The sequence below is a fragment of the Mesorhizobium sp. MC2-1-1 genome, from assembly GCF_057597255.1.
The window spans coordinates 4,904,409-5,017,506 of record NZ_CP195205.1; the positions used below are offsets into that span (position 1 = coordinate 4,904,409).

The 113,098-nt window shown below is 64.1% G+C and carries 104 protein-coding genes, 1 tRNA gene and 2 pseudogenes (2 of these 107 only partly in view); 63 read left to right on the forward strand and 44 right to left on the reverse strand.

The genetic code is table 11. The annotated features are described in order from the left end of the window. The 10 genes from ACR64R_RS24285 to puuE all read right to left on the reverse strand — a co-directional run. A protein-coding gene (locus ACR64R_RS24285) for an ABC transporter substrate-binding protein (protein WP_487358782.1) crosses the window boundary here: on the reverse strand, window positions 1-10 show its beginning. Its footprint begins 1,580 nt before the window's first position; 10 of the gene's 1,590 nt are visible here — the first part of the coding sequence; the start codon lies at window positions 8-10; its stop codon lies off the left edge, out of view. 117 nt (window positions 11-127) lie between these two features. Further along, on the reverse strand, window positions 128-1,828 hold the full coding sequence (locus ACR64R_RS24290; protein WP_487358783.1) for an ABC transporter ATP-binding protein: 1,701 nt from the start codon (window positions 1,826-1,828) through the stop codon (window positions 128-130). Beyond that, on the reverse strand, window positions 1,828-2,649 hold the full coding sequence (locus ACR64R_RS24295; protein ID WP_487358784.1) for an ABC transporter permease: 822 nt from the start codon (window positions 2,647-2,649) through the stop codon (window positions 1,828-1,830). The genes ACR64R_RS24290 and ACR64R_RS24295 overlap by 1 nt, the downstream gene beginning before the upstream one ends. Window positions 2,650-2,689: 40 nt before the next feature. After that, entirely contained in the window at window positions 2,690-3,649 is a 960-nt protein-coding gene (locus tag ACR64R_RS24300) for an ABC transporter permease (protein WP_487358785.1), read from the reverse strand. 100 nt (window positions 3,650-3,749) lie between these two features. Beyond that, on the reverse strand, window positions 3,750-5,339 hold the full coding sequence (locus tag ACR64R_RS24305; protein ID WP_487358786.1) for an ABC transporter substrate-binding protein: 1,590 nt from the start codon (window positions 5,337-5,339) through the stop codon (window positions 3,750-3,752). Window positions 5,340-5,488: 149 nt separating this feature from the next. Then, a complete protein-coding gene (locus ACR64R_RS24310; RefSeq protein WP_487358787.1) occupies window positions 5,489-7,474 on the reverse strand; it encodes a CocE/NonD family hydrolase in 1,986 nt (661 codons plus the stop codon). Window positions 7,475-7,559: 85 nt separating this feature from the next. Beyond that, window positions 7,560-8,153 carry a nucleoside deaminase gene (locus ACR64R_RS24315; protein WP_487358788.1) on the reverse strand — a complete coding sequence of 198 codons (594 nt, stop codon included), beginning with the start codon at window positions 8,151-8,153 and terminating at the stop codon, window positions 7,560-7,562. A gap of 10 nt (window positions 8,154-8,163) precedes the next feature. Then, entirely contained in the window at window positions 8,164-8,655 is a 492-nt protein-coding gene (locus ACR64R_RS24320) for an ureidoglycolate lyase (protein WP_487358789.1), read from the reverse strand. Then, window positions 8,652-9,512, reverse strand: a complete 861-nt coding sequence (locus ACR64R_RS24325) for a bifunctional allantoicase/(S)-ureidoglycine aminohydrolase (RefSeq protein WP_487358790.1) — start codon at window positions 9,510-9,512, stop codon at window positions 8,652-8,654. Before ACR64R_RS24325 ends, ACR64R_RS24320 begins: the two co-directional genes overlap by 4 nt. Before the next feature lie 14 nt (window positions 9,513-9,526). Further along, the gene (gene puuE, locus ACR64R_RS24330; RefSeq protein WP_487358791.1) at window positions 9,527-10,951 is read right to left on the reverse strand and encodes an allantoinase PuuE; all 1,425 of its coding nucleotides are present in this window, start codon (window positions 10,949-10,951) and stop codon (window positions 9,527-9,529) included. A 169-nt stretch (window positions 10,952-11,120) separates the two neighbouring features. Between puuE and uraH the strand changes: the two genes are divergently transcribed. The 4 genes and pseudogenes from uraH to xdhC all read left to right on the forward strand — a co-directional run bounded on the left by uraH (window position 11,121) and on the right by xdhC (window position 16,282). Beyond that, window positions 11,121-11,495: a hydroxyisourate hydrolase gene (gene uraH / locus ACR64R_RS24335; RefSeq protein ID WP_487358792.1), complete on the forward strand. Its 375-nt coding sequence runs from the start codon at window positions 11,121-11,123 to the stop codon at window positions 11,493-11,495. Between the two features lie 3 nt (window positions 11,496-11,498). Beyond that, entirely contained in the window at window positions 11,499-12,974 is a 1,476-nt protein-coding gene (gene xdhA / locus ACR64R_RS24340) for a xanthine dehydrogenase small subunit (protein ID WP_487358793.1), read from the forward strand. Then, window positions 12,974-15,323: pseudogene (gene xdhB, locus ACR64R_RS24345) on the forward strand (xanthine dehydrogenase molybdopterin binding subunit). Before xdhA ends, xdhB begins: the two are co-directional and overlap by 1 nt. Before the next feature lie 62 nt (window positions 15,324-15,385). After that, entirely contained in the window at window positions 15,386-16,282 is an 897-nt protein-coding gene (xdhC, locus tag ACR64R_RS24350) for a xanthine dehydrogenase accessory protein XdhC (protein WP_487358794.1), read from the forward strand. Between the two features lie 35 nt (window positions 16,283-16,317). On the opposite strand, the gene dps is transcribed toward xdhC, so the two are convergent. After that, on the reverse strand, window positions 16,318-16,806 hold the full coding sequence (dps, locus tag ACR64R_RS24355) for a DNA starvation/stationary phase protection protein Dps (RefSeq protein ID WP_487358795.1): 489 nt from the start codon (window positions 16,804-16,806) through the stop codon (window positions 16,318-16,320). 217 nt (window positions 16,807-17,023) lie between these two features. Between dps and ACR64R_RS24360 the strand changes: the two genes are divergently transcribed. Further along, window positions 17,024-17,854, forward strand: coding sequence for a PhzF family phenazine biosynthesis protein (locus tag ACR64R_RS24360; protein ID WP_487358796.1), 831 nt, complete (start codon window positions 17,024-17,026; stop codon window positions 17,852-17,854). A 6-nt stretch (window positions 17,855-17,860) separates the two neighbouring features. Here ACR64R_RS24360 and ACR64R_RS24365 read toward each other — a convergent pair whose 3' ends face one another. The 3 genes from ACR64R_RS24365 to ACR64R_RS24375 form a co-directional block, all read right to left on the reverse strand. Beyond that, window positions 17,861-19,111 (reverse strand): LLM class flavin-dependent oxidoreductase, encoded by a 1,251-nt coding sequence (locus tag ACR64R_RS24365; RefSeq protein ID WP_487358797.1) that lies wholly within the window; start codon window positions 19,109-19,111, stop codon window positions 17,861-17,863. A 145-nt stretch (window positions 19,112-19,256) separates the two neighbouring features. Beyond that, window positions 19,257-20,078, reverse strand: coding sequence for an LLM class flavin-dependent oxidoreductase (locus tag ACR64R_RS24370; RefSeq protein ID WP_487358798.1), 822 nt, complete (start codon window positions 20,076-20,078; stop codon window positions 19,257-19,259). A gap of 59 nt (window positions 20,079-20,137) precedes the next feature. Continuing rightward, window positions 20,138-21,058, reverse strand: coding sequence for a LysR family transcriptional regulator (locus ACR64R_RS24375; RefSeq protein WP_487358799.1), 921 nt, complete (start codon window positions 21,056-21,058; stop codon window positions 20,138-20,140). A 130-nt stretch (window positions 21,059-21,188) separates the two neighbouring features. On the opposite strand from ACR64R_RS24375, the gene ACR64R_RS24380 reads away from it, so the two are divergent. From ACR64R_RS24380 to ACR64R_RS24395, 4 genes are all read left to right on the forward strand, one after another. After that, a complete protein-coding gene (locus ACR64R_RS24380; protein ID WP_487358800.1) occupies window positions 21,189-22,415 on the forward strand; it encodes a urate hydroxylase PuuD in 1,227 nt (408 codons plus the stop codon). A gap of 2 nt (window positions 22,416-22,417) precedes the next feature. Then, window positions 22,418-23,731 carry a guanine deaminase gene (guaD, locus tag ACR64R_RS24385; protein ID WP_487358801.1) on the forward strand — a complete coding sequence of 438 codons (1,314 nt, stop codon included), beginning with the start codon at window positions 22,418-22,420 and terminating at the stop codon, window positions 23,729-23,731. Between the two features lie 74 nt (window positions 23,732-23,805). Next, the gene (locus tag ACR64R_RS24390; protein ID WP_487358802.1) at window positions 23,806-24,309 is read left to right on the forward strand and encodes a heme-degrading domain-containing protein; all 504 of its coding nucleotides are present in this window, start codon (window positions 23,806-23,808) and stop codon (window positions 24,307-24,309) included. After that, window positions 24,306-25,580, forward strand: coding sequence for a glycerate kinase type-2 family protein (locus tag ACR64R_RS24395; RefSeq protein ID WP_487358803.1), 1,275 nt, complete (start codon window positions 24,306-24,308; stop codon window positions 25,578-25,580). Before ACR64R_RS24390 ends, ACR64R_RS24395 begins: the two co-directional genes overlap by 4 nt. Window positions 25,581-25,688: 108 nt before the next feature. On the opposite strand, the gene ACR64R_RS24400 is transcribed toward ACR64R_RS24395, so the two are convergent. The 6 genes from ACR64R_RS24400 to ACR64R_RS24425 all read right to left on the reverse strand — a co-directional run bounded on the left by ACR64R_RS24400 (window position 25,689) and on the right by ACR64R_RS24425 (window position 33,759). Further along, complete coding sequence (locus ACR64R_RS24400) at window positions 25,689-27,155, reverse strand: UdgX family uracil-DNA binding protein (protein WP_487358804.1); 1,467 nt, start codon at window positions 27,153-27,155, stop codon at window positions 25,689-25,691. 2 nt (window positions 27,156-27,157) lie between these two features. Then, entirely contained in the window at window positions 27,158-28,393 is a 1,236-nt protein-coding gene (locus tag ACR64R_RS24405) for a putative DNA modification/repair radical SAM protein (protein WP_487358805.1), read from the reverse strand. A gap of 189 nt (window positions 28,394-28,582) precedes the next feature. After that, a complete protein-coding gene (locus ACR64R_RS24410; RefSeq protein ID WP_487362538.1) occupies window positions 28,583-29,989 on the reverse strand; it encodes a glutamine synthetase family protein in 1,407 nt (468 codons plus the stop codon). 11 nt (window positions 29,990-30,000) lie between these two features. Then, window positions 30,001-31,383: an aspartate aminotransferase family protein gene (locus tag ACR64R_RS24415; protein WP_487358806.1), complete on the reverse strand. Its 1,383-nt coding sequence runs from the start codon at window positions 31,381-31,383 to the stop codon at window positions 30,001-30,003. A gap of 120 nt (window positions 31,384-31,503) precedes the next feature. Then, window positions 31,504-32,478 (reverse strand): WD40 repeat domain-containing protein, encoded by a 975-nt coding sequence (locus ACR64R_RS24420; RefSeq protein ID WP_487358807.1) that lies wholly within the window; start codon window positions 32,476-32,478, stop codon window positions 31,504-31,506. Between the two features lie 225 nt (window positions 32,479-32,703). After that, a complete protein-coding gene (locus ACR64R_RS24425; protein ID WP_487358808.1) occupies window positions 32,704-33,759 on the reverse strand; it encodes a CobW family GTP-binding protein in 1,056 nt (351 codons plus the stop codon). Between the two features lie 372 nt (window positions 33,760-34,131). On the opposite strand from ACR64R_RS24425, the gene ACR64R_RS24430 reads away from it, so the two are divergent. Further along, window positions 34,132-34,602 carry a MarR family winged helix-turn-helix transcriptional regulator gene (locus ACR64R_RS24430; RefSeq protein WP_487362539.1) on the forward strand — a complete coding sequence of 157 codons (471 nt, stop codon included), beginning with the start codon at window positions 34,132-34,134 and terminating at the stop codon, window positions 34,600-34,602. A 189-nt stretch (window positions 34,603-34,791) separates the two neighbouring features. Here ACR64R_RS24430 and ACR64R_RS24435 read toward each other — a convergent pair whose 3' ends face one another. Beyond that, the gene (locus tag ACR64R_RS24435) at window positions 34,792-35,667 is read right to left on the reverse strand and encodes an AraC family transcriptional regulator (protein ID WP_487358809.1); all 876 of its coding nucleotides are present in this window, start codon (window positions 35,665-35,667) and stop codon (window positions 34,792-34,794) included. A 45-nt stretch (window positions 35,668-35,712) separates the two neighbouring features. Here ACR64R_RS24435 and ACR64R_RS24440 point away from each other — a divergent pair, with 45 nt between their 5' ends. The 7 genes from ACR64R_RS24440 (at window position 35,713) to ACR64R_RS24470 (ending at window position 41,121) form a co-directional block, all read left to right on the forward strand. Beyond that, on the forward strand, window positions 35,713-36,120 hold the full coding sequence (locus ACR64R_RS24440) for a DUF2000 family protein (RefSeq protein WP_487358810.1): 408 nt from the start codon (window positions 35,713-35,715) through the stop codon (window positions 36,118-36,120). 176 nt (window positions 36,121-36,296) lie between these two features. Continuing rightward, window positions 36,297-37,181, forward strand: coding sequence for a DMT family transporter (locus ACR64R_RS24445; protein ID WP_487358811.1), 885 nt, complete (start codon window positions 36,297-36,299; stop codon window positions 37,179-37,181). Window positions 37,182-37,261: 80 nt separating this feature from the next. Beyond that, window positions 37,262-38,284, forward strand: coding sequence for a LacI family DNA-binding transcriptional regulator (locus tag ACR64R_RS24450; RefSeq protein ID WP_487362540.1), 1,023 nt, complete (start codon window positions 37,262-37,264; stop codon window positions 38,282-38,284). Continuing rightward, window positions 38,281-39,264: a 2-hydroxyacid dehydrogenase gene (locus ACR64R_RS24455; protein WP_487358812.1), complete on the forward strand. Its 984-nt coding sequence runs from the start codon at window positions 38,281-38,283 to the stop codon at window positions 39,262-39,264. The genes ACR64R_RS24450 and ACR64R_RS24455 overlap by 4 nt, the downstream gene beginning before the upstream one ends. 20 nt (window positions 39,265-39,284) lie before the next feature. After that, entirely contained in the window at window positions 39,285-39,869 is a 585-nt protein-coding gene (locus ACR64R_RS24460) for a hypothetical protein (protein WP_487358813.1), read from the forward strand. An 83-nt stretch (window positions 39,870-39,952) separates the two neighbouring features. Then, complete coding sequence (locus tag ACR64R_RS24465; protein ID WP_487358814.1) at window positions 39,953-40,213, forward strand: hypothetical protein; 261 nt, start codon at window positions 39,953-39,955, stop codon at window positions 40,211-40,213. A gap of 116 nt (window positions 40,214-40,329) precedes the next feature. Then, window positions 40,330-41,121 carry an outer membrane protein gene (locus ACR64R_RS24470; protein ID WP_487358815.1) on the forward strand — a complete coding sequence of 264 codons (792 nt, stop codon included), beginning with the start codon at window positions 40,330-40,332 and terminating at the stop codon, window positions 41,119-41,121. Window positions 41,122-41,160: 39 nt separating this feature from the next. On the opposite strand, the gene ACR64R_RS24475 is transcribed toward ACR64R_RS24470, so the two are convergent. Beyond that, on the reverse strand, window positions 41,161-41,934 hold the full coding sequence (locus ACR64R_RS24475; protein WP_487358816.1) for a gamma-glutamyl-gamma-aminobutyrate hydrolase family protein: 774 nt from the start codon (window positions 41,932-41,934) through the stop codon (window positions 41,161-41,163). A 265-nt stretch (window positions 41,935-42,199) separates the two neighbouring features. On the opposite strand from ACR64R_RS24475, the gene ACR64R_RS24480 reads away from it, so the two are divergent. After that, the gene (locus ACR64R_RS24480; RefSeq protein ID WP_487358817.1) at window positions 42,200-43,309 is read left to right on the forward strand and encodes a TRAP transporter substrate-binding protein; all 1,110 of its coding nucleotides are present in this window, start codon (window positions 42,200-42,202) and stop codon (window positions 43,307-43,309) included. A gap of 222 nt (window positions 43,310-43,531) precedes the next feature. On the opposite strand, the gene ACR64R_RS24485 is transcribed toward ACR64R_RS24480, so the two are convergent. From ACR64R_RS24485 to ACR64R_RS24500, 4 genes are all read right to left on the reverse strand, one after another. Continuing rightward, a complete protein-coding gene (locus tag ACR64R_RS24485) occupies window positions 43,532-44,560 on the reverse strand; it encodes a zinc-dependent alcohol dehydrogenase family protein (RefSeq protein WP_487358818.1) in 1,029 nt (342 codons plus the stop codon). 12 nt (window positions 44,561-44,572) lie between these two features. Continuing rightward, window positions 44,573-46,360, reverse strand: a complete 1,788-nt coding sequence (locus ACR64R_RS24490; protein WP_487358819.1) for a TRAP transporter large permease — start codon at window positions 46,358-46,360, stop codon at window positions 44,573-44,575. Further along, window positions 46,357-46,962: a TRAP transporter small permease subunit gene (locus ACR64R_RS24495; RefSeq protein WP_487358820.1), complete on the reverse strand. Its 606-nt coding sequence runs from the start codon at window positions 46,960-46,962 to the stop codon at window positions 46,357-46,359. Before ACR64R_RS24495 ends, ACR64R_RS24490 begins: the two co-directional genes overlap by 4 nt. 217 nt (window positions 46,963-47,179) lie before the next feature. Beyond that, window positions 47,180-48,085, reverse strand: a complete 906-nt coding sequence (locus ACR64R_RS24500; RefSeq protein ID WP_487358821.1) for a branched-chain amino acid ABC transporter permease — start codon at window positions 48,083-48,085, stop codon at window positions 47,180-47,182. Between the two features lie 95 nt (window positions 48,086-48,180). On the opposite strand from ACR64R_RS24500, the gene ACR64R_RS24505 reads away from it, so the two are divergent. The 10 genes from ACR64R_RS24505 to ACR64R_RS24550 all read left to right on the forward strand — a co-directional run bounded on the left by ACR64R_RS24505 (window position 48,181) and on the right by ACR64R_RS24550 (window position 60,304). Further along, window positions 48,181-48,789, forward strand: coding sequence for a CGNR zinc finger domain-containing protein (locus ACR64R_RS24505; protein WP_487358822.1), 609 nt, complete (start codon window positions 48,181-48,183; stop codon window positions 48,787-48,789). Then, the gene (locus ACR64R_RS24510) at window positions 48,782-49,312 is read left to right on the forward strand and encodes a hypothetical protein (protein WP_487358823.1); all 531 of its coding nucleotides are present in this window, start codon (window positions 48,782-48,784) and stop codon (window positions 49,310-49,312) included. Before ACR64R_RS24505 ends, ACR64R_RS24510 begins: the two co-directional genes overlap by 8 nt. A gap of 195 nt (window positions 49,313-49,507) precedes the next feature. Next, a complete protein-coding gene (locus ACR64R_RS24515) occupies window positions 49,508-52,981 on the forward strand; it encodes an indolepyruvate ferredoxin oxidoreductase family protein (protein WP_487358824.1) in 3,474 nt (1,157 codons plus the stop codon). A gap of 150 nt (window positions 52,982-53,131) precedes the next feature. Next, window positions 53,132-55,447, forward strand: coding sequence for a putative bifunctional diguanylate cyclase/phosphodiesterase (locus tag ACR64R_RS24520; RefSeq protein ID WP_487358825.1), 2,316 nt, complete (start codon window positions 53,132-53,134; stop codon window positions 55,445-55,447). 323 nt (window positions 55,448-55,770) lie between these two features. After that, on the forward strand, window positions 55,771-56,532 hold the full coding sequence (locus ACR64R_RS24525) for an N-acyl amino acid synthase FeeM domain-containing protein (protein WP_487358826.1): 762 nt from the start codon (window positions 55,771-55,773) through the stop codon (window positions 56,530-56,532). A 91-nt stretch (window positions 56,533-56,623) separates the two neighbouring features. Then, a complete protein-coding gene (locus ACR64R_RS24530; RefSeq protein ID WP_487358827.1) occupies window positions 56,624-56,773 on the forward strand; it encodes a DUF3096 domain-containing protein in 150 nt (49 codons plus the stop codon). A gap of 148 nt (window positions 56,774-56,921) precedes the next feature. Continuing rightward, entirely contained in the window at window positions 56,922-57,146 is a 225-nt protein-coding gene (locus tag ACR64R_RS24535) for an aa3-type cytochrome c oxidase subunit IV (protein WP_487358828.1), read from the forward strand. An 83-nt stretch (window positions 57,147-57,229) separates the two neighbouring features. Continuing rightward, window positions 57,230-58,480 carry a Re/Si-specific NAD(P)(+) transhydrogenase subunit alpha gene (locus ACR64R_RS24540; protein WP_487358829.1) on the forward strand — a complete coding sequence of 417 codons (1,251 nt, stop codon included), beginning with the start codon at window positions 57,230-57,232 and terminating at the stop codon, window positions 58,478-58,480. Continuing rightward, window positions 58,480-58,905: a proton-translocating transhydrogenase family protein gene (locus ACR64R_RS24545; RefSeq protein ID WP_041000216.1), complete on the forward strand. Its 426-nt coding sequence runs from the start codon at window positions 58,480-58,482 to the stop codon at window positions 58,903-58,905. The genes ACR64R_RS24540 and ACR64R_RS24545 overlap by 1 nt, the downstream gene beginning before the upstream one ends. 1 nt (window position 58,906) lies before the next feature. After that, a complete protein-coding gene (locus ACR64R_RS24550; RefSeq protein WP_487358830.1) occupies window positions 58,907-60,304 on the forward strand; it encodes an NAD(P)(+) transhydrogenase (Re/Si-specific) subunit beta in 1,398 nt (465 codons plus the stop codon). 97 nt (window positions 60,305-60,401) lie between these two features. Here ACR64R_RS24550 and ACR64R_RS24555 read toward each other — a convergent pair whose 3' ends face one another. The 3 genes from ACR64R_RS24555 to ACR64R_RS24565 all read right to left on the reverse strand — a co-directional run bounded on the left by ACR64R_RS24555 (window position 60,402) and on the right by ACR64R_RS24565 (window position 64,833). Further along, window positions 60,402-61,322: a hypothetical protein gene (locus ACR64R_RS24555; protein ID WP_487358831.1), complete on the reverse strand. Its 921-nt coding sequence runs from the start codon at window positions 61,320-61,322 to the stop codon at window positions 60,402-60,404. A 226-nt stretch (window positions 61,323-61,548) separates the two neighbouring features. Continuing rightward, complete coding sequence (gene gyrB / locus ACR64R_RS24560; RefSeq protein WP_487358832.1) at window positions 61,549-64,020, reverse strand: DNA topoisomerase (ATP-hydrolyzing) subunit B; 2,472 nt, start codon at window positions 64,018-64,020, stop codon at window positions 61,549-61,551. 240 nt (window positions 64,021-64,260) lie between these two features. Then, a complete protein-coding gene (locus ACR64R_RS24565) occupies window positions 64,261-64,833 on the reverse strand; it encodes an NADPH-dependent FMN reductase (protein ID WP_487358833.1) in 573 nt (190 codons plus the stop codon). Window positions 64,834-65,015: 182 nt separating this feature from the next. Here ACR64R_RS24565 and ACR64R_RS24570 point away from each other — a divergent pair, with 182 nt between their 5' ends. Beyond that, a complete protein-coding gene (locus ACR64R_RS24570; RefSeq protein WP_487358834.1) occupies window positions 65,016-66,386 on the forward strand; it encodes a cytochrome P450 in 1,371 nt (456 codons plus the stop codon). A gap of 62 nt (window positions 66,387-66,448) precedes the next feature. Here the strand turns inward: ACR64R_RS24570 and ACR64R_RS24575 are convergent, their stop codons facing one another. The 7 genes from ACR64R_RS24575 to ACR64R_RS24605 form a co-directional block, all read right to left on the reverse strand. After that, window positions 66,449-67,432 (reverse strand): complex I NDUFA9 subunit family protein, encoded by a 984-nt coding sequence (locus ACR64R_RS24575; RefSeq protein WP_487358835.1) that lies wholly within the window; start codon window positions 67,430-67,432, stop codon window positions 66,449-66,451. Between the two features lie 160 nt (window positions 67,433-67,592). Beyond that, window positions 67,593-68,045: a DoxX family protein gene (locus ACR64R_RS24580; protein ID WP_487358836.1), complete on the reverse strand. Its 453-nt coding sequence runs from the start codon at window positions 68,043-68,045 to the stop codon at window positions 67,593-67,595. Window positions 68,046-68,394: 349 nt separating this feature from the next. After that, window positions 68,395-69,396, reverse strand: coding sequence for an Ldh family oxidoreductase (locus ACR64R_RS24585; protein ID WP_487358837.1), 1,002 nt, complete (start codon window positions 69,394-69,396; stop codon window positions 68,395-68,397). Window positions 69,397-69,504: 108 nt separating this feature from the next. Next, window positions 69,505-70,314: an ABC transporter permease gene (locus tag ACR64R_RS24590; RefSeq protein WP_487358838.1), complete on the reverse strand. Its 810-nt coding sequence runs from the start codon at window positions 70,312-70,314 to the stop codon at window positions 69,505-69,507. Continuing rightward, window positions 70,314-71,024 (reverse strand): ABC transporter permease, encoded by a 711-nt coding sequence (locus ACR64R_RS24595; RefSeq protein ID WP_487358839.1) that lies wholly within the window; start codon window positions 71,022-71,024, stop codon window positions 70,314-70,316. The genes ACR64R_RS24590 and ACR64R_RS24595 overlap by 1 nt, the downstream gene beginning before the upstream one ends. A gap of 154 nt (window positions 71,025-71,178) precedes the next feature. Continuing rightward, window positions 71,179-71,976 carry a transporter substrate-binding domain-containing protein gene (locus tag ACR64R_RS24600; RefSeq protein ID WP_487358840.1) on the reverse strand — a complete coding sequence of 266 codons (798 nt, stop codon included), beginning with the start codon at window positions 71,974-71,976 and terminating at the stop codon, window positions 71,179-71,181. A 56-nt stretch (window positions 71,977-72,032) separates the two neighbouring features. Beyond that, a complete protein-coding gene (locus tag ACR64R_RS24605) occupies window positions 72,033-72,848 on the reverse strand; it encodes an ABC transporter ATP-binding protein (protein WP_487358841.1) in 816 nt (271 codons plus the stop codon). A 210-nt stretch (window positions 72,849-73,058) separates the two neighbouring features. On the opposite strand from ACR64R_RS24605, the gene ACR64R_RS24610 reads away from it, so the two are divergent. The 5 genes from ACR64R_RS24610 (at window position 73,059) to ACR64R_RS24630 (ending at window position 78,093) form a co-directional block, all read left to right on the forward strand. Then, window positions 73,059-73,931, forward strand: a complete 873-nt coding sequence (locus ACR64R_RS24610; protein WP_487358842.1) for a dimethylarginine dimethylaminohydrolase family protein — start codon at window positions 73,059-73,061, stop codon at window positions 73,929-73,931. Continuing rightward, the gene (locus tag ACR64R_RS24615) at window positions 73,928-74,560 is read left to right on the forward strand and encodes a TetR family transcriptional regulator C-terminal domain-containing protein (protein ID WP_487358843.1); all 633 of its coding nucleotides are present in this window, start codon (window positions 73,928-73,930) and stop codon (window positions 74,558-74,560) included. The genes ACR64R_RS24610 and ACR64R_RS24615 overlap by 4 nt, the downstream gene beginning before the upstream one ends. 120 nt (window positions 74,561-74,680) lie before the next feature. Beyond that, window positions 74,681-76,261: a 5-guanidino-2-oxopentanoate decarboxylase gene (locus ACR64R_RS24620; RefSeq protein ID WP_487358844.1), complete on the forward strand. Its 1,581-nt coding sequence runs from the start codon at window positions 74,681-74,683 to the stop codon at window positions 76,259-76,261. A gap of 251 nt (window positions 76,262-76,512) precedes the next feature. After that, window positions 76,513-77,220 (forward strand): capsular polysaccharide synthesis protein, encoded by a 708-nt coding sequence (locus ACR64R_RS24625; protein ID WP_487358845.1) that lies wholly within the window; start codon window positions 76,513-76,515, stop codon window positions 77,218-77,220. Between the two features lie 165 nt (window positions 77,221-77,385). Further along, window positions 77,386-78,093, forward strand: coding sequence for an SDR family NAD(P)-dependent oxidoreductase (locus ACR64R_RS24630; RefSeq protein ID WP_487358846.1), 708 nt, complete (start codon window positions 77,386-77,388; stop codon window positions 78,091-78,093). Window positions 78,094-78,174: 81 nt separating this feature from the next. Here ACR64R_RS24630 and rpsA read toward each other — a convergent pair whose 3' ends face one another. The 4 genes and pseudogenes from rpsA to aroA form a co-directional block, all read right to left on the reverse strand. Beyond that, window positions 78,175-79,872, reverse strand: a complete 1,698-nt coding sequence (gene rpsA / locus ACR64R_RS24635) for a 30S ribosomal protein S1 (RefSeq protein ID WP_487358847.1) — start codon at window positions 79,870-79,872, stop codon at window positions 78,175-78,177. A gap of 192 nt (window positions 79,873-80,064) precedes the next feature. Then, on the reverse strand, window positions 80,065-80,715 hold the full coding sequence (cmk, locus tag ACR64R_RS24640; RefSeq protein ID WP_487362541.1) for a (d)CMP kinase: 651 nt from the start codon (window positions 80,713-80,715) through the stop codon (window positions 80,065-80,067). 30 nt (window positions 80,716-80,745) lie between these two features. Continuing rightward, window positions 80,746-81,018: pseudogene (locus tag ACR64R_RS24645) on the reverse strand (DUF6881 domain-containing protein); the annotation flags it as partial. Then, a complete protein-coding gene (gene aroA, locus ACR64R_RS24650; protein WP_487358848.1) occupies window positions 81,015-82,373 on the reverse strand; it encodes a 3-phosphoshikimate 1-carboxyvinyltransferase in 1,359 nt (452 codons plus the stop codon). The gene aroA and the pseudogene ACR64R_RS24645, both read right to left, overlap by 4 nt. Window positions 82,374-82,567: 194 nt before the next feature. Between aroA and ACR64R_RS24655 the strand changes: the two genes are divergently transcribed. The 3 genes from ACR64R_RS24655 (at window position 82,568) to ACR64R_RS24665 (ending at window position 83,987) form a co-directional block, all read left to right on the forward strand. Then, complete coding sequence (locus tag ACR64R_RS24655; RefSeq protein WP_487358849.1) at window positions 82,568-82,963, forward strand: TIGR02300 family protein; 396 nt, start codon at window positions 82,568-82,570, stop codon at window positions 82,961-82,963. A gap of 176 nt (window positions 82,964-83,139) precedes the next feature. Beyond that, a tRNA-Ala gene (locus tag ACR64R_RS24660) sits at window positions 83,140-83,215 on the forward strand. Between the two features lie 415 nt (window positions 83,216-83,630). Continuing rightward, entirely contained in the window at window positions 83,631-83,987 is a 357-nt protein-coding gene (locus ACR64R_RS24665; protein WP_487358850.1) for a hypothetical protein, read from the forward strand. 17 nt (window positions 83,988-84,004) lie between these two features. On the opposite strand, the gene ACR64R_RS24670 is transcribed toward ACR64R_RS24665, so the two are convergent. Next, window positions 84,005-85,117, reverse strand: coding sequence for a lactonase family protein (locus ACR64R_RS24670; protein WP_487358851.1), 1,113 nt, complete (start codon window positions 85,115-85,117; stop codon window positions 84,005-84,007). A gap of 305 nt (window positions 85,118-85,422) precedes the next feature. Here ACR64R_RS24670 and ACR64R_RS24675 point away from each other — a divergent pair, with 305 nt between their 5' ends. The 8 genes from ACR64R_RS24675 to ACR64R_RS24710 all read left to right on the forward strand — a co-directional run bounded on the left by ACR64R_RS24675 (window position 85,423) and on the right by ACR64R_RS24710 (window position 92,981). Further along, window positions 85,423-85,974, forward strand: a complete 552-nt coding sequence (locus ACR64R_RS24675; RefSeq protein ID WP_487358852.1) for a MaoC family dehydratase — start codon at window positions 85,423-85,425, stop codon at window positions 85,972-85,974. A gap of 3 nt (window positions 85,975-85,977) precedes the next feature. Further along, a complete protein-coding gene (locus ACR64R_RS24680; RefSeq protein WP_487358853.1) occupies window positions 85,978-87,138 on the forward strand; it encodes a CaiB/BaiF CoA transferase family protein in 1,161 nt (386 codons plus the stop codon). Between the two features lie 20 nt (window positions 87,139-87,158). Next, a complete protein-coding gene (locus tag ACR64R_RS24685) occupies window positions 87,159-88,286 on the forward strand; it encodes an extracellular solute-binding protein (protein WP_487362542.1) in 1,128 nt (375 codons plus the stop codon). Window positions 88,287-88,311: 25 nt separating this feature from the next. Next, window positions 88,312-89,496, forward strand: coding sequence for a substrate-binding domain-containing protein (locus tag ACR64R_RS24690; protein WP_487358854.1), 1,185 nt, complete (start codon window positions 88,312-88,314; stop codon window positions 89,494-89,496). 108 nt (window positions 89,497-89,604) lie between these two features. Next, entirely contained in the window at window positions 89,605-90,342 is a 738-nt protein-coding gene (locus ACR64R_RS24695; RefSeq protein WP_487358855.1) for an ATP-binding cassette domain-containing protein, read from the forward strand. Next, window positions 90,335-91,072: an ATP-binding cassette domain-containing protein gene (locus ACR64R_RS24700; protein WP_487358856.1), complete on the forward strand. Its 738-nt coding sequence runs from the start codon at window positions 90,335-90,337 to the stop codon at window positions 91,070-91,072. Before ACR64R_RS24695 ends, ACR64R_RS24700 begins: the two co-directional genes overlap by 8 nt. Further along, window positions 91,069-92,010, forward strand: coding sequence for an ABC transporter permease (locus ACR64R_RS24705; protein WP_487358857.1), 942 nt, complete (start codon window positions 91,069-91,071; stop codon window positions 92,008-92,010). The genes ACR64R_RS24700 and ACR64R_RS24705 overlap by 4 nt, the downstream gene beginning before the upstream one ends. A gap of 5 nt (window positions 92,011-92,015) precedes the next feature. Beyond that, window positions 92,016-92,981: an ABC transporter permease gene (locus ACR64R_RS24710; protein WP_487358858.1), complete on the forward strand. Its 966-nt coding sequence runs from the start codon at window positions 92,016-92,018 to the stop codon at window positions 92,979-92,981. Between the two features lie 9 nt (window positions 92,982-92,990). Here ACR64R_RS24710 and ACR64R_RS24715 read toward each other — a convergent pair whose 3' ends face one another. Together ACR64R_RS24715 and ACR64R_RS24720 are read right to left on the reverse strand one after the other, a co-directional pair. Beyond that, window positions 92,991-93,830 (reverse strand): amidohydrolase family protein, encoded by an 840-nt coding sequence (locus ACR64R_RS24715; RefSeq protein WP_487358859.1) that lies wholly within the window; start codon window positions 93,828-93,830, stop codon window positions 92,991-92,993. 65 nt (window positions 93,831-93,895) lie between these two features. Then, entirely contained in the window at window positions 93,896-94,684 is a 789-nt protein-coding gene (locus tag ACR64R_RS24720; RefSeq protein WP_487358860.1) for an IclR family transcriptional regulator, read from the reverse strand. Between the two features lie 165 nt (window positions 94,685-94,849). Here ACR64R_RS24720 and ACR64R_RS24725 point away from each other — a divergent pair, with 165 nt between their 5' ends. The 11 genes from ACR64R_RS24725 (at window position 94,850) to ACR64R_RS24775 (ending at window position 104,944) form a co-directional block, all read left to right on the forward strand. Then, a complete protein-coding gene (locus ACR64R_RS24725) occupies window positions 94,850-96,166 on the forward strand; it encodes an ABC transporter substrate-binding protein (protein WP_487358861.1) in 1,317 nt (438 codons plus the stop codon). A gap of 133 nt (window positions 96,167-96,299) precedes the next feature. Continuing rightward, a complete protein-coding gene (locus ACR64R_RS24730; protein ID WP_487358862.1) occupies window positions 96,300-97,196 on the forward strand; it encodes a carbohydrate ABC transporter permease in 897 nt (298 codons plus the stop codon). Between the two features lie 2 nt (window positions 97,197-97,198). Continuing rightward, window positions 97,199-98,065, forward strand: coding sequence for a carbohydrate ABC transporter permease (locus ACR64R_RS24735; RefSeq protein WP_487362543.1), 867 nt, complete (start codon window positions 97,199-97,201; stop codon window positions 98,063-98,065). Between the two features lie 5 nt (window positions 98,066-98,070). Then, on the forward strand, window positions 98,071-99,168 hold the full coding sequence (locus ACR64R_RS24740; RefSeq protein ID WP_487358863.1) for an ABC transporter ATP-binding protein: 1,098 nt from the start codon (window positions 98,071-98,073) through the stop codon (window positions 99,166-99,168). 2 nt (window positions 99,169-99,170) lie between these two features. Further along, on the forward strand, window positions 99,171-100,283 hold the full coding sequence (locus ACR64R_RS24745; protein WP_487358864.1) for a mandelate racemase/muconate lactonizing enzyme family protein: 1,113 nt from the start codon (window positions 99,171-99,173) through the stop codon (window positions 100,281-100,283). 9 nt (window positions 100,284-100,292) lie between these two features. Continuing rightward, window positions 100,293-100,622, forward strand: a complete 330-nt coding sequence (locus ACR64R_RS24750; RefSeq protein WP_487358865.1) for an L-rhamnose mutarotase — start codon at window positions 100,293-100,295, stop codon at window positions 100,620-100,622. Further along, entirely contained in the window at window positions 100,615-101,688 is a 1,074-nt protein-coding gene (locus tag ACR64R_RS24755) for a Gfo/Idh/MocA family protein (protein WP_487358866.1), read from the forward strand. Before ACR64R_RS24750 ends, ACR64R_RS24755 begins: the two co-directional genes overlap by 8 nt. An 8-nt stretch (window positions 101,689-101,696) precedes the next feature. Further along, window positions 101,697-102,143 (forward strand): MaoC/PaaZ C-terminal domain-containing protein, encoded by a 447-nt coding sequence (locus ACR64R_RS24760; RefSeq protein WP_487358867.1) that lies wholly within the window; start codon window positions 101,697-101,699, stop codon window positions 102,141-102,143. Between the two features lie 17 nt (window positions 102,144-102,160). Beyond that, complete coding sequence (locus tag ACR64R_RS24765; protein WP_487358868.1) at window positions 102,161-102,892, forward strand: SDR family oxidoreductase; 732 nt, start codon at window positions 102,161-102,163, stop codon at window positions 102,890-102,892. 52 nt (window positions 102,893-102,944) lie between these two features. Next, window positions 102,945-104,222, forward strand: coding sequence for an L-fuconate dehydratase (locus ACR64R_RS24770; protein WP_487358869.1), 1,278 nt, complete (start codon window positions 102,945-102,947; stop codon window positions 104,220-104,222). Between the two features lie 65 nt (window positions 104,223-104,287). After that, window positions 104,288-104,944, forward strand: a complete 657-nt coding sequence (locus ACR64R_RS24775) for a DUF2161 domain-containing phosphodiesterase (protein WP_487358870.1) — start codon at window positions 104,288-104,290, stop codon at window positions 104,942-104,944. 179 nt (window positions 104,945-105,123) lie between these two features. On the opposite strand, the gene ACR64R_RS24780 is transcribed toward ACR64R_RS24775, so the two are convergent. After that, complete coding sequence (locus ACR64R_RS24780; RefSeq protein ID WP_487358871.1) at window positions 105,124-106,071, reverse strand: GlxA family transcriptional regulator; 948 nt, start codon at window positions 106,069-106,071, stop codon at window positions 105,124-105,126. A gap of 116 nt (window positions 106,072-106,187) precedes the next feature. Here ACR64R_RS24780 and ACR64R_RS24785 point away from each other — a divergent pair, with 116 nt between their 5' ends. From ACR64R_RS24785 to ACR64R_RS24815, 7 genes are all read left to right on the forward strand, one after another. Beyond that, window positions 106,188-106,895, forward strand: coding sequence for a DJ-1/PfpI family protein (locus ACR64R_RS24785; RefSeq protein ID WP_487358872.1), 708 nt, complete (start codon window positions 106,188-106,190; stop codon window positions 106,893-106,895). Between the two features lie 122 nt (window positions 106,896-107,017). After that, window positions 107,018-107,749, forward strand: coding sequence for a FadR/GntR family transcriptional regulator (locus tag ACR64R_RS24790; protein WP_487358873.1), 732 nt, complete (start codon window positions 107,018-107,020; stop codon window positions 107,747-107,749). Then, the gene (locus ACR64R_RS24795; RefSeq protein ID WP_487358874.1) at window positions 107,746-108,948 is read left to right on the forward strand and encodes a PLP-dependent transferase; all 1,203 of its coding nucleotides are present in this window, start codon (window positions 107,746-107,748) and stop codon (window positions 108,946-108,948) included. The genes ACR64R_RS24790 and ACR64R_RS24795 overlap by 4 nt, the downstream gene beginning before the upstream one ends. A gap of 27 nt (window positions 108,949-108,975) precedes the next feature. Then, window positions 108,976-110,253, forward strand: a complete 1,278-nt coding sequence (locus ACR64R_RS24800; RefSeq protein ID WP_487358875.1) for an ABC transporter substrate-binding protein — start codon at window positions 108,976-108,978, stop codon at window positions 110,251-110,253. A gap of 231 nt (window positions 110,254-110,484) precedes the next feature. Beyond that, window positions 110,485-111,408, forward strand: coding sequence for a carbohydrate ABC transporter permease (locus tag ACR64R_RS24805; RefSeq protein ID WP_487358876.1), 924 nt, complete (start codon window positions 110,485-110,487; stop codon window positions 111,406-111,408). After that, a complete protein-coding gene (locus ACR64R_RS24810; protein WP_487358877.1) occupies window positions 111,408-112,256 on the forward strand; it encodes a carbohydrate ABC transporter permease in 849 nt (282 codons plus the stop codon). Before ACR64R_RS24805 ends, ACR64R_RS24810 begins: the two co-directional genes overlap by 1 nt. 3 nt (window positions 112,257-112,259) lie before the next feature. Next, window positions 112,260-113,098: the 5' portion of an ABC transporter ATP-binding protein gene (locus ACR64R_RS24815; RefSeq protein ID WP_487358878.1), read on the forward strand. It continues 229 nt past the right edge of the window; 839 of the gene's 1,068 nt are visible here — the first part of the coding sequence; its start codon is at window positions 112,260-112,262; its stop codon lies beyond the right edge, outside the window.

Below are 113,098 nucleotides of genomic sequence, written 5' to 3' on the forward strand. Positions count from 1 at the left end.
CCGTATGCATGTCTTACCCCCCTTTGTTCGAAATTGATTTCGGCGCGGGTTCCAACCGCCGCTACACCTTTCCTGTTCCCTGTTGCGGCCGCATGACAAAGACTTTCATGGGGCCGCCTTTGGCAGGCTAATTTCCGGCGCTCTCCATGCGCCGGCCCTTGATCGCCTTTTCCAGCCAGCCGATCTCCATCTCCGGCACCGATGACAGGAGCAGGTCCGTATAGGCGTCGAAGGGCGGCGTCAGCACCTTGCTCTTGGAGCCGTAGCGCACAACCTCTCCGCGATACATCACCGCGATCGAGTCGGCGATCGACTTCACCGTCGCCAGATCGTGCGTGATGAAAAGATAGGCGACCTTTTCGTGCTGCTGCAGGTTGAGCAGCAGTTTCAGGATGCCGTGAGCGACCAGTGGATCGAGCGCCGAGGTCACCTCGTCGCAGATGATCAGCTTCGGCTTGGCGGCGAGCGAGCGCGCAATGCAGACGCGCTGCTTCTGGCCTCCCGAAAGCTCGGCCGGATAGCGGTCGACGAAACCCTTGCCCATCTCGATCTCGTCGAGCAGTTCGGCCACGCGCTTGTCGCGCTCGCGTCCCTTCATGCCGAAATAGAACTCCAGCGGCCGGCCGATGATCGTGCCCACCGTCTGGCGCGGGTTCATCGCCACGTCGGCCATCTGGTAGATCATCTGCAACTGGCGCAGATCCTCCTTCGGACGGTCGGCAAGCCTGTTGGCGAGCGGCCTTCCGTCGAAAGTGACGGTGCCTTCCTCGGGCGGCAACAGCCCCGTGATGGCGCGCGCCAGCGTCGACTTGCCGGAGCCGCTCTCGCCGACAACGGCCAGCGTCTGGCCGGGATAGATGTCGACCGAGACGTTCTTCAGGACCTTGACATGGCCGCCGCCATAGGCGGCGGTGACGTTCTTCACCGACAGGAATGGCGTTGTGCCGGGTTGCTGTTCGCGGTGCTCGATCTCATGCACCGAAACCAGCGCGTTGGTATATTCCTGGCGCGGCTCCTTGATGATCTGCCGCGTGCCGCCCCACTCGACCAGTCGCCCGTGGCGCAGCACCATGATCTCGTCCGACACCTGCGCCACGACGGCAAGGTCGTGGGTGATGTAGAGGGCCGCGACATGCGTGTCGCGTATGGCGTCCTTGATCGCCGCAAGCACGTCGATCTGCGTCGTCACGTCGAGCGCCGTGGTCGGCTCGTCGAAGACGATGAGGTCGGGCTCCGAGCAGAGCGCCATCGCCGTCATGACCCGCTGCAACTGGCCGCCGGAGACCTGGTGCGGATAGCGCTCGCCGATCGTTTCCGGATTGGGCAGGCTGAGCTTCTTGAACAGCGCGACCGCCCGCTTCTCCGCCTCGGCCCGCGTCGCGGTGCCGTGCAGCAGGGTGGCCTCGACCACCTGGTCGATCAGCTTATGCGCCGGGTTGAAGGCGGCGGCCGCCGACTGCGCGACATAGCAGACTTCGCGTCCGCGCAGCGCCCGCACGCCTCTCAGTCCGGCCTTCAGGATGTCGCGACCGTTGAGGATCACCTCGCCGCCGGTGATGCGGACGCCGCCGCGGCCATAGGCCATGGACGCTAGGCCGATGGTTGATTTGCCGGCGCCGGATTCGCCGATCAGACCCAGGACCCTGCCCTTCTCCAGGGTCAGCGAGACGTCGTGGACGAGGGTGATCGTCTTCGGCGCCTCGCCCGGCGGATAGACTGTCGCCTCGATGCGCAGGTTGCGGATGTCGAGGAGCTTGCCTGAGCCTGCCTGGCCGGACTTTGCTTGACCAGACTTTGGTTGTCCTGACTTGGCCTGATCGTCAGCCATCAGCCGCGTCCTCCCTTCAGGCTGGTCGTGCGGTTGAGGACCCAGTCGGCGACGAGGTTGACGGAGATCGCCAGCACCGCGATCGCGGCGGCCGGGATCAGCGCCGCCGGAATGCCGAACACGATGCCGTCCTTGTTTTCCTTGACCATGCCGCCCCAGTCCGAATCCGGCGGCTGTACGCCGAGGCCCAGGAACGACAGCGCCGACAGGAAGAGCACCGCGAAGATGAAGCGCACGCCAAGTTCCGCCACCAGCGGCGACAGCGCATTGGGCAGGATTTCGCGGAAGATGATCCAGGCCTTGCCCTCGCCGCGCAGCTTCGCCGCTTCAACGAAGTCCATCACGTTGATGTCGACGGCGACCGCGCGCGACAGGCGATAGACGCGGGTAGAATCGAGGATGCCCATGACCAGGATCAGTGTCAGCGTGTTCGTCGGCAGCACCGACAAGACGACGAGGCCGAAGATCAGCGTCGGGATCGACATCAGAAGGTCCACGAAGCGCGACAGCAGCGTGTCGAACCAGCCGCCGAAGACTGCAGCCGTGAAACCGAGGATCGAACCTAGCGAAAAGGATAGCGCTGTCGCCGCCACCGCAATCTCCATGGTGATGCGGGCGCCATAGATCATGCGCGAGATGAGATCGCGGCCGAGATTGTCGGTGCCCAGCCAATGGGTGGCCGACATCGGTTCCCACACGTCGCCGACGATCTCGCCATTGCCATGCGGCGCGACCCAGGGCGCGAAGATGGCGCAGAAAGCAAAGAAGCCGGTCAGGATCAGCCCGACCCAGGCGGTAATCGGGATTTGTCGTAGCGCCATTCGCCTCAGTTCCCCCTCTGGTCGTCTTGCATCCCGCCCGTCATTTCGGATGCCTCAGCCGCGGGTTGGCCACAATGGCGGCGATATCAGCGACGATGTTGAGCGTGATGTAGACCGCGGCGAAGATCAGGCCGACCGCCTGCACCACCGGCACGTCGCGCTTGGCGACATGGTCGACCAGATACTGTCCCATGCCCGGATAGACGAAGATCACCTCCACCACCACGACGCCGACGATGAGGTAGGCGAGGTTGAGCATGACGACGTTGACGACTGGCGCGATCGCGTTGGGAAAAGCGTGCTTGCGGATGATGTCAAAGGCCTTCAGCCCCTTGAGCTCGGCGGTCTCGATATAGGCCGACTGCATGACGTTGAGGATCGCCGCGCGCGTCATGCGCATCATGTGGGCGAGAACCACCAGGGTGAGCGCCGTGGCCGGCAGCACCACGGCCTGCAGCCTTTCGAGGAAGGGCGTGGAGTCATCCACCGTCGAGATGCTGGGAAAGATCTGCCAATGCACGGCAAACACGAAGATCAGCACATAACCGATGAAGAATTCCGGGAATGATGTCGAGGCTAGCGCCAGGCCGGAGATCAGCTTGTCGACGAAGCCGTTGCGATAGCGCACGGCAATCAGGCCGAGAATGATCGCAAGCGGCACCGCGACGATCGCCGCGCAGGCCGCCAGGAACAGCGTGTTCTTCAGCCGCGTGCTGATCGATGTCGCAATATCCAATCCGCTCGACTGCGCCGTTCCGAAGTCGCCATGAAGGATGCCCCACAGCCAGTGCACGTACCGCAGCCAGGCCGGGTCGTTGAGCCCGAGCTGCTCGCGCAAATTCGCTAGCGCCTCCGGCGTTGCCGATTGCCCGAGGATCGCCTGGGCGACGTCGCCCGGCAGGATCTGCGTGCCGGCGAAGATCAGCACCGAAACGGCCAAAAGTAGGACCAGGCCCAGCAAGACGCGCTGAGCGACCAATCTCAGGATCGGAGACGACATCGGCTACCCGCAATGGTGAAGAAGGGATGACACCCGCCTTTCGGGCGGGCCATGAAAGCCGGGAAGGGCCGGCTCGCGCCAGCCCTTCCTTTGTCCTTCCTCAAGCCTGCAGCCAGCACTCGATCAGGGCGTGGCCGTTGCTGAGTTCCTGCGCCGGGTTGTCGACCCAGCCTTCGACGCCCTTGCCGGTCGCGTCAACGAACTGGTTGAAGAACGGCACGATCAGGCCGCCTTCGTCGCGCATGATCTCGCCCATGTCGCGATAGATCTTCTTGCGCTTGGCTTCGTCGAGCTCGCCGCGCGCCGCAAGCACCATCTTGTCGAAATCGGGGCGCTTGAAGCGTGTGTCGTTCCAGTCGGCGGTCGAGAGGTAGGCCGTCGAGTACATCTGGTCCTGCGTCGGACGGCCGCCCCAATAGGAGAGCGAGAAGGGCTGCTTGTTCCAGACTTCGGTCCAGTAGCCGTCGCCGGGCTCGCGCTTGATCTCGATCTTGATGCCGGCCTTGGCGCAGCTCTGCTGGTAGAGCTGCGCGGCATCGACGGCGCCCGGGAAGGCGACGTCGGATGTGCGCAGCAGGATCGAGCCGCTATGGCCCGACTTCTTGTAGAGCGCGGCCGCCTTTTCGGGGTCGAACTTGCGCTGCTCGAAGTCGCCTGCGAACAGCGGATAGGCCTTGTTGACCGGCATGTCGTTGCCGACCTCGCCGTAGCCGCGCAGGATCTTGGTCAGCATTTCCTCGCGGTCCATGGCGAGCTTCAGCGCCATCCTGAGGTCGTTATTGTCGAAGGGCGCGGTATCGCAGAACATGTTGAACGGATAGAAGCCGCGACCCGAGGCGGCGCGGATCTTCACGCCGGGCAGCCGCTTGACTAGGTCGACGATCTTCGGCTCGACGCGGTTGATCATGTTCACCTGGCCGCCCTGCAGCGCGGCCATGCGGGCTGTCGGGTCGTTGACGACGATGATCTCGACCTGGTCGGCATGGCCGTATTTGTCGGCCTGCCAGTAATTGGCGAAGCGCTCGCCGCCATGCTTCACGCCGGGCTGGTTGACCGTGACCTTGTAGGGGCCGGTTCCGATGCCGGCGTCAGGCTTGTCCAAGCCGCCATTCGGCTGGATGATCAGGTGGTAGTCCGCCATCAGGTAAGGCATGTCGGCGTTCGGGTCTTTCAGCGTGACCACGACATTGCCGCCATCGGCCTTGATGGTGTCGATGCTCTTCAGGACGCCGAGCGCGCCCGACTTGGACTTCTCGTCGCTGTGGCGCTTCAGTGTCGCCACCACGTCGTCCGGCGTCACTTCCTTGCCGTTGTGGAACTGGACGCCCTTGCGGATCTTCATCGTCCAGGTCTTGGCGTCCTTCGAGCTGCCGATCTCCTCGGCGATGAGGTATTCGACGCCGCCGCCCGGCGCGAGCTCGACCAGCGTTTCGCCCCAGCACTTGCCGAACGCGAACGGAACCTGGCTAAGGAAGGTCGCCGGGTCGAGGCTGTTGGTGGATTCGCCGCCCTGCAGGCCGGCCTTCAGCGTGCCGCCCTTGACCGGACCGGCAGCGCGCACGGCGCTGGAGAGCATCGAGTTGGCAACGGTGGCGGCGACGCCGAGCGCGGCGGCGCGACCGAGAAAATCGCGACGGCTAAGCTTTCCGGCGGCGACGCGCCGGCTGAGATAGTCGAGTTCGTTTGACATTATGGTTCCTCACTCTGGGTATCCGACCTTTTTGGTCGGTTCTTGCTGTTGAGGAGATAATGACCGTAAGGGAAAGCGGCAGGCAAGACCGAATGCGACATACGGTGGCGTAAATCGCACGTCGCGTTTGGACCAATCTGGCCTTCGGCTCAAACCATGGAGCGGGGAATCGCCTGCTCGAAGTCGCGCTCGAAGACCAGCTTTTCGCCCTCATAGGCTTCGATTCTGGCGGTGACGATGAAGTTGCCGGCTTCCGATCGCATCTTGGCGAAGGTCTCGGTTCGCACCGACCATTCATTGCGCGACAAGGTCTGCGTCCAATGCGTGGCTCCGGTTGCCGAAAGCGGGTCGTCCGGATGGATCGCCCATGTCTCGCGCACGACGCTGCCGTTGACCAGCCCATGGTCGAGGTCGCGCAGTTCGCCGAAATCGTCGGTTATGGAAAGTGTGACGAGGCCGGTCTTCTCGTTGCGATCGATATGGCGTTCGGAGTTCGCCGGCCGGATCGTCTCGGTCGCCCAAGGCGTCGCGCCTTCCGGCTCGGGGAACGAGACTTCATCGCCCGCCGCCAACGGGCGCAGCGGAAGCTTCAGCGTCGCCTTTGAGAGATCAATCCGCACCGGCTCCGGCGACGGCCAGATCATCGGCCAATAGGCGCTCGAAACCGCTACGCGCAATTTATGGCCCGCCGGCACCCGGTAGCCGCATTGGTCGAGCACGACGCGCGCCGAAACGGTTTCGCCGGGAACCAGCGCCCGTGGGAACTCATGCGAGTCGCGGTGGGTCAGGTTAAGCACGCCATAGGAGATCAGCTCCGAGGCGCCGTCGGGATGCACGTCGCAAAGACGCACCGCGATGTTCGCTTGCGGCCGATCGGAGGCGACCCGGATCTCGAGCTCCGGCGCGCCGACAATGTCGATCGGCTCGCCGAGCTCCGGCTGGTCGAAACAAACCGACAGTGCGTCGTCCGTACGCTGGTCGCCGGGCAACTCCGGCCCGAAGGTGAAAGGAAAATACTCGCCGCCGGCAAGCCCGCAGGACTGCGGCGAAGCGACGATCGAGGGCTTGGCGCTCTCGGGGATCAGTTCGACCGCTTCGATTCTGATATTCGGCGACGGCCAGTCCCGCTCCGCCACCCAGCGGCCGGGCCGCTCGGGATGCCAGCGCGCCGGCCGCACGCTGTCCATGACATAGGCGCGGTAGTCGGGATCGGCCTCGACGCCTGTCGCAGCATCCTTCAGCCAGCGGTCCCACCAGCGCAACGCCTCCTGCAGGAAGCCGATAGCCGGATTGGGTCCGGCGTAGTGCGGGTATTTGTGGATCCAGGGGCCCACGATGCCTTTGACCGGGGACTGGATGTTGCTGACGAGGTTGGAGATCGTGTTGCGGTAACCGTCATGCCAGCCGCCGATCGACAGCACGGCCGCCTTCACCGCGGAAAAATCCTCGCAGATCGAGCCGCGTTTCCAATAGTCGTCACGGTGCTGGTGGCTGAGCCAGAGCGGGAGGAGAAAAGACTGGTTCTCCAGCCGGCTGAGCCACAAATCACGCCAGCGATTGCCGCCGGCGATCGCCGGATCCGGCGGCCGCGACGAATAGGACAGCATCGTCGAGGCCCAGCCGAAATTCTCGAGCAGCAGGCAGCCGCCCTTGTAGTGAATGTCGTCGGCATAACGGTCGACGGTCGAGCAAAGGCTGATCACCGCCTTCAGCGCCGGCGGCTGTTTCGCCGCCGCCTGGAGGCAGTTGAAGCCGCCCCAGGAAATGCCCATCATGCCGACATTGCCGTTGCACCAGGGCTGCGCCGCCGCCCAGGCGATGACGTCGCAGGCGTCCTGCAATTCCTGCTCGGAATATTCGTCGTCCATCAGCCCTTCGGAATCGCCATTGCCGCGCATGTCGACGCGGATCGAGGCGTAGCCATGCCCGGCGAAGTAGGGATGGGTGAGCTGATCGCGGAAAATCGTGCCGTCGCGCTTGCGATAGGGCAGGTGCTCGAGGATCGCCGGCACTGGATGATCGGCGGCATCCTCAGGCATCCAGATACGCGCCGACAGCCGGCAGCCATCCGGCATGACGATGCCCATGTCAGGAATTTCGACGACCTTGCGGGGGAATTCGGTGACGGTTTTCATGGGGGCTCCGGTATCCGCCGCCACATGATGGAGTCGTGGACAATGCGTCGTGGGCCAACCGGCGAAATCGGCTGGTCAATCCGCGTCAGCTCAAGGGAATATCGTTCTCGGCCTTGCTTGCCTGATAGGCGCCTGACAGCTCGTCATAGCGCGCCGCGATCCTGCCGATCCGCGCCTCCACCCGCCCGCGCTCGGCTTCGGGCAAGGCCCGCGCCAGCCTGCGGATGGAAAAACTTTTCCAGTAGGCGTTCTCCGCGTTGTAGCCGCCCGGGTCGAGGGTGAAGACCTCTTTCAGGATCTTCAGATCATGCGGGATGGCAAAGCTGTCGCGCGAGTCCTCATGGCTGAACAGGTAGTAGAAATTGTCGAAGCCGGTCCAGGTGATCGCCGACAGGCAGAGCGAGCAGGGCTCGTGCGTGGCGATGAACAGCGCGTCTTTTGTGTCGACACGCTCGGCCTTGGGCATCTCGTAGAAGCGCTTCAGGCAGTGCACCTCGCCATGCCAGAGCGGGTTTTCCATCTCGTTGTTGGTTTCGGCCAGCACCAGCGACCGGTCGGCCTTCCTGAGGATCGCCGCGCCGAACAGCTTGTTGCCGTGGGCCACGCCTTCCGCGGTCTTCGGCACGATGTCGTGCTCGATCACGTCGAGCAGGCGGTCGATCAGCGAAACGTCGGTCATGGGCAAGCTTTCAGGGAAGGTGGATCTCGTAGGGTTGCGAGAAATGAAATTCCTCGAGATTGGAGCCGTCGCCGCCGCGGTCGACGATGAGGAAATCCTGTTCTTCGCCGATCGGCGTCAGCACGCCGTGCCACAGGTTGCGGCGGTAATTGATGCCTTGTCCGGGGCCGGCGAGAAAGGCGTGCGGCTCGCCCGGACCGTCCTTGGTGTCGTGGCAGACGACAACCAGGAAGGGCCGCGGCGACAGCGGGATGAAAGCCTGGCTGCCGAGCGGATGGCGCTCGACCATGGTGAGCTTCAGCGGCATCTCGTACGGCGTGCCGCGCACCATCGAGATCAGCACGCGCGCATTGGGTCCGGCGGCCTCCGCGGTGGCAAGGTCGTGGTAGCGCATCGCTCGGCCTGCATTGATCGGGTAGCGGTTGTCGCCGCCCATGTCGATAACGTCCCCGAACGGCGCGAAATCTTCGCGGGTCAGCGGCCTGGCGACGATGCGGGTCAACGCGGGCGGGCCCCAAGATAGCCGCCAAGCTTGGCGTGTCGATTGACGTCCTTGTAGAGCAAATAGCGGAATTTTCCCGGGCCGCCGGCGTAGCAGGCCTGCGGGCAGAAGGCGCGCAGCCACATGAAATCGCCCGCCTCGACCTCGACCCAGTCCTGGTTGAGCCGGTAGACCGCCTTGCCTTCGAGCACATAGAGCCCATGCTCCATGACATGGGTTTCGGCGAAGGGAATGACCGCGCCCGGCTCCAGGGTGACGATGGTGACATGCATGTCATGGCGCATGTCGGCCGGGTCGACGAAGCGGGTCGTCGCCCAGCGACCTCCCGTCCCCGGCATCGGGCTCGGCGTCACGTCCTGATCGCTCGAGAACAAGGCCTCCGGCACGTCGAGGCCGTCGACGGCCTCATAGTCCTTGCGGATCCAGTGGAAGCGGACGGCGGCGCTGCTTTCGTTGCGCACCGTCCAGCCGCTGGATGGAGGCAGGAAGGCAAAGCCACCGGCGGCAAGCACATGCTTTTTGCCGGCTAGCGATACGGTGAGCTCGCCCTCGACGACGAACAGCACGCCCTCGGCGCCGGCGTCGAGCTCTGGCCGGTCGCTGCCGCCGCCCGGCAGAACCTCGACGATATATTGCGAGAACGTCTCGGCGAAGCCGGAGAGCGGTCTTGCGATGATCCAGGCCCTGGTCTTCTCCCAGAACGGCAGCGGACTGGTGACGATGTCCTGCATCACGCCCTTGGGGATGATCGCATAGGCCTCGGTGAAGACGGCCCTGCCGGTCAAAAGCTCGTTCTGGCCGGGATGGCCGCCATGCGGGGCGTAATAGGTTCGCTCGGCAGTCTTGATCATATCCATGGGAGGCCCTGGCGTTATTGCGGGAGCATGTCTTTCAGTCGAAGCAATGCGATGCGCTCGACCTGCTTGCAGGCGGTTTCGAACTCGGTGCCGCGGCTGTTGCCGATCCGCGCCTCGAACTCCGCCAGGATTTGGTCCTTGGTCTTGCCCTTGACCGCGATGATGAAAGGGAAGCCGAAGGTGGTGACATAGGCGGCGTTGAGTTTCGAGAACAGCTCGCGCTCCTTGTCGGTCAGCGCGTCGAGGCCGGCGGAGGCCTGTTCCCTGGCCGATTCCGATGTCAGGCGCTTCGCCTTGGCCAGCTTGCCCGCGAGGTCCGGGTGGGCGTTCAGCACGGAGAGCCGTTCGCCTTCGCTCGCCGCGCGGAAGACGCGGCAGAGGGCGTTGTGCAGGCCGCCGGCGCTGTCATGCGCCGGTCCGAGTTCCAGTTCGTACGCCCGCTCCGCGATCCACGGCGAATGCTCGAAGATCCCGCCGAACGCATGCACGAATTCTTCGAACTCCATCCGCGACGGGCGCAGCGCCGGCGCCTGATAGGGGTGCGTTTCGCGCCAATGCCTGGCGATGTCGATGCGCCGCGTCAGCCACACTTTGTCATGCGACTTCACATAATCGACGAAGCGCTTCAACGCCGCCACCCGTCCTGGACGACCGACCAGCCGGCAATGCAGGCCGATATTCATCATGCGCGGCCTGCCCGCCTTACCCTCGGCATAGAGCGTGTCGAAACTATCCTTCAGATAGGCGAAGAACTGGTCGCCGGAGTTGAAACCCTGCGGCGTCGCGAAACGCATGTCGTTGGCGTCGAGCGTATAAGGGATGACGAGCTGCGGCTTCTCCAGTCCGTCGCGATCGAACCAGTAGGGCAGTTCGTCGTCATAGGTGTCGGAGACATAGTCGAAGCCGCCTTCCTCGGCGACGAGCCGCACCGTGTTCACCGAGGTGCGGCCGGTGTACCAGCCGGTCGGCCGCGCGCCGGTCACCTCGTAATGCAGCCGGATAGCCTTATCGAGGTCGCGCTTCTCGTCCTCGGCCGCATGGTCGCGATAGTCGATCCATTTCAGGCCGTGCGAGGCGATCTCCCAGCCGGCCTCCTGCATGGCGACGACCTGGTCGGGCGAGCGCGCCAGTGCGGTGGCGACGCCGTAGCAGGTCACCGGCACCTGCGCTTCGGTGAACAGCCGGTAGAGCCGCCAGAAGCCGGCGCGGGCGCCGTATTCATAAATCGATTCCATGTTCCAATGACGCTGGCCGACCCATGGGGCAGCGCCCACGATTTCGGACAGAAAAGCCTCCGAAGCCTTGTCGCCATGCAGCACGCAATTCTCGCCGCCTTCTTCGTAGTTGACGACGAATTGCACCGCGACATGCGCCCCGCCGGGCCATTTCGGGTCCGGCGGATTTGCCCCGTAACCGCGCATGTCCCTGTCGTAACGCATTGCCACTCCTGCCCGATGGTTGGAATGAAGATATCGAAAGGGGTGCCCATGCATTCCCCCGAAAATTTTTGAAAGTGCTTTTTGCCCGGCTCCGCTCGACCGGGACTTATGCATCGCCTTTAATTGGCGCACAATTGACCTGAAACCGTACCGGGATGGGAGGCGGCCAATGGCAGAAACGTCGAAAGCCGATGGCGGGCGCCTGACGACCCACGTGCTTGACACTGCGACCGGCCGACCGGCAAAGGGGCTGTCGATCGGGCTTTTCCGCATCGAGGGTCAAAGCCGAACGCATCTCAAAACCGTCGCCACCAACGAGGACGGCCGCTGCGACGCGCCGCTGCTGGCCGGCGCCGATTTCCGCACCGGCGAATACGAACTGGTCTTCGCCGCCGGCGACTATCTGCGCGGCCAGGGCGTCACCCTGCCGCAACCGGCCTTCCTCGACATCGTGCCGATCCGCTTCGGCATGGCGGAAGCGCGGCATTATCATGTGCCGCTCCTGATTTCGCCTTATGGCTACTCGACCTACCGGGGGAGTTGAGACATGACAAGGACGCGCAACGAGATACGCTTCATCCTCAACGGCGGCGACGTGGCCCTGAGCGACGTCGCGCCCGATGCGACGCTGCTCGACTGGCTGCGGCTCAGCCGCTCGCTGCGCGGCACCAAGGAAGGCTGCGCCGAGGGCGATTGTGGCGCCTGCACGGTCCTGGTCGGCAAGCTCTCCCCGGAAGGTCTCGTCTACGAAAGCGTCAATGCCTGCATCCGCTTCATGGGCTCGCTCGACGGCACTCATGTGGTCACCGTCGAGCATCTGCGCGACGCCGGTGAAAAACTGCATCCGGTGCAGCAGGCGATGGTCGATTTCCATGGCTCGCAATGCGGCTTCTGCACGCCGGGCTTCGTGATGTCGCTCTATGGGCTCTGGATGAAGACCCCCGATCCGTCGAACGCCGCGATCGAAAAGGCGCTGCAGGGCAATCTCTGCCGCTGCACCGGCTACGAGGCGATCATGCGCGCCGCGCACGCCATTTCGAGCTACGGCAAGGCGGCAAAGGATCCGCTGGCGCTGGAGCGCAAGGACATCACCGCGCGGCTCAAGGCATTGCGCGACGGCGCCAGGGTCGAGATCGGGTCGGGCAAGCAGCGGCTTGTCGTGCCGGCGAGTGTCGATGATTTCGCCGCCGTGCTCGAAGAGGAGCCGGGCGCCACCATCGTCGCCGGCTCGACCGATGTCGGCCTTTGGGTCACCAAGCATATGCGCGACATCTCGCCGGCGGTCTTCATCGGCGGCCTCGAAGGGTTGCGTTCGATTTCGGAGGCCGATGGCGTCATCACCATCGGCGCCGGCGTCACCTACACCGAAGCCTTCGAGATGCTGTCTAAGCGCATCCCGCCACTGGGTCCGCTCGTCGACCGCATCGGCGGCGAACAGGTGCGCAACATGGGCACCATCGGCGGAAACGTCGCCAACGGCTCGCCGATCGGCGACACGCCGCCGCCTCTGATCGCGCTCGGCGCGCAACTGACGCTCCGCAGGGGCAATGCCCGGCGCACGATCCCGCTCGAAACCTTCTTCATCGCCTATGGCAAGCAGGACCGCCAGCCGGGCGAGTTCGTCGAGGCCGTGCATGTTCCTATCCCGGCAAAGGGAAAGAAGTTTGCCGTTTATAAGGTCACCAAGCGCCGAGACGAGGACATCACAGCGACGCTCGGCGCATTCTGCCTGACCTTGGCCACGGACGGCACCGTGGCCGACATCCGCATAGCCTATGGCGGCATGGCGGCCACGCCGAAGCGCGCCACGGCGGTCGAGAAAGCGCTTGTCGGCAAGGCCTGGAACGAAGCGACGGTAGAGGCCGCGATGGCCGAATACGCCAGGGATTTCACGCCGCTGACCGACATGCGGGCTACCGCTGAATATCGAGCGCTGGCGGCAAGGAATCTGCTGCTGCGCTTTTATGTCGAGACGACGGGAACGAAGGCGCCGCTCCAGGTGTCGCGAAACGAGGCGGCCTGATGACCAAGCACGTCCCCAACCTCAAGGCCCAGAAGATCTCAGGCGGCGTCGCCAGCGACCAGCGTCACGATTCCGCGCACAAGCATGTCAGCGGCGCGGCGATCTACATCGACGACATGCCGGAGCCGGCCGGCACGCTGCATGGCTGCCTCGGCCTGTCCGCCGCGACGCATGCGACGATTACGAAGATGGACTTGTCTGCGGTGCGCGCCGCGCCCGGCGTCGTCGATGTGCTGACGGCAAAGGACGTGCCGGGCGAGAATGACATCTCACCCACGGGCCGTCACGACGAGCCGGTGCTTGCCGATGGCAAAGTCGAATTTTACGGCCAGCCGATCTTCTGCGTCATTGCCGAGACGCGCGAACAGGCCCGCCGCGCGACCAGATTGGCCAAGGTCGAATACAAGCAGCTGCCCTTTGTCACCGACATCGGTGAGCTCGACCCACGCAAGGACAAGCTGGTCACGCCGCCGCTGACGCTGAAGCGCGGCGATGCGGCGGCTGCGATCAAGGCGGCGCCCCGAAGGCTCAAGGGCAAGATGCGCCTCGGCGGCCAGGAGCACTTCTATCTCGAAGGCCACATCGCCATGGCCGTTCCCGGCGAGGACCAGGACGTCACCATCTATTCCTCGACCCAGCATCCGAGCGAAGTCCAGCATATGGTGAGCCATGCGCTGGGCGTTCCGAGCAACGCCGTCACCGTGGAAATCCGCCGCATGGGCGGCGGCTTCGGCGGCAAGGAAACGCAAGGCAACCAGTTCGCCGCGCTCGCCGCGCTCGCCGCCAAGCGCCACCGCCGTGCCGTCAAGATCCGGCCTGACCGCGATGACGACATGACCGCCACCGGCAAGCGCCACGACTTCCTCATCGACTATGAGGTCGGTTTCGACGACGACGGTAATATCCTCGGCGTCGACTTCATGTTCGCCGCGCGCTGCGGCTTCTCCTCGGACCTTTCCGGCCCGGTCACCGACCGCGCGCTGTTCCACTGCGACAACACCTATTTCTGGCCGGCGGTGCATGCTCAGTCGGCGCCGCTCTTCACCAACACCGTCTCCAACACGGCCTTCCGCGGTTTCGGCGGCCCGCAGGGCATGGTCGGCGCCGAGCGCGTCATCGACGAGGTGGCGTTTGCGCTCGGCAAGGACCCGCTCGAGATCCGCAAGAAGAACTTCTATGGAACCAGCGACCGCAACATCACGCCCTACCACCAGACGGTCGAGGACAATGTCATCCAGCGTATCATCGCCGAGCTGGAGGAGAGCTCAAACTATGCGCGGCGACGGCGCGAGATCAGCGCCTTCAATGCCAACAGCCGCTTCATCAAGCGCGGGCTGGCGCTGACCCCGGTCAAGTTCGGCATTTCCTTCACCGCCACGCATTACAACCAGGCCGGCGCGCTGGTGCATGTCTACACAGACGGTTCGGTGCATCTGAACCATGGCGGCACCGAGATGGGGCAGGGCCTCTATCTAAAGGTGGCGCAGGTCGTGGCGGAAGAGTTCCAGATCGACCTCGACCAGGTGAAGATCACCGCCACCACCACGGGCAAGGTGCCGAATACGTCGGCGACGGCCGCCTCGTCCGGTTCAGATCTCAACGGCATGGCGGCGCAGAATGCCGCCCGCCAGATCAGGGACCGGCTGACTGACTTCGCTTCGGAAAAATATCAGGTGCCGCGCGATCAGGTGCTGTTCCTGCCCAACCGGGTCCGCATCGGCAACCAGGAGATACCCTTCGGCGATCTCGTCAAGCAGGCGTATATGGCGCGCATCCAGCTTTCGGCCGCGGGTTTCTACAAGACGCCGAAAATCCACTGGGACCGCGACAAGGGCCAAGGCCGGCCCTTCTATTACTTCGCCTATGGTGCGTCCTGTTCTGAAGTATCGGTCGATACGCTGACGGGCGAATATGTGGTCGAGCGCACCGATATTTTGCACGAGACCGGCCGCTCGCTGAACCGCGCCATCGACCTTGGCCAGGTCGAGGGCGGCTTCATCCAGGGCATGGGCTGGCTGACCACCGAGGAACTGTGGTGGGACGACAAGGGCCGGCTGCGCACCCATGCACCGTCGACCTACAAGATCCCGCTCGCCTCTGACCGCCCGAAGGTCTTCAACGTCACGCTGGCCGACTGGTCGGAGGCGAACGAGCCGACCGTGCATCGCTCCAAGGCCGTCGGCGAGCCCCCCTTCCCGCTGGGCATGTCGGTCCTGCATGCATTGTCGGACGCGGTCGCGAGCGTCGCAGACCACAGGATCCTGTCCGCGCCTCGACGCGCCGGCAACTCCCGAACGGGTGCTGATGGCGATCGAAAGGCTGAAGCGGGAAGCCATGAAGCCGGGCTGAATCCGGCGTGACGTGCAATTCGGGCCGAAAAACCCTATGTTTCGGTGCCAGGAATGCAGACGATGAACTCGAAAGTGCAACGCCTGAAAGAGTTCCTTGGCCAAGATGGCCAGGTCGCGCTCGTCGAGGTCGCGGCGACGAAAGGCTCGACCCCGCGCGAGGCCGGTGCCTTCATGCTTGTCTCGGCGTCGTCGATTTCCGGCACGATCGGCGGCGGCCAGCTCGAATATATGGCGATCGACAAGGCGCGGCAGATGCTGCGCCCCTTATCCCTTCGCAAGGGCGAGGACATGGAAGCCCGCATCGAGGCCGACGAAGTCTGCGCCACGCTCGACGTCCCGCTCGGGCCGGAGATCGGCCAGTGTTGCGGCGGCCGCGTCGAGGTGCTGATCCGCCTCGTCGACAAGACAATCGAGGAAAAGCTGATCGCCACGACCGAAGCCGAAGAAGCGCATCTGCCGTATGTGTATATCTTCGGCGGCGGCCATGTCGGCCAGGCGCTGTCCGCGTCGCTTGCGTTGCTGCCGATCCACGTCGTCGTTGTTGAGACGCGAGGCGATGCGCTGGAAGGCATGCCGGAGACGGTCGAGACGCGGTTGACGCCGATGCCCGAAGCGGTGGTGCGCGAGGCTCCCGCCGGGTCCGCCTTTGCCATCCTCACACATGATCATGCGCTGGATTTCCTGATCGTCTCCGAAGCGCTGAAGCGCGACGACGCCGCCTATGTCGGCATGATTGGGTCGAAGACCAAGAAGGCGACCTTCAGGAATTGGTTCCTGAAATCCGCCGACGGCAGCGAAACGCAGTTCGGCCGACTCGTCTCGCCGATCGGTGGCAACGCGGTGAAGGACAAGCGCCCGACGGTCATCGCCGCGCTCGCCGCCGCCGAGATCATTACGGCACTGGTGTCCGCTCAGCCGACTGCTTCGGCTGCGCCCGAAAAGGCGACGGCCGGCTAAATCAGCCGGCCTTGTGGGAACTGGCGGCAGCCAGGCTATTCCTTTTCCTGCGTGTGCGCTTCGAGGAACCACAGCAATTTGTCGAGCGAGCGCGAATAGGCCGTGAAGATATCGGCGGTGTCGGCATCGCCGGCGTCGTCCGCCTCGTCGATCGCTTCCCGGGTCAGCTTGGCCGCTGCCGCGTAGCGGTCGATCAGCGCCGCCAGATGATCCTTGGTCTTGTGGATGTCCGTTGGATAGGGCTTTAACTTGGTCGCCTTCGACACTTCCTGCGAGGTGCCGTGCGCGGTGCCGCCGAGCTGCACCGCGCGTTCGGCGATGATGTCGACATGGCCGTCGATCTCCTCGCGGAATTCGTCGAGCATCTCGTGGATGGCGATGAATTGCGGGCCTTTGACGTTCCAATGCGCCTGCTTGGTGATCAGCGCCAGGTCTATGGCGTCGGCAAGCCTGGCGTTAAGCAGATCGATCGATTCTTTTTTGGCATCCGATTTGAGGTCGTTCTTGGTGACGATGGCGTCCATGGTCGGCTCCTGTCGCGCTGCGTCGATTGCTGAAAGCTGAAGGCGGCCCGAGCGACCGCCAGTCGTCAGAACGGCGACGACCCGAATTTCGTTCCGCATTGGATCGAGGAGCCTGATTGCAGCTGTGACCGAAGCTCACCGCTGCTCGTCGCTTTCTTCGTTTCCCAAAACGTCGCGAAACGTGTTTGTTGCGCCTCACGAAAACGGGATCGGGACCATGGATGTATTGAGAATTGCAGCCTTTTCGGATGGACACATCGGCGGCAATCCCGCCGGCGTGGTCATTGGAGACATCCTGCCCGATGTCGCCGACATGCAGCGCGTCGCGGCCGAAGTCGGTTTTTCGGAAACCGCCTTCGCAGCGCCCGAAGGCAGCGGCTGGCGCGTCCGCTACTTTTCGCCGGAATCGGAAGTGCCGTTCTGCGGTCACGCCACAATCGCGCTTGGCGCGGCGCTGGTCAGAAGATTCGGCGACGGCGTTTTCAATCTGACCCTCAATCAGGCGAACATCACCGTCGAGGGTTTTCGCGATGGCGCCAATTTCGCAGCCGCCCTGCAGTCGCCGCCGACGCGCAGCCGGCCGGCCTCGTCGGAATTGGTCGGCGAGGCGCTCTCCTTGTTCGGTTATCAGCCGGGCGATCTCGATCCCGCTATTCCGCCGGCTCTTATCCATGGCGGCGCCGATCATCTCGTGCTTGCGCTGAAGTCTCGCGCGGCGCTGGCCGCCATGGCCTATGATCTCAAGAAAGGCCAGTCATTCATGCGGCGCGAAGGGCTGGTCACCATCCTGCTCGCCTACGCCGAGACGCCGCGCCTGTTCCACACGCGCAATCCCTTCGCCTCGGGCGGCGTCTACGAGGATCCGGCGACCGGCGCCGCGACCGCCGCCTTTGCCGGCTATCTGCGCGATCTCGGCTGGCCGCATGGCGGCGCGATCGACATCGTCCAGGGCGAGGACATGGGCATGCGCTCGCGCCTCCATGCCGACATCTCGCCGGTGCCGGGCAGCTCGATCAGGGTGTCGGGAACCGCGCGGCTGATCGACTGAGCCGCTCTAAACTGGCCGCTTGAGGCCAAGATGCTCGCGCAACGTGCGACCCTCGTAGTCTTTTCGGAACAGGCCGCGCCGCTGCAGCTCAGGCACTACCAGCGTCACGAAGGCATCGAGCTCGCCCGGGAACCAGGACGGCATCACATTGAAGCCGTCGGCCGCGCCGCCTTCGAAGCGTGCCTGCAATTCGTCGGCGATCTCTTCGGCCGTGCCGACGACCCGCCAATGGCCGCGCGCGCCGGCAAAGTAACGCGCGAGCTCGCGGATCGAGAGCCCGTCGCGGCGCGCCTGCTCAATGACCAGCGCCTGTCGGCTCTTCATGCCTTCGCTTTCCGGTAGTTCGGGCAGCGGCCCGTCGATCGGGTAGCGGCCGAGATCGGAAATGCTGAGATAGCTGGAAAGCAGCGCCACGCCGACATCGTCGGGGATAAGCTCCTGCAGCGCGTCGTACTTCGCCTGTGCCTCGGCTTTGGTGGCGGCGACGATCGGCGCCACGCCGGGCATGATCTTCACATCGTCCGGCTGGCGGCCATAGGCAACAAGCCGTCCCTTGAGGTCGTCGTAAAAGGCCTTGGCCTCCCCGAAAGTCTGCGCGGCCGAGAACACGACATCGGCGGTGCGCGCGGCAAGGTCCTTGCCGTCCTCCGAAGCACCGGCCTGCACCATCACCGGCGTGCCCTGCGGCGAAGGCGGAATATCGAGCGGATCGCGCACCGAAAAACTCTCGCCGGTATGCCCGGCAGCGTGGCGGTTCCACAGGCTGGCAACCACCGTGGCGAATTCACGCGCCCGCGCATAGCGATCGGCATGCGGCCTGAGGCCTGTCGCGCCGAAATTCGCCGCTTCGATGGGGCTGGCCGAGGTGACGAGGTTCCAGCCGGCGCGGCCACCGCTCAGATTGTCGAGCGAGGCGAACATGCGCGCCAGCCCATAGGGCTCGTTGTAGCTGGTCGATGCTGTGGACACGAGGCCGATGCGCTCGGTCTGCGCGGCTAGCGCCGCAAGCAGGCTGATCGGCTCGAAGCCGATCGAGCGCGACGTCTGGCTGGCGATGTTGACATTAGCCTCTCGCAGGCCGGCGGCGTCCTCGCAGAACACCATGTCGAACTTCGCCGCCTCGGCCGTCTGCGCCAGCTTTATGTAATGGTCTATGTCGATGCCGGCCCTCACATAGGCGTCTGGATGGCGCCAAGCGGCGATGTGGTGTCCGGTCGCCCATAGGAACAGCCCAAGCTTCATCTGGCGCGCGCTCATTCCGCGCCCCCCATCCCAAGCCCGAGATGCTCGCGCAGCGTCGCTCCGGCATTGGCGGACCGCGTCAGTCCGCGACGCCGAAGCTCCGGCAGCACGCGGTCCGTGAAATCAAGAGCCGTCGGAATATCAGCCGGCAAAGTGAAGTTTATGCCGTCGAAGCCTGGCGTGGTGAGCCAGCGGTCCAAACTATCGGTTGTGAGACAGGCCCAGCCAGGGAGGCAGCCAATACCTTCAGCGCGCTCGGCCTGCGTCCAGCAGTCGCCGCCAGGCGCCTCAGGTCGTCGCCAGTGGATTTCGCGTCCGCTGGTGACACATCGTCAAGCACGATCACGTCAGCAAAGCTCGCTGCGAAATCGAACTGCGATTCCGAAAGGCTCGACATCACCAGTACAGGCATGTGCTGCGGCGAGCGAGCAACGTTGAGTGGTCCGCGCACAGAGAAGAATTCGCCCTTATGGTCGAGGAAGCGCATCCTGCCGGGATCGTGGAAACGGCCGCCCGCCTTGTCGAACAGCAGGGCGTCTGCTTCCCAGCCCTGCCATAGTCCCCGGACGATGCCGATATATTCCTCTGCGCGGCGACGAAAATCCTCGTCGCCGAACCCTTCCGGCCGGCTGAACTTCGCCGCCTCGCGCGGGTTCTGGCGCATCGTCGCGTTCCAGCCGACGCGGCCGTGGCTGATGATGTCGAGCGAGGCAAAGCGGCGCGCCAGATTGTAGGGCTGGTGCGCGAGCGTCGAAGCGCCGGCGACGAGCCCGATGCTGCCGGTCACCGTCGCCAGCGCGGCCAGCAGCGTAGTCGCTTCGAAGGGGCTGGTCGACGGCTCGCCGCTCGCCAATGAATCGGAAATGAAGACCATGTCGAAACCGGCCGCTTCCATCTTCCGCACAAAGGCGACGATCTGGTCGAAGCTGAGCACGTCCTGCCCGTTTTTGGCGGCGATGTTCAGCGAGATGGCGAGATGCATCTCACCAACCTAATTTCGCTGCCGTGCAAGGCAAGCCCGGCGACTGGACCACCGGCCCATCACTTTCCGGCCAGAAGATCCTTGATCAGCCGCTGGCAGCGCTCGGCCATGAAGTCGAGCAAAAGCCGTACCTTCGGGTCCTGCAGCTTCTTGTGCGGATAGACAGCGGCGAACTGCACCGGCGTCGGCGGTGTCCGGGTGAGGATCACCTTCAGCCGGCTGTCGCGGATGAAGGGCTCGACCTCGAAGCGCGGCTTGTTGATGATGCCGCGCCCCGACAGCGCCCAGCCGGTCAGAACGTCGCCGTCGTCGGTATCGTAGGGTCCGTGCACCTCGAACTTCTGCGGGCCGCTTGGCGTCTGCAGCGTCCAGACATACTCGCGCGCGCCCGCATAGCGCAGCATCAGGCAGTCGTGCCTCTTGCTGATCAGTTCCTGCGGCTCTGCCGGTTCGCCGCGCGCTTCGAGATATTTCGGCGCGGCCACCAGCACGCGTTCGCATTCCATGATGCCACGCATCCTGAGGCTTGAATCCTCGATGATGCCGAGCCGGAAGGCGACGTCGATGCCCTCCTTCATGATGTCTACATTGTGGTCGGAGAGCCTCAGCCGCACCTCGATATCCGGATATCTGTCGTGAAAGTCCGGTATGCCGGAAGCGATCAGCCGCCTGCCGAGGCCGAGCGGCGCCGTCACCCTGATCGTGCCGCGCGGCTGGCCGGAAAGTGCCGCGACCGCTGCTTCCGCGTCCGTGATCGCGTCCAGCACCTGCTTGGCGCCGGTATAGAACACCGTGCCGTGCTCCGTCGGCATCAACTGGCGGGTCGTCCGGTTGAACAGCCGCACACCCAGATGCTTCTCCAGTTCCTTGATGCGGTTGGAGGCGACCGCCGGCGAAATCCGCATGTCGCGCCCCGCGGCCGACAGGTTGCCGAGCTCGACGACGCGGACGAAGACGGCGATGTTGTCGAGATAGGCCATTCGTGGCTCTCATGCGGCTGCGTAAGCAACCCTAGTATTTTTTATTTTTTTTTGAAAGTCATCGCGCACCTCGCCTCTTTTCGTTTGCGCTGCACACCGTAAAGTCGCCTGATCGGCAGGGACGAAGGCAATGATGGATTTCGCGATTTTCTGGGACTGGCTGAGCTTTGCCGTCCGCTGGCTGCATGTCATCACCGGCATCGCCTGGATCGGCTCGTCCTTCTATTTCGTCGCCCTCGACCTTGGCCTGCGCCAGCGTCCCGGCCTGCCCGCCGGCGCCTTCGGCGAGGAGTGGCAGGTGCATGGCGGCGGCTTCTACCACATCCAGAAATATCTGGTGGCGCCGGCCGAGATGCCGGAGCACCTCACCTGGTTCAAATGGGAATCCTACGCCACCTGGCTGTCGGGCTTCGCGATGCTCTGCGTGGTCTACTATGCCGGCGCCGACCTGTTCCTGATCGATCCCAACGTGCTTAACATCTCGGTGCCGGTCGGCATCCTGCTGTCGCTGGCTACCATCAGCGTCGGCTGGATCGTCTACGACCTGCTCTGCCGCTCGCCGCTGGGCAAAAGCGACACCGGGCTGATGCTGGTGCTCTACTGCGTGCTTGTCTTCATCGCCTGGGGGCTCACCCACCTCTTCACCGGCCGCGCGGCTTTCCTGCATCTTGGCGCCATCACCGCCACGATCATGTCGGCCAATGTCTTCATGGTCATCATCCCCAACCAGAAGATCGTCGTCGCCGACCTTATCGCCGGTCGCAAGCCCGACCCGAAATACGGCAAGATCGCCAAGCAGCGTTCGCTGCACAACAACTACCTGACCTTGCCGGTCCTGTTCCTGATGCTGTCCAACCACTACCCGCTGGCTTTCGGGACGCAGTTCAACTGGGTCATCGCCTCGCTGGTCTTCATCATCGGCGTGCTCATCCGGCACTATTTCAACACGGTGCACGCAAGGAAGGGCAATCCGCACTGGACCTGGCTGGGCGCGGCCGTGCTGTTCATGATCATCATCTGGCTGTCGACCGTGCCGAAGGTGCTGACCGGCGAGCCGAAGACCTCCGCTGCCTCCGCCGCGGCGCAGGTCTATATCGCCTCGGCGCATTTTCCGGCCGTGCGCGACACCGTGCTCGGCCGCTGCTCCATGTGCCATACGGAAGAGCCGGTCTATGAAGGCATCTATCATGCGCCGAAGGGCGTGCTGCTCGACACAGACGAGCGCATCGCCGAGCATGCCCGCGAGATCTACATCCAGGCTGGCCGGGCGCATGCGATGCCGCCCGCCAACGTCACCCAGATAACCGACCAGGAAAGGGCCCTTCTGGTCGCCTGGTTCGAAGGCGCTGGACGATAAGCATGACATCGAAACTGCTGCGCGGCCGCACGCTCTCCTTCCTGCGCTGGCCCGAAACGATCGACGATCATTCCGCCTGGCGTTACGAGGAAGATGGCGCCCTGCTGATCGACAATGGCAGGATCGTAGGCGCCGGCTCCTATGCGGAGGTCCTGAAGAAGGCGGACGCCGGTGTCGAGACGATCGACCATCGCCCGCATCTGATCCTGCCGGGCTTCCTCGATGCCCATGTCCATGTGCCGCAGATGCAGGTGATCGCCTCCTATGGCGCGGAGCTGCTCGACTGGCTGAACAAATACACGTTTCCGGAAGAGTTGAAGTTCCAGAACGCGCAGCACGGCCGCCGCATAGCGCGCCTCTTCCTCGACGAGATGCTGCGGCACGGCACGACGACGGTCGCCGCCTACTGCTCCGTGCACAGATCATCGGCCGAAGCCTTCTTCGCCGAGTCTCACGAACGCAACATGCTCAACATCGCCGGCAAGGTGATGATGGACCGCAATGCGCCGGACGCGGTGCTCGACACGCCGCAAACCGGCTATGACGACTCCAAGACGCTGATTGCCGAATGGCACGGCAAAGGCCGCCAGCACTATGCCATCACCCCGCGCTTCGCCATTACGTCGACGCCCGAGCAAATGGAGATGGCCGGCGCGCTCTGCCGCGAATATCCCGACCTCCACATGCAGACGCACCTGTCGGAAAACCATGCCGAGATCGCCTTCACCCAGGAGCTCTATCCCTGGTCGCGCGACTACACCGACGTCTATGAGCATTACGGCCTGCTCGGCAAAAAGAGCCTGTTCGGGCATTGCATCCATCTGTCCGAGCACGAGGCGGACGCGCTGTCGCGATCGGGCTCGGTCGCGGTGTTTTGCCCGACCTCCAATCTCTTCCTCGGCTCCGGCCTGTTCGACTACCAGCGTTACCGCCGGCGCGAAAATCCGCTTCGCATCGCGGCGGCCACCGATGTCGGCGGCGGTACCAACTATTCGATGCTGCGCACCATGGACGAGGGCTACAAGGTCATCGCGCTGAACGGCGAGAAGCTCAACCCGTTCCAGTCCTTCTGGCAATTGACGCGCGGCAACGCCGAGGCGCTATCGGTGGCCGACAGGGTCGGCACGCTGGAGGAAGGCACCGACGCCGACATCGTCGTGCTCGATGCCCATGCCACGCCGGCGATGCGGCTCAGGATGGAGACGGTGGAAACACTGGCGGAGGAACTCTTCCTGCTGCAGACGCTGGGCGACGATCGGGTTGTGCGCGAGGTCTATGTGGCGGGGCGGCCGGCAAAGAGCGCGATTGCTGTATAGATTAAACATGCTCGTCGCTTGACCTAGCGTCACTCATCGGCCAAAGCGGGCGGCGACATTTGACAGGGAACGCCATGGCTGCCGCCGACGACATCGCTCTGATCAAGAAACAGGAAGCCGCGCTGGTCTTTCCGGCCTTCGACGAGGCCGTCGCCTTCAAGATCGGTTCCGCCATCCGGGACCGGGCGCTAAAGGAAGACCTGCCGATCATCGTCGACATCAGGACGTTCGACCGGCCTCTCTTCTATGCCGCCATGCCGGGCTCCAATGCCTCCAATCCCGACTGGGCGCGGCGCAAGATCAACGTCGTCAAGCGCTATCTGAGAAGCACCTATCGCCTTGTGCTCGAACAGCAGCGCCCCGACCGCACCTTCAAGGTCGGCGAGGGGCTGGACATCGCCGACTATGTGCTCGCTGGCGGCGGCTTCCCGATCACGGTGAAAGGCACCGGCGTCATCGGCGTCATCGCCGTTTCGGGCCTGCCGGAGCGCGAGGACCATGGCGTCGTCGTCAATGCATTGTGTGAGCATCTAGGCATCGACGCGAGCGGGCTCGCGCTGCCGCCGGAAGAAAAATGACCGACCCGAAAAGCTTCCTCACATCGATCTTCAACGCCGCCGTCGCCGCCGCCGATCCGGAAAAGACGATCCGCAACCATTTGCCGGCAAAGCCGAAGGGCCGCACAATTGTCGTCGGCGCCGGCAAGGGCTCGGCGCAGATGGCGGCCGCTTTCGAGAGGGTCTGGGACGGTCCGATCGACGGCCTTGTCGTCACCCGTTACGGCTATGGCGCCAAATGCGAACGCATCGAGATCATCGAGGCGGCGCACCCGGTGCCGGATGCGGCCGGCCTGGAAGCCTCTCGCCGCCTGCTGGAGAAAGTGCGTGGGCTGACCGCTGACGATCTGGTGGTGGCGTTGATTTCCGGCGGCGGTTCGGCCTTGCTGCCGTCGCCAGCTCCCGGGTTGACGCTTGTCGATGAAATTGCCGTCAACGAGGCGCTGCTTGCCTCAGGCGCGCCGATCGCGGCGATGAACACCATCCGCAAGCATGTCTCGACCATCAAGGGCGGGCGCCTTGCCGCCGCGGCGCACCCGGCGCGCGTGGTATCGCTGGTCGTCTCCGACATTCCCGGAGACAATCCGGCGCTGGTCGCCTCGGGACCGACGGTTCCCGACGTTGGCAGCCGCGGGGACGCGATGGCTTCGATCGCCGCCTACAACATGAAGCTGCCGGCCTCCGTCATGGCGCATATCCAGTCGCCGGCCGCCGACGCGCCGCGTCCCGATGATCCGCGCTTTGCCGGCAATGAGGTGCACCTGACAGCCTCGGCCGGCGTGTCGCTGGAGGCCGCGGCCGCCGAAGCGAAGCGGCAAGGCATCGAGGCCGTCATCCTGTCGGACGCCATCGAGGGCGAGGCGCGCGAGGTCGGCGGCGTCCATGCCGCGATCGCGCGTGAGGTGGCGACACGCAACCGCCCCTTCGCCAAGCCGGTGCTGATCCTCTCCGGCGGGGAGACGACGGTGACGCTGCGCGCCCCTGTTAATGGCATAAGGGGCAAGGGCGGCCGCAATTCCGAATTCCTGCTTGCCTTCGCCATCGGCATCGACGGCGTGAATGGCATCCACGCACTGGCCGCCGACACTGACGGCATCGACGGCTCGGAGAACAATGCCGGCGCCTTCGCCGACGGCTCGACCGTGGCGCGCATGCGCGCGGCAGGCGTCGACGCCAAGGCCATGCTCGCCGGCAACAACGCGTGGACGGCGTTCAATGCGGTCGGCGACCTGTTCGTGCCGGGACCGACCGGAACGAACGTGAATGATCTGAGGGCGATACTCGTTAGGTAGCGCGGAGCCCCACAGAAGAACTGATGGCGTTTCGGCTAATCTCCAAGGCCGCGCGACCTCCATACAACAGGATCCGTCAAACCCTTCCTTGGGCGCGCAGAACAACGGTCACGCCTCCATCAGCTCCCTCACCTTCCGCATATCCTTGAGGAAACGCTCCCGCTCGGCCTCCTTGTTCTCCTGCTCCCGGATGCGCAGGATGAAGGAAGGGTGGATGGTGAGGAACACGCGCAACCCATCCTCACGCTCGACCATGTCGCCGCGCATCTTGGTGATCGGCACCGCCTTGCCGAGCAGCGACTGCGCCGCCGTCGCGCCGAGCGCCACCACGAGGTTCGGCTTGATCAGGTCGAGTTCCTTGTCCAGCCACCAGCGGCAGGCCTGGATTTCGCCGGCATTGGGTTTCGAGTGGATGCGCCGCTTGCCGCGCGGCTCGAATTTGAAGTGTTTGACCGCATTGGTCACATAGACCTTGCGGCGGTCGATCTCGGCATCGTCGAGGATGCTATCAAACACCTTGCCCGGCGGCCCCACGAATGGCTTGCCGGCCAGATCCTCCTGATCGCCCGGCTGTTCGCCGACGAAGATCACATCGGCGTTCTCCGGCCCTTCGCCGAAGACGGTCTGCGTGGCATCGCGCCAGAGCGGGCAGCGATGGCAGCCTTTCGCCACTTCGCGCAACTGCGGAATATCTTCCGCCTCAGGCGCAGCCACATCGGTCGGCTCAGGCGTAGGCCAGTGCTTGGCCTGTACCTTGGCATGGTGGGGCGCTGGGGTGGTTGGCATGCGCTCGATCATGGCTGACGCGGCTTTGTCCGCTCCTGCTATCAGATCTGGAATGAGCGAGGCCTCGGGAAGGTTCCGCCAATATTTCTTCGGCATCTCCTTCTGCATCGCCTTCACCTTGAGGCGGGCTGGGTTGAAGATATTCTCGAAATAGGTCCGCCACAACGCCTCGGCATCGTCTTGCGCAGGTGCATCGCGCTTGCCGGCCCCCGGGCCGATCGCCAGCCGCTCACCGTCCCAGTCGGCCGAGGCATACGGCGTCAGGATCGTCCATCGCATGCCGGTGAAGCGCCGCACGAAGAAGTCGGCATTGCGCTCGACGATGAAATGCTCCGGCTCGAACCAGGCGACGTAGCGCTCGTCCGCGCCTTCGCCGATCTTCCGGAAGCGCACGAAGGCGCGCATCTTGTGGATGTCGCGTCTCACCGCCTTTTCCATCGCCTCCAGCCGCCGGATGTCAGGATCGGTCGCAATCGACAGCAGCTTGGGTTCGGACCGCAGCCGCCACAGCAGCCGGTAGAGGAGGCCGAAGCGCTCGGGGTCGCAATGGCAGATCACGGTTTCGGCCCGCTCGATGAACTCGCGCGGCGCGACCAGCCGCGCATCGGCCCGTACAGCCGGCAAATCATTGCCACGGCTTTCGCTATCAGGCTCGACCTGCCATGAGACGTTCTCCGGCGGGATGTCGTTCGTCGCCAGCCGCCGCGCCGCGTCGCGCCAGCCCGCAAAATCCGTCTGGCTTTCGAGCCGGACGAGATATGCGGCGAGATTGAGCTGGGTATTGACCATGGTTAGAACAACGAAAGTTGCTCGCAGGAACGCGTGATCGTCTGACGCAGACCAACCTTGTCGGTGAGCGCGCCGGGCGACCAGCCTTCCGCGATGATGAAGGGTCTGACCTTCGCGATCGAATGGCAGAGCCGTCCGACATCCTCGAGCCGCAGCCGGCGGTGGCGGCGTGTCTCGATGATCCTGTCGATGACCTTGGTGCCGAGGCCTGGCACGCGCAGCAGCGCTTCGCGCTCGGCGCGGTTGACATCGACCGGAAACCGGCCCCGGTTGCGCAGCGCCCAGGCAAGCTTGGGATCGATTGCCAGGTCGAGCATGCCGTCATTGCTGCCGGCCAGGATTTCCGGCTGCGAGAAACCGTAGAAGCGCATCAGCCAATCCGCTTGGTAGAGCCGGTGCTCGCGCATCAGCGGCGGCTTCTGCAATGGCAGCGAAGACGACGAATCCGGGATCGGGCTGAAGGCGGAGTAGTAGACGCGCCGCAGGTGATAGCTGCCATAGAGCCGGGCGCTGGCGCGCAGGATGCCATCGTCGGAGGTCCTGTCGGCGCCGACGATCATCTGCGTCGACTGGCCTCCCGGGGCGAAGCGCTCGCGCCTGCGGCTCTGCAATGTCGGCTCGGCCTTCTCCTCGATCTTGCGCCGCAGCTTCGCCATCGAAAGCCGAATCGTTTCCGGTTTCTTTTCCGGCGCAAGCTTCTTCACGCCCTCGTCGGTCGGCAGTTCGACGTTGATCGACAGACGGTCGGCATAGAGACCTGCCGTTTCGATCAATTCGGCCGACGCTTCCGGGATGGTCTTGAGGTGGATATAGCCGCCGAACTTTTCCTCGATCCTGAGCCTGCGCGCCACTTCGACCATCTCGCCCATCGTCTCGTCGGGCGAGCGGATGACGCCCGAGGACAGGAACAGCCCCTCGATGTAGTTGCGGCGATAGAAATCCATGGTGAGCTTCACCACCTCGTCGACGCTGAAACGGGCGCGCCGCACATTCGAGGACGAGCGGTTGATGCAGTAGCTGCAGTCATAGATGCAGAAATTGGTGAGCAGGATTTTCAAGAGCGAGATGCAGCGCCCATCCGGCGCATAGGAATGGCAGATGCCGGACCCCTCTGTCGAGCCGATGCCGCCCGATCTCAGCGAGTCGCGTTTCGCCGACCCGGAAGAGGCGCAGGAGGCGTCGTACTTGGCGGCGTCGGACAGGATCGCCAGTTTCTCGCGGATGGAAAGCACAGTCATTCGTTCATGGTATGTTCCATAAATGGAATTGGCTATAACTTTTGATTGCCGTCGGCAAAACGTGATCGCCGCGCCCAGACCAGGTCACCGTCTCACAGAAACGCCGACCCGATCTGGCTACCTTTTTTGGGCAATTCCAAGCGGAAAACCGTTGCACACTTTCCCTGGAATTGCCCGGCGCGCCAGCCCTCAAACCTCGTGAAGATAAAGGTGGTAGTCCAGCTCGCTGACGGTGCGGGCGACACGCAGATACTCCGCCTGCTTGATCGCCACGAAGGTGCGGTGCAGGTCGGGGCCGAGCGCCGATTTCAGGAAATCGGAGCCCCTGGCCGCCTCGATCGCGGCGCGCCAGTCGGCCGGCATGGTCGATCTTTCGCTCGCCTGCTCGTAGCCGTTCCCTGTCGTTTCCGGCCCCGGGTCCAGGCCCTCGTCGAGGCCTTTGACGATCCCGGCCAACACCGTTGCCGCCACCAGATACGGATTGGCGTCGACGCCGGAAGGCCGGTGCTCGATGCGGCGGTTCCTGGCATCGCCCGCCGGCACGCGCAGCGCTACCGAGCGGTTGTTGACGCCCCAGGTCGGCGCCACCGGTGCGTAGGACTGCGAGACGAAGCGGCGCCATGAATTGGCGTGCGGCGCAAACACCAGCATCGATTCCGCCATGGTGTGGATCAGGCCGCCAAGCGCGTTGAGCAGCTTCGGTGACCATCTCTGGCCGGCAGCCTCGGTAAAGACGTTGCGGCCGGCATCGTCCAGCAGGGAGACGTGGAAATGCATGCCCGAGCCGGCATAGGCCTCAATGGGCTTGGCCATGAAGCAGGCGGTGACGCTGTGCCGGCGCGCCTGTGCCCGCACCAGCCGCTTCAGCATGACGAGGTCGTCGGCCGCCCGCATGACGTCCTTGCGGTAGTTCAGCGTCAGCTCGTACTGGCCAGGCGCGTATTCGGAGATGACGGTTTCGGCCGGAATGCCTTGCGCCTTGGCGGCCGCGTAGATGTCGGAAAACAGCGGCTCCATGCCATGCAGATGGTCGACCGAATAGACTTCCGTCTTGGCCGAGCGGCGGCCGTCGAGCACCGCGCGGGCGGGCTGCACCTTGCCGTCGGCGTCGCGCTCGTTGGACAAAAGGAAGAACTCGAGCTCGAAGGCGCCGGCCGGATGGAGGCCGCGCGCCGCCAGCAATTCGACCTGCCTTGCCAGCACAAGCCGCGGGTCCGACGTCATCGGCTGACCGTCGAGATGATACATCGACATCAGCACCTGGCCGCGCGCCGGGCTGGTGCCGTAGAGCGGCACCAGCGTGCCGGGGATCGGCCACGCGCGCAGGTCGCCATCGCCGGTATCCCACACCAGTCCGGTCTCGTGCACGTCCTCGCCGGTGATGTCGAGGCCAAGGATCGAGATCGGCAGATGCCGACCGTTCTCGAAAATGCCCATCAGCTCGTGCCGGCGCACGATCTTGCCGCGGCCGATCCCGTTGGCGTCGGTCAGCACGATGTCGAACGCCTCGATCTCGGGATGCGCGTCGAGAAAGGCCTTCGCTTCGGCGGGCGTCGAGCCTGAGGGAGAGGTTGCTACGGCGTTCGGATTGTCCATGGCAGCTTGTCTCATGCCGTAAGCCTGGCCGCAACCGCGGCGAAGGCGGCGATCAGCCGGCTCACTTGCGCCGACGTCGTTGCCGGCGAGATCAGCATCATGTTGTGGAAGGGTGCGATCAGCACGCCGCGATTGACCAACGCCACATGGACAGCGGCTTCCAGCTCCGGCGCGTGCGCCTTTTCCGCCTCGCCGCCATTCGTCAGCGGACCGGGCGCGCAGATGAACTCGACGCGGGCGCCGACCCGCGCGACGTGCCAGGGCAGCTTGTTTCGCGCGATGACGGCGGAGAGCCCCGCATCGAGCCGGCGCGCCAGCCGGTCCATATGCGCGTAGGCCTCCTCCGTCATAACCTCTTCCAGCGTTGCCCGCATCGCCGCGAATTGCAGCGGATTGGCCGACAGCGTCGTACCCATGCCGGAATAGCCGGGTTCCTTCCTCCGGTTGTAGGCGCCATAGCGGGTGGCGACCTCCTCGGTCATGCCCCAGATGCTCGCCGGCACGCCGCCGGCCACCGGTTTGCCGAGCACGAACAGGTCCGGTTCCAGCCCGTATTTCTTCGTGTAGCCGCCCGGGCCGGTGGAAATCGTATGCGTCTCGTCGATCAAAAGCAGCGTGCCGGCCGCACGCGTCAGGCGCCGCAACGCGTCGTGGAAGCCCGGTCCCGGCAGCACCATGCATGAATTGGTCAGCACCGGTTCGGTGATGACGCAGGCGACGTCGCGATCCGCAAGCGCGGCCTCCAAGGCGGGGACGTCGTTGAACTCCACGATCTTCGTCGCCCGCGTCAGGTCGCGGAATTCTCCGGCGAGTCCTGGCCGGTTCACCGGCTTGCCGTCGATCAGCCGCACCATCGTCTCGTCGACCGAACCATGGTAGCAGCCGTTGAAGACCAGGATCTTTTCACGCCCGGTGACGGCGCGGGCGACGCGCAGCGCGAAGCGGTTGGCGTCGGTGGCGGTCGTGGCGATCTGCCAGTAGGGCAGGCCGAAGCGCTGCTGCAGGAGCGGGCCGATCGCCAGCGCATCCTCGCTGGGCAGCATGTAGGTCAGCCCCCGCCCGGACTGCCGGCGGATCGCGCGGGCAACCGCCGGCGGCGAATGGCCGAGCATCGAGCCCGTGTCGCCAAGGCAGAAATCGTCGAGCCTGTTGCCGTCGATATCGGTGATGGTGGCGCCTTTGGCGCGGTCGACAAGGATCGGGAACGGCGTAGGCCAGTCGGTCATCCAGTGCATCGGCACGCCGCCGAGGAAGCCGGCGATGCCGTTGCCGAGCTTTGCCTCGGATTTCGGCCGCGCCTCGCGGAAGGCGGCCGCCTCCGCCTCGCGCAATTCGGCGATGCGGGCGACAGCGATGCCGCCGATGGAACTCCTGGAACTGTCCGATGCCTGCATGAAAACCCCTCTGTCTGGCGCGGCACTCTGCCCATGGCCAGGCAAAACTGCAATTGGCCGCAATAGGGGCGGATGTTGGATCAGGCGGTATTCAGTAATCTCTTCCCTACTGCCCAGTCCCTAACCCGTGATGTCGATAACGCCGCAATCGCCGGCGGCGCTGCCGAAGACGATGCGGCGCTCTTCCTTGTCCCACATCATGGCGGTGATGGCGCTCTTGCCAGGGCGGCGCAGCAGCACTTCCTTGGCGTCGGCGAAACGTGCCGCGATAACCATGCCGTCCTCGTAGCCGATGGCCACGACGTCCTGGCTCGGATGGCACGCGACGCAGGTCACCATCGTGTTGCCGCGCGTGCCAAGCTCCAACGGCGCCTTGCCCATCGGCCCGTCTTTGCTGGCGAACGGCCACACGATCGCAGCCGGCGCGCCCGAACTCGCCAGCCATTTGCCCTTGACGCTCCACGACAGGCTTTTCACCTTGCCGGGATAACCGCTCATGCGCATGTGCTTGCCGTCGGCAAGCTTCCAGCCATGCAGCGCGTTCTCCTGCATGGTGGTGATGAGGAAGGCGCCGTCCGGCGAAAAGGTGATGCCGGTATGGGCGCCGGCCCATTCGAGTTCCACGGGCTTGCCCTCGGCCGCCGGGAAATGCAGCGTCGCGCCATTGTAGCGGGCGACCGCGAAACGCATGCCCTTGGGCGAGAAGGCGAGCCCCTCGACCGAGCGCGGATGGACAAATTCCTTGATCTTGCCGTCGGCGAAACGCACGAAGGCGGTCTTGCCGGAGGCGTAGGCGATGGCGCCCTGCGGACCCGCGGCGACGCTGGTGATCCATTTTCTGCCGACGCTGGCGAGTTCGCCCACCTCGCCGCCAGCCTTGACGGCAAACACCTTGCCGTCCTCGCCGCCGGTGATCAGCCGATCGTTGGCCGAGTCATGGAAGGCGGCGAGCAGCCCGTCATTGGCCTGCACGGTCTTGTGTCCGTTGTCGAGCCGGTGGATCGCGCCGTCGGCCAGAGCAAAATGCGGCACGTCGTTGAGGAAGACGGCCGCGACGCAATGGCCTTCGAGATCAAGCGGGGCGACTGTGGGCATGCAAGCGGTCCGTTCGATTAGCCAGCGCGGCTAGGTGTGGCTCTCCCTTCTCCCCTGGTGGGAGAAGGTGGATTGGCGCAGCGCCAAGACGGATGAAGGGTGGGTGACGGATCTCCGTCATTGCCAAGCTGGAACACCCCTCATCCGACCTCGCTTCGCGAGGCCACCTTCTCCCACAAGGGGAGAAGGACGAAGGGGCAGCGCTAGCGCCTGAAAGTCAGGAAATCAAGCTGCCTGGCAGGCTTCAAAACTCTTCCTAAGCCGATCGGCGTCGAGATCGCGGCCGATGAAGACCAGCCGGCTCTCGTGCTTCTCGCCGTCTTTCCACGGGCGCTGGTGGTCACCCTCGAGAATCATGTGCACGCCCTGCAGAACATAGCGGTCCTCGTCGCCCTTCAGCGCGATGATGCCCTTCAGCCGCAGGATGTTCGGCCCCTCCATCTGGGTCACCTTCTCGATCCAGGGGAAGAACTTCTTCGGATCCATTTCGCCGCCGCGCAGCGACACCGACTTCACCGTCACGTCATGGATGTCGGAAGCATGGTCGTGATGGTGATGATCGTGGCCGTCGTGATGATGGTGATGGTCGTGGTCGCAATCCGGCCCGCATTCATGGTCATGGTCGTGCGCGTCGAGGAAGTGCGGATCGTTCTCCAGTGCGCGCGACAGGTCGAAGGCGCCGCGGTCGAGCACTTCGTTGAGCGCCACGCCGGAACGCTGGGTGCGATGGATCCGGGCCGCCGGGTTGATGGCACGGATCGTCGCCTCGACCTTTTCCAGCTCTTCCGGCGTAACCAGGTCGGTCTTGTTCAGCACCACCACGTCGGCAAAGGCGATCTGGTCCTCGGCTTCCTTGGAATCCTTCAGGCGCAGTGGCAGGTGCTTGGCGTCGACCAGCGCCACCACCGCGTCGAGCTTGGTCTTGGTGCGCACGTCGTCGTCCATGAAGAAGGTCTGCGCCACCGGAACCGGATCGGCGAGGCCGGTGGTCTCGACGACGATGGCGTCGAAGCGGCCTGGCCGTTTCATAAGGCCCTCGACGACACGGATCAGGTCGCCGCGCACCGTGCAGCACACGCAGCCATTGTTCATTTCGTAGATTTCCTCGTCGGATTCGACGATCAGGTCGTTGTCGATGCCGATCTCGCCGAACTCGTTGACGATGACGGCGTAGCGCTTGCCGTGGTTCTCCGACAGGATGCGGTTGAGCAGTGTCGTCTTGCCCGCGCCGAGATAGCCGGTCAGAACGGTTACGGGGATTTGCGTCTGTGCATCGCTCATGGCTTGCCTCGAAAATCTTGGATTTGTCGCCTCATATAGGATGGGTGCCGCGCTTTTGCACGCGCCAAACCAATAGGCCAGGAGGCCGGTCTGCCCGCCATGGCGCAGAGGACCGATCGGGCGGCGGCCGAGGGGGCCCAAACGGGCGAGCCCGGCGGAATCCCGATGGCCCTAGCCGGCTTCCGTTGCAATCTCACAAGCGCAAAAGTCGTTTGTCATCTAACTGAAATAAACATCTGGCATCACCTGCGCGGGCGCCGTAATGCTTGCCGGCAAAGCGTTCCGCAAGCCGGCCTCTTGAAATCGTCATTTGCCAGCCGTCGGACAGCTTCTATGCTTGCCAGCGCCGGTTCGGCCGAAGAGGGAACGACCATGGCCAAGGCGGACAAGACAGCGACAATGAGCCGGCTGCATTCGGCGGCAAGGCTGGCGCGCACGGCGCTTGCCGCGCGGCTTCTGGCCCACGGCTTCTATGCCGGCCAGGATCAGATCATGCTGGCGCTCGATCGCGAGGACGGCCAGACCCCCGGCAACCTCGCCGGCAAGCTCGGCGTGCGCCCGCCGACCATCACCAAGACCATCAACCGGCTGCAGGCTCAGGGTTTCCTGGAAAAGCGCGCCTCCAACGCCGATGCTCGCCAGGCCCACATTTTCCTCACCGAGTCTGGCCGCGAAACCATCCGCGCCATCGAGAAGTCGGTCAAGAAGACCGAGAAGCAGGCGCTGAAGGGCCTCGACAAGAAGGATCAGAAAGCGCTGTTCAAGCTGCTCGCCCGGATCGAGGCGAACCTGTCGAACGAAGATCTGGTCCTGATGGACGACGACGCGGAGATGGATGAATAGCGTGACATGCAGCGTCATCGCTCAACCGCGAGACGTTTCCATTAACGAGCGACGCGCAAGCGTCGTCTCGAGCGACGCAAGCGCTATGCGCAGCATCGTCGCTCCAGCATCGCGACTTGGCGAAAGGCGACGACGCTGCGCGTCGCGCCTGAACCCCATCACCGGACGCCTCGCCCTTGAGCGACGACGCTATGCGTCGCGCTGTCGCGTCGCGCTTACCAGCGCCGCCCAGCGCCCCGGCGTCACCCCAAAAGCTTTCTTGAAATGCCGGCTGAAATGGCTCTGGTCGCTGAAGCCGGCGCCGGCAGCGATCTCCGCCAGCGGCTCGCCTTCGGCGATCATGCGTCGCGCCCTCTGCAGCCGGCGCATCACCAGGAAGCGGTGCGGGCTGGTCGAATAGATCGCGCGGAAATGCCGTGACAACGCGTAACGGTCGAGGCCGGTGACGGCTTCCAGCTCATCGGAGCGAACCGACCGTCCGGCATTTTCCTCCAGATAGTCGCGGGCGAGCGCGGCTGCGCGCCATGCGGTCTTGCTCGTTGATTTTGCCGGCCCCCCGGCGTGGCGTTTCAACTGTTGCGCCAGCTGCGCCGTGAAATCGGCCACGAACAGGTCGCCGAGCTCCTCGTCCAGCGGCGCTAGCGCCGAAAGCAGCGTGTCTCGCAGCACCGGGTCGTCGACCACGGCGTCGCGCACGAAAGGCAATTGCTCGCCGCCAAGGCAATCGAGCAGCAGGGACGGTTCCAGATAGAGGATCCTGTAGCGAAGCCCTTCCTCCGTGCCGGCGCCGCCATCGTGCAATTCGTCCGGGTGCAGCACGATCGCCTGGCCGGGCAGGCTGTGTTGCAGCGCGCCGCGATAGTGGAAGCGCTGCACGCCATCGAGCGTCACACCGATGGCATAGGTGTCGTGCCGGTGCAGGTCGAAGGCATTGCCGTGGAAGCGCGCCTCGATGCGTTCCAGTCCCGAACCGCCCGGCGCCGAAACGATGCGGTCACCATCGGCCGCATCCGCGCACGAACGTTCAAGACCTTGCTTCGCTTCCGCGCCTAGAGCCTGCGCCATCGCCTGTTCCGCCCGTCACGGGCTATTTCGGAGGTCTCAATCTTGGTGTTCGAAACGAAAATTGCAATTGTTCTCAGAGAGGATCTGCCGGTGTGGCAGAAGCTCAACGTCACCGCGTTCCTCACCAGCGGCGTCGTTGCGCAGTTCCCTGAGATCATCGGCGAGCCCTATCGCGACCGCGCCGGCAACCTCTACAACCCGATGTCCATCCAGCCGGTCATCGTGTTGTCGGCCGACGCGGCGGCGCTGGGCGCGATCCACCGCCGGGCATTGGATCGCGGTGTCGTTACGTCCGCCTATATCGAGGAGATGTTTTCGACCGGCCATGATGTCGCCAACCGAGCCGTCTTCGCCGAATTCGCCCCGGACGACGCAAGAACCGTCGGCATCGCCTTGCGCGCCGAAAAGAAGCTCGTCGACAAGATCACCAAGGGTGCCCGCATGCATGGCTGAACGCAGCGGCGTTGTTGCAGCGGCCGCTTTCGGTCCGGCCACGTCGGACAATTGGCTTGCCGGCAGGCGTTGATTGCCGCAAAGGTGGGACTCCCGCCTTTGTTCCTTCCGGCCCGAATTTGTCTGCTTCCCGAACCCAAGACGACAGCGCAACGCCGCCCGCGGCGATGCTTTTGATGCTTTGCGTCTATGTCTGCTTCACCTTCCTCGACACCTCCAGCAAATATCTGGTGCTGGCCGGCGTCTCGGCGCTGATCGTCGCCTGGACCCGCTTCGCCGTCCATGTGCTGCTGGTAGGTCTTTTCCTGCGCGGCTGGCGCGATCCGGCGCGTTTTCGCGCCAACAACTTGCCGGCGCATATCTTGCGCGGCTGCATGCTTTTCGGCTCGACCATGTTCAACATCCTGGCGCTGAAGACGTTGCAACTGGCCGAGACTACCTCGATCTATTTCTTCGGCCCGATGGTCATCACCGCGCTGGCTGGCCCGCTGCTCGGCGAATGGGCGGGCTGGCGGCGCTGGCTGGCGATCCTCACCGGCTTTGTCGGCGTTATGATCATCACTCGTCCAGGGGTAGGCGTATTCGGCATCGGCCATCTCTTCGCTCTTTGCTCGATGATGTCGAACAGCTTCTACGTCATCATGACGCGGCGCATGTCTTCGACCGAAACATCCGAGAGCCTGATACTGTTCGCGGCGCTTGCGCCGTCGGTCCTGCTGGCGCCGATGCTTGCCTTCTCGCCCGTGCTGCCGCACGGCGGCTTCCAATGGTTCGTCGTGCTGATGCTGGGCGTCTTCGGCGCCGGCGGCCACTATTTGCTGGTCCGGGCCTATCGTCTGGCGACAACCACGCAGTTGGCGCCGTTCCCCTATTCGCAAATGGTGTGGATGATCATATCCGGCTGGCTGGTCTTCCACCAGTTTCCGGACCGCTGGACGTTGCTTGGCGCAGCCATCATCGTTGCAAGCGGCCTCTACATTATCCACCGCGAGCATCGGCTTCGCGTGCGCAACTCCGCCCTGCTCGACACCGAGGCCGAAGCGTTGGCGAAAAAACTTTGATTTGCTTGCGATCGATGGCATAAGGCCGAATTTAAACAATTTAAAACTTGAAATTCAGAGACCCTGGGGAGCGAAGGGCGCTGGCACAGAAGATCAAGCTTTCAACGATCGCGGACGCGCTCGGCGTCTCCACGGCAACGGTATCGCTGGCGCTGCGCGACAGCCCGCTGGTGGCCGGCGCCACGCGCGAGCGCATCAAGGAGCATGCCCGGGCCATCGGTTATATCTACAACCGCCGCGCCGCCTCGCTGCGCACCTCGCGCTCGGGCATCGTCGGCGTCGTCGTGCACGACATCATGAACCCCTTCTTCGCCGAGATCCTGCGTTCGATCGAAAGCGAGCTAGACCGCAGCCGCCAGACCTTCATCCTCTCCAACCACTACGACCAGCTCGAAAAGCAGCGCACCTTCATCGACACGCTGCTGCAGCTGGGCGCTGACGGCGTCATCATGTCCCCGGCCATCGGTACTCCGGCCGGGGACATCATCATGGCCGAGGAAAACGGGCTGCCGGCGGTACTGATCGCGCGCTCCGTTGCTGGCGCCGACGTGCCGGTGTTCCGCGGCGACGACGCCTATGGCACCGCGCTCGCCACCAACCATCTGATCTCGCTCGGCCATAAGCGCATCGCCATGGTCGGCGGCACCGATCAGACCTCGACCGGCCGCGACCGTTACCAGGGCTATCTCAACGCGATGGAGGCGGCCGGCCTGGAGGTGAAGCCGTCCTGGCGCATTCCAGGTCCCCGCACCAAGCAAGCGGGATTCGAGGCCGCGGGCCAGTTCCTGGCGCTGAAGGACAGGCCTACCGCCGCGTGCTGCTGGAATGATCTGGTGGCGATCGGGCTGATGAACGGCATCGCGCGGGCCGGCCTCGTGCCGGGCGTCGATATCTCCGTAACCGGCTATGACGATCTCGAGGAGGCGGCAATCGCGACACCAGCCCTGACCACGGTCTGGAACGGTCAGCGCGAGGTCGGCCGCCGCGCCGCGAGCGCCTTGCTCGACAAATTGAACGGCCAGGCGGTGCGGTCGTCGCAGGAACTTATCAAGCCGGAGTTGCATGTGCGGCAGTCGACCGGCAAGCCGGTGGAGCGTGCATGACCAGGGCCGAGGAAAAATTGCCGGTCGCAATCCTGGTGCCGGGCTATTTCAACGATCATGCCGTCGCCCGCATCGACAAGGCGTTCGAGCTGATCCGGATCGAACGCGCCGATCCGGCGCTGGTGACCGATGAGATGCGCGCCACTGCGCGCGGCATCGCCTGCTACGCAGGGATCAGCGCGGAGCTGATCGACGCGCTGCCCAACCTCGAGATCATTGCCAGCTTCGGCGTCGGCTACGATTCGGTCGACGCCAATCATGCGGCGAAGCGCGGCGTCATGGTGACCAACACGCCCGACGTCCTGAGCGAGGAGGTGGCGGACACCGCCATCGGTCTTTTGATCAACACCGTTCGCGAACTCTACGCCGCGGAGAAATGGCTGCGTGACGGCGATTGGGTGAAGAAGGGCAATTTTCGCCTGAGCCGGCTCACCTTGCGCGGCCGCAGCATCGGCATCTTCGGCATGGGCCGCATCGGCCTTGCCGTCGCCCGTCGCATTGAAGCCTTCGGCCTGCCGGTCGCCTACCACAACCGCCGCAAGGTCGAAGGCGTGGCTTACGAATATCATGCCACCTTGAAAGGTCTGGCCGAAGCCGTCGACACGCTGATCTGCATCGCCCCGGGCGGCGCTGCCACCCAGAAGGCGATCGATGCCGAAATCCTGTCGGCGCTGGGTTCTAACGGCGTCTTGGTCAACATCGGCCGCGGCTCCACGGTGGATGAGGCAGCACTTGCCGCCGCCCTCGAGAGCGGCGCCATCGCCGCCGCCGGGCTCGACGTCTTTGCCGACGAGCCGAACGTGCCGCAGGCCCTGCTCGACGCGCCAAACGCCTCGCTTTTGCCGCACGTCGGATCGGCGTCGGAGCACACCCGCCGCGCCATGGCAGACCTCTGCGTCGACAATCTCGTTGCCTGGTTCACCGAGCGCCGGCCGCTGACGCCGGTGCCTGAGACGGTCGAGGTCAAGGCGCGTGGCTAGCAGGTTGGCGGATCATCGTGGTGAAGCAGCCTGAGAATTCCAGGATAGCCGTCTCTGGTTCCAGCCGCGATCCATTGATTTCCATCCCTTATGCGAAGCCGCCGACCGCCTTTCTCCCGGCGGGTGCCTTCCTGGTGTTCTGGCTCGGAGGATGGGCTTTCGGCGAGATCTCCGTCGTCCGTCAGATAGCAACGACGCCGGCTGACGCCTCCACCGCGTTTCTCGTCTTCTGGCTTTGTGCGTGGACAGTCGCAGGTGGCATGGCCATGCTCATGGTCCGCCGGGTGTTCCAGCGTTCGGTACCGGAGACGCTGAGCCTTGACGCCGGCGGGCTTCTCTACGATTCAGGCACGCCTCCGTTCCGAATGTCATACGGCGTCAGGAGCACGCCTTCGTGGTCTTCCCTGTTTCCAAAACGGACGCAACGCAAGATTGACCGTTCGCAGCTCAACTCGTTGCGGCTTCGCGATGGCGATACACGCAATCGCCTCACCGTCGATGTGGGCGCGGAGAGGGTGGAACTCGCGCGTGATGCGACCGATGTCGAGCGTGAGTGGCTTTTCAAAATGATTGCGGACCGTTATGCGCTGGTCGCGGAGCGATGACGGCCAACCGCCACATTTATTAACGCCCGCTTAACCCTTTGGAATCATGCTGTATACTTCGTTAAGCTTACGGAGTGGCCGGGGTGAAGTTGCTGGCTGGTTTGGTTGCGTCGGTAGCGCTGTTTGGCGCAGTGCAGTTCTTGCATGGCGGTGATGGCCGGGTGTCCCAGGTTGCGCCGTCCAGCACCTACCGCTTGACCGCCAATGGCAACGAAGCCTGCAGTGTCCAGCGCGGAGCATCTGTCTCGGACGGCCTGTCGCGGCTCGAAATTGCTGCGAACTGCGGCAAGCTGATGCCGGGCATCGAGCGCGTGAAGTTCTGGCGCGAACAGACGGATGGCTAGGTCGCGTTCAGCGAGAACGGCGTCGATCCAATCGTCACCTTCAGCGTCGCCGATGGCGACGGCTACGAATCCTACGCGCCGGCCGCGCCGCTTCTGGCTTTGAACAACGACGGCCAGTGACCCCGAGCGTGGTCTTTTTGCAACTTCAGCTAGAAAAATATCCCCGATGCCGGTGCCTGTCTTGGTATTGCACCCTAAGCCAAATAAATTCGGCGCAGCTTTGGGGTGCTCAAATGAAGTCCTTTCTACTCGCTTCGACCATTCTCGCCTTGTTCCCGGCCAGCGCGTTCGCCGCGGACGCGCTTTCGCCTGCTGCTCCCGCAACTTATGAGTGGAGTGGCTTCTATGCCGGTGTCCAGCTCGGTTATGGCTGGGGAAAGGTAGACAGTCACGATTCTGAGATAGCCACTGGCTTTTCCGACTGGGCCGACTCTTGGAACAGCAACGGCGTGCTAGGCGGCATTCATATAGGCTACAACCAGGCTTACGGTCAGTTCGTTCTTGGCGCCGAAGCCGACATCGAAGCCTCGGGAATGAGCGGTTCGGTGGATTCGGAATTTGCCGGCAACATCAAGACCAAGATCGATGTGCAAGGCTCGCTGCGGGCGCGCCTTGGCTATGCGATGGGGCCAGCTCTGCTTTATGCGACAGGCGGTTTGGCGGTTGCCCATTTCGATACCGACTACAATGAGGGCGGAACGAGCGACAGCTCTTCGCATACGAAAGCTGGCTGGACATTGGGTGCAGGTGTCGAATATGCATTCGCACCGAATTGGACGACGCGCGTCGAATATCGCTACAGCGACTTCGGCAAATTCACCGACAATCCGGCGACCGATGGCGGCTTCCTGTATCCGACGCATGTGACCACAAACGCCGTGCGGGTCGGCTTCAGCTACAAGTTCTGACCTGAGTGGCGAAAGGCGGCGCTTGAAGCGCCGCCACTTCTATTCTGCCGCTGCACGTGCGCCGGCCTTTGTTGCTGCGTGCATGCGCACGGCATCGCCGAAAGCCCTGAAAATCTTGGCGGAATTGCTGTCCGACTTCACCCAGTATTCAGGGTGCCATTGAACGCCGACCGCGAAGGCCCGGGCGTCCTTGACCGAAACCGCTTCGATGGTGCCGTCCGTGGCCAAAGCCTCCACTTGCAGTTTCGAGCCGAGCCGCTCGATCCCTTGCCGGTGGAGGGAGTTGACCTTGATGTCGCCAGCGCCGAACACGCCTGCAAGGCAACTGCCTGGCTTGATCGAGATCGTCTGGTGGATGGCGAAGCGCTCGTCCTGAATATCGCTTGCAGGGGCCCGGTGGTCGAGCGAGCCCTCGCGCTCCTGTATTTCGGTGCCCAGCGTGCCGCCCAGCGCCACGTTGAGCTCCTGGATGCCGCGGCAAATCGCAAGCAGCGGCACGCCACGTTCGAGCGCTTTTCGGATCAGCGGCAACGTGGTGGAATCGCGTGCTGCATCGTAGGGCCCATTGGCCTCGCTCGCATCGCCATCGTAGAGCGACGGGTGAACGTTCGATTTCGAACCGGTCAGCATCACGCCGTCGACCGAGGACAGCAGTTCATCGAGATCGAGTCGGTCGCCGAAGGACGGCACCAGCAGAGGGAACACGCCGGCGCCTGCGATCGCCGCTTCGAGGTATTGCTGGGGCGCGGCGTGCCAGGTGTAATTGTCGAACTGGCGGACGTCGGTCGAGACTGCGACGAGCGGCTGCTGCATTTTGGGTCTGGTTTCCATCAGGCCAAGGATTTCTTCTGCCTGCAAAATAAGCGATCCGTCGCGGCTTTTCCATGGCAAGTTTACGTGCCGCACATGGGCCAGGGACGACGGCTTTAGACTATAGTTGCAGATGGGGGCTGTATGGCGGCAACCTTTGCCGCGGCGCTGGACTCGACTTCTTGCCCGTGTATGTTTCTCGCCAACCGATCCGGGGTGATGAGGATGCCCTGACATCGGTCAGCTCATCCGCAAGGGAGGAAACTGCATGGATCGTCGTTCATTCATCCGCAAGGCCGGTGCATCCGGCGTGGGCGCCGCGGCAGCCGCGGCGGCACTTGCCACGCCCGCAATTGCCCAGTCCAACCCGAAAGTCACCTGGAGGCTGGCATCGTCCTTCCCGAAGTCGCTCGACACGATCTATGGCGGCGCTGAGGTCTTCTCCAAGATGCTGTCCGAAGCGACCGACGGTAATTTCCAGATTCAGGTTTTCGCCGCTGGCGAACTGGTGCCCGGCCTGCAGGCGGCCGACGCCACCGCCGCCGGCACCGTCGAGGCCTCCCACACGGTGGCTTACTATTACTGGGGCAAGGATCCGACCTGGGCGCTGGGCGCCGCCGTGCCCTTCTCGCTCAACGCGCGCGGCATGAACGCCTGGCACTATCATGGCGGCGGCATCGATTTGTTCAATGAATTCCTCGGAGCGCAAGGGTTGTTCGGCCTGCCCGGCGGCAACACCGGCGTTCAGATGGGCGGCTGGTTCCGCAAGGAAATCAACAGCGTTGCCGATCTGTCCGGCCTCAAGATGCGCATCGGCGGCTTTGCCGGCAAGGTCATCGAGAGGCTCGGCGTGGTGCCGCAGCAGATCGCCGGCGGCGACATCTACCCGGCGCTCGAAAAGGGCACCATCGACGCCGCCGAATGGGTCGGCCCCTATGACGACGAGAAGCTCGGCTTCTACAAGGTCGCTCCCTACTACTATTATCCCGGGTGGTGGGAGGGCGGCCCGACCGTCCACCTGCTGTTCAACAAGGCGAAATACGAGGAGCTTTCGCCGACCTACAAATCGCTGCTGCGCACCGCGGCGCAGGCGGCGGACGCCAACATGCTGCAGAAATACGACTATGTGAATCCGCCGGCAGTGCGGCGGCTCGTGGCCGGCGGCGCGAAGCTCAGGCCGTTCAGCCAGGAGATCATGGCGGCCTGCTTCGACAAGGCCAACGAGGTCTATGCCGAGATGGAATCCAACAATGCGCCGTTCAAGAAGATCTGGGAGTCGATCAAGGCCTTCCGCAAGGAGCACTATCTCTGGGCCCAGGTCGCCGAATACAATTACGACACCTTCATGATGGTGCAGCAGCGCAACAACAAGCTGTAGGCCGGTCTGGCGCACCTTACTCAAGGACCTCGGTCAATTGACCGAGGTCCTTTCCATCTCAAGCGGTTTGGAGCGCTATGACCGCAGGCGCAACGACGGGGGCGTACTGAGCACAGATTTGTACCGCGTGAATCGCGTGATCCATACCGCTGCCACAGAGCTCAATCCGACGATGATTATCCTGGACGTTGTCTTTGAGCGGCCTGTCGATAGCGCAACTGATCAGCCTCCGCCCGGCACCACCAGCACCTTGACCTCGCCCGGCGTCGGCGGGCTGGCGATCACCTGAGGCGCCTCCTCTAGGCTGACCTGCTTGGAAATCAGCTTGTCGATCTCGATCGCGCCCGAGGCGATCAGCTGAGCCGCCCTTCCATGCGTGAACGGGTTGAGGAAGGAACCCAGCACCTTCAATTCCCGGAACAGAAGGTCGAACGGCTCGACTTCCACCTTCATGCCTTGCGGCACCACGCCGACGATGACGACCGTGCCGCCGGCCCTTGCCATCCGCATCGACTGCTCGACCGTGTCGCGCACCCCGGCGCATTCCAGCACCACGTCGACGCCGCCGGGCGCCAGGCCATTCGGGCCGGCGACGGCCGCGATCGGGTCGCCGGCGCCCGGATCGATCGTCGCGGTCGCGCCGAGTTCCGCGGCAAGCGCGCGGCGCGAAGCCTGCCTGGTAGATAGGATGATGGTCGCCGCGCCGGCAAGCTTGGCCAACTGAACGACGAGCAGGCCGATGACGCCGCCGCCAAGCACCGCGACCGAAGCACCCGGCCTGATCGCGGCAAGGTCGACGCCGTGCAGGCAGCAGGCGAGCGGCTCGCAGAAGGCGCCATGCGTCGGCTTGAGTTTTGCCGGCAGCTTGAACGCCTGCTTGTGCGGCATCAGCACATAATCGGCAAAGCCGCCATCGCGGTGGATGCCGATGGCGCGCAAATTGCTGCAGAGATTGACGCGGCCGGCATGGCAATGAGCGCAGCGCCCGCAGGCGATGTTGGGATCGCCGGTGACACGGTCGCCGATGGCAATGCTCGATACCGCCGCGCCGACGGCTTCGACGATGCCCGAGAATTCATGGCCGAGCGTCACCGGCGGCGTGCAGGGAAACTCGCCATGGAAAAGGTGCCGGTCCGTGCCGCAGACGCCGCAGGCCTCGATCCGCACCAGGACATCTTCCGGTCCCGGCGAAGGCTTTTCCACCTCGCTAAGCGCGATGTTGCCGATTGCTTCCAGCCGAACGGCTCTCATGACGCGGTTCCCTCAATTGAAACTCGGTGGCTTCGAAAGGTCCGGCGCCGGCGCCGCCGGCTTGGCAGGCGCCGTGTCGCCGAAATTTGGCGGCTGCGACAGGTCGGGCGAGCCGGGCGCCGCCGGCGCGCCAGCCGGAGCCGCGCCATTGTCCGCCGGCGTCGTGCCGAGCGGCGACAGCGACGGCATGTCGGGCAGCTTCAGGTCGATGGTGCTGGGCTCCACCGCGGCGCCCTTGTAGCGCATCACCATTTGCGGGAAGGCGATGGTGAGCGCGATCATGATCACCTGGATGCAGACGAATGGCACGGCACCCCAATAGATCTGCCCGGTGGTGACCGGCGCAACCTGCTTGCCGGTGATCCTGTCGAGGTAGGGCACGCGGGCCGCGACCGAGCGCAGGTAGAACAGCGCGAAGCCGAAGGGCGGATGCATGAAGCTGGTCTGCATGTTGACGCCGAGCAGCACGCCAAACCAGATCAGGTCGATGCCGAGCTTGTCGGCGGCCGGCGCCAGCAGCGGCACGATGATGAAGGCGAGCTCGAAGAAATCGAGGAAGAAGGCGAGCACGAAAACCAGGATGTTGACGCCGATCAGGAAGCCGGTCTCGCCGCCGGGCAGCGAAGTCAGCAGATGCTCGACCCAGATATGGCCGTTGACGCCGTAGAAGGTCAGCGAAAACACACGCGCGCCGATCAGGATGAACAGCACGAAGGACGAAAGCCTGGTCGTCGAGGCCAGCGCCTGCTTGATGACGTCGAGCGACAGCCGACCCTTGGCCGCCGCCATGATCAAGGCTCCAACGGAGCCCATGGCGCCGCCCTCGGTCGGCGTCGCTATGCCGAGGAATATGGTGCCCAGAACCAGGAAGATCAGCGCCAGCGGCGGGATCAGCACGATCACCACCTGCTGCGCCAGCTTCGACATGATATTGATGTTCAGCCGCTTATCGGCGATCGCGACGATATAGATTACGATCACGCCGACAGTGGCGCCAAGTATGTCTGCATTGTCGCCATGGGTCGGCGCGAGATAGCGGTACGCCGCGTAGGAGATCGCGCCCGCGACCAGCAGGGCGACGACCAGCGACACGACGCCATGGCCCAGCGTGCGCGCCTCGAGCGGCAATGCCGGCATCGAATTCGGCCGGACGATCGACATGATCAGGATGTAGAGCATGTAGATGCTGGTGAGCACGAGGCCGGGGATCAGCGCGCCGGCATACATGTCGCCGACCGAGCGGCCGAGTTGGTCGGCAAGCACGATCAGCACCAGCGAGGGTGGGATGATCTGCGCCAGCGTGCCGGAGGCGGCTATCACGCCTGAGGCGAGCCTGCGGTCATAGCCGTAGCGCAGCATGATCGGCAGCGAGATCAGTCCCATGGCGATCACGGAAGCCGCCACGACGCCGGTGGTGGCTGCAAGCAGCGCGCCCACGAAGATGACCGCATAGGCGAGGCCGCCGCGGATCGGCCCGAACAACTGGCCGATCGTATCGAGCAGGTCCTCGGCCATGCCGGATCGTTCGAGCACGATGCCCATGAAGGTGAAGAAGGGTATCGCCAGCAGCGTGTCGTTGGACATCACCCTGGTGCCATAGAAATTGTCGGGCAGCGCATGCAGCAACGGCCAGGCGAGGTTGATCGACCCGCCGGAATAGGGCGAGACCAGCACGCCGATGAAGAAGAAAAGCAATCCGTTCGCGGCGAGCGAAAAGGCGACGGGATAACCGATCAAAAGGAAAATGATCAACGAGGCGAACATGATCGGCGCCATGTTCTGCGCGATGAATTCGATCATGGGCGGACCTCGCCCGCGAACGCCTTGGCTTCTTCCGCGAGCGCCTTCGCTTCGAGCTCGGCCTGTTCATGCGCCGATATGAAGGGGTTGGGATCGTCCATGTCGCCGCGCATGATGGCGACCTTCTTGATGATCTCGGAAACCCCTTGCAGTGCGAGCAGGAAGAAGCCGGCGAGCAGGATCGCCTTTGCGGGCCAGACGATCAGGCCGCCGGCATTGGTCGACATCTCGCCGCTGCGGACCGACAGCGACACGTAAGGGACGAAATAGATCACCATCAGCACGACGAAAGGCATCAGGAAGAAGAGGTGGCCGAGCAGGTCGATCCAGTGCTGCACGCGCCGCGAAAACATGCCGTAGACGATGTCGATGCGGATATGGTCGTTCTGCTTCAGCGTGTAGGCGGCGGCCAGCATGAAGGCGGCGCCGAACAAGTACCATTGCAGCTCGAGCCAGGCATTGGAGGAGGTGTCGAATACCTTGCGGATGATGGCATTGCCCGCGCTCACCAGGACCGCGAGCAGGATCAGCCAGGAGACCCAGCGGCCGATGAACTCGTTGATGCGGTCGATCGTCCTGGATAGAGCGAGCAGCCCTGCCATGCATATCCTCCCTGGCCTTGCGGTGCGCCCGATTCCCCCTCCGGTGTCGCGCCGCTTGGCCCAACGGTATGCAGTGCGTGGTCCGGTTGGTCAACCTGACAAAGCCGCGGCAAACGGATCAGCACGCCGGACAGCGGCGGAATGTCGCCGCTTGACGATGCGTCATGCAACGAAAGTCTTGGGCAACGAAATCTTGGGGGCAACGAAAGTCTTGAGTTCAGGCGATCTTGGCCTGGTCGCGTCCGGCGCCGATCAGCACCAGCATTGCGACGAGGAAGAGGTAGATCCAGGCGTCACGCCATTCGAGCGGGAAGTAGCCGGCCCAGAGCGATTCCGCCATGCCGAAGGCCGCGGCGCCCAGTGCCGCCTTGAGCGGCGACAGATAGCCGCCGACTGCCGTCACGAACAGGATCTTGAGGCCGTAGACCAGACCGGTGCCGAAGCTGACATTGCCGTAATAGAGACCGGCAAGCACGCCCGCCAAAGCCGCGCAGAAGCCGCCGAACAGAACGGCGCGGCGGAACACCGCGCGCACATCGACGCCACACATTGCCGCCGCTTTCGGATCGTCGGAAACGGCGCGCCAGGCGCGGCCGAAATGCGAATGCGAAAACAGCCAGGCCGCCAGCGCCACCATCGCGATCACACAAGCGCAATCGAGCAGTTGGATGACGGTGAGCGTGACCTTGAAGCCGTCACCCTCGGCGAAAATGACGGGATTGGCCAGCATCGGCGGCAGCCACAGATCATGCGTGTCGGCGGCGATGCGGCTGGCTTCCGACAGGAAGATCAGGATGCCGAGCGTCGTCACCACGATGGCGTTGGGCGAGCGACCGGCCAGCCTCTCGAACACGCTGCGCGACAGGACATGGCTGATCAGCGCCGCGTAGAGCAGGGCCGCGGCCACCCCGAGCGCCACCGAGGCGGCGAGGGTGAGCCATAGCGCCTGGTAGCCGAAGGCCGCGGTCAGGATCATCGTCTGGCCGCAGAAGGCGAACAGCCCGCCATAGGCCAGATTGGTGCGATGCAGGATCCCGTTGGTCAGCACATAGCCGAAAGCAAGCAGCGCGTAGAGCGCGCCCGAATGCAGCCCGTTCAGCACCTGCTGGAAGAAATAGAGCATGCGGCATCCCTAGGATCGTACACCCTGACCTTCAGACGGACCGTTACATTCGGAATCTAACTTGTCAAACGCGTTTTATCGGTTAGATTTCGTTCATGGCAGTCTCTTGGACCCCACATCGCTTTACCGGTGGCATCCTTGCGCTCGACACGGCGAACACCGTGGTCCTGCGCGACGATCCGGAAAAGACTTTCGACCGTTTCGACGATCCCGCCGAGATCGCCCGCTTCGCCGAGGCGGCCAGCGGTTTCCGCGCCACTGAACTCGGCGGCCGGCGGCTGGAGGCGCCGGACCCGGGCCACATAAAGCCCGCTGTCATTGCCATCCGCGAGACGACCGATCGTCTGTTCCGCCATGCCGTGTCGAAAGGCGCCATCGCCGCCGGGCTCTTGCGGGGTTTCCTGATGGCGTGCGCGGAAGGGCTGTCGGACGGCGCTGCCGAAATCGGCGCCCCCGGTCGGCCCTTCGGCGATCCGGCGACTCCGATGGCCTTCGAGGCGGCGCTCGCCGTGTCGGCGCTTTCGCTTCTGCGCGACGACACCGTCGCGAGGCTCAGGATATGTCCCAATTGCAGCTGGCTGTTCCTCGACCGCAGCCGCAACTCCAGTCGTCTCTGGTGCGACATGGCCGTCTGCGGCAACCGGCAGAAGGCCAATCGTTATTATCGACGCCGCACGGCGGCGAGGGAGATCAGCAATGCCTGAGAGGTTCTCGCGTTCGATCGTCGTTTGCATCGCCCTGATTGGCGCGTTGGCGCTCGGCGCCTGCCGCGACACGGGCAAGGACCAGCTTTTCGCCATCTCTGGCAAGCTGTTCGAGTTCAACTATCGCCTGGCCATCGCAACCTATGTCATCACGCTGAAGCCGCTGCGGCCGATGGAGGAGGGTCAGGTGGCGGTCGTGAGCTTCCAGAACCCGGCAGGCGGCGCCCCCATCATCGTCAACCAGAAGATCTGGCCGAAGCTGCCCCACATAACGCTGACCAGCCCACCCCTTACCTGCGTGGTCAAGGACAAGCCCTATGCCGTCTCGATCCGAATCGAGGATTCGAGCGGCACGCTGCTGCAGAGCATCGACACCACGATGACCTCGTCCGAGGACCAGACGATGCTACCGGACCGGCCGCTGGTGATAGGGCCAAACTACGAGCTCAACCCGGACCTCGCCGGCCATCCTGACGGCAAGCTGCCCGGGGATCTGAAGCCGGATTGCTCGAAGGCGACCTGAGCCGCGAATCTCTGGTCCTCACAAAGCGGTTAGCATGATCTTGCGTGCGCCGCCGGCCGCTCGCCAGACCGTCTGTTGCGTGTTATCTGGCTCCTGCGATTTTGTTTGACCTCTCCGCCAAGGGAAGAAAGACTGCGGCGTCCCACTCCGACGCTGGCTGCCTGATTTGAGGCGCCTCCGTAGAGGAAATACCTGATGACGCTGCACGACGTCGCGCTCGACGACAAGTTCGACCTTGGCAAGGAGCGAGTCTTCCTGTCCGGCGCCCAGGCCGTCGTGCGCATGCTTTTGATGCAGCGCGAGCGCGACCGCCGCGCCGGCCTCAACACAGCGGGCTTCGTTTCCGGCTATCGCGGCTCTCCGCTGGGCGGCCTCGACATGCAGCTGTGGCGGGCGAAAAAACAGCTCGCGCAATCCGACATTGTCTTCCAGCCGGGCCTCAACGAGGAACTCGCCGCCACCGCCTGCTGGGGTTCGCAGCAGACCGAATTGCTGGGCGAGGGCACGCATGATGGCGTTTTTTCGCTCTGGTACGGCAAGGGCCCGGGGGTCGATCGGTCCGGTGACGTCTTCCGCCACGCCAATCTTGCCGGCTCGTCGAAACATGGCGGCGTGCTTGCCCTGATGGGCGACGACCATATGGCCGAATCCTCGACCAATGCGCACGCAACCGAATTCCTGTTCGTCGACACCATGGTGCCGATCCTCAATCCGGCCGGCGTCCAGGAGATCATCGATTATGGCCTCTACGGCTTTGCCATGTCGCGCTTCGCCGGCACCTGGGCGGCGATCAAATGCGTCAAGGACAACATCGAATCGACGGCGTCGGTCGACGCTTCGATCGAGCGCCTCAACATCGTCATTCCCGAATTCGACATGCCGCCGGGCGGTCTGAACATCCGCCACGAGATCGACATGCTCGGGCAGGAAGAGCGGCTGCATGAATACAAGCGCGCCGCCGCTTCGGCATTCATCCAGGCGAACGCCCTGAACCGCATCGTCTATTCCGGCGGCCGTAAGCCGAAGCTTGGCGTCATCACCATCGGCAAGAGCTATCTCGACGTCCGCCAGGCGCTCGAGGATATCGGCATAGATGAGGAGGTCGCGAACCGCATCGGCATCCGCCTGTTCAAGGTCGGCTGCCCCTGGCCGCTCGACTATCAGCATATCGCCGAATTTGCCCGCGGCCTCGACACCATCGTTGTCGTTGAGGAAAAGCGCTCGCTGATCGAGGTGCAACTGCGCGAGAACCTCTACGGCACCGCCGCACAGCCGGCCATCGTCGGCAAGAAGGACGAGCGCGGCGACTGGCTGTTTCCGGCCAAAGGCGCGCTCGACCCCAACGAGATCGCCATCGCGCTCGGCGAGCGGATCCTGCGCACCATCGGCCCGTCGGAGGAGATCGCGGCGCGCGTGGCGAAGCTGCGCCAGTTCCAGGCGATGCTCGCCGACACCTTCGATATCGGATCGCGCACGCCTTTCTTCTGCTCGGGCTGCCCACATAATTCGTCCACCAAGGTGCCGGACGGCTCGCTGGCCGCCGCCGGCATCGGCTGCCATTTCATGGCGCTGTGGATGGACAGGAATACGGTCGGTTTCACGGCGATGGGCGGCGAGGGCGCGCAATGGGTCGGCCAGGCGCCGTTCTCCAAACGCGACCACATCTTCCAGAATCTCGGCGACGGCACCTACAACCACTCGGGCGCGCTGGCGATCCGCTTCGCGCTGTCCTCCGGCGCCAACATCACCTACAAGATCCTCTACAACGATGCCGTCGCCATGACCGGCGGCCAGCCGCATGAAGGCGGGCTCACCGTCGACATGATCGCCAGACAAGTGCGTGCCGAGGGCGTCGACCGCATCGCCGTCGTCACCGACGAGCCCGGCAAATATGCCGGCAAGGCCGATTTCCCGGCCGGCATAACCGTCCATCACCGCGACGATCTCGACCTTGTCCAGCGCGAGTTGCGCGACGTGAAAGGCGTCTCGGTGCTTCTCTATGACCAGACCTGCGCCGCCGAAAAGCGCCGTCGCCGCAAGCGCGGCACCTTCCCAGATCCGGACAAGCGCGTCTTCATCAACGAATTGGTCTGCGAGGGCTGCGGCGATTGCGGCGTGCAGTCGAACTGCGTCTCGATCCAACCGGTGGAGACCGAATTCGGCCGCAAGCGCCGGATTGACCAATCGAGCTGCAACAAGGATTTTTCCTGCCTCAACGGCTTCTGCCCGTCTTTCGTCACCGTGCATGGCGGCAAGATCAGGAAGGCCGAGGGCATCGCCGGCAGGGCCGATCCCCTGGACGGCGTGCCGGTGCCGGCCGAGTTCCGCATGGGCAACCAAGGCTGGGCGGCGATCATCGACGGCGTCGGCGGCACCGGCGTCGTCACCGTCGGCGCGGTGCTCGGCATGGCCGCGCATCTGGAAGGCAAGGGCTGCGGCATGATCGACATGGCGGGCCTTGCCCAGAAGGGCGGCTCGGTCTTCACCCATGTCCGCATTGCGCCCACGCCCGAGGATATCCACGCCATTCGCGTTTCGGCCGGCAAGGCCGACCTCGTGCTCGGCTGCGACCTCGTCGTTTCCGGCGCCAAGAAGGTGCTGGGCGCGGTCCGCGAGGGCCACACGATCTTCCTTGCCAATACCGCCGAGATCATGCCCGGCGAATTCACCCGGTCGGCCGACTTCTCGCTGCCGGTCGAGCGGCTGAAGAAGGCGATCCTGGCGGCGGCCGGCGACGAAAAGGCCCACTTCTTCGACGCTACCCGCACGGCAACCGCCTTGTTCGGCAATTCGCTCGGCGCCAACATGTTCATGCTTGGCTTCGCCTTCCAGCACGGCGGCCTGCCGCTTTCGGCCGAAGCCGTTGAAAAGGCGATAGAATTGAACGGCGAAGCGGTGGCGATGAATATAGCCGCTTTCCGTTGGGGCCGCCGCGCTGCGCATCAGCCCGATTTCGTGCGGAGCCTGGTCGCCCAGACGGGCAAGCCGGCGCCAAAAACCGCCGAGACGCTGGATGACGTCATCGCCCGCCGCGTCGCTTTCCTCACCGCCTACCAGAATGTCGCCTACGCCAGGCGCTACGCCGACCGCGTGGCGACGCTGCGCGCCGTCGAAGCGAGGGCGGTGCCCGGCTCGACCGAGGTGACGGAGGCCGTCGCCAGGAATCTCTTCAAGCTGATGGCGATAAAGGACGAGTACGAGGTGGCGCGCCTCTACACCGACGGCACTTTCGCCGCCGACCTCGCCAAGCAGTTCCAGAGCTACGAGAAGCTCGAGTTCCATCTCGCTCCGCCGATCCTCGGCCGGCGCGGCAATGACGGCAAGCCCAGGAAATCGAGCTTCGGCCCGTGGATGATGAAGGGCTTCCGGCTCCTGGCGGCGATGAGGAGCCTGCGCGGAACCGCGTTCGATCTTTTCGGCTACACGGCCGAACGGCGCATGGAGCGGCAACTGCTGAGAGAGTACGAAGCCGATCTCGACCTCATCGCGGCCGCGCTGGCGCCGGGTCGGGTGGAGGCCGCGACGGCCCTTGCCTCAGTGCCGGCCCTCATCCGCGGCTATGGTCATGTCCGGCAGGCCGGCGCCGCGAAAGCGGCAGGCGAGCGCTCGCGGTTGATCGAACGGTTGAACCAGGCCCCGGCAGAGCCGTCGCTTCGGGCGGCGGAGTGATCGCCGCCGCCGCGTTTACGGGGCGCCAATCCCCCTGAATTTCCCTATCCGTCCCGCTTGCCACAACCCTCGGCAACCGGGATGGGGCGCCGTTCTAAGCCTTTCTTAAGGCGGCTGTGGCATGACAAGGCGTAGTGTTGGGCCAACGGCATGGGTAGAACAAAGACCGAGAACATCCCGGCGGATGTTTATATCCAGTTTGTGCGGTCGTTGTTCGACAACGCGCACATGCTGGTGATCGGCGGCGTTTGCTACTGGATTCTCGGGTTCATGATTTATTGGCGGACGCACAATCCGCTGTTTCTGATCTTCTCTTTCGGTCTGCTCTCCATCAGCCTTTTCCGTTACTCCGGCATACGCGCTTTCCTGAAAGCGGGTGGCACCATAGCCAATGTCGAGGAGGCCCGGCGGTGGGAGCGCAACTACATCCTCAAGGGCAGCTTGCAGGGCCTTGGGCTTGGCTCGCTGTGCTTCATATCGATCTACGTTTATCCCGATCCCTTCGCCGAGCTGGCCGCGACGTCGCTGACGATCGCGACCCTGGTCACGGTTGTCGGCCGCAACTACGGCTCGCCGCAGATGGTGCGGATCTTCTCCGTGACTTTCATCGGCCCGGCGGCGCTCGGGCTTCTGTTGCGCATGGATATCCCGTCGGTCCTGCTCGGCCTGATGATCATCCCGCTGACATTCATCACCATCAACAGCGCCGACCATGTCCGCAACGTGCTGTTCTCCGCCGTCATCGGTCACAAGCAGGCCAAGAACCTGACGCGCCGGTTCGATCGCGCGCTCAACACCATGTCGCACGGCCTGGTCATGCTGGGCCCCGACGCGCGCGTCGCGGTGGCCAATGCCGAGGCCGCGCGCCTGATGTCGCTGAAATCGGGCGATGCCCTGCTTGGACGCTCGATCCATGGCCTGTTGATGCGCGGCGTCGCCGGCGGCATGCTGGCGCCGAAGGACTGCCGCTACATCGAGGCGCAGCTCACGCGCGCGCTCCGCGAAGGCCGTGACCGAAAGGTGCTGGTCTCCTTGGCCAACGGCCAGCACTATGAATTCTCCGCCCGCGAAGGCAGTCAGGAACTGGGCGTCATTACCTTCGAGGACGTGACGGCCCGCGTCGAGGCGGAGGAAAAGATCCGCTTCATGGCGCGCTACGATAATCTGACCGGCCTGCCTAACCGCGCATACTTTCACGAACTGGTCGGCGAGGCGATGGCTTCCGGCGACCAGGATCGGCTCTGCGGCCTCGCTGTGCTCGATCTCGACGACTTCAAGAGTGTCAACGACACGCTTGGCCATCCGGTCGGCGACGGGCTGATCTATGCCGTGGCCGAGCGTCTCGCGGCGATCGCCGGACCGGGCATCACGGTCAGTCGCTTCGGCGGCGACGAGTTCATGGTCTTCTTCGACCGTGTCGAGGACGAGAGCCATCTCAGCACGTTGCTCGACCAGATATTCGCGGACCTGCAGGGCGAGGTGGACGTTGCCGGCCACGGGTTGCGCATCCAGGCCAGCGGCGGCGCGGTGCTGTCCAGGGTCAAGGACACCGATGTAGACGCCATGATCGTCAAGGCGGACCTTGCTCTCTATAAGGCCAAGGAACTCGGCAAGAACAGCTGGCGGCTGTTCGAGGCGGCCATGGATGCCGCGTTCCGCAATCGCCAGCTGATGAAGGCTGATCTGCGCAACGCCGTGCAGGCGAGGGAATTGCGTGTCGTCTATCAGCCGATCGTGGCCGTCAGCACCATGCGCATCGCCAGTTGCGAGGCGCTCTGCCGTTGGGATCACCCCGATCTCGGCCCGATCTCACCCAGTGTCTTCATCCCCTTGGCCGAGGAGATGGGTATCGTTTCAGACATCAGCACTTTCGTGCTGGAGGCCGCTTGCACCGAATGCGCCAAATGGCCGGCCCAGACCAGCGTCTCGGTCAACCTCTCGGCCAAGGACTTCCGCAATCGCGATATCGTCCAGAAGGTCCGGGAGGCCCTGGCCAAGTCCGGCCTTGCGGCGCACCGGCTCGAAATAGAGGTTACCGAGACCGCCCTGCTCGACGACAAGTCGCTGACGCGCGAGTCGATCGAGGAATTGAAGGCGCTGGGCGCACGCATCGCGCTCGACGATTTCGGGACCGGTTATTCCAGCCTGAGCTATCTTCACAAGCTGCCACTGGACAAGATCAAGATCGACCGCTCTTTCCTGATCGATTTGAATCAGAACCGGCGGTCGCTCGATCTCCTCAAGGGCATCGTCAGCCTGTCGCGGACATTGGGCCTTTCCGTAACCATCGAAGGAGTCGAGACCTTCGAGCAGTTGAAGACGCTGGTCCATCTGGTCAAGCCGGACTTCGTGCAGGGCTTCCTCTTCGGCGCCGCGCTCAGCGCGTCGGGCATCGAGACGATGTCGAGCGTCACATGGCCATTCGCCGCGGACCTTCACATCGCCGGCAAACGGACGGCCGGGTAACGCAATTCCAGGAGAAGTGCGAAGCGGTTTTCCGTCCGGAATTGCATTTAAAAAGACAAGAGCGATTTCATCCGATGAGATCTTGACCGCTCGGGCATCCGCCTAGGGGTTTCAGGATCGCATTTTCGAACAGCTTTGATGCCCGCCGCCGGATCGGATCAGCCGACCGCAGGCTGCGGCGCATGCTTTTTCGCGTGCGAGATCAGCGCAACGATCGCGGCCATTAAGGTTAACAAGAGGTAAATGAGCGATGTCGCATTTTCAGCTTGTGTCTCATTTCAACTCGAATAGCCTATTTGCAGGCGGAACTTCGAGGACTGACAATGGATGCTGCGAGGAAGAGTGCGTCTTCGGACGCAAGCGCTAGAGTCGACTCGGCGCTCAATCGATCTATGATGCAACTTCTGGATCATGTTGAATATCGCCTCATCACCGGGGGCGAAGATCTGGAAGCGATCTATCGGCTTCGCTATAATTCCTACTTGCGCTCAGGTATGTGCGGCCCGATCGCCAGCGGCATGTTCGAGGATCGCTGGGATAACCTGCCTAACTCGTACCGGTTCGGCGTCTATTGCTACGGTGAATTGGTCAGTACATTGCGCTTTCACTATATTTCCAGTGAGCAGCCCTATTCGCCTTCCATCGATGCCTATCCCGAAGTATTGCTCCCGAGGCTCGCCCGCGGCGAAACCTTCATAGACGGAACCCGCTTCGCAACTGATCCCGACGCCGCGCCGGCGCCCGGAGTGCTGCCTTTCCTGACGCTCAGGATCGCCATGGTAGCCTCTTGTTACTTCGGTCAGGACTCGGTTCTTACGCCGGTCAAGCTTGAGCATTCCGCATTCTACATACGGTTCTTCAATGCCGTGCAGAGAAGCGAGGCCAAGCACTTCCCGGGTGTTCTTGCCTCGATCGCGCTGTTCGAAATCCCCGCCGGCGAGAATATGCGCCTGACGCTCGAAAGGCTGCCATTCTTCAAGTCGACGCCCATGGAGCAGCGGCTGATGTTCGGCAACCCGGCCATCAACCGTCTGACCCCTCTATCGATCGTGCCGACGGCGAAGTTCCTGCGCGCCGCTGCATGAACCCAGGTCATGAACCTTTCGCCGGCTGCGCCGTTATCAGGTCCGCGCCCCGGCCATGACAGGTGCGCCAGTCACAAGAAAGGATACACGCATGACCATCCATTCGTTTGCGCTGACACCGCTTATCTCGCTGATCGCCGGCGTGCTGATCCTGGTGATGCCCCGGCTCCTCAACTACATCGTCGCGCTTTACCTGATCATCGTCGGCCTGCTTGGCCTTTTCCCCCATCTCGCCGGCTAATCTCGCATCGACCGCGCCGGCGCAGCAGCGGTATCCAATTTCAACTTTCGTTTGAGGCTCTTGTCGCCGGTTGTGCGGCAATAGCGCCATTGCTCTTGCTTCGGCTTTTCGCTATGTGCCTCAAAGGCATTTTCGAAGGGGTACTTCCATGGCTGATCACACGCCCGCCGGTCCGGTCGAGCTTGGCGCGCAGATGGACTATGCCGAGCACGACCGCACCTACAAGGCCTTCCTAGGTCTTGCCAAATACGGCTCGCTGGCTTGCGCCGCCATCCTTATCGCTATGGCCTTCGGTTTCTTCGTCGGGGGCTTCTTCTCGGGCCTCATCGTGTTCATCCTGGTCACGGCCATCGGCTCTCTCATTCTGCGGTAGACTTCCAAGCCCATCGCCCTCGACGTCGCCGGACGTCCGGCCGACGCCTTGCGTAACAAGGTTCCAGCCGAAAGGATCGCCCGGTGGGACAAATAGTGTTCATCCCTCGTGAGCTTGACCCGAACGAGCCGCGCGTCGCTGCCTCGCCGGAGACCGTCAAACGTATGGCGGGTCTCGGCTTCGATGTGATCGTCGAGAAGGGCGCCGGCCTTGGCTCCCGCATTCCCGACCAGGATTTCACTGCCGCCGGCGGCATCATTGGCACGGCGGCCGACTCCAAGAAGGCCGACGTGGTGCTGAAAGTGCGTCGGCCAACGGATGCCGAGTTGAAGAGCTACAAGTCCGGCGCGGCAGTCATCGCCATCATGGACCCCTACGGCAACGATGCCGCGGTGGCCGCCATGGCCAAGGCCGGCATCACCGCCTTCTCTATGGAATTCATGCCGCGCATCACCCGCGCCCAGGTGATGGACGTGCTGTCCTCGCAGGCCAACCTAGCCGGCTACCAGGCGGTGATCGACGCGGCCGCCGAATATGATCGCGCATTACCGATGATGATGACGGCGGCCGGCACCGTGCCGGCGGCCAAGACCTTCATCATGGGCGTCGGCGTCGCCGGCCTGCAGGCGATTGCCACCGCGCGCCGTCTCGGCGCAGTCGTCACCGCCACCGACGTGCGTCCGGCCGTGAAGGAGCAGGTGCAGTCGCTCGGCGCGAAATTTCTGGCGGTCGAGGACGAGGAGTTCAAGGCGGCCGAGACGGCTGGCGGCTACGCCAAGGAAATGTCGAAGGAATACCAGGCCAAGCAGGCGGCGCTGACCGCCGAGCACATCGCCAAGCAGGACATCGTCATCACTACAGCGCTGATCCCCGGCCGTCCGGCGCCGAAGCTGGTCTCGGCGGCCATGGTCGCGTCGATGAAGCCGGGCTCGGTGATAGTGGACCTCGCGGTCGAGCGTGGCGGCAATGTCGAGGGCGCGGTGCCGGGCAAGGTCGTGACGACCGAGAACGGCGTCAAGATCGTCGGACATCTCAACGTGCCGGGCCGTGTAGCCGCATCGGCCTCGCTGCTCTACGCCAAGAACCTCTACGCCTTCCTGGAGACGATGGTCGACAAGACGACCAGACAGCTCGCCATCAAGCGCGACGACGAGCTGGTCAAGGCTACGATGCTGACCGACGGAGGTCGGGTCGTGCATCCGAACTTCGCCAAAGCGGCGGAAGAGCCGCGTACCGAACCGGCGGCCATTCCGGCGACGACCATGGTTGCCGACGCTGCCGCCGCGAAGCCGGCGAGGAAGAAGGCCGCAGCCAAGCCTAAGGGGACCGCGTGATGGACGCCTTGCAGAAAGCTCTGGATCAGCTCGACCAAGCGACCGCCGCCGTACGGCTCGCGGTACAGGATCTCGCCAACAACGCGCCAGGCGCGGCGGATGCCGCCGGCGGCGCTGCCCATGCCTTGTCCGGCGGCGCCATCGATCCCTTCGTCTTCCGCTTCGCCATCTTCGTATTGGCGATATTCGTCGGCTACTACGTCGTGTGGTCGGTGACGCCGGCGCTGCACACGCCGCTGATGGCCGTCACCAACGCAATCTCTTCCGTCATCGTCGTCGGCGCGCTGCTTGCGGTCGGCATCGCCGCCTCCGGCCTTGCCGCGGGCTTCGGCTTCGTCGCGCTTGTGCTGGTTTCAGTGAATATCTTCGGCGGCTTCCTGGTCACCCAGCGCATGCTCGCCATGTACAAGAAGAAGGAAAAGTGACGTGACCGTCAATCTCGCTTCCTTCCTCTATCTGGTCTCCGGAATCCTGTTCATCCTGGCGCTGCGCGGCCTGTCGCATCCGACCACCAGCCGGCAGGGCAATTTCTACGGCATGATCGGCATGGGCATTGCCATTGCCACCACGCTGGCGCTGGCGACCCCCTCGGCAGGGCGCTTCGGCCTGATCGTGCTCGGTCTCGCCATTGGCGGCGGCATCGGCGCGGTCACCGCGCGCCGCATCGCCATGACCTCGATGCCGCAGCTGGTCGCCGCCTTCCACAGTCTCGTCGGTTTCGCCGCCGTCATGGTGGCCGCGGCCGCCATCTACGCGCCGGAGAGCTTCGGCATCGGCACGGCGGGCGACATCCATGCCCAGGCGCTTGTCGAAATGAGCCTTGGCGTCGCCATCGGCGCCATCACCTTCACCGGCTCGGTCATCGCCTTCCTGAAGCTCGACGGCCGCATGTCGGGCAAGCCGATCATGATCGGCGGCCGGCACCTGATCAACATCGCGCTCGGCGTCGCCCTTGTGGTGCTGATCGTGCTGCTCGTCACCACCGAAGCCAAGCTCGTCTTCTGGCTGATCGTCGCCGCCTCGCTTGTGCTCGGCGTGCTGCTCATCATTCCGATCGGTGGCGCCGACATGCCGGTCGTGGTGTCGATGTTGAACTCCTATTCCGGTTGGGCCGCGGCAGCGCTTGGCTTCACCCTGGGCAACCTTGCGCTGATCATCACCGGCGCGCTGGTCGGCTCGTCGGGTGCGATCCTGTCCTACATCATGTGCAAGGGCATGAACCGATCCTTCATCTCGGTCATTCTCGGCGGCTTCGGCGGCGAGACGGCGGCGGTTGCCAGCGACGGCATCGAGCGCACCGTCAAGCAGGGTTCGGCCGACGACGCCGCCTATCTGATGATGAACGCCCAGAAGGTCATCATCGTGCCTGGCTACGGCATGGCGGTCGCCCAGGCGCAGCATGCGTTGCGCGAGATGGCCGACAAGCTCAAGGCCAACGGCGTCGAGGTCAAATACGCCATCCACCCGGTGGCCGGTCGCATGCCCGGCCACATGAACGTCCTTTTGGCGGAGGCGAACGTCCCCTACGACGAAGTGTTCGAGTTGGAGGACATCAACTCCGAATTCGCGCAGGCCGACGTCGCCTATGTCATCGGCGCCAACGACGTCACCAACCCGTCCGCGCGCGACGACAAGTCCTCGCCGATCTACGGCATGCCGATCCTCGACGTCGACAAGGCCCGCACCTGCCTGTTCGTCAAGCGCTCTCTCGGCTCAGGTTATGCCGGCATCGACAACACGCTTTTCTACAAGGACGGCACAATGATGCTGCTCGGCGACGCCAAGAAGATGACCGAGGAAATCGTCAAGGCAATGGATCACTGAGCGACAACCTTTCGCGGAAGGTTGTCAGACTGGCCAAGCATCGGATGCTAAAAAGCCCGGCTGTGCCGGGCTTTTTGTATTTTTTGTGCGAGGACACTTAACGGCTGGCGATATAGGCGATTTCCTCGTCGTCCCTTTGCCTTCCGCCCAGTGCCGCCGCGGCGCCTGCGATGAACGCGCCGACGACCAGCGACAATGCGCCAAGCAGAGCGAAAGTGGCGCTCGCCTTGCGGGCCGTGTCAGCCGCCTGCTTTGCCTTGACCTTCGCGTCCTGCGCTTTCGCCAGCACAGTATCGACGCGCGTCTTGGCGTCGGCTTCCGAAAGCCCGGTGCGGGCCGCGACGAGTTGCGACAGGTAAGCTTTGTCGTCTGCCGAGACTTCGCCCGCGGCCGCACTGGCAATCAGGATATGTGAGGCCTGAGCCGTGGCGGCGGCATCGTTTTCCGGATTCGCCGCGGCAAGTTTGCTGGCATCAGCCGGCCGGAACAGCGAATCCACCAGATAGGACGTCGCATTATCGGCCGGGCCCGAGCCGGCATTGGCGGACGCACCGGCCGAGGCGCCCATTGCCGCGCCGGATGCCACAGTCGAAGCGGCCTGTACGCCGGAGCCCAGCACCGACGTCAGCGCCGACCCGAGCACGCCGACGACCAGAAGGGTCGCCACAGCCCAGGCTAGAAGGCCGTGGGCTGTGTCGCGAAAGAACACTTCGTCGGTGTGGATGTCGACCCATTTGGTGCGCAGCCGTCCGGCAAGATAGCCGCCGACTCCCGACGACAGCCATTGCACGACCACCAGCCACACCGCCGTCGAGACGGCGAAAGTGGTAATCGAGGCGCCAGAGCCCGACCATGGCGAAACCATGGCCAACCCCAGCCCGGAGCCAAGCAGCATCAGGATGAAGCTCAATGTCGAAGCGGCGAAAGCGCCGGCAATGATTGGACCCCAGCTTATGGCGGAGGCCGAGGATTCCGTCGAAACGGTGCTACCGACAGCAGCGGACAGCGTGGACTGCATGACAGCCCCCTATCGCGCGAACAGCATGATCAGAATGATGATCGGAATCGGTATTCCAAGCAGCCAAAGCAAGATACCGCGACCCATAATTACCTCCTTGAGAAAATCGTGACCGATGTTGTCACAATGTCTTGGAAGGCCTTCTGTTCCGGCGGGATCGCGAATGTCTTGAAGATCGGCAAGCAATGCCGACGCGGCCCGGCGCGTCGGCTTTGGAAAGCAAGGCTTAGATATCCAGGTTGGCCACCGAGAGCGCATTGTCTTGGATGAACTCGCGCCGCGGTTCCACCTCGTCGCCCATCAGGCGCGAGAACAACGAGTCGGCGTCGGTCGCGTCGTTGACCTTGACCTGGAGCAGCGAGCGCACATTCGGGTCTAGCGTGGTTTCCCAGAGCTGCTCGGCATTCATCTCGCCGAGGCCCTTGTAGCGCTGCATGGTCAGGCCCTTGCGGCCGGAAGCGAACACTGCGTTGAGCAGCGCCAGCGGCCCGGAAAGCAGCTCCGAGCTTTCCTTGCGACGCAAGCTCGGCTGTTCGCCATAGACTTCCGCCAGGCGTGCCGCGTAGCGGTCGAGCTGGCGCGCATCGGCCGAATTGATCAGTCCGGCATCGAGCTGCATCACATCCTTCACGCCACGCACCGTGCGTTCGAAGACATAGCCGCCAGAGCCGTCATTGGAGGTCGACAGCCGCCCGGTCCAGCCGCGCTCGGTCTCCTCGGCGATCATGTCGAGCCGCTCGGCCACGCGTTTGGCCATGGCGTTGGCGCGGCTGAGATCCTCAAGCACGTCGGCATTGAGCGCTCCGGCGATCGCCGCCTGCTCGACGACGCCGCGGTTGTAGCGCGTGTGTAGGCCGTTGATCAGCTGGCGCACCGCCAGTGCGTCGTCGACGGAGCTGCGCAGGTCCTGTCCCGTCCGCACCTCGCCGGAGGCCAGAACCAGTGAGGCCTCGTCGAGACCCGACTCGATCAGGTATTTCTCATAGGCGCTTTCGTCCTTGAGATACTGCGAGCTCTTGCCCCGCGTCACCTTATAGAGCGGCGGCTGGGCGATGTAGAGATGGCCGCGTTCGATCAGCTCCGGCATCTGCCGGAAGAAGAAGGTCAGCAGCAGCGTGCGGATATGGGCGCCGTCGACGTCGGCGTCCGTCATCAGGATGATCTTGTGGTAGCGCAGCTTGTCGGCGTTGAACTCGTCCTTGCCGATCGAGGTGCCGAGCGCGGTGATCAGCGTGCCGATCATGTCGGAGGAGAGCATGCGATCGAAGCGCGCCCGCTCGACGTTCAGGATCTTGCCGCGCAGCGGCAGGATCGCCTGATTCTGGCGTGAACGCCCGCCTTTGGCCGAGCCGCCGGCGGAGTCACCCTCGACGATGAAGATCTCGGACTTCGCCGGGTCACGCTCCTGGCAATCCGCGAGCTTGCCGGGCAGCGAGGTGACGCCAAGCGAGCTCTTGCGCGTGATGTCGCGCGCCTTGCGCGCGGCTTCCCTCGCGGCTGCCGCCTGGATCACCTTCTCGACCACCACCTTGCCTTCGGCCGGATGCTCTTCCAGCCAGGTGCCGAGCGCCTCGTTGACCAGCCCTTCGACGACCGGCCTGACCTCCGAGGACACCAGTTTGTCCTTGGTCTGCGAGGAGAATTTCGGATCCGGAACCTTGACCGACAGCACGGCCGTCAGCCCTTCGCGGCAATCGTCGCCGGTGAGCGAGACCTTCTCCTTCTTGGTCTGCCCGGAGGATTCGCCATAGCCGGTGACCTGGCGCGTCAGCGCGGCGCGAAAACCGGCCAGATGGGTGCCGCCATCGCGCTGCGGGATGTTGTTGGTGAAGGCCAGCACATTCTCGTGGTAGCTGTCGTTCCACCACATCGCCACCTCGACGGTGATGCCGTCGCGCTCGGCGCGGATGGCGATCGGCTTCTCGATCAGCGGCTTCTTCACCCGGTCGAGATACTTGACGAACTCCTCGAGGCCGCCGTCATAATGCAGTTCGTTGCGCACCAGGTCGGCATGGCGCGCATCGGTCAGCACGATGCGCACGCCTGAATTGAGGAAGGCCAGTTCGCGCAGCCGGTGCTCCAGCGTGTTGTAGTCGAACTCGACCATGGTGAAGGTTTCGGCCGACGGGAAGAAGGTGATCTCGCTGCCGCTACGGCCTTCATACGTGCCCGGCTGCCTGTCCTGCACGTAGCTGCCGGTCACCCTCAATGGCGCGTCGGCATTGCCATGCGTGAAGCTCATCTCGAAGATCTCGCCGTTGCGGCGGATCTTGAGCTTGAGCCATGCCGACAGCGCGTTGACCACCGACACGCCGACGCCATGCAGGCCGCCGGAGACCTTGTAGGAGTTCTGGTCGAATTTGCCGCCGGCATGCAACTGCGTCATGATGACTTCGGCCGCCGAAACGCCCTCAGAAGGGTGGATGTCGGTCGGGATCCCGCGGCCATTGTCGATAACGGTAACGGAACCGTCGGGGTTGAGCGTCACCGAAACCAGGTCGGCGTGGCCGGCCAGCGCCTCGTCGATGGCGTTGTCCACCACTTCATAGACCATGTGGTGCAGGCCCGAGCCGTCGTCGGTGTCGCCGATATACATGCCCGGCCGCTTGCGGACGGCATCCAACCCCTTCAAAACCTTGATGGAATCGGCGCCGTACTCGGCTTCCGCGCCGCTGGCGCTTTCGGTCTGGTCGCTCATGAAAACCTGTCTGATTGATGCCGCTGATCCGACGCTGGAAAATCGCCCCGAATCGCGCCGTTTTGATGTCCTAGATATAGGCGCAAATAGCTGCTTTTCCAAGGTTTGCGGGCATTTTGCCGGCTTGGCGACCAAGCCTTGCCGCACCCTGCGCAATGCGGGCGCGTGCATGGCCATGTCCGATCGCGATGGCCAGCCGAAGCACGGCCTCGCAGCCGCCTTCCGGGAGGAATTTCCGACCTACCCGGCGGTGCGCAGTGTCTTCAGCGCTTCGCTCCAGCGGAACAATTCGTCGAGCATGGTCTTTGCGCCGCCCAGCACCTGTTCGCTTGGGTGGTATGCGCGGTTCTGGTCAAGCAGCGTCGCGTAGGCAGGCAGCGCCACGCCTTCCGGGATCGGCATGACGCCGACGGAGGTGAGAAGCGGCTTCAAGGCCTGTGCCGCGCGCAGGCCGCCTGAGACGCCGCCATAGCTGAAGATCGCGGCTGGCTTGTAGCGCCATTCATGCAGAAGGTAGTCGATGGCGTTCACGATCGCTGGCGCCACGAAGTAGTTGTACTCCGGCGCGACGAACACGAAGGCATCGGCGGCTTCTATCGCCGCCGACCAGGCCTTGGTGTGGTCCTTCTCGTATTTGCGCAGGCGCGGATGGTGCGGCTCGTCGAGCATCGGCAGCTTGAAGGCAGCGATATCAGTGAGCACCGGCTCGAATATGCCATGCTCGCGCGCGAAGCCTTCCAGCCATTCGCCGAAGATCGGTCCGGCACGTCCCGGGCGTGTGCTGCCGATGATGATGTTCAAGCGATGCTTCACTGTAGGGCTCCTTGCTTGGCGGTATCCATTGGTGACTAAAGCAAGCCTCCACCGCCAACAAGCATGCATTTGTCGGTGTCGGTCACATTCCGGCGAGGCGCGGCAGCCGGATATGCCGCTCCGTCACATGGACGCCGGCTTCGCCCGGCACTACATTTGCCGCTTGCAGCGGAGCACGCCTCATGGACACCAAGCCCGCCCCCTTCGTGCCGCCGGCGCCGAAGCCGCGTACCCAGCCGCCCTCGACGCTGGAGATGATGCGCATCGTCTACCGCAACCCGCTCGAGCTCTGGGGCGAGCACACCTATAACGAGCCCTGGGTTTCTGCGAACGGCGTCGGTGGACATCTGATCGTCGCCAACGACCCCGGCCTCATCCGCCACGTCCTGATCGACAACGCCAAGAACTACAAGATGGCGACGGTGCGCCAGTTGATCCTGCGCCCGATCCTGCGCGACGGGCTGCTGACCGCCGAGGGCGAGGTATGGAAGCGTTCTCGCAAGGCGATGGCGCCGGTGTTCACGCCGCGTCACATCTTCGGTTTCGCCGGGCCGATGCTGAAACGCACGCTGGAATTCGTAACGCGCTACGAGGCCGGCGGCTCCACCGATGTCGCCCATGACATGACGCTGCTCACCTATGACATCCTGGCCGAGACGCTTTTTTCCGGCGAGATCGCGGGCGAACCGGGCAGTTTCGCCAAGGAGATCGACCGCCTGTTCGAGACCATGGGGCGCGTCGATCCGCTCGACCTGTTGCGCGCGCCCGAATGGCTGCCGCGCTTCACCCGCATCCGCGGTCGCAAGACCATGGCCTATTTCCGCGACATTGTCGCCGGCACGGTAAGGATGCGCGAAGAGCGGATGAAGCGCGATCCAGGCAGCGTGCCGCAGGACTTTCTCACGCTCCTGTTGCGCGCCGAGGGGCCGGACGGGCTCACGCGCGCCGAAGTGGAGGACAATATCATCACCTTCATCGGCGCCGGCCACGAGACGACGGCGAGGGCGTTGGGCTGGACGATCTACTGCCTCGCCGAGGCGCCCTGGGAACGCGAGAAGGTCGAGCAGGAGATCGACGCCGTGCTGGCGCGCGAGCCCGACCCGACCAAGTGGCTGGACGCCATGCCACTCACCCGCGCCGCTTTCGAAGAGGCGCTGAGGCTTTATCCGCCGGCGCCCTCGATCAACCGCGAGCCGATCGAGCCCGAGACCTGGAATGGCCTCCATATCCCGAAATACGCCGCGGTGCTGGTCATGCCCTGGGTCGTGCATCGCCACCGCAAGCTGTGGGACAGGCCGGACGCCTTTATGCCCGAGCGCTTCCATCCGGAGAATCGCGACCGGATCGACCGTTTCCAGTATCTGCCCTTCGGCGCCGGTCCGCGTGTGTGCATCGGTGCTAGTTTCGCCATGCAGGAAGCGATCATCGCTTTGGCCATCCTGCTGTCGCGCTTCCGCTTCGATGTGACGCCTGAGACCCGGCCATGGCCGGTGCAGAAGCTCACCACGCAGCCGCAAGGCGGCCTGCCGATGCAGGTCTCGCGGCGCGGCTAATTACAGAGAAAGTCTGTAGCGGTTTTCCGTCCGGAATTGCGCAAAAAACGGGAGTACGCGGATTACCGGTCGGCGATCGGCCGGCGCTGCTGGAACTGGCCGGCGGCGCGGAAGCGCCACAGATAGCTCGGCAGGATGGTGGCGATCGACTGCGGCTGGATGCCGAGGCCGGTCAGCGTCCTGACGGCTTTGGCGGCTTCGTCCGAGACGATATTGTGCTCGCGCAGCTGCAGCACCTGATCCCTGGTCAGCAGCGGGCTGGGCAGGAGCTGGAGGATCGAGGCCAGGATGTTCGCCACCCAGAACGGCACCGGCAACAGCAGGCGGCGGCGCTCGATGACCGTCAGCAGCTCCTGCATGCATTCCTTGAAGGTCAGGACCTGCGGGCCGCCGAGTTCGTAGATCTGTCCGCCCTTGGCCTTGCCGTCGACAGAGCGCGCCACTGCTTCGGCGACGTCGCCGACATAGACCGGCTGGAACTTGTTCTGCCCGCCGCCGATCAGCGGCAGCACCGGCGAGTAGCGCGCCATGTCGGCGAAGCGGTTGAAGAAGCTGTCCTCCGGTCCGAAAATGATCGATGGGCGTAAGATGACGGCATCCGCGATCGTATCGAACACGGCTTTCTCGCCGAGCGCCTTGGTGCTGGCGTAGCCCGCCGGGGAATTCAGATCGGCGCCGAGCGCCGAGATGTGCGTGAGGCCGGCGCCGACCGAGCGGGCGGCCTCGGCGACGGCGCGCGCTCCGAAATCGTGCACCGCCCCGAATTTCTGGCGGCCGGTCTCGTGCAGGATGGCGACGAGGTTGACGACATGGTCGGCGCCCTGAACGGCGCGATCGACCGACCAGCGCACGCGCACATTGGCCTGCACCGGCTGGATCTGGCCGACATTGCCGAGCGGCTGCAAATGGCCGGCAAGGTCGGGCCGCCGGCAGGCGACCCGGATGCGGTAGCCGCGCTTGGCCAGCGCTCGCACCACATGGCGACCGACGAAGCCCGAGCCGCCGAAGACGACGACGAGCTTGGGGGTCTGCAGGATTTCGGTCATGACGGGCTCCGCGCGCGAATGCTTTGCTGAGGCCGTGTCTTAATCCGTTTCTCGCCAAAGGCAAAGAGCGACCGGAGGTCGCCATTGCCGAGTTTTTGGGCAATTCCACGAAAAGCGCGTAGCGGCTTTCCGTCCGAACTTGCGACTGGACAAAAGCCGCTTAGAAACCCTTGCCCATGCGCGCGTCGACAGACTGGCGATTGCCACCGCGAATGACGAAGAATGCCAGGATCGCGGCCCAGAGCAGCGACTTTTCCGCGCCCGAAAAACCCTGGCCCATGGTGACCCAATGGAACCACACGGTGACCAGAAGCACGATCAGGCCGGCGAAGGCGGCGGGGCGGGTAAGCAGGCCGATGGCGATCAGGATGCCGCCGAAGAACTCGGTGCAGGCGAGCAGCGGTGACCAGAACACACCCGGATAGAAGCCCAGCCCCTCGACCATTTCGGTGGCGCCGAACGGATTGACGATCTTCTGCGAGCCATGGATGGCCAGGAAGCCGCCGGCGATGGCGCGTAGCAGCGTTTCGCCGGCGTCGTGAAATCTCGAATAGAGGCGGCCGAGCGCCGGGATGATCAGGTTTGTGCGGGAGGTGTCTGTGGTGGCGGACATCGTAGCTCCTGTTTCATGACGACACCCGCAAACGCCCCACGCTCCAACGCAAGTCAAGTTAACAAAAGTTAACTTTTGCGATCATGTTTTCCACGGGGGGCGAAGAAACAGAAAACCCCGCCGAGGCGGGGTTTTCCGGGCAGATCCACGCCTAAGCAGTGTCCAACGAGGCGGCCTGACCTGAGACGGCATCAAGGTGGCGTGAAGCAAGCACGCCCGCCCCGCCCTGAACCCCCGGCGCGGCGCCGCCAGCCACGAGCCGGACGAAGCCAACCTGAGCGGTTCGTGGCGTGGGGTGCCGGATATCGGTCGCGCCAGGCCGGGAAAAAGTTCAATCGGGCGGGAAAAATCAGGCCGAATAACGCTCGGCGAATTCCGAAATGCGCTGCACCACCGTCCTGGACGTGGTGATGCCGCGCGCCTTTGCCTTCTCTGCGGCCTCGGCGCGGGAGCGGCCGGGAATATGCACGCCGTAGCGCCGCCGCAGCCGATCGAGCTGGGCCTTCATGCGCTGTTCGAAATCGGGGTCCAGCAGTTTGGGTTCGATGGCGAGAACGAAGAGGCCCGTTCCGGGGCTGTCTGTCCCGCCGGTGAACCAGGGCGCGTCGAGCGACCAGTTGGCGCCGGAAATCCCAGCGGCCAGTACCTCGACCATCAAGGCGATATTGGCGCCGCGCTGGCCGCCGAAGGCAAGCATCGCGCCTTTCATCGCCGCCGCCGGATCGGTGGTCGGGTTGCCGCTGGCATCCAGCGCCCAGCCTTCCGGAATCTTCTTGCCGTCCTCGGCCGCCTTGCGGATGTTGACGAAGGCGGTGGCGCTCGACGACTGGTCGATCACCAGAGGCGGTCCGTCGGCGGCGGGCGAGGCGAATGACATCGGGTTCGTGCAATAGACCGGCTTGACCGAGCCCGAGCCGGCAAGCACCGCCGGCCCGTTGGTGGCGGCGAAGGAGACCAGCCCTTGCTCCGCAAGCCGCCCGGTGAAATAGCCGAGCGCGCCGCATGTATAGGCGTTCTTCTGCGAGAATATCGAGACGCCGAACAGTTTTGCCGCCTTGACGAGGTCGCCGACGGCGCGGTCGAAGCCGGTATGGGCAAGCCCGCGGCGCGCGTCGGAAAGATAGACCGCGAGCGCTGGCCGGGTGATGACCGGATCGGCATTGCCGTCGATGCGGCCCGCTTCGAGTGCTTCCAGATAGTCGATGAAGTGCGACAACCCCACCGTCGACAGGCCTTCGGCCTCCGCGGCGATGATCGAGGCGGTCAGCGATTGCGCCGCCTCCTCGTTGGCGCCGGCGCCCAGTGCGGCCATCCTGCACAGCCCTGTTGCCTGGTCGAGAGTGAGTTGCATAGGAGTCGTCCTAGGGGAGTAGGGGAATAAGGGGAGCGAATAGCGAATGGGGATGGAAATGTGAATGCGGATCGTGGCTGAACGCGCCGCTACTCCCCTGCTCCCCTACTACCCAATCTTGACCGGAATCCGAGCCTCTATCCGGCTGAAAACGAAGACGAGGATACCGGTGATCGTCATATAGATCAGCGCCAGCAACAGCAAAGGCTCGTAGGTCAGGTAGGTGTCCTGGCGCACCTTGGAGGAGACGGCGAAGATGTCGATGACGCTGATCGTCGCCACCAGCGGTGTCGACTTCAGTTGCAGCACGGTCTCCCCGGTCAGGGTCGGCAGAGCCCGGTAGAAGGCCTGCGGCAGCCAGATCCGGCGGAAGATCTTCCAGCGGCTCATGCCGAAGGCGCGCGCGGCCTCCAACTGTCCGCGCGGCACGCCGGCAAAGGCGCCGCGCATCACTTCGCCTTCGTAGCCGGCGAAGGAGAAGGTCAGCGCAACCACGGCATAGGGCCAGGCCTGTCTGAGATAGGGCCACAGCCAGGATTCGCGAATCCACGGATATTGTGGAAAGATCGAGCCGAGGCCGTAATAGAGCAGCCACAGTTGCAGGAGCAACGGCGTTCCGCGAATGATGGTGCAGAAGACCTTCGCCGGCGCCGAGAACCAGATCGGCCCCCCGGCCTGGGCAAGCCCGAGCGGCACGGCAAGCGCGAAGCCCAGCGCGCAGGTGACGGCGAGGATCCACAGCGCCCGCCATAAGCCCATGAGGCCCATTTCCCAATATTGCGGCAGCCAGTCCCAGCGCATGAAGACGATCGCGCAGATAACCAGCGCCAGGGCGATCAGGATCAGCACGATGCGATGCGGCTTGAGCCAGAGCGATGCGCGCGCCGCCATGTTGATCGCGGTGGCCTCGGTCGACATCAGCGCGCCTCCTTGATGGAGGGCATGCCGCGCCGCGCCCACGCCTCGACGCGGCCGATGATCATGTTGGAGAACAGGGTAACCGCGAGGTAGAGCACGCCGGCCGCCAGATAGAAGATCAGATAAGCTTTGGTGACGCCCGCGGCCTGCCGTGTCGCCAGCGTCAGCTCGAAGAAGCCGACGACAGCAAGCAGCGCCGTATCCTTGGTGGCGATCAGCCACAGGTTTGCGAGGCCGGGGATCGCGAAGGGAAGCATCGCCGGCAAGGTTATGCGCCTCAGCATCAGGCCAGGCGACATGCCATAGGCGCGGGCGGCCTCGATCTGTCCTTGCGGGATGGCGAGGATGGCGCCGCGGATGACTTCGGTGGAATAGGCGCCTTGCACGAAGCCCAGCACGAAAATGCCGGCCACGAGCCCGCTGATGTCGACGCGCTGGTAGCCCATCGCTGCCAGCACCTGGTTGATGAGATCAGTGCCTGCGTAATAGAGCAGCAGGATCAGCACCAGTTCCGGCACGGCGCGCACGACGGTCGTGTAGACCGCGAGCAGGTCGCGCGTCACCGGGCCGCCATAGAGCTTGCCGAAGGCGCCGGCGGTGCCGATCAGCAGGCCAAGGCAGGTGGCGCCGACGGCAATCTCCAGCGAATGCAGCAGGCCGACCAGCAGCGTGCCGCCCCAGCCGGGCGCCACGGGCGACAGGAGTTCCATGATGCCGGCCGCGGAGGCCGGAAGAAAGGCGTCGATCAGCTTCGCCCCCGGATTACTGGCAGGCCGCTGACGACCAGATCAGCGACAGGCGTGCGTGGCAAGGTTTTGACCAGGGGCATGGCCGGCGGCCGCACCCCTGGATCACGCGGGGAGATCAGTTCGACTGCGGGGCGCCGCCATAGATATCGAAGTCGAAATACTTCTTCGAAATCTCGTCATATTTGCCGTTGGCGCGGATCGCCTTGATGCCGGCGTTGAACTTTTCCTTGAGCGCGGTGTCTTCCTTGCGGATGCCGGCGCCGACGCCCGGGCCGAGCACTTCGTCGTCCGGGGCCACCATGCCCTTCAGGTCGCAGCAGGCTTTGCCCTGGTCCGTTTTCAGGAATTCGCCGAGCGCGATCGAGTCCGCCTGCACGGCGTCGAGGCGGCCGGCGGCCAAATCGTTGTTGGCTTCGTCCTGCGTCTGGTATTCCTTGATCTCCTGCGCGCCGGTGAAGTGCTTCTTGGCGTACACGGCATGCACGGTCGAGACCTGGACGCCGATCACCTTGCCCTTGAGGTCGTCCGGCGTGGCGCCGAATTTCTGGTCCTTCGGCCCGATGATCGCGGTCGGCGTGTTGTAGTACTTGTCCGAGAAGTCGATCGTCTTCTTGCGCTCGTCGGTGATCGACATGGAAGAGACAATGGCGTCGATCTTCTTGGTGGTCAGTGCGGGGATGATGCCGTCCCAGGCGACGGGCGTGATCACGCAGTCGAGCTTCTCCTCGGCGCAGACGGCGTTGACGAAGTCGATCTCCCAGCCCACCCATTTGCCGCTGGCGTCGGGCGATGTGAAGGGCGGATAGGGCTCGGCGGCGACGCCGATCTTGACCTGCTCGGCCTTGGCCACGCCACCCATCGCTGCGACGCCTAGAAGCAGCGCGGCGGCCAATGTCTTGAGAACAGTCTTCATATCAGGACTCCCAGTTTGTTGTTGTTCCCGGTTTTCGCCCCGCTTGATGCCGGCTCCTAGCCGACATTGCGGAGGAATTGTTTGAGCCTTTCGGACTTGGGTGCGCCGAACAGCTGTTCCGGCGGACCTTCCTCCTCGACCAGCCCGTTGTAGAGGTAGACGACATGCGTCGCGACCTCGCGGGCGAACTTCATCTCATGCGTGACCAGCACCATGGTGCGCCCCTCGCGCGCCAGGTCGCCGATCACCTTCAGCACCTCGCCGACCAGTTCGGGATCGAGCGCCGAGGTCGGCTCGTCGAACAGCATGACGCGCGGATTGATGGCAAGTGCCCGGGCGATCGCGGCGCGCTGTTGCTGTCCACCGGACAGGAAGGCGGGATATACGTCGCGCTTGTCCGCCAGCCCGACGCGTACGAGCAGCTTCTCGGCCTGGGCGATCGCCTCGTCGCGCTTGACGCCCAGCACATGCACCGGAACCTCGATGACATTCTCGATCAGCGTCATGTGGCTCCACAGGTTGAAGTTCTGGAACACCATGCCGAGCCGGGTGCGGATGCGCTCGATCTGCCTGCGGTCAGCCGGAAAGGTATGGCCATGGCTGTCGGCCTTGAGCTTGATCTCCTCGCCATTGACCCGGATGATGCCACTGGTCGGGTTTTCCAGGCAGTTGATGCAGCGAAGCAACGTCGATTTGCCGGAGCCTGAGCCGCCGATGATGGCAACCACCTCGCCATCGCGCGCCGACAGCGAAACGCCTTTCAGCACGTGCAGCTGGCCGAATTTCTTGTGCAGGTTTTCGACATGGATGGCTTCGGCGGCGCTGCTTTGCGCCTTGCCGGATTGGACTGCGGCGGCTCCCGCCGCGCTCACCGGGCGACCTCTGTTTTACCCGAGGTGGTTCGTCGAACGTCCATCCGGCTAATCAACATACGCTGTACTGCCCGCTCCAGATTTCAGCATGGACCCAACAGCGCGAGCCCGTCAATCCCGCTCATTACGGCACTTGCGGCCTTGTTGTGCAAGTGTATAAATAGCCGCCCATGAAATTTTTTCGATTTTTTTCAGCATAAAAGGGTGTCGATGAGCGCTTTCGGATCGCAGTCCATGGCGGCGCCGCTGAGGCGCGTGCTGATGCGTTCGGCGGCCAACGCCATGCGCGGCGCCGACAGGGCCGCCTGGCACTATGGCCCCGGGTTCGATCCGGCGAAAGCTGCCGCGCAGCACATGGCCTTTGCCGAAATGGTGGCGGCTTCCGGCGCCGAGATCGAATGGATCGACGACAAGGCCGACGGCCTTTCGGATTCGGTTTTCACGCATGACCCGTCGCTGATGACCGATGGCGGCGCGTTGATCCTGTCAATGGGCAAGCCGCTGCGCGCGAGCGAGCCGTCGCTGCATGAGGAAACCTACACAAGGATGGGCATTCCGATCGTCGGCCGCGTGCTGCCTCCCGGCCAGGTCGAAGGTGGCGATTGTGTCTGGATCGATGCCCGCACGCTGGCGATCGGGCGCGGTGTGCGCACCAACCAGGAAGGCATCCAGCAGGTCGCCAAGCTGCTTGCGCCGCTGGGCATTTCCGTCCACGGCTTCGATCTGCCGCTGTGGCAGGGCGAAGAGGCGTGCCTGCATCTCATGTCGGTGATCAGCCCGCTGGCCGACGACCTTGCGCTGGTCTATTCGCCGCTTTTGCCGGCGCCGTTCTATCAGATGCTGAGGGCGCGCGGCATCCGGCTGGTCGAAGGCGACCCGCAAGAGTTCGCAGCGTCCAACGGCCTCAGCCTGAACGTGCTGCCGACGAGCCCGCGCAAGGTCATTGCCGTTGCCGGCTTTCCCAGGACAAAGGCCGCCATGGAAGCCGCCGGCTGCACGGTTGAGGTATTCGACGCGGATGCGCTCTGCATCGCATGCGAAGGCGGGCCGACATGCCTGACTCGGCCGATCCTTCGCCAATGAATTCGCCTTCCCGTCGCAAATTCCGTCGCGAGGGCGAGGAGCGGCGGCGGCAGGATCTGATCGAGGCGACCCTGGACAGCGTGGCGGAGCATGGCCTGCAGGGCGCCACTGTTCGCACCATCGCATTGCGCGCCGGTGTCACCGCCGGGCTGATCCGGCACTATTTCCCCGGCAAGGAAGATTTGCTGCAGGAAGCCTATGCGACGCTGATGGGCCACATGACCGAGCAGGCCAAAGCCGCCCTGGTCATGGAGGACGCCTCGCCGCGCCAGCGCCTTGCGGCCTTCGTCACGGCCAACCTCAACGCGCCGATCATCGACCAGCGGGTGTTCTCGCTCTGGGCGACCTTCATCGGCCGCGCCGGCGCGCATCCGTCGCTCGCCCGCGCCCACCGCGAAGGCTATCTCGGCTTTCGCAACGAGGTGGAGGCCGTCGTGGCCGAAGTGCTCGCCGCCGAACGGCGCGAGCCGGACGCGGCGGCGCTGCGCCGCCACGCCATCGCGATCAATGCGATCATCGACGGGCTCTGGATCGAAGGCTGCCTGGCGGGCGAGATGTTCCTGCCCGGCGAACTGGCGGCGATCGGCATCAAGGCTGTCGAGGCCGAACTTGGCCTGGCGCCGCTTTAAATCAAGGGGATAGCGGATGATGTCGACCAAAAACCGATTCATCATGCTCTCGCAATTCCAAGGAAAGTGAGAAGCGGTTTTCCGCTCGGAATTGCGTAGGAAACAAAGGGGAGAAGATCAATGACCACCATCGGCGAAGCGCTGATCACCTTACTCGAGGCGCATGGCGTCGATACCGTCTTCGGCATTCCGGGCGTGCACACGGTCGAGCTCTATCGCGGCCTGGCGCGCTCCAGGATACGTCATGTCACGCCCCGCCATGAGCAGGGCGCCGGCTTCATGGCCGATGGTTATGCGCGTGCCGGCGGCCGGCCGGGCGTTGCCTTCGTCATCACCGGGCCGGGGCTCACCAACACCATCACCGCCATGGGCCAGGCGCGCGCCGATTCGGTGCCCATGCTGGTGATCTCCGGCGTCAACGCCACCGATACGCTCGGCAAGGGGCTGGGCTTCCTGCATGAACTGCCGGACCAGCGCGGCATGATGGAAAAGGTGGCGCTGTCTTCCGAGCGCATCACCGAGGCCGGCCAACTGCCGGGCGCGCTCGCCCGCGCCTTCGCGCTGTTTTCCTCGTCGCGTCCCGGCCCGGTGCATATTGAGATCCCGACGGACGTCATGGTGAAACCGGCCGATGGGCTCACGGCGGCGTTGAGCAATGCCGCGCCGCCCGCGCCTGAAGCCGCTGCGGTCGCAGAAGCGGCAAAATTGATCAAGGCGGCCAGCCGCCCGCTGATCCTTGCGGGCGGCGGCGCCAGGAAGGCCGACGCGGCGTTGCGGCGCCTGGCCGAGTCGCTCGGCGCCCCTGTCGTCGAGACCGCCAATGCGCGCGGCCTTCTGCACGGCCATGCGCTCTGCGTACCGGCCAGCCCCAGCCTGAAGGCAGTGCGCGCCCTGATGGCCGACGCCGACCTGGTGATCGCCGCCGGCACCGAGTTCGGACCGACCGATTATGACGGCTATGGCGACGGCGGCTTCGTGTTGCCGAAGAACCTGATCCGCATCGACATCGGCGCCGACCAGATCGCGCGCCGGCCGGCGACGGTCGGCATCCACGCGGATTGCGCCGAAGGGATCGAGGCCGTGCTCACGGCGATCGGACCGGGCCACGTCGCGGCAAGGGATGGCGAGGCTCGCGCGGCCGCGGCGCGCCAGGCAGCGCTGGCCGAACTCAAGCCCGATTATCTGGCCCAGGTGCGCGCGGTGGAGATGATCCGCGACGCGCTGCCGGGCGCCATCATCGTCGGCGATTCGACCCAGCCCATCTATGCCGCCAACCTCTATTACGATCACGACCGCCCCGGCGGCTGGTTCAACGCCGCGACCGGCTTCGGCGCGCTGGGCTACGGCCCGCCCGCGGCGATCGGCGCGGCGCTCGCCGTGCCGGGGGCGCCGGTGGTGTGCCTCACCGGCGATGGCGGCTTCCAGTTCACCTTGCCGGAGATCGGCGCCGCGCTCGATGCCGAAGCGGCTGTGATCTTCGTCGTCTGGAACAATCGCGGCTATCGCGAGATCGAGACTTCGATGCTCGACGTCGGTGTCGAGCCCGTCGGCGTGTCGCCGGCGCCGCCGGATTTCTGCAAGCTCGCCGAGGCTTACGGCATAGAGGCCGAGCGGCTGGGCGGTACGGCCGATCTGGCCGGGGCACTGAACCGCGCCCGGGCGGCCGGCAAGCCGCGCGTCATCGAGATTGCGGTCGATTGACCGTCCTGGTGGCATCGGGGAGCGATGGCTTGGATGGCGGCTTCTTCACCGAACCGCCATTCGACGATCCGCTCCGGCGCCGTCACCTGGCGCCGTTGCGGTGGGCGGCGTCTTCGACGGCCCTGCCGTGGTGGCTGCGCAAGCGAGCTGCCAAGTCCCACATGAATCTGGCTCGGCGTAGGGACCGGTGTGCCCGAAACGCTGCTGTCGAACACTCGCAATGGTGCTCCGACAGCACCCCGGAAGGCGGATTGGGTCCGATCTGGCAATATTGGGCGCAAGGTGTCGAAAACGCGCCCCCGTTGGTGATGGCCTGCCTGCGTTCGGTTGAAAGGCACAAGGGCGACCGCGACCTCATCGTGCTCGATGATACCTCGGTGACGGACTATGTCGATCTCCCGGGGCATATCTGGGACAAGCGGCGCCGCCAGTTGATGACAAGCCAGCACTTTTCCAATTTCATCCGGCTCAGCCTGCTTCTGCGGCACGGCGGCACCTGGCTCGATGCGACCATCCTGCTCCGGCAGCCGGTGCCCCGGCAGATCGAGCGCGAGGACTTCTATATCCTTCGCGAAACCAATCGGGCGCCGCGGCTGGTGGAGACCTGGTTCATCCATGCGCGCAAGGGACACCCCCTGGTCGAGACGGTGCTTCATGGCCTTGCCGACTACTGGCGCGAATACGATCGGCTCCTGCAGTATTTCATGTTCCCGCATCACATCGAGGCCTCTCTGCTGCTGCACCGGAAGCTGAGGGAGGACTTCCTGAAAATGCCGCAGGTTGGTGCGGACAGACCGCACGAATTGCAATGGCAACTCTTGCAGCCTTTGGACGAAGCGAGACATCGCGCCATGTATGACGGGTTCTGGCTGCACAAGCTCAACCACAAAGTATGGCGCCCGGAGACGGACGAGCTTCTGCTTTGGGATGCCATCCTGAATGGATGGCCTCTTGTTTGAGATCCCGACTTGCCATCAACGGAAAATCGTACCGGGACGCATGCAAAGACGCGCCACCTGCCATGTCGATATTTCAATTGAGTGTCGCAGCGAAAGGCGCGACGTTTCATTCTGGGGCGGTATAACCAAAGAAATAACCAAAAAAATGACAGGAGCAGTCAAAGTATGACGGAAACGCTGGACGGCAGGCATGTCGTGATAACGGGCGGTACTGGGGCGCTCGGCGGCGCGGTTGTCGGCAGATTGCTGGAGCAAGGCGCGATCTGCCACGTGCCCAATGCCCACGCTGCAGCCCCGCCTCATTTTCCCTACACAGCCCACGCCAGCGTGCACCTGGCGCATAATGTCGACCTCTCGGATTCGGCCAAGGTCGAGGCCTTCTACCATCGGGTGCCCGAGCTGTGGGCCTCGATCCACCTTGCCGGGGGCTTCACCATGGCGCCGGTCGAGAAGATCGAGTCGGCCTCCTTTGCCGAAATGATGGACACCAACGCTCGCACGACCTTTCTGTGCAGCCGCGCCGCGGTGCGCTCTATGCTGACGTCCAACACCGCTGGTCGCATCGTCAATGTCACCGCCCGGGCGGCGCTGGAACCACGCAAAGGCTCCGGCATGGTTGCCTATACCGCGAGCAAGGCGGCGGTGGCGGCGATGACGGTGGCCATGGCCGAGGAGTTGAAGCACAAGGGGATACTGGTCAATGCGGTGGCCCCATCGACCCTCGACACCCAGGCCAATCGCGACAGCATGCCGGACGCCGATTTCAGCAAGTGGGTGAGCCTTGAGGCTGCGGCAGAAGCGATCGCCTATCTGGCCTCGCCGGCAAATCAGGCCATGAGCGGCACGCTGGTTCCGCTCTACGGCCGGGCCTGAAGCGCGACGATAAACTAAACAAAAAACCCCCGCCGGATCGCTCCGGCGGGGGTTTTGCTTTCGGGGTCGCGAAGAAAGGACTTAGCTGCCCTGCTTCTTCAGCGCCGCGCCCAGGATATCGCCCAGCGAGGCGCCGGAGTCGGTCGAGCCGTACTGGGCCACCGCTTCCTTCTCCTCGGCGATTTCCAGCGCCTTGATCGAGACCTGCAGCTTGCGGGTCTTCTTGTCGAAGGCGATGACGCGGGCGTCGACCTTCTGGCCGACGGTGAAGCGCTCGGGGCGCTGCTCGTCGCGGTCGCGAGAAAGGTCGGAGCGCTTGATGAAGGTCTCGAGTCCGCTGTCGACCAGCCGCACGTCCAGACCGCCGTCCTTCACGCCGATGACCTCGCAGGTGACGACGGCGTTCTTGCGCAACTCGCCGCTGGTGGCCGCTTCGCCGACCGTGTCACGGGCCAGCTGCTTGATGCCGAGCGAGATGCGCTCCTTCTCGATGTCGACGTCGAGCACCTGCGCCTTGACCATGTCGCCGCGATTGTACTCCTCGATGACCTGCTCGCCCGGACGGGTCCAGTCGAGGTCGGACAGGTGCACCATGCCGTCCACGTCGCCTTCCAGGCCGATGAACAGGCCGAACTCGGTCTTGTTCTTGACCTCGCCCTCGACCTGGCTGCCGACCGGATGGCTCGAGGCGAATGCCTGCCACGGGTTTTCCAGCGTCTGCTTGAGGCCGAGCGAGATGCGGCGCTTGGCCGGATCGACCTCGAGCACCACCACGTCGACTTCCTGCGTCGTCGACAGGATCTTGCCGGGATGCACGTTCTTCTTCGTCCACGACATTTCCGAAACGTGGATGAGGCCTTCGATGCCAGGCTCGAGCTCGACGAACGCGCCGTAGTCGGTGATGTTGGTGACGGTGCCCTTGATCTTCTTGCCGATCGGGAACTTGGTGCCGATATCCGACCACGGATCCGACTCGAGCTGCTTCATGCCGAGCGAGATGCGGTGGGTTTCCTGGTTGATGCGGATGATCTGCACCTTGACCGTCTGGCCGATGTTGAGGATCTCGGTCGGATGGTTGACGCGGCGCCATGCCATGTCGGTGACATGCAGCAGGCCGTCGATGCCGCCGAGGTCGACGAACGCACCGTAGTCGGTGATGTTCTTGACCACGCCCTCGACCACTTGGCCTTCCTCGAGGTTCTGCACGATTTCCGAACGCTGTTCGGCGCGGCTCTCCTCGAGCACGGTACGACGCGAGACCACGATGTTGCCGCGGCGGCGATCCATCTTGAGGATCTCGAAGGGCTGCGGGTTGTGCATCAGCGGGGTGACGTCGCGGATCGGGCGGATATCGACCTGGCTGCGCGGCAGGAACGCCACGGCGCCGTCGAGGTCGACGGTGAAGCCGCCCTTGACCTGGTTGAAGATGACGCCTTCGACGCGCTCACCCTTGGTGAACTTCTCCTCGAGGCGCACCCAGCTCTCTTCGCGGCGAGCCTTCTCGCGCGACAGCATGGCTTCGCCAAGCGCGTTCTCGATGCGCTCGACATAGACCTCGACGGTGTCGCCGACCTTCAGGGAGGACTCTTTGCCCTTGGCGCCGAATTCCTTCAGCGGCACGCGGCCTTCGACCTTGAGGCCGACATCGATGATGGCCATGTCCTTTTCGATCGCGGTGATCGTGCCCCGGACAACCTGGCCCTCGCCGGAATGGCCGGCGGTGAATGATTCTTCGAGCATGCTCGCGAAATCGTCGCGAGACGGATTAGCAGCTGACATTGTTTCTCCTGGAATACTCCGCTGTCGCGGAGCGGGCGCCGTGGGTTAGCGTTGCGTGAGCCTGCCGGCGTTCCGGGCTGAAGAGCCCTTGGCCGCTATCGGAGCGGCGAGTCCGGCGCATGAAGAAAACTGGCAGGCTGGTTCGTGCCCGATATGGGTATTTCAGCCGCCGACGGCAACCGAGAACCTTGATCAGGCCTTGCTTCTCTTGGCGAGGGCTTCGTCAACGATAGCCATCGCCGCCAGAAACGCGGTCTCTATAGCCATTTCGCTGGTATCAAGCAAGTGCGCGTCTTCCGCTGGCTTCAGCGGCGAGGAGGCTCTGCCCATGTCGCGTTCGTCGCGGCGCTCGATATCGGCAAGAATGGTGGCGAAATCGGCGCTGCCGCCCATGCTCTCGATCTCGGCCAGCCGGCGCTTGGCCCGCACCGCCGCGCTTGCCGTGACATAGAGCTTGATGTCGGCGTCCGGGCACACCACCGTACCGATGTCGCGCCCGTCGAGCACCGCGCCCGGCGGCGCCTTGGCGAAGGCCCGCTGCTTCTCGACCAGGATCCGCCGCACCGAGGGGATGACCGCGACTTTCGAGGCGGCCTCGCCCACCGCATGCGCCGACAGCACCGTGCGGTCGAGGTCCGAAAGGTCGACCTGCCGCGCCGCGGTTTCCGCCGCCGAGACATTGTCGAGCGGCAGGCCGAGCTCGAGCAGCTTGTGGGCCACCGCGCGGTAGGTGAGGCCGGTGTCGAGCAGGTTCAGCCGGTAATGGTCGGAGAGCCGTCGGGCGAGCGTGCCCTTGCCTGCGCCAGCGGGGCCGTCGATGGCGATGGTGAAGCCGGTCGTCATTCGAAACCCCGATGCAAGTGCGTCACCCCACCGGCGCTCGAAGTCGGCCGCCGTAACGTCCGAGGCCTTGAACTGGCTGTCCGAATTGATCTCTGCGAGATCGGGAAAGCCCTCTGTCGAATTCCTTGTCCCGCCAACCTCAACATCCTCCGACCGGTCCGTGCCGCGAATAGCAAAACCAACGGAACCATCGGCATAGAACTCTATTGTGCGGTTCTGAAAATCGTCATCGGCGATTTCATACCAGAGGTCGGATGGCTCCTCCGGGATATCATGTTGCCAATGGACGTGGACGTATCTCACTCGATCTCCGCGCCCAGTCCCTTCATCAGCCCCATGAACTCCGGAAAGCTCGTCGCGATCATGTTGGCGTCGTCGATGGTCACCGGCTTTTCCGTCGCCAGACCCATCACCAGGAAGCTCATGGCGATGCGGTGGTCGAGATGCGTCTTCACCGCGGTATCCGGCCCATTGGGATGCGCGCCCAACCCCTTGCCGCCCGGCCTGCCGCGCACCGCGAGCGATGCCTCGCCCTCGGTGCAGTCCACACCGTTGAGCTTCAGCCCATTGGCCACCGCCGACAGTCGGTCGGATTCCTTGACGCGCAGTTCCTCCAGGCCCTGCATCAGCGTCTCGCCTTCGGCGAAGCTCGCCGCGACGGCCAGCACCGGATACTCGTCGATCATCGACGGCGCGCGCTCCGGCGGCACGACGACGCCCTTCAGTTCCGAGGAACGCACGCGCAAATCCGCCACGTCCTCGCCGCCGGCGTTGCGCGGGTTGAGGATGTCGATATTGCCGCCCATCTCCTGCAGGGTGAGAAGCAGCCCGGTGCGGGTCGGGTTCATCAGCACGTTCTCGATCACGATGTCCGAGCCCGGCACGATGAGCGCGGCCACCAGCGGGAAGCCGGCGGAGGAAGGGTCGCCCGGCACGGCGATCGTCTGGCCGGTGAGCTTGCCCTGGCCTTCGATGAAGATGTGGCGCACGCCGCGCTCATCGGTCTCGACGGTCAAATTGGCGCCAAAGCCCTTCAGCATCTTTTCGGTGTGGTCCCGCGTCATCACCGGTTCGATCACCGTCGTGATGCCCGGCGTGTTCAACCCTGCAAGCAGCACCGCCGACTTCACCTGGGCGGAAGCCATCGGCACGCGATAGGTGATAGGCGCGGCGTGTTTCGGGCCGTGCAGCGTGATCGGCATGCGGTCGCCGGGGGCCGCCTTCAGCACCTGCACGCCCATCTGGCGCAGCGGGTCGAGCACGCGGCCCATCGGCCGGCCGGACAGCGAGGCGTCACCGATGAAGGTGGTCTCCATGTCATAGGTGCCGACGAGGCCCATGGTGAGGCGCGAGCCGGTGCCGGCATTGCCGAAATCGAGCGGGCCTTCGGGCTGCAGCAGCGTGCCGTTGCCGGTGCCGCGGATCACCCATTCGGTGCCGTTCTTCTCGATATGCGCGCCCATCGCCTTCATGGCGGCGCCCGTGCGCATCACGTCCTCGCCTTCGAGCAGGCCGGTGATGCGGGTCTCGCCGGAGGCCAGCCCACCGAACATGAAGGAGCGGTGCGAGATCGATTTGTCGCCGGGCACGCGCGCGGTGCCGGAAAGGGCAGGGGATTTGCGGGCCGTGGCCGGTTTAGCGGCGGCGGAATGAGACATTTTGTCTTCCAAGTGAAATGCCGGATGACCGGCTCGGTTCGTCATGATGCCGCGGTCTCGTATCACGCCACGCGGCAATGGTCATCCCCCGGGCGAGAGCGTTCGAATGCAGGCTTTTGCGCCGCCGGCTTTTGGCTTTGACAGCGCTCAAAACTGCGGTTAAGGGGACCACTCTTTTATTGACGAGGCCTGCTGTGGCAAAAGCTGAACTTGGCACCAAACGCATCGACCCCGAGACGGGTCGGAAATTCTATGACCTGAACAAGGATCCGATCGTCTCGCCCTATACCGGCAAGAGCTATCCGCGCTCCTATTTCGACGAAGGCAAGATTTCCGCCATCGAGGAAGATGAGGAAGTCGCCGACAAGGAAGTCGACGGCGACGAGGAGGAGGGCGCCGAAGTCGTCTCGCTCGAGGAAGCAGATGACGAGGCCAAGGGCGGCGCTGACGATCTTCCCGATCTCGTCGATGACGAGGACGATGTCGACCTCGGCGACGATGACGACGACACCTTCCTTGCCGACGAAGAGGAAGAGGACGACGATGTCGCCGACATGATCGGGGTTGGCGACGACGAGGACGAGGTCTGATTTCAGACCTCGGCAAGATTGTTTGCCGGCCATTTTCGCCTGTGACGAAAAAGCGGTCTTTCAAGGCTTGATCTTGACCGAAGGCGGCGCTAGAAGCCGCCAGCACTAAACGACGGCGCGGTCCCAACCGCGCCGGATCTCTTCGCCGGAAACGGCGCCGGCTGACTGCCGGGAGTGGGGCCATAGCTCAGTTGGGAGAGCGCTTGAATGGCATTCAAGAGGTCGTCGGTTCGATTCCGATTGGCTCCACCAAACAGTCCTTCTGTCTAGTTGATATCGAGCACTTTTCGGATATCTCGGGAAGAACCCCGACAACAACCTAGTGTCCACATTTCCGGCGGGTTTGGCGGCGCCGACCTCCTCGCGGGTTGTTCGCTAGGGATACGAAGGAAAGCGCCCGAGGAAATCCCTATGCCGGCGGCGGCAACTAGGCTAAGGGCTTCCTGTCAGAGGGATGCTCATGAATATTCCGGTTATGGGTGTGATTCAGGCGCGGGGACGTGTTCGGTCCGGACGGCTTGCGCGATCGAACCGTCTCTTGCCGATGTTTTGGGTTGCGATGGCGCTTGCTGCTTGTCAATCGACCCCGGACACACGGCCTGTTGCTGACCCGCAGCCAGTTCCGGCCGTCATTGCTGCTCCCGCCCCGGCTTCATCGAATTCGGCGGTGCTGGACCAGACGGTCGCGATCGTTCCGCCCGGCAAGGGCGTTCCCGCCAGATACGCCGCATTCTCAGGCATATGGGCGGGGCAGCTCAACGGCATGTATGACGGCAAGCTGGCGGTCCTGACCGTGTCCTCGGGCGGGCAGGTGACGGTCAGCTACGCATGGGGCGATCTCGCCGACAACAAGCCGGGCGTCGCCGACGGTTCCGGCAGGATTTCCGGTAACACGTTGAAGCTAGGGCGCCTGCCGAACGGTGCTGACATCACCGCCAGCATGTCGTCGCCAGGAACGCTCAACGTCACCTACGCGCTTGCCGGCCAGACTTACACAGGCTCGTTCACCCGGGTCAGCCAGTAGGCAAGGTTGGCTCTAGTCTAGGATCGAAGCAGGTCTTCGACGATCCGCACGCACATCGGCGTTCCGACCTCGATGGCATGGCCCGTATCTGTCAGCTGGCCGCTGCTCTCGTCGCGGGCGAAGATCGAGATGCGGTCGGCGTTCTGGTTGGCCGAGAACAGGTGCCTGCCGGATGGCGTCAGTGCCAGGTTGCGCGGTGTCGCGCCGCCGCAAGGCGTGAAGTCGACCGTATCGAGTTTTCCCGACTGCTGATCGACGGCGAAGATGGCGACGCTGTCATGGCCCCGGTTGGAGCCGTAGAGGAAGCGGCCGTCGGGCGAGATCTGGATGTCGGCGCAGTGATTGTGCGCGCGTGCCTCTGCGGGAACCGCCGGCTTGGTGTCGATGAGTTCGAGCCGACCCGAAGAATAGTCCAGCGCCAGCGACACGACCGTCGAGTCCAGTTCGTTCATGACGAAGACGAAACGGCCGTTCGGATGCAGCGCGACGTGGCGCGGACCGGCGCCTGGCGTGAGCGCCGAGGACGCGAGTTTCACCAGCGTGCCGTCGGGCTCGATCCGGTAGGAGACCAGCTGGTCGATGCCGAGATCGGCGACGATGGCGACGCCGCCCTCGATGGCTTCGGTGACGCTGTGGGCATGCGAGCGCTCCTGCCGCTCGGCATTGGGTCCGGTGCCGGAATGCGCCACGCTCGCCAGCGGCGCCGTTAGGCCGCCGTCGGCGTGAAAGCCGAACACGGCGACCGCCTTGTCGGGGCCGCCGCTTCCCATGCCGTAATTGGCGACCAGCAGCTTGCTGCCGTCGCGGGTGATCGTGTTGTGCGCGGTGATGCTGCCGAGCGAGGGCTGCTTGTTGAGATAGGCGAGTGAATTTGTGGCGCGCTCGAAGCGATAGGCCGAGACCGTTCCCTCGCGCCAGGCGAAGACTTCCGAATTGGCATATAGGCGCGAGCCATCCGGCGTCACCGACAGGAAGGTCGGATTGTCGACCTCGTTGGTCTCGGCAAGCTTCTGAACGGCAAGCGTCGCCTCGTCGAAAGCGTAGACCCCGAGGCCGACGCCACGCGCGCCCTGGAAATAGGGCGCCTCGCGGTTGAGGCTGCCGACAAACACAAGACAGGCGCTTTGCATCGATCTTCCTCCTGAGCAGGTTCCGCAAAACTGTTCCTCGGCTTTGCGATCAAGAACCTGCGAAAAACAACAATCCCTGGGCAGGCATTCATGCTTGCCCGCGACTGCCCGGCCAGGGCCCGCGGCTCCTCCGCCCGTGCCGGCTCTCCAAAAATTTCGCCGATCATCGCTTGCAAGGCAATCCCATATGTGAAAATATTATTCACAAAAGAAAACTGACGGGAGGAAGCGATCATGCGTCTCGCCATCCGGCATCGTGCCCGGAACCGCCTCGGCGGCCGCGCCGGAAGCCTCCGGTGCGGATCATGAGCGCGTTCTCGCCTACCGTCGGTGTCTCCTCGACGCATCCTGCCGACATGCCCGGGGCGCATGCCGAAATCCCTGTCTGGAATTCGGAGAACTGGTTCTACGAGGACTGGCAGCCCGGCCACAAAATCCGCTCGCTCCGCCGCACCATCGCCGAGGGCGAAAGCCATATGTTCAATACGCTGGTGCTGGATATCCACCCCTACGTGCAGGACCAGATGTTCGCCGGGAAGGAAGGCATCTTCGGCCGGCGGCTGGTGGCGGGCGCCTTCGTCTTTTCGGCCGGGCTCGGACTGGTCGCCACCAACTGTGTCAACGCCTTTTCCTATGGCTACGACAAACTCAAATTCATCAAGCCGGTCTTCATCGGCGACACCATCTATTCGATCCGCACCAACCTCGACAAAAAGCCGCGCTACCAGGACATGGGCCTGATCCGTGCCAGCTATGAGGTCTTCAAGGGTGAAGGAGAGCTGGTGCTCTACTGCGAGCATCTGCAGACGGTGAAATACAAGAACCCGGCCGACTTTGCCGGCAAGACCGAGAAGTGAATCGTGGCCGCTGACACCGAACTCCCGCTGGCCGGCCTCGTCGTCATCGACATGAGCCAGTTCCTGTCGGGGCCTTACTGCTCGCTGCGCCTGCTCGACCTCGGCGCGCGCGTCATCAAGATCGAGCGGCCCGATGGAGGCGACCTGTCGCGCCGGCTTTATCTCAGCGACACCGAGATCGGCGGCGATTCCACCATTTTCCACGCCATTAACCGCGGCAAGGAGAGCATGGCCGTCGACCTCAAGAACGAGGCCGATCTCGCCATGCTGCGCGGGCTGATCGCCAAGGCCGACGTGCTCATCCAGAACTTCCGGCCTGGCGTGATCGAGCGGCTCGGCCTCGATTATGGGCATGTGAGCACGATCAACCCACGGCTCGTCTACGCTTCGATCAGCGGCTATGGCGAGGAAGGCCCTTGGGTGAAGCGGCCCGGGCAGGACCTGCTGGCCCAGTCGCGCTCCGGCGTCATGTGGCTGAACGGCGACGAGGGGCAAGGGCCGGTGCCATTCGGCCTGGCGATCGCCGACATGCTGGCGGGCGCGGCCTGCGCGCAAGGCATTCTCGCCAAGCTGGTGCGGCGCGGCATCACCGGTCAAGGCGGCCATGTCGAAACCAGCCTGCTCGAGGCGCTGATCGATTTCCAGTTCGAGGTGCTGACCACCCATCTCAACGACGGCCGCCGCCTGCCGAAACGCTCGTCCTTCCGCAGCGCCCACGCCTATCTCTCGGCGCCCTACGGCGTCTATCCCGCCAAGGACGGCTATCTGGCGATCGCCATGACGCCGATTCCAAGAATCGCCGACCTGCTCGAATTGCCCGAGCTCGACCCGTTTCGCGACAAACCCGCGACCTGGTTCACCGCCCGCGACGAGATCAAGGCGATCATTGCCAGGCGCATTGCCGAAAGGACCATAGACGAATGGCTGGCCATTCTCGAACCCGCTGATGTCTGGTGCGCGAAGGTGCTGACGTGGCCGGAGCTGATGCAGAGCGACGGCTTCAAGACGCTCGACATGCTGCAGACCGTGACGCGTGAGGACAATGTCTCGATCCTCACCACCCGCACGCCGCTGCGCGTCGACGGCGCCCGCGCCAAGGTGGAGCGCGCCGCCCCGCGCATCGGCGAGCACAGCGACAGGATCCGCGCGGAGTTTGGCCTGTGAACGGGGTCTCCTTGAAAGGCATGACCTGGAGCCATCCGCGCGGCTACGACCCGATGGTGGCGTGCTCGGCGCTGTGGAAGGAAAAGACCGGCGTGTCGATCGAATGGGAAAAGCGGTCGCTCCAGGACTTCGAGTCCTTCCCGGTCGAAGAGCTCGCCCGCGCTTACGACCTGATCGTCATCGACCATCCGCATGTCGGCCAGATCACCGCCGAGAAATGCCTGGCGCCGCTCGATGTGCTGGGACGCGAGGCGGAACGCGAAGCGCTTGCGAGGGCAAGCGTCGGCAAGTCCTATCCGAGCTACACGTGGCAGGGCCGGCAATGGGCTTTCCCGATCGATGCCGCGACCCAGGTGCAGGCCTGGCGGTCGGATCTGATCGAGGCCGCGCCGAGAATCTGGACCGAAGTGCTGGCGCTGGCCGAGCAGGGTCGCGTGCTATTGCCGCTCCGGCCGCCGCATTCGCTGATGTGCCTCTACACACTGGCCGCCGATCTCGGCCGACCCTGCATGGTCGACGGCCCGGGCGACCTGGTCGATGGCGAGATCGGCGAAACCGCCTTCGAAATGCTGCGCGAGATCGCGGCGCTTGTCGATCCCGCTTGCCTGACGATGGACCCGATCGCCGTGTTCGAAAGGATGGCGGAAGCCAATTCCCGCATCGCCTGCGCCCCGCTGATCTATGGTTATGTTCCCTATGCGGTGGCGGGTTTCCGGCCGCGCCGCCTCGCCTTCGCCGACATGCCGGTCGCCGGCGGCAATGGCCCGGTCGGCTCGGCGCTCGGCGGCACCGGCATCGCCGTCTCCGCCTTTTCCACGGCGCGCGACGCGGCAATCGACTTTGCTTATTGGATCGCCAGCGGCGACGTGCAGCGCGGGCCCTACGCCGCCGCAGGCGGCCAGCCCGGACATGCCGCGGCCTGGGAGGATGAAGCCGTTAACGCCGCGACCGGCTGCTTCTATCGCGCCACGCGCGCGACGCTCGAAGGCGCCTGGGTGCGCCCGCGCCATGACGGCTACATGGCGTTCCAGCAGCAGGCTTCCGACCGTATCAACGAAGGCCTTGCCGGCAGGCAGGACGCACGCCGCGTCGTCGCCGAGATCAATCGCCTGTTCCGGGGGAGTTTCGCGCCGGCTGCCGCCGGCTGATTTCACTGCACCAAGGGAGGAAAAAATGACCAGCCTGATACGCGGCCTTCTCGCCGCAACTGCCTTAGTCTCGATCCCGTTCGCCGCCCATGCCGCCGACGTGAAGTCGGTGATCGACGGCCTGCCTGCCGATCTCAAGGCGCAATATGATGGTGCGCCGCAAAAAGTGCTGCCCTCGGCCTGGGACAATTTCACCCCGCCGCCGAAGCCTTGGAAGTGGTGCCACTCGGAGAGCTACCAGGGCAATCCGTGGCGCGTGTCAGTCACCAAGGAGCTCAAGCGGCTGGTCGATGGGCTGATCGCCGACGGCACGGTGTCGAGCTTCGAGGTGTCGGATTCGAACAACGATCCCAGCCAGCAGATCAACCAGATCCGCGCCTTCATCGACAAGAAATGCTCGATCATCACCTCGATCCCGGGCTCGGCGACGGCGCTCGACGATGCCGTGGACGCCGCGGCCAAGGCAGGCATTCCCTTCATCACGGCGGCGGGTTCCATCACCAGCCCCAACGCGATCAATGTCGATTCCAACTATGCCCGCTGGGGCTATGACATGATGACGGCGATCGGCAAGGCAAAGCCCGACGCCAGCGTACTGGTCGTCGAAGGCATCGCCGGCCATCCGATCGTGGTCCAGGAAAAGCAGGGCGCCGACAAGGCGCTGGCCGAGAACAAGGGCCTCAAGGTCGCGCGCACCGTCAATGGCAACTGGACAGCCAACGTCACCAAGACAGTGGTGCTGCAGGCGATCGCAACCAATCCGGCGCCGATCGACGCCGTATGGACGACCGGCAGCGAAAGCCGCGTCGTGGCCGAAGCCTTCGCCGAGGCCGGACGGCCGGCGCCGCTGATCACCGGCTCGATCACCGGCGATGCGCTCGGCTACTGGAAGGCCAACCCCGACAAATACCGCTTCGAAGGCCATGCCGTGCTGCCGGGCTGGACGGCGCAAACGCTGTTCCGCGTCGGGGAGCGCATGCTGGACGGCCAGAAGCCGAAGCTCAACACGCTGCTGATTCCGATCCCGCCGGTGCACGCCGCCGAACTCGACAAATGGTACAAGGACTGCATGACGCCGGACGCCGTTTCGGTCTTCCCGGTGCCGCCGACGGACCCGATGCCCGAAAACGTGCTCGACGCCTATTTCGCCAATCCCGCCCCGACCAAGGGCTGGGACTATTCCAAGGTGCCGGACGCCTGCGCCAAGTGATGTTTGCGAAGCCGGCTCTCCCTAGAGCAATTCCAGGAAAAGTGTGAAACGGTTTTCCGTCCGGAATTGCGTGAGATAGGGCCGGCTTCTCTATTTTTGGAAAGAGACATGCTCGAAGTCCAAGGCGTTTCCAAACGCTATGGCGAAACCGTCGCGCTGGCGGAGGCGTCAATCGCCTTCCAGCCGGGCACGATCCATACGATCCTTGGCGAGAACGGCTCGGGCAAGAGCACGCTGGTGAAGCTCTTGTCCGGCATCGTGCAGCCGGATGGCGGCGCGATCCTGCTCGACGGCAAGGCATTCTTCGGCGCGCAGCCGGCCGCCTTTCAGGCTGCCGGCTTAGCCACCGTTTTCCAGGAGGTGCTGGTCGCGCCCGACCGTTCGGTGACCGACAACATCCTGCTCGGCCTCGACGGCCTCTGGCGGCGAGCGGTGCCGCGCGGCGAGCGCCGCGCCCGGGCGCAGGCCGCTCTCGGCCGCTTCGCGGTGACGCCGATCGATCTCGACCGGCCTTGCGGTGAACTGCCGCTTGCCGCGCGCCAGCTTGTCGTGCTGGCCCGCGCGGTCATCCGCAATCCGCGTGTGCTGATCCTCGACGAGGTGACGGCGGCGCTCGACTTCGCTGATCGCGAATCTGTCTTCGCTTTCATGCGCGCGCTGGCCGGCGCGGGCACGCTGATCCTGTTCATCACGCACCGCATGGACGAGGTGATGACCCTGTCCGACCGCATTTCCATCCTGCGCGCCGGCCGCGTGGTGAAGACCGAGGAGCGGGGCGTGTCGACGCCCGCCGAGCTTCTGGCGGCGATGGCGCCGCAGACGGCCGCGGAGTTGGCGCATGGCTGACGCCAAGGCTCTTCGCGTGCGCGAGCTTGTCATCGCCCCTGGCGTCGAGCCGATCAGCCAGACCATCGCGCCGGGCGAGATCGTCGGTCTTGCCGGGCTCGACGGCCATGGTCAGGAACGCTTCCTGCGCGCATTGGCGGGACTAGAAAGCCCGGTTGCGGGCGACATCGCGGTCGACGCTCAACCAGGATCGATCACCAGCTTCCGCAAGGCCGTCGCAAACGGCATTGCCTATCTGCCGCGCGACCGCCGCTCGACCGGCATTTTCCCCACGCAGTCGGTGCTCGACAATTTTGCCATCTCCACCGTGTCGAACGATCGCCGCTTCGGCTTCTTGAGCTTCGCGGCGCGGCTCCGTCGCTACGAGGCCTACAGACGGAAGCTCAGCATCGTCGCGCCGCGCCCCGACGCGGCCATAACGACACTTTCCGGCGGCAACCAGCAGAAGGTGCTGCTCGCCCGGGCCCTCGCACTGGAACCCAGCTTCCTTTTGCTCAACGATCCGACGCGCGGCGTCGACGTGGCGACCCGGCACGTTCTCTATGACGTCTTCCGGGGCCTTGCCGCCGAGGGCATGGCCCTGGTGATCCTGTCCAGCGAGATCGAGGAGATATTGCTTCTGTGCCACCGCGTGCTGGTGTTCCGGGAGCAGCGCGTGTCGGCCGAGTTCTCGGGGGCTGAGATGACCACCGACGCGGTGATCGCCGCCATGTTCGGACGCGCCGCATGAACCCGGTCCTTCGCAAGCTCCGTGGCGTCGGCTTTGCCGTGGTGATGCTCGTCGTGCTGCTCGCGCTGAACGTCGCGCTCAATCCAGCACGCTTTCAGCCTTCGTCCTGGGGCACGCTGCTCGGGCTGGCCGCGCCCCTGATCGGCGCGGCCGTCGCCTCGGCGCCGGTCATACTTGCGGGGCGCGGCGGCATCGACATCTCCGTCGGCCCGCTGATGGGCTTCGTCAACGCCCTGGTCATCCAGGTGCTGTTCCTCTATCTCGGCGTCTCTTCGCCGCTGGTCATCGTTCCGGCTGCATTGCTGGTCGGGGCACTTGTCGGCGCTGCAAACGGCGTGCTTGCCACCATTGTCCGCATCCAGCCGATCGTGGCGACGCTCGGCACCTATCTGATCCTGACCGGCGTCACGCTCACCATCCTGCCGGCGCCGATCGGTCCGGCGCCGGACTGGCTTAAGGCGATGGCAGGGCCGCTTTCGATCGTGCCGCTAGTGCTGATCGGCTTATGCTGGCTGTTCGTCCGCCGGACGCCCTATTACGACCTGCTGATGGCTGTGGGCAGCGACGACCGCGCCGCCTATACGGCCGGCGTGCCGGTGATCCGGGTGCGGCTGATCGCCTATGTCCTGACCGGGATATTCGCCGGCGCCGCCGGGCTGATGCTTACCTCGCTGATCGGCTCGGCCGACCCCAATATCGGCCCCACCTACACACTGATCGCCATTGCCGCCGTGGCGCTCGGCGGGGTCAGCCTAGCTGGCGGGCGTGGCGGGCTTGGTGGCGCCGCGGTCGGCGCCATCGACATCTTCCTGCTGCAGAGCCTGCTCACCACCTTCAACGTTTCCACCTATGTGCTGCAGATAGCCTATGGCCTGATCCTCGTTGTCGCCGTGGTGCTGACGGCGGTGCAGGAACGGCTGTCGAGACGGAAGGGCTGACCGGGATGATCGGCAACTGGTTCCAGTCCACCAACGCCCGCATCGCCGGGGCCTTCCTGATGGCGTTGCTCTTGCAGGTCATCGGCACGCTGCTCATCCCCGGCTATTCGGCGCCCTTCGCCATCCGCGCGCTGCTGGTCATCGCTTCGCTGCTGGCGGTCGCTTCCATCGGCCAGACGCTGGTCGTCATCCTCGGCGGCATCGATCTCTCCATCCCCTTCGTCATCGGATTCGCCAATGTCGTGGCGGCGCAGCTTTATGGCCAGGGCTGGAACTTCGCCCTGGTCTGCGTTCTCGTCGGGATCCTTGCCATCGCGATCGGCGCGCTGAACGGGCTGATCGCGCGCGGGCTCAACATCCACCCGCTTATCGTCACGCTCGGCATCGGCATGGTCGTCCAGGGCGCTGTGCTGTTGTGGACCGGCGGCTTCCCATCCGGCTCGGCGCCCGAGGCCGTGTCGGCCTTCGTCTCGATCGGCGGTTCGGTCGGCCCGCTGCCCGTGCCCTTGCTGGTGCCTTGCCTCGTCGTGCTGACGGCGCTGATCGTGCTGGTGCTCGGCCGCACGCCCTATGGACGCCGGCTTTACGCGGTCGGCAGCAACCCGGAGGCAGCACCCTTGGCGCTGATCGATCCGCTGCGCATGTGGGTCGTTACCTATGCGGCGAGCGCTTTCTTCGCGGCGGTCGCCGGCGTGCTTCTGCTCGGCTTCACCGGCTCGGCTTATGGCGATGTCGGCCAGCCCTATCTGTTCCAGACGATCGCGGCGGTCGTTGTCGGCGGCGCAGCACTCGTCGGCGGGCGCGGCAGCTATCTCGGCACCATAGCCGGCGTCCTGGTGCTGACCGAAATCAACACGCTGCTGATCGGGCTCGGCTTCCGCCCGTCGACGGTGCAAGCCGCGCTCGGCCTCGTCATACTGCTGCTGGTCTCGCTCTACGGCCGCGAACGCCACGTTCGGACAACGATTTAAGTCGAGCGGCTATCCAAGCCGCCAAAGCCGGCGCGCATTGCCCGATAGCAGGCGCGTCCGTTCCGACTCGCTCGCGCCCGCCAGCAAGGCATGGGTGGCGGCAATCCAGGTCGTCAGCCCGCCGCCCAGCATGCAAACCGGCCAGTCGCTGCCCCAGATCACCCGGTCCCAGCCGAAGCAGCCAATGGTGTGTTCGACATAGGGCCGCAGTGTATCGACCGTCCAGGCCGCCGGATCGGCATAGGCAACGACGCCGGAGATTTTGCCGACGACGTTGGGACGCCTGGCGATCGCCTCCATATGTTCGCGCCATGGATGCTCGGCTTTGCCCTTGATGTCGGGCACGCCGCAATGGTCGAGGACGAACTGCACGTCGGGCGCGAGATCGGCCAGCGCCATCGCCTTTGGGATCTGATGCGGCAGCACCACCAGATCGAAGGTCAGGCCGGTGCCGGACAGCCGCTTGATGTTCTGGCGAAACAGCGTTCCTTCCGACAGGTCGTCGGGCACGACATGCAGCACGCGGCGGAAGCCCTTGACGAACGGCTCGGCCTTGACCGTTTCCAGATAGGTCTCGAAACCGGCCTCCTCGGGCCGGCAGGAGGCGATCGCGCCCTTGAGCATGCTGCCGACCCGGCCGGCGAGCGACTTCACATAAGCGGTCTCGGCGGCGATGTCGGCCGGGTCAACATCGACTTCCATATGCAGGACGCCTTCGATGCCGCAGCGCCGGGCGTCGGCAGCATATTCCTCATAGGAGAAGTCTCGGTTCAGCGCCGGCACGCCGGCCAGCCACGGATAGCGAAGCGCGCTCTGGTCGATGAGATGCAGATGCGTGTCGATGATCATGGCGACGTCTCCTCCCGTTGCGCCAGGCACTATCTCGCCTAAAAATCCATTATTCAAATAAGAAATTAATGCGATTGCGGCACATCGCACCCGGCGAGCTGGGAGAGCCTTGCGGCGGCGTCTTGCAGGTGCCGGATCGTCAGCGTGATGTCCGGGGCGGCGGGCGCGTTGACGAGGGTTATGTAAGGAATGGTCAGCGCCGCGATCGCCCTGCCATCGGGCCCGAGCACCGGCGTCGACAGATTGTAGACGCCGGCGGTCTGCAGCGACGCCATCATCTCGTAGCCCCGGTCTCGCACCTGGTCGAGGCGGGCGAAGAACTCCGGTGTCAGGTTTAGCTGTTCGGTGCTCTGCAGGTGTTCGGCGATCATCATCTTGCGCTCTTCGGGCGACCGGAAGGCGAGCAGCACATGGCCAGAACCGGTGTCGAACAGGCTGATATGCGAGCCGACGCGGATCGAGATACCCCAGTAGCGCGGCGCTTCCTGCTGGGCGATGACCACCGCGGCGCCACGGTCGAACACCACCAACTGGTTCGCCTGCCAGGACGTTTCGGCCAGTTCGCGCATGATCGGCGTCGCATAGGAAACCAGCCGGCGCACCGGCGCATGCAGTTGGGCGAGGCCGAAAAGCTTCAGCGTCAGCGAATAGCGGTCGCCGTCGATCTTGGTGACGTAGCCGCGCCGCACCAGACGGTCGAGCATCCGGTAGAACTCGTTCGGGCTGCGGTCGAGCCGTTTGGCGATCTCGGCCTGCGTCAGCCCGCCATCCACGCTCGACAGCAGTTCGAGAATATCCAGGCCCTTGTCCAGCGCCGGCGCGCGGTAGCGGTCGCCATCGTCTTCCTCTGCCATATGCCCCTCTAGTGAATTTCGATTTGCATATATGCATGAACTCCCTTCCGCTGGAAGCACTATTGGCTTGACCCGGCAATGAAAATGCTATTTGCATATGAATGAAGCTTAAGCGATCGGTTACGCACTCGGCAGACCGTCGCCGCGAGCCCATGGGAGGAGAATATGACGAGACTGGTTCTAGGCATTTCCGCCGGCCTGGCTGGCCTGCTGCTGAGCGGCACGGCGTTTTCGGCCGATCTGCCCGGCAAATTTCCGGGCGTGACGATCGACGTGAAGCTGATCGGCGGCCAGCAATATGAAAAGCTCTATGAGCGCATCCCCGAATGGGAGAAGGCGACCGGCGCCAAGGTCAACATCCTGACCAAGAAGAACGGCTTCGACATCGACAAGGAGCTGAAGTCCGATATCGCCTCGGGCAGCACCAACTGGTGCGTCGGCTGGAACCATTCGTCCTTCGCGCCGCAATATACGGGCCTCTACACCGATCTCAGCAAGCTCCTGCCGAAGGAAGAGATCGACGCTTTCGTGCCCTCGACGATCAAGGCCGCGACCATCGACGGCAAGCTGGAGATGCTGCCGCGTGCACAGTTCGATGTCTCGGCGCTCTACTATCAGAAGAGCCTTTACGAAAACGCCGACAACAAGACCAAGTTCAAGGCCAAATACGGCTACGACCTCGCGCCGCCGGACACCTGGAAGGAAGTGACCGACCAGGCCGAGTTCTTCGCCAATCCCCCGAACTTCTACGGCACCCAGTTCGCCGGCAAGGAAGAGGCGATCAATGGCCGCTTCTACGAGATGGTGGTCGCCGAGGGCGGCGAATATCTCGACAAGGATGGCAAGCCCGCCTTCAACTCGGAGGCCGGCATCCGCGCGCTCGACTGGTTCGTCAACCTCTACAAGGCCAAGGCGGTGCCCGCCGGCACCACCAACTACCTCTGGGATGATCTCGGCCAGGGCTTCGCCTCGGGTACCGTGGCGATCAACCTCGACTGGCCGGGCTGGGCTGGTTTCTTCAACGACCCGAAGTCGTCGAAGGTCGCCGGCAATGTCGGCGTGAAGGTCGCGCCCAAGGGGTCTTCCGGCAAGCGCACCGGCTGGTCGGGCTTCCACGGCTTCTCGGTAACCGAGAACTGCGCCAACAAGGAAGCCGCGGCTTCGCTGGTGTGGTGGCTGACCAATGAGGACAGCCAGAAGCTGGAGGCCGCCGCCGGCCCGCTGCCGACCCGCACCGCGGTCTGGGACTGGGACCTGAAGCAGGCGGAAAACGATCCCTACAAGAAGGAGGTTCTGGCCGCCTTCCAGGAGGAGGCCAAACACGCCTTTGCCGTGCCGCAGACGCCTGAGTGGATCGAGATCTCGAACGCGGTCTACCCTGAACTGCAAGCGGCGATCCTTGGCGACAAGACGTCCAAGCAGGCACTGGACGAGGCGGCCGCCAAGGCGACGCAGATCCTCCAGGACGCCGGCAAGCTCTAACGATACGTCCCAAGACCGCCTCCCTCATCGGAAATGAGGGAGGCGACAGCGTCTTGCCGGTACGGTTCTCCGTTCCGGCCGGGCCTTGCCCATGGGCGGCCCGAAGTTGAATGCAAAAGCTCACAGGATACCGATGAAGGGCTTGAAGCCATCCGCGCCGTTCCTGCTGCTGCTCCCGGCCATCGTCGTGCTGGCGGCGGTGGTGGTGCTGCCGTTGATCCTGTCGCTCTATTCCAGTTTCACGCCCTTCCGCCTGACGCGGCCCGAGACGTTCTTCGTCTTCATCGGCTTCCGCAACTATCTGTCGATCCTGTCCAATGCGGATTTCTGGTGGGCCTTCGGCCGCACGGTGTTGTTGCTCACCATCGCGCTGAATCTCGAGATGCTGCTCGGCCTCGGCCTGGCGATGCTGGTCGAGAAGGCGATGCGCGGCCAGCGGATCCTGCGCACGCTGATGATGTTTCCGATGATGTTCTCGCCGATCCTGGTCGGCTTCCAGTTCAAATTCATGTTCAACGACAATATCGGCCTGGTGAACAATGCGCTGCAATCGCTGGGCATTACGCGGGACGCCATCCCGTGGCTGATCGAGGGCCATCTCGCTTTCATCGCCATCTCGATCGCCGAAATCTGGTCGTCGACCTCGATCTTCGCGATCCTGATCCTGGCCGGGCTGCTCGCCATGCCAAAGGAGCCGGTAGAGGCGGCACGCGTCGACGGCTGCACGCCCTGGCAGACCTTCCGCTACGTGGTGTGGCCCTTCGTCATGCCTTTTGCCTATATCGCCATGACGATCCGTTCGCTCGACGTGGCGCGCGCCTATGACATCGTCAAGATCATGACCGATGGCGGCCCTGCCGGCCGCACCGAGCTGTTGTGGACGCTGGTCGGGCGCACCGCCTACAGCGACGCCCGCATGGGTCTCGCCAACGCCATGGCCTATTTCTCGATCCTGCTGTCGATCGCCTTCACCGTGTATTTCTACAATAAGCTCGCCGCGGCGCGCGCGCAGATCGGCGCGGAGTGGTGATGATGGACGAGAACGCTTCCGCCCGCCTGATCCGCCGGACGCTGACCGTCGCGCATCGCGTCGGCCTGTTCCTTGCCATGCTGCTGATCTGCCTTCCCGGCATCTGGATCGTGCTGTCGTCGCTGAGACCCACGGTCGAGATCATGGCCAAGCCGCCGGTCTGGATCCCGCAGCAGCTCTCCTTCGATGCCTATGTCGCCATGTTCAGCGGCATCGGCAAAGGCGGCATCCCGGTGCTCGACTATTTCCGCAACTCGCTGATCATCTCGGTCACCTCGACGGTGATCGCGGTGGCTATCGGCATGGCCGGCGGCTACGCCTTCGCGCGTTACCGCTTCCGCGGCAAGTCGGGCATGTTCCTCGGCCTCATGCTGACGCGGACCGTGCCGGGCATCGCGCTCTCGCTGCCCCTGTTCTTCCTCTATGTACGGCTGGGTATCATCGACACCCATATCGGCATGATCCTGGCCTATGTCGCGCTCAACGTGCCGTTCACCATCTGGCTGATCGACGGCTTCTTCCGCCAGGTGCCGAAGGACCTCGCCGAAGCCGCGCAGATCGACGGCTGCACGCGCTGGCAGGCGTTCTGGCAGGTCGAATTCCCGCTGGCGCGGCCCGGCATCGCCTCCGCCGCAATCTTTGCCTTCCTCACCTGCTGGAACGAGTTTGCTCTGGCCTCGCAGCTCACACGTTCCGTCAATTCCAAGACGCTGCCCGTCGGGCTGCTCGACTACACGGCCGAGTTCACCATCGACTGGCGCGGCATGTGCGCGCTGGCCGTGGTGATGATCATCCCGGCGCTGACCCTCACCTACATCGTCCAGAAACACCTCGTCGGCGGCCTCACCTCCGGCGCGGTGAAAGGTTGACTTCCATGGCAACGGTTTCGCTGAAAAAGCTCACCAAGCGTTACGGCAACATCGAGATCGTGCACGGCATCGATCTCGAGATCGCCGACCGCGAATTCATCGCGCTGGTCGGCCCGTCGGGCTGCGGCAAGTCGACGACTTTGCGCATGATCGCGGGTCTCGAGGATATCAGCGGCGGCGCGATCGACATCGGCGGCCGCGTCGTCAACGACCTGCCGCCACGCTCGCGCAACATCTCCATGGTGTTCCAGTCGTACGCGCTCTACCCGCATATGACGGTGCGCGAAAACCTCGGCTTCTCGCTCAAGATCGCAGGCGCGGCCAAGGACGACATGGACCGGCGCGTCGCGGAAGCCTCCGCCATCCTCGGCCTCGACGAACTGCTCGAGCGCCGCCCCTCGCAGCTTTCCGGCGGCCAGCGCCAGCGCGTCGCCATGGGCCGCGCCATCGTGCGCGACCCGGACGTGTTCCTGTTCGACGAGCCGCTCTCTAACCTCGACGCCAAGCTGCGTACACAGATGCGCACCGAGATCAAGAAGCTGCACGCCAAGGTGAAGTCGACGGTGATCTACGTCACCCACGACCAAGTCGAGGCGATGACGCTGGCCGACCGCATCGTCATCATGCGCTCGGGCTATATCGAGCAGGTCGGCACGCCCGACGAGGTGTTCAGCCGTCCCGCCACCCGCTTCGTCGCCGGCTTTATCGGCTCGCCGCCGATGAACCTGCACGAAGCGACGGTAAGCGACGGGCGGCTGGTTTTCAGTGGCGGTGACAGCCTGCCGCTGCCCGGCCAGTTCAAGCCGAGGACTGCGGCCGGCGACAAAGTCGTGTTCGGTATCCGTCCCGACGACTTCTACCCCACCGGCCACGGCCTGAGCGCGGGCGGCGAAACCGAAGTCCATCGCGTCGAGCTGCCGGTGAGCATCACCGAGCCGCTCGGCAATGAAACGCTGGTCTTCGCCGAATTCAACGGCGCCGATTGGGTGTCGCGCATGCTCAATCCCAAGCCGCTGAAAGCCGGTGACAGGATCGGCATGAGCTTCGATCTCAGCCGCGCGCATCTGTTCTCCGCCGAAACCGGCAAGTCGCTGAGGAGCTGAACATGGCGAAAATCGAGAAGATCGAACTGCGCATGGTCGACCTCGTGCCGAAGGTGAAGCGCACGGACGCGATCCAGAGTTTCGTCAGCCAGGAGACGCCGATCGTCACCATCACCGATTCCGACGGTGCGTCGGGCACCGGCTACAGCTACACGATCGGTACCGGCGGCTCGTCGGTGATGCGGCTTCTGGCCGATCATCTCGCGCCACGCCTCATCGGCCGCGACGCGGACCAGATAGAGGCGATCTGGCACGAGCTCGAATTCGCCACCCACGCCACCACCATAGGCGCCATCACCGCGATCGCGCTGGCCGCGATCGACACGGCCCTTTGGGATTTGCGCGCCAGGAAGCAGAACCTGCCGCTCTGGAAGCTCGCCGGCGGCGCCAAGGACCGTTGCCCGCTCTACACGACCGAAGGCGGTTGGCTGCATATCGAGACGGCCGCACTTGTCGATGACGCGCTTGCCGCGAAGGCCAAGGGCTTCACCGGCTCGAAGGTCAAGATCGGCAAGCCGCACGGTTCCGAAGACGTCGCGCGCCTGTCGGCGGTGCGTAAGGCGGTGGGCGACGGCTACGAGATCATGACCGACTGCAACCAGGGCTTTTCCGTCGACGAGGCGATCCGCCGCGCCGAGCGGCTGCGCGAGCTCGACCTCGCCTGGATCGAGGAGCCTCTGCCGGCCGATGACATCGACGGCCATGTGCGGCTGTCGAATTCGACCGCGACACCGATCGCGGTTGGCGAATCGCTCTACTCGATAAGGCACTTTCGCGAATATATGCAGAAAGGCGGCTGCAACATCGTGCAGGTCGATGTCGGCCGCATCGGCGGCATCACGCCCTGGCTGAAAGTCGCCCATGCGGCGGAGGCCTTCGACATGCCGGTCTGCCCGCATTTCCTGATGGAGTTGCATGTCAGCCTGGTCTGCGCCATCCAGAACGGCAAATATGTCGAGTATATTCCGCAGCTCGACGAGCTTACTGGTAAGAAGATGCGTATCGAGGACGGTCATGCGCTGGCGCCCAGCGAGCCCGGCATCGGCATCGACTGGGACTGGGACGCATTGAAGGCAAGGAGCATCGCCGAATTCACCACGGCGATCGTGAAATAGGAGGCGGATATGCAGCGCATGGGAATGGTGCTGGGCCTGAAGCCGGAGAAGGTCGAGGAATATGTCCGCCTCCACGCCGCCGTCTGGCCGGACGTGCTGACCATGATCTCGGCCTGCAACATCAAGAATTATTCGATCTATCTGAAGCGGCCGGAGAACCTCCTGTTCTCCTATTTCGAATATCACGGCACCGATTACGCCGCCGACATGGCCAGGATGGCCGCCGACCCGAAGACGCAGGAATGGTGGTCGGTGTGCACGCCTTGCCAGGAGCCGCTGCCGACCCGCAAGGAAGGCGAATGGTGGGCGACGATGGACGAGGTCTTCCATCATGACTGATGCCTTCGATCCGGCATCGCTGGCGCAGTCCTGGCCGAGGCCCTCGAAGCCGCGCCCGATCGTCACTTTCGGCGCCGGCTCGATCGTCGGCGACGCGCATTTTCCCGCCTACCGCAAGGGCGGCTTCCCGATTTCCGGCCTCTACGATCCGGATGAGGCCAAGGCGCAGAAGCTTGCCGACAAATGGGGCGTCACGGCGTTCCGTTCGGTCGACGAAGCGGCGGCGGTGAAGGACGCGATCTTCGACCTGGCGACGCCGCCCGGCCGGCATGCCGAGGTGCTGAAGGCGTTGCCGGATGGCGCGGTGGCGCTGATCCAGAAGCCGATGGGCAACTATCTCGGCGAGGCGACCGAGATCCTCGAGATCTGCCGGGCCAAACAATTGAAGGCGGCGGTCAATTTTCAGCTCCGCTTCGCGCCGATGATGCTGGCGCTGAAGGACGCGATCGCCAAGCGATGGCTGGGCGAGGTGGTGGACTTCGACGCCCTGCTGGCGCTCGATACGCCCTGGCAGCTCTGGGAATTCCTGCTCAAGGCGCCGCGCGTCGAGATCGCCATGCATTCGATCCACTATCTCGACCTCATCCGTCAGCTTCTCGGCAACCCCCTGGGCGTCCATGCCAAGACGCTCGGCCACCCCAATCACAAGGTCGCGCAGACCCGCACCAGCGCAATCCTCGACTATGGCGACACGGTGCGCTGCGCCCTGTCGATCAACCACGACCACAAGTTCGGGCGCCGCCACCAGGCCTGCGAGTTCCGCATCTGCGGCACCGAGGGTGCTGCCTATGTCAAGCTCGGCCTCAATCTCGATTATCCGCGCGGCGAGCCGGATATTTTGGAAATCCATCCCAAGGGCGGGTCGGACTGGGTCAGCGTGCCGCTCGCCGGCGAATGGTTCCCCGATGCTTTCGTCGGCCGCATGGCTAATGTCCAGCGCTTTGCTTCCGGCGAAGACGCCGAGTTGGTCAGCTCCGTCGAGGACGCCTGGAACACCATGGCGCTGGTGGAAGCCGCCTACAAGTCGAGTGCGGCGCCGGCGACGCCGCTGGCTGAAAAGCCGTAAGGCAGGACATGGAACAGACAACCTATTTCGAGGACTATGAGATCGGCTCGTCGCGCCTCACCAGCGGGCGCACCATCACCGAGACCGACTTCGTCGTCCACGCCGGCCATACCGGCGATTTCTTCCCGCATCATATGGACGCCGAGTTCATGAAGACGACGCCGTTTGGCCAGCGCATCGCGCACGGCACGCTGGTTTTCTCGGTCGGCGTCGGCCTCACCGCGAGCGTCATCAATCCCGTCGCCTTCTCCTATGGCTACGATCGGCTGCGCTTCATCAAGCCGGTCTTCATCGGCGACACCATCCGAACGCGCACCACCATCGCCGCGAAGGAGGACGACCCGAAACGCCCTGGCTCGGGACGAGTCGTCGAACGCGTCGAGGTTTTGAACCAGCGCGACGAGGTCGTGCTTGCGGCGGATCACATCTACATCGTCGAGCGACGGCCCGGCTGAAAGACGGAGACAGGCAAATGGCTGATATCACAGGCAAGGTCGTGGTGGTTACGGCGGCCGCGCAAGGCATCGGGCGGGCGAGCGCGCTGGCTTTCGCCAAGGCCGGCGCCATCGTCCAAGCCACCGACATCAACGAGACGGCCCTGGCCGAGCTCAGCAAGACGCCCGGCATTACGACGCGAAAACTCGACGTGCTGAATGAAGAGGCGGTGAGGACCGCCTTCGCCGAGATTGGCCGGGTCGACGTATTGTTCAACTGCGCCGGCTTCGTCCATGCCGGCTCGATCCTGGAGATGAAGGACGAGGATCTCGACTTCGCCTTCAATCTCAATGTGCGCGCCATGATACGCACCATCCGCGCCGTGCTGCCCGGCATGCTGGAGCGCGGCGACGGCTCAATCATCAACATGGCGTCGGTCGCGGGCGCTCCGAAAGGCGTGCCGAACCGCTTCGCCTATGGGGTGACCAAGGCGGCCGTGGTCGGCCTGACCAAATCGATTGCCGCCGACTATGTCGCCAAAGGCATCCGCTGCAACGCCATCTGCCCGGGCACCGTCGAGAGCCCTTCGCTCCAAGGCCGCATGCAAGCGCAGGGCGACTATGAGGCGGCGCGTGCGGCTTTCATAGCCCGCCAGCCGATGGGCAGGATCGGCACGCCTGAAGAGATCGCCGACCTCGCTGTCTATCTGGCCGGCGCCACCTATACGACCGGGCAGGCCTATAATATCGACGGCGGCTGGTCGATCTGAGGCGTTTCGCGGGCCAGGTTGAGTGATGACGCAGGCCAGCTAAGAGGCAGCAATGACAACAATCACGGACCTCAGAACCTTCGACCTGCGGTTCCCGACATCGCAGAGCCTCGACGGCTCCGACGCGATGAATCCGGACCCGGACTATTCGGCCGCCTATGTCATCCTCGACACCGATGTTCCGTCGCTGAAAGGCCACGGGCTCACCTTCACCATCGGCCGGGGCAACGAGATCTGCTGCGCGGCAATCGAAGCGCTGCGCCATCTCGTCGTGGGGCTGGACCTTGGTTGGGTGAAAGAGGATCCCGGCCGTTTCTGGCACCATGTGACCGGAGACAGCCAGTTGCGCTGGATCGGTCCAGACAAGGGCGCCATGCATCTTGCCGTCGGCGCGGTGGTCAACGCGGTCTGGGATCTGTGGGCGAAGGAGTCCGGCAAGCCGGTATGGCGCCTGGTCGCCGAGATGAGCCCGGAAGAGATCCTGCGCATCGTCGACTTCCGCTACCTCACCGACGCCATCATCCCGGCCGAGGCGCTGGCGATCCTGAAGAAGGCCGAAGCCGGAAAGGCGGAACGCATCGCCACCCTCGAGCGCGAGGGCTATGCATGCTACACCACTTCCGCCGGGTGGCTGGGCTATCCCGACGACAAGCTGAGGCGCCTTTGCCAGGAAGCGGTCGATGACGGCTTCAATCACATCAAGCTAAAGGTCGGCCGCGACCGCGCCGACGACATCCGGCGCCTTAGGATCGCCCGCGAGGTGATCGGCCCGGACCGCTACCTGATGATCGACGCCAACCAGGTCTGGGAAGTCGATCAGGCGATCGACTGGCTGAAAGACCTCGCCTTCGCGAAACCCTTCTTCATCGAGGAGCCGACCAGCCCGGACGATGTCGCCGGTCATGCGAAGATCCGCAAGGCGGTCGCTCCGATCAAGGTCGCCACCGGCGAGATGTGCCAGAACCGCATCATGTTCAAGCAGTTCATCGCCGGCGGCGCGATCGACGTCGTTCAGATCGATTCCTGCCGTATGGGCGGGTTGAACGAGGTTCTGGCGGTGCTTCTGATCGCGGCAAAGTTCGGCCTGCCGGTCTGGCCGCATGCCGGTGGCGTCGGCCTGTGCGAATATGTCCAGCACCTGTCCATGATCGACTATGTCGCGGTGTCGGGCAGCAAGGAAGGACGTGTGATCGAATATGTCGACCATCTGCACGAGCACTTCCTGGAACCCTGCTTTATTCGCGACGCTGCCTATATGCCGCCCCGTGCGCCCGGCTTTTCGATCGAGATGAAGCCCAAATCGCTCGAGGACTATCTGTATCGCGCCTGACAACGGGCTCGGGACGGCAGTGATGCCGCTGGGCCGGATAGCCGCGAATCGGCTATGCCCGTCCCATGCAGGAAACCTCCCTCTACGAACCGGTGAAGCGGTTCCTCGAGAGCATGGATTTCGTCGTCAAGGGCGAGGTCGGCGGCTGCGACGTGGTCGGCGTGCGCGCCGGCGAGCCGGATGTCGTCGTCATCTGCGAACTCAAGCTGCAATTCAACCTTGAGCTCGTCTTGCAAGCCGTCGACCGCGCGGCAGCCTGCGACGAGGTCTGGCTGGCGGCACGACAGTCGGCGCGCGGCAAGGGCCGCGAGCACGACCGGCGCTTCCGCGCGCTCTGCCGTCGCCTCGGCTTCGGCTTGCTCGGCGTCAGCGGCAAGGGCGAGGTGGAGTTGATCCTCAGCCCGGCCGCCTTGCCGCCGCGCCGCGATCCCAGGCGGCGATCGCGCCTGGTCGAGGAGCATCATCGCCGCAAGGGCGACCCGTCCATCGGCGGCAGCACGCGCAAGCCGATCATGACGGCCTACCGGCAGGAGGCGCTTGCCTGCGCCGCCGCCATGGCCGACGGCCCGAAGCGGCCGCGCGACTTGAAGGCCCTTTCGCCACGCGCGGCCAGTATCCTGCTGCACAATTATTATGGTTGGTTCGCCCGGGCGGAGCGCGGCATCTACGCGCTGACGGAGGCTGGTCTCGCAGCTATCCAGCCTCTTCCCGCGGCTCTGTAAGTTGTAGCGCGGCCTGATTTTGTCGACTTACCGTTTGTGAACGAGCCGTCCTTGACGCCGGACCGCGTTGCGCCAAGTGATGCCCTTGCCTGGCGCGCTCCTTCGCATCTTCTTGTCGATGGCCATACTGTCGTGAGCAGGGGGCTCTCGATCACGATCAAGGCCGTTCTCAATCGGGGTCAGAAGCGCTCGCGATAATCGCGCGGGTTGGTGCCCAATACGCGCAGAAAGCCGCGCCGCATCGTCTCCTCGGAACCGAAGCCGCAGCGCCGCGCCGTCTGGCGAACCGTCAGCCCCCGCTCCAGCATCCGCCGCGCCGCTTCGATCCGGATCTCTTCGACGGCTCGCGCGGGCGTTCGGCCGGTCGCTTCCTGGTAGTGCCGCGAAAAACTGCGCCGGCTCATATTGGCGTGCTCCGCCAACTGCCCCAGCGAAAGGTCGCTGCTTAGATTGTCGAGGATCCAGCCGTGCAGGCGGTCGAAGCGGCCGTCGCCTTCCTGCAGCTTGAGGGTTTGGCTAAACTGCGCCTGGCCGCCTGGACGTTTCAGGAAGACCACCAACTCGCGCGCCACCGCCAGCGCTGTACGCCGGCCAAGGTCGGCCTCGACGAGGGAAAGCGCCAGATCGATGCCCGCCGTCACGCCGGCCGAGGTCCAGATATTGCCGTCGCGAATGAAGATCGGGTCGGGTTCAAGCCGAACCGCAGGAAAACGCCGGGCGAACTCCGCGCAGCGGCCCCAATGGGTGACAGCGCGACGGCCGTCTAGCAGGCCTGCCTCAGCCAGCAGCATGGCGCCGCTGCAGACGGCAGCCGTTCGCTTGGCATCGCGCGCACGGCCGATGATCCACTGAACCAGATCAGCCTCCTTGCAGGCCGCATTGACGCCCCATCCGCCGGGCACGATCACCGTGTCGATCTCACGGCCGTGCGCCGGCAGCGGCGCTGCCTCCAGGACGAGACCGGACGATGTCCTGACACGGGGCGAAGCTGCGACGACGACGACATCATAGGCGTGCGGGTCGCCGGCCTGGGTCCTGAAGTCGTTGGCGCTGGCGAAAACCTGAAGCGGTCCGCTGACATCGAGAAGCTGGATGTCGGGATAGGCGAGGATTTCGACGCGGCGCATGGGTTTGGCCTGAAACGAGGGATGAATGGCAATCGTGCCAAAGCATGATGTCGTAGATTGCCCAAGTCAACTTTCGCCAAGACCACTTGTCTCAAAATCAACTGACGGAGATTTCCATGTCCCTTCGTTTCGGCATCCTCGTATTTCCCAACGTCCAACAGCTCGACCTCACCGGGCCTTATGAGGTTATGGCCACCGTCAAGGGCGCAGAGGTCGAATTGATCTGGAAGGATCGCAACCCGGTGACGTCCTCGACGCGGCTGTCCCTCACACCGACAGCGACCTTCGACGACTGCCCGCCTGTCGACGTGCTGTGCATTCCGGGCGGAGGCGGCGTCAACGCGCTGCTCGAGGACGGGGCGGTGCTCGAGTTCGTCTCGGAGCGCGCTGCGCAGGCGCGCTATATCACTTCGGTGTGCAGCGGCGCCCTGGTGCTCGGCGCGGCGGGGCTGCTCAAGGGCAAGCGAGCCACCACCCATTGGTATGCCCATGATTTCCTCGAGGAGTTCGGCGCGATCCCGGTCGACGCGCGGATCGTCGAGGACGGCAAGCTGATCACCGCCGGAGGTGTCACCGCAGGGATCGATTTCGGGCTGGCGCTGGTTGCAAGGCTGCTCAGCCCTGCCGAAGCAGAGATCGTGCAGCTGTCGCTCGAATATGCCCCGGCTCCTCCCTTCCGATCCGGCACGCCCGCCGAGGCTTCGCCCGCCGTGTTGGCGGAGGCAAAAGAACGGCTTTCGGGTTCGAGGCGGGTTCGCGAGGAAATGTTTGCTCGCTGGCGCGAGGAGCGCGGGTCCGCCCTGCCGACAAGCATCCGGGCCTGAAGCGACAAAGCCGCTGATGGCGAACATTGCGCCATACGACCCGGCCTCGATTCACGGTTGACACGTCTCCCGCTCTGTGCAGAAATTGGTTGGACCATTGAACCACTTTAGGCTCACCCGGCGTGACCGATCTCCTGCCCCCCATTCAGACCACGGCCCGCGATGACGCGGTGCTGAAGGCGTTGGCCGGGTTCGTGCGGCAGGAGGGCTTGGGTCCGGGCGAAAAGCTGCCGACCGAGCGCATCCTGGCCGAACGGCTCAAGGTCAGCCGCAATACGGTGCGCGAGGCGCTGACGCGCTGGGAGGGGCTCGGCCTCGTCGAGCGGCGGCAGGGTTCAGGCACCTATCTCAAGGCCGCCGTCTCGCCCGACATGCTGCACATGCCGCTTACGCTTGCCGGCGGCAATGATTTCGCCGGCCTGATGGCCACGCTGGAGATACGCCGAGCGCTGGAGGCGGAGGCCGCCGCGCTCTGCGCCATCCGTGCCGGCAAGGCTGAGCTCGCCGAGATCGAGCGTAAGCTCGACGTCATGGAGGAGGCCTTCCAGACCCGCGCCGGCATGTCCTCGGAAGAGGATTGGGAATTCCACCAGGCGATCTTCCGCGCGTCCGGCAACCCGCTGTTCGAGCAGATCATCGCCGCCATGTACGAGATGTTCCACCGCTTCTGGGAACATCCGCTCGGCGTGCGCGATTTTGGCCATGCCAGCTTCCCCTATCACCGCACCATCTTCAATTGCATTGCCGCGCGTGACCCCGAAGGGGCTCGCGCCGAGGCGCTGAAGCTCATCGCCACCGTCGAGGACGATCTGAAGCGCGGTGCTGCAAACCTCAAACTTTCGGACCGCAGATGAACGAGCAGCCCAACACCTTCGATCAAGCCTCCCTGGCCAGTGACTATCTCCGCGAGGCGGCGACCCTTCTGGCGCATGACGATCCCTTCCCAGGCGGCTCCGTGGTGCCACCGATCTACCAGACTTCGCTCTTCACCTTCGCCAACTACGCCGACATGGCCGACACCTTTGCCGGCAGGAGGAAGCAGCCGATCTATTCGCGCGGCGACAACCCGACGGTGATGGAGTTCGAGGCGCGCGTGGCGGCGCTCGAGGGCGCCGAAGCCGCACGCGGCTTCTCCAGCGGCATGGCGGCGATCAGCGCCACGGTGCTCGCCTTCGTCGGCGCCGGCGAGCGCATGGTTGCCGTCCGCAACTGCTATGGCGATGCCTACCGGCTTTTCGAGCGACTGTTCCCGCGCCTTCATATCAAGGTCGACTATGTCGACGGCTCCGATCCAGATGCGGTTGCCGCGGCTCTGCCCGGCGCCAGGCTGCTCTATCTGGAAAGCCCGACCTCCATGATGTTCGAGCTGCAGGACCTTGAACATCTGACGCGGCTAGCGAAGGAGCAGGGCATCGTTACCACCATCGACAATTCCTGGGCGACGCCCGTCTTCCAGAAGCCGATCTCGCATGGCGTCGACCTGGTGCTGCATTCGGCCTCGAAATATCTGAGCGGCCACAGCGATACCGTCGCCGGCGTGGTGGCGGGTTCGGCCGCCCACATCAAGCACATCAACGAGCAGACCTATTCCTCGCTCGGCGGCAAGCTCTCGCCCTTCGAAGGCTGGCTGTTGTTGCGCGGCCTGCGCACATTGCCGTTGCGCCTGCCACATCACATGAAAAGCGGGCTCACCATCGCCGAGCGGTTGAAGGCGCATGGCAAGGTCGAGCGGGTCAACCATCCCGCCTATTCCAACCATCCTGGCAAGAAGACATTAGCCGGCTATGCCGGGCTGTTCTCTTTCGAGGTCACCGAGGATGTCGACATCCCTGCCTTCGTCGATGCGCTGAAATTCTTCCGCATCGGCGTCAGCTGGGGCGGCCATGAAAGCCTGGTCGTGCCGGCCAAGGCCTCGCTCGAGCAGACGCCGGGCATCAATTCGATGGCGCGCTTCGGCGTCAGCCCCCGAACCATCCGCTTCAATGTCGGATTGGAAAATGTCGAAGACCTCTGGGCCGACATCGCCCAGGCCTTCGACAAGTCAAAAAAATAACGAGTGTTCAAAATGGGAGTCCTGAACATGAAAAGACTGACCTTCATGCTTGCCGCCGTCGCCGGCCTGGCAATCTCCGCCAGCGGCGCTCTCGCCGACACCACCATCAAGCTGGTCGAGGTGATCACCAGCCCGCCTCGCACCGAGTTCCTGAAGAAGCAGATCGCCGAATTCGAGAGCGCCAATCCCGGCATCAAGGTGGAGGTCGTGTCGCTGCCCTGGGGCCAGGCCTTCGAGAAGTTCCTGACCATGGTGCAGGCCGGCGACACGCCTGATGTGGTCGAGATGCCGGAGCGCTGGATGGGCCTCTACGCCAACAACGGCCAGCTCGAGGACCTCGGCCCCTATATGGCCAAGTGGCCTGACGCCAAGACGCTCGGTGACCGCGCCAAGCAATTCGGCTCGACCGTCAACAACACGCAGTTCATGATCCCCTACGGCTACTATGTGAACGCGCTGTTCTGGAACAAGAAGCTGTTCAAGGAAGCCGGCCTCGACCGTCCGCCGGCGACGCTCGACGAGTTCGTCGAATTCTCCAAGAAGATCTCGGCCATCCCCGGCAAATACGGCTACTGTCTGCGCGGCGGCCCGGGCGCCTTCAACGGCATGCACATGTTCATGAACATCGCCGACGGCAAGGGCGGCTATTTCACCGACGACGGTGTCTCGACCATCAACGACGAGGGCTCGGTCAAGGGCCTGCAGATGCTGGCCGACATGTACAAGAACGGCCTGGCGCCGAAGGACGCCGTGAGCTGGGGCTTCAACGAGACGGTCACCGGCTTCTATTCCGGCACCTGCGCCATGCTCAACCAGGATCCCGACGCGCTGCTCGGCATCGCCGACAAGATGAGCCCCGACGACTTCGCCGTCGCGCCGCTTCCCGTGGGGCCCAGCGGAAAGTCCTACCCGACGCTTGGCTATGCCGGCTGGGCGATGTTCGCCAACTCGCAGCACAAGGACGAGACCTGGAAGCTGATGGCGACGCTGCTTTCGCCCAAGGACAATCTGGAATGGGCCAAGGAAGTCGGCGTCATCCCGATCCACAACGGCGCCGACCAGGACGCGCATTTCAAGACAGAGCAGTTCAAGGGCTGGTTCACCGAGCTCAGCGACAGCTCCAAATATGAGATGGTGACGCCGCCGACGCATCTGGAGAACCTCGGCAACTTCGTCGACCAGGTGGCGATCAAGAACTTCCAGGAAGTCCTGCTCGGCCAGAAGCCGGCCAAGGAAGTGGCCGACGAATGGGCCAAGTTCCTGACCAAGGAACAGCAGGACTGGCTGGCCAAGAACAAGAAGTGAGGCGCAGGCTTTTCCTTCTCCCCGTTTCACGGGGAGAAGGTGTCACGAAGTGGACGGATGAGGGGCCGCGCCATATTTTCGTGAGTTCGCGCCGCCCCTCATCGGCCTGCCGTCCTTCGCGGCAGCTGTGTCGCCGCTACGCATGGTGAACCGGCATCTTCTCCCCCGTGAGCGGGGAGAAGGAAGCTGTCGCCTGGGCCAGCATCCACCTATCACCGTAGAGCCAGATCTATGACCTACGCAGTGTCCGAAATCCGATCCGCCGCCCGGCCGCGCAAGAAGCGGCTGACAAAGGCCGTGATCGAGCCGTGGCTCTATCTTTCGCCAGCCATCGTCCTGCTGGTACTGGTGCTGCTGGTGCCGCTGATCATCGGCATCAGCTACTCCTTTCGCAAGTTCTCGGCCTTCAAGTCGCAATATGTCGGCCTTGCTCAGTACCAGGCGATGCTTTCTGATCAGGTGCTCGGCCAGGCGCTGATCAACACACTGTGGTGGACTGCCGCCAGCCTGTTCTTCCAGTTCTTTCTGGGCCTGGGTCTGGCGCTGCTGCTCGACAAGCCCTTCTACGGTCGCAAGGTCGTTCAGGCGGTGGTCTTCCTGCCCTGGGCGGTGCCGTCCTTCCTTTCGGGCCTCACCTGGGCCTGGCTGTTCAATCCGATCATCGGGCCGCTGCCGCACTGGCTTTTCGCGCTCGGTTTGAAGGCGGAGCCGACCAATGTGCTCTCCGACCCCGCCACCGCCATGTGGGGACCGATCATCGCCAACATCTGGTTCGGCATCCCCTTCTTCGCCATCACGCTGCTTGCGGCGCTGAAGTCGATCCCCTCCGAATTGCATGAGGCGGCGGCAATAGATGGCGCCTCGCCCTGGCAGCGTTTCACCAAGGTGACGCTGCCCTTCCTGGCGCCGACCATCGTCATCACCGTCATGCTGCGCACCATCTGGATCGCCACCTTCGCCGACCTGATCTTCGTCATGACCGAGGGCGGGCCGGCCGGCTCGACCAGCACGGTGCCGGTCTACATCTATGTCAGCGCCTTCAAGTCGCTGGACAAGGGCTACGCCTCGGCGGTGGCGGTGTTGCTTCTGGTTCTGCTCATTGCCTACGCCATCGGGCTGATCGCCATCCGCCGCATGCTTGTGAGGCACGTCTGATGATCGCCGGTCGCTCCACTTCCTCGCGCATTTTCGGCGGCGTCGGCCTCTACGCGGCAATAGCCGCTTATGTGATCTTCGCGCTGTTCCCGATCTTCTGGACGCTGAAGATCTCGGTGACACCGGAGCGCCTGCTCTATTCCGAAGGCATCACCTTCTGGCCCTCGCAGACGACGCTCAAGAACTTTACCATCGTACTCGAAGCGTCCGACTTTCCGCGCTATTTCCTCAACAGCGTCATCGTCTCGGTGTCTACGGCGGCCCTGGTGACGATCATCGCCACGCTCGCCGGCTACGCCATGTCGCGCTTCACCTTCCGCGGCAAGGCGACGCTGGCGATCCTGTTGCTGCTCACCCAGACCTTCCCGTTGGTCATGGTCATCCCGCCGATCTACCGCATCATGGGCGATCTCGGCCTGACTAACAGCCTGATCGGCCTGATCATCATCTACACCGCCTTCAACACCGCCTTCGCCACCTTCCTCATGCAGTCATTCTTCGACGGCATACCGAAGGATCTGGAGGAGGCGGCGATGATCGACGGCTGCACCCGCGCCCAGGCGATGCGCAAGGTGATCGTGCCGCTGACCATGCCCGGCATGGGCGCGACGCTCGGCTTCGTCTTCACCGCCGCCTGGAGCGAGCTTCTGTTCGCGCTGATGCTGATCTCCAGCGACGAGCAGAAGACCTTTGCCGTCGGCCTGCTCACCTTCATCGGCAAATTCGCCGTCGACTGGGGACAGATGATGGCGGCCTCCATCCTGGCGCTGATCCCGGTCTGCGTCTTCTTCGCCTTCCTGCAACGCTATCTCGTCACCGGCCTCACCGCCGGCGCGGTCAAAGGATAAAAGATGGCTTCCGTCACGCTGCAAAACGTCGAGAAGGACTATGGCGCGCTGCGCATCCTGCACGGCGTCGATCTCGAGATCGCCGATGGCGAGTTCGTCGTCCTCGTCGGCCCGTCCGGCTGCGGCAAGTCCACGCTGCTGCGCATGATCGCCGGCCTCGAGGAGGTCACCGGCGGCGAGATCCATATCGGCGAGCGCCTCGTCAACGACGTCGCGCCCAAGGATCGCGACATCGCCATGGTGTTCCAGTCCTACGCGCTCTATCCGCATATGGATGTCTCCTCCAACATGGGCTTCAGCCTGATGCTGAAGAAGGCCGAGAAGACGACTATCGACGGCCGCGTGGGTGCTGCCGCCAAGCGGCTCGGCCTCGACAGCTTCCTCGGCCGGCTGCCGCGCCAGCTTTCCGGCGGCCAGCGTCAGCGCGTGGCCATGGGCCGCGCCATCGTGCGCGATCCGAAAGTCTTCCTGTTCGATGAGCCGCTCAGCAATCTCGACGCCAAATTGCGCGTGCATATGCGGGCCGAGATCAAGGCGCTTCACCAGCAACTCAAGACGACGTCGGTCTATGTCACCCACGACCAGGTCGAGGCCATGACCATGGCAGACCGCATCGTCGTCATGCATGACGGTTATGTGCAGCAGGTCGGCCGTCCGCTGGAACTTTACGACCGTCCGGCCAACATCTTCGTCGCCGGTTTCATCGGCTCACCCGGCATGAATTTTTTGCCGGCTAATGTTGCCAAGGCTGGTAAGGTCGATGCCGTGCTTGCCGACGGCCAGAAGCTGCGATTACCGGATGGCCTACCACTTGAGGACGGCGACCCTCTGACCATTGGCCT

What these genes read in the sequence shown, in the direction of transcription:
- ACR64R_RS24290 (WP_487358783.1), bottom strand. Translation starts at nt 1,828, where the DNA reads ATGGCTGACGATCAGGCCAAGTCAGGACAACCAAAGTCTGGTCAAGCA.
- ACR64R_RS24295 (WP_487358784.1), bottom strand. Translation starts at nt 2,649, where the DNA reads ATGGCGCTACGACAAATCCCGATTACCGCCTGGGTCGGGCTGATCCTG.
- ACR64R_RS24300 (WP_487358785.1), bottom strand. Translation starts at nt 3,649, where the DNA reads ATGTCGTCTCCGATCCTGAGATTGGTCGCTCAGCGCGTCTTGCTGGGC.
- ACR64R_RS24305 (WP_487358786.1), bottom strand. Translation starts at nt 5,339, where the DNA reads ATGTCAAACGAACTCGACTATCTCAGCCGGCGCGTCGCCGCCGGAAAG.
- ACR64R_RS24310 (WP_487358787.1), bottom strand. Translation starts at nt 7,474, where the DNA reads ATGAAAACCGTCACCGAATTCCCCCGCAAGGTCGTCGAAATTCCTGAC.
- ACR64R_RS24315 (WP_487358788.1), bottom strand. Translation starts at nt 8,153, where the DNA reads ATGACCGACGTTTCGCTGATCGACCGCCTGCTCGACGTGATCGAGCAC.
- ACR64R_RS24325 (WP_487358790.1), bottom strand. Translation starts at nt 9,512, where the DNA reads ATGGATATGATCAAGACTGCCGAGCGAACCTATTACGCCCCGCATGGC.
- puuE (WP_487358791.1), bottom strand. Translation starts at nt 10,951, where the DNA reads ATGCGTTACGACAGGGACATGCGCGGTTACGGGGCAAATCCGCCGGAC.
- uraH (WP_487358792.1), top strand. Translation starts at nt 11,121, where the DNA reads ATGGCAGAAACGTCGAAAGCCGATGGCGGGCGCCTGACGACCCACGTG.
- xdhA (WP_487358793.1), top strand. Translation starts at nt 11,499, where the DNA reads ATGACAAGGACGCGCAACGAGATACGCTTCATCCTCAACGGCGGCGAC.
- xdhC (WP_487358794.1), top strand. Translation starts at nt 15,386, where the DNA reads ATGAACTCGAAAGTGCAACGCCTGAAAGAGTTCCTTGGCCAAGATGGC.
- dps (WP_487358795.1), bottom strand. Translation starts at nt 16,806, where the DNA reads ATGGACGCCATCGTCACCAAGAACGACCTCAAATCGGATGCCAAAAAA.
- ACR64R_RS24360 (WP_487358796.1), top strand. Translation starts at nt 17,024, where the DNA reads ATGGATGTATTGAGAATTGCAGCCTTTTCGGATGGACACATCGGCGGC.
- ACR64R_RS24365 (WP_487358797.1), bottom strand. Translation starts at nt 19,111, where the DNA reads ATGAGCGCGCGCCAGATGAAGCTTGGGCTGTTCCTATGGGCGACCGGA.
- ACR64R_RS24370 (WP_487358798.1), bottom strand. Translation starts at nt 20,078, where the DNA reads ATGCATCTCGCCATCTCGCTGAACATCGCCGCCAAAAACGGGCAGGAC.
- ACR64R_RS24375 (WP_487358799.1), bottom strand. Translation starts at nt 21,058, where the DNA reads ATGGCCTATCTCGACAACATCGCCGTCTTCGTCCGCGTCGTCGAGCTC.
- ACR64R_RS24380 (WP_487358800.1), top strand. Translation starts at nt 21,189, where the DNA reads ATGATGGATTTCGCGATTTTCTGGGACTGGCTGAGCTTTGCCGTCCGC.
- guaD (WP_487358801.1), top strand. Translation starts at nt 22,418, where the DNA reads ATGACATCGAAACTGCTGCGCGGCCGCACGCTCTCCTTCCTGCGCTGG.
- ACR64R_RS24390 (WP_487358802.1), top strand. Translation starts at nt 23,806, where the DNA reads ATGGCTGCCGCCGACGACATCGCTCTGATCAAGAAACAGGAAGCCGCG.
- ACR64R_RS24395 (WP_487358803.1), top strand. Translation starts at nt 24,306, where the DNA reads ATGACCGACCCGAAAAGCTTCCTCACATCGATCTTCAACGCCGCCGTC.
- ACR64R_RS24400 (WP_487358804.1), bottom strand. Translation starts at nt 27,155, where the DNA reads ATGGTCAATACCCAGCTCAATCTCGCCGCATATCTCGTCCGGCTCGAA.
- ACR64R_RS24405 (WP_487358805.1), bottom strand. Translation starts at nt 28,393, where the DNA reads ATGACTGTGCTTTCCATCCGCGAGAAACTGGCGATCCTGTCCGACGCC.
- ACR64R_RS24410 (WP_487362538.1), bottom strand. Translation starts at nt 29,989, where the DNA reads ATGGACAATCCGAACGCCGTAGCAACCTCTCCCTCAGGCTCGACGCCC.
- ACR64R_RS24415 (WP_487358806.1), bottom strand. Translation starts at nt 31,383, where the DNA reads ATGCAGGCATCGGACAGTTCCAGGAGTTCCATCGGCGGCATCGCTGTC.
- ACR64R_RS24420 (WP_487358807.1), bottom strand. Translation starts at nt 32,478, where the DNA reads ATGCCCACAGTCGCCCCGCTTGATCTCGAAGGCCATTGCGTCGCGGCC.
- ACR64R_RS24425 (WP_487358808.1), bottom strand. Translation starts at nt 33,759, where the DNA reads ATGAGCGATGCACAGACGCAAATCCCCGTAACCGTTCTGACCGGCTAT.
- ACR64R_RS24430 (WP_487362539.1), top strand. Translation starts at nt 34,132, where the DNA reads ATGGCCAAGGCGGACAAGACAGCGACAATGAGCCGGCTGCATTCGGCG.
- ACR64R_RS24435 (WP_487358809.1), bottom strand. Translation starts at nt 35,667, where the DNA reads ATGGCGCAGGCTCTAGGCGCGGAAGCGAAGCAAGGTCTTGAACGTTCG.
- ACR64R_RS24445 (WP_487358811.1), top strand. Translation starts at nt 36,297, where the DNA reads ATGCTTTGCGTCTATGTCTGCTTCACCTTCCTCGACACCTCCAGCAAA.
- ACR64R_RS24455 (WP_487358812.1), top strand. Translation starts at nt 38,281, where the DNA reads ATGACCAGGGCCGAGGAAAAATTGCCGGTCGCAATCCTGGTGCCGGGC.
- ACR64R_RS24475 (WP_487358816.1), bottom strand. Translation starts at nt 41,934, where the DNA reads ATGCAGCAGCCGCTCGTCGCAGTCTCGACCGACGTCCGCCAGTTCGAC.
- ACR64R_RS24480 (WP_487358817.1), top strand. Translation starts at nt 42,200, where the DNA reads ATGGATCGTCGTTCATTCATCCGCAAGGCCGGTGCATCCGGCGTGGGC.
- ACR64R_RS24485 (WP_487358818.1), bottom strand. Translation starts at nt 44,560, where the DNA reads ATGAGAGCCGTTCGGCTGGAAGCAATCGGCAACATCGCGCTTAGCGAG.
- ACR64R_RS24490 (WP_487358819.1), bottom strand. Translation starts at nt 46,360, where the DNA reads ATGATCGAATTCATCGCGCAGAACATGGCGCCGATCATGTTCGCCTCG.
- ACR64R_RS24495 (WP_487358820.1), bottom strand. Translation starts at nt 46,962, where the DNA reads ATGGCAGGGCTGCTCGCTCTATCCAGGACGATCGACCGCATCAACGAG.
- ACR64R_RS24500 (WP_487358821.1), bottom strand. Translation starts at nt 48,085, where the DNA reads ATGCTCTATTTCTTCCAGCAGGTGCTGAACGGGCTGCATTCGGGCGCG.
- ACR64R_RS24505 (WP_487358822.1), top strand. Translation starts at nt 48,181, where the DNA reads ATGGCAGTCTCTTGGACCCCACATCGCTTTACCGGTGGCATCCTTGCG.
- ACR64R_RS24510 (WP_487358823.1), top strand. Translation starts at nt 48,782, where the DNA reads ATGCCTGAGAGGTTCTCGCGTTCGATCGTCGTTTGCATCGCCCTGATT.
- ACR64R_RS24515 (WP_487358824.1), top strand. Translation starts at nt 49,508, where the DNA reads ATGACGCTGCACGACGTCGCGCTCGACGACAAGTTCGACCTTGGCAAG.
- ACR64R_RS24520 (WP_487358825.1), top strand. Translation starts at nt 53,132, where the DNA reads ATGGGTAGAACAAAGACCGAGAACATCCCGGCGGATGTTTATATCCAG.
- ACR64R_RS24525 (WP_487358826.1), top strand. Translation starts at nt 55,771, where the DNA reads ATGGATGCTGCGAGGAAGAGTGCGTCTTCGGACGCAAGCGCTAGAGTC.
- ACR64R_RS24530 (WP_487358827.1), top strand. Translation starts at nt 56,624, where the DNA reads ATGACCATCCATTCGTTTGCGCTGACACCGCTTATCTCGCTGATCGCC.
- ACR64R_RS24535 (WP_487358828.1), top strand. Translation starts at nt 56,922, where the DNA reads ATGGCTGATCACACGCCCGCCGGTCCGGTCGAGCTTGGCGCGCAGATG.
- ACR64R_RS24545 (WP_041000216.1), top strand. Translation starts at nt 58,480, where the DNA reads ATGGACGCCTTGCAGAAAGCTCTGGATCAGCTCGACCAAGCGACCGCC.
- ACR64R_RS24555 (WP_487358831.1), bottom strand. Translation starts at nt 61,322, where the DNA reads ATGCAGTCCACGCTGTCCGCTGCTGTCGGTAGCACCGTTTCGACGGAA.
- gyrB (WP_487358832.1), bottom strand. Translation starts at nt 64,020, where the DNA reads ATGAGCGACCAGACCGAAAGCGCCAGCGGCGCGGAAGCCGAGTACGGC.
- ACR64R_RS24570 (WP_487358834.1), top strand. Translation starts at nt 65,016, where the DNA reads ATGGACACCAAGCCCGCCCCCTTCGTGCCGCCGGCGCCGAAGCCGCGT.
- ACR64R_RS24575 (WP_487358835.1), bottom strand. Translation starts at nt 67,432, where the DNA reads ATGACCGAAATCCTGCAGACCCCCAAGCTCGTCGTCGTCTTCGGCGGC.
- ACR64R_RS24580 (WP_487358836.1), bottom strand. Translation starts at nt 68,045, where the DNA reads ATGTCCGCCACCACAGACACCTCCCGCACAAACCTGATCATCCCGGCG.
- ACR64R_RS24585 (WP_487358837.1), bottom strand. Translation starts at nt 69,396, where the DNA reads ATGCAACTCACTCTCGACCAGGCAACAGGGCTGTGCAGGATGGCCGCA.
- ACR64R_RS24590 (WP_487358838.1), bottom strand. Translation starts at nt 70,314, where the DNA reads ATGTCGACCGAGGCCACCGCGATCAACATGGCGGCGCGCGCATCGCTC.
- ACR64R_RS24595 (WP_487358839.1), bottom strand. Translation starts at nt 71,024, where the DNA reads ATGGAACTCCTGTCGCCCGTGGCGCCCGGCTGGGGCGGCACGCTGCTG.
- ACR64R_RS24600 (WP_487358840.1), bottom strand. Translation starts at nt 71,976, where the DNA reads ATGAAGACTGTTCTCAAGACATTGGCCGCCGCGCTGCTTCTAGGCGTC.
- ACR64R_RS24610 (WP_487358842.1), top strand. Translation starts at nt 73,059, where the DNA reads ATGAGCGCTTTCGGATCGCAGTCCATGGCGGCGCCGCTGAGGCGCGTG.
- ACR64R_RS24615 (WP_487358843.1), top strand. Translation starts at nt 73,928, where the DNA reads ATGAATTCGCCTTCCCGTCGCAAATTCCGTCGCGAGGGCGAGGAGCGG.
- ACR64R_RS24620 (WP_487358844.1), top strand. Translation starts at nt 74,681, where the DNA reads ATGACCACCATCGGCGAAGCGCTGATCACCTTACTCGAGGCGCATGGC.
- ACR64R_RS24630 (WP_487358846.1), top strand. Translation starts at nt 77,386, where the DNA reads ATGACGGAAACGCTGGACGGCAGGCATGTCGTGATAACGGGCGGTACT.
- rpsA (WP_487358847.1), bottom strand. Translation starts at nt 79,872, where the DNA reads ATGTCAGCTGCTAATCCGTCTCGCGACGATTTCGCGAGCATGCTCGAA.
- cmk (WP_487362541.1), bottom strand. Translation starts at nt 80,715, where the DNA reads ATGACGACCGGCTTCACCATCGCCATCGACGGCCCCGCTGGCGCAGGC.
- aroA (WP_487358848.1), bottom strand. Translation starts at nt 82,373, where the DNA reads ATGTCTCATTCCGCCGCCGCTAAACCGGCCACGGCCCGCAAATCCCCT.
- ACR64R_RS24670 (WP_487358851.1), bottom strand. Translation starts at nt 85,117, where the DNA reads ATGCAAAGCGCCTGTCTTGTGTTTGTCGGCAGCCTCAACCGCGAGGCG.
- ACR64R_RS24675 (WP_487358852.1), top strand. Translation starts at nt 85,423, where the DNA reads ATGAGCGCGTTCTCGCCTACCGTCGGTGTCTCCTCGACGCATCCTGCC.
- ACR64R_RS24685 (WP_487362542.1), top strand. Translation starts at nt 87,159, where the DNA reads ATGACCTGGAGCCATCCGCGCGGCTACGACCCGATGGTGGCGTGCTCG.
- ACR64R_RS24690 (WP_487358854.1), top strand. Translation starts at nt 88,312, where the DNA reads ATGACCAGCCTGATACGCGGCCTTCTCGCCGCAACTGCCTTAGTCTCG.
- ACR64R_RS24695 (WP_487358855.1), top strand. Translation starts at nt 89,605, where the DNA reads ATGCTCGAAGTCCAAGGCGTTTCCAAACGCTATGGCGAAACCGTCGCG.
- ACR64R_RS24700 (WP_487358856.1), top strand. Translation starts at nt 90,335, where the DNA reads ATGGCTGACGCCAAGGCTCTTCGCGTGCGCGAGCTTGTCATCGCCCCT.
- ACR64R_RS24705 (WP_487358857.1), top strand. Translation starts at nt 91,069, where the DNA reads ATGAACCCGGTCCTTCGCAAGCTCCGTGGCGTCGGCTTTGCCGTGGTG.
- ACR64R_RS24710 (WP_487358858.1), top strand. Translation starts at nt 92,016, where the DNA reads ATGATCGGCAACTGGTTCCAGTCCACCAACGCCCGCATCGCCGGGGCC.
- ACR64R_RS24715 (WP_487358859.1), bottom strand. Translation starts at nt 93,830, where the DNA reads ATGATCATCGACACGCATCTGCATCTCATCGACCAGAGCGCGCTTCGC.
- ACR64R_RS24720 (WP_487358860.1), bottom strand. Translation starts at nt 94,684, where the DNA reads ATGGCAGAGGAAGACGATGGCGACCGCTACCGCGCGCCGGCGCTGGAC.
- ACR64R_RS24725 (WP_487358861.1), top strand. Translation starts at nt 94,850, where the DNA reads ATGACGAGACTGGTTCTAGGCATTTCCGCCGGCCTGGCTGGCCTGCTG.
- ACR64R_RS24730 (WP_487358862.1), top strand. Translation starts at nt 96,300, where the DNA reads ATGAAGGGCTTGAAGCCATCCGCGCCGTTCCTGCTGCTGCTCCCGGCC.
- ACR64R_RS24735 (WP_487362543.1), top strand. Translation starts at nt 97,199, where the DNA reads ATGGACGAGAACGCTTCCGCCCGCCTGATCCGCCGGACGCTGACCGTC.
- ACR64R_RS24740 (WP_487358863.1), top strand. Translation starts at nt 98,071, where the DNA reads ATGGCAACGGTTTCGCTGAAAAAGCTCACCAAGCGTTACGGCAACATC.
- ACR64R_RS24745 (WP_487358864.1), top strand. Translation starts at nt 99,171, where the DNA reads ATGGCGAAAATCGAGAAGATCGAACTGCGCATGGTCGACCTCGTGCCG.
- ACR64R_RS24750 (WP_487358865.1), top strand. Translation starts at nt 100,293, where the DNA reads ATGCAGCGCATGGGAATGGTGCTGGGCCTGAAGCCGGAGAAGGTCGAG.
- ACR64R_RS24755 (WP_487358866.1), top strand. Translation starts at nt 100,615, where the DNA reads ATGACTGATGCCTTCGATCCGGCATCGCTGGCGCAGTCCTGGCCGAGG.
- ACR64R_RS24760 (WP_487358867.1), top strand. Translation starts at nt 101,697, where the DNA reads ATGGAACAGACAACCTATTTCGAGGACTATGAGATCGGCTCGTCGCGC.
- ACR64R_RS24765 (WP_487358868.1), top strand. Translation starts at nt 102,161, where the DNA reads ATGGCTGATATCACAGGCAAGGTCGTGGTGGTTACGGCGGCCGCGCAA.
- ACR64R_RS24770 (WP_487358869.1), top strand. Translation starts at nt 102,945, where the DNA reads ATGACAACAATCACGGACCTCAGAACCTTCGACCTGCGGTTCCCGACA.
- ACR64R_RS24775 (WP_487358870.1), top strand. Translation starts at nt 104,288, where the DNA reads ATGCAGGAAACCTCCCTCTACGAACCGGTGAAGCGGTTCCTCGAGAGC.
- ACR64R_RS24780 (WP_487358871.1), bottom strand. Translation starts at nt 106,071, where the DNA reads ATGCGCCGCGTCGAAATCCTCGCCTATCCCGACATCCAGCTTCTCGAT.
- ACR64R_RS24785 (WP_487358872.1), top strand. Translation starts at nt 106,188, where the DNA reads ATGTCCCTTCGTTTCGGCATCCTCGTATTTCCCAACGTCCAACAGCTC.
- ACR64R_RS24795 (WP_487358874.1), top strand. Translation starts at nt 107,746, where the DNA reads ATGAACGAGCAGCCCAACACCTTCGATCAAGCCTCCCTGGCCAGTGAC.
- ACR64R_RS24800 (WP_487358875.1), top strand. Translation starts at nt 108,976, where the DNA reads ATGAAAAGACTGACCTTCATGCTTGCCGCCGTCGCCGGCCTGGCAATC.
- ACR64R_RS24805 (WP_487358876.1), top strand. Translation starts at nt 110,485, where the DNA reads ATGACCTACGCAGTGTCCGAAATCCGATCCGCCGCCCGGCCGCGCAAG.
- ACR64R_RS24810 (WP_487358877.1), top strand. Translation starts at nt 111,408, where the DNA reads ATGATCGCCGGTCGCTCCACTTCCTCGCGCATTTTCGGCGGCGTCGGC.